The sequence below is a fragment of the Rhizobium sp. ZPR4 genome, from assembly GCF_040215725.1.
Taxonomy (GTDB): Bacteria; Pseudomonadota; Alphaproteobacteria; order Rhizobiales; family Rhizobiaceae; genus Rhizobium; species Rhizobium rhizogenes_D.
This window is the reverse complement of the sequence record NZ_CP157967.1, coordinates 226,101-340,681: the sequence shown is the minus strand read 5'-3', so window position 1 is coordinate 340,681 and position 114,581 is coordinate 226,101. Positions and strand designations below refer to the sequence as shown.

The window sequence follows — 114,581 nt, the reverse complement described above, 5'->3', positions numbered from 1 at the left end:
TCTGATGCTGCTGCAGGCGGAGAGGCGCGTGCGGCGACGCGCGGAATTGGTCAGATGGCTGGACGGATCCTCGAAGAAGGTCGAGGTGGTCAGCGCGGAGCTCACATCCTGCCGGGTGAGGCCGATGTCGCGCAGCTGGCTGTCGTCAAGCTCATTGAGATAGTTGATCTCCTGGCGATTTCGGAGTGCGCGCCAGACGGAAGCGAGATTGGCGAGAGCAAGCATCATGCGTGCCGTCAACGACAGCGATGGCGTTGCAAGGCCGAGGTCAAGGGTCCGATCTGTCGTGCGCATTTCCGTATTCCTTTCATTGGGCACACGCGAGCCGAGCCCCTTTCCGATGATCCGGAAAAGGGGCGTAGGCCGGGAGGAGTTCGACAGGTGTCTCTGTTCGATTGGTATGCTGAATTGCATTCAGAAGATGCCAAAGCCCTATTGATCAGTCCAACGAATGTTTCTAATGATAACTATCAAACTCCTTTATAGGTGAACCCATGTCCGCGCCGCTTGATATCGATCAGTTGCAGACCTTCATCGCAATCGTGGATTCCGGCAGCTTCACCAAGGCAGCCGACCGGGTGTTCAAGACGCAATCGGCCGTCTCCATGCAGATGCGACGGCTGGAAGAGCGCGTCGGCAAGCAGCTCTTCATCAAGGATGGCCGCGGCAATCGTCTGACGGCCGAAGGCGACAAGCTGCTGAACTATGCCCGCCGGATCATTCGCCTGAATAACGAGGCCATCGCCGCTTTCGACGACAACCGTCTCGAAGGCACGCTGCGCATCGGCACGCCGGATGATTATGCCGACCGCTATATGCCCGAGATCATCGGCCGTTTCGCCAAGACGCATCCGAATGTCGAGCTCTATATCGTTTGCGAACCCTCGGTCGATCTGGCCGAACGCATGCATCGCGGCGAACTCGATATCGCGCTCGTCACCCACAATCCGCGCGAACGCATGTCGGATGTGGTGCGGACGGAGCCGCTTTGCTGGGTCGGCTCGGCTAACCATCCGCTGCGCGACGATGCGCCCATTCCGCTTGCCGTCGGTCGTCGCGACTGTCAGTGGCGCCAGCTCGCCTGCTCGGCGCTCGATGCCGGTGGCCGCGACTATCAGATCCTGTTCACCAGCTGGTCCTGCACCGTCGTCGCCGCTGCCGTGCTTGCCGGCATGGCAGTCTCGGTCATGCCGGAATCGGCATTACGCACCGGCATGAAAGTGCTGACCCAGGCAGACGGCTTCCCGCCGCTGCCGCCCGTGCAGATCGGCATCATGAAGCGGGCTGGCCTTTCGGTGTCGCTGATGAACGCCATCACCGCGCATATCTCGGCCTGCCTCGACAACATCACGCCGGCCGCGGTGGATGACGATCTCGATGGCGAGGTGAAAACCTATACGCGCTTCTATCCACGGCTACGCGCCGGGCACATTCTGCCGGGCTGGTGAGCCAAGAAACCCACCAGCCGGTTACCTCTGGCCGCTGCTAGGCAGGCTCCGCCAGCAGTGTGGTGCGGATCACCTGCTTCCATTCGTGCAGCATGCGCTTTGCCATCTCGTCGTCGCTCATGATGGCAAAGCGGACGGATGCGCCGATCAGATGGCTGAACAGCTGGGTGCGCGCCTCAAGGTCGATGCGGCTTTCCGCCGGCAGGAAAGGCCGAATGCTCTCCAGGAAAATTTCGGCGACTCGATTGCTGTGCTGTATGTTGAGCTGAAGGATATCCCTATCGATATCCGTGCCGAGCCAGACGCCGAGATAGGCGGGATCGCTGCGAAACTCGCGATAGTACCAATCGATCATGCCGCAGGCCAACTCGATGGCGTGATCGAGCGACGTCACGGTGGCAAAGGCCTCGCCGACCTTTTGCTGGATACGGCTGGAGTGCCGGTCGAGCAGGGCCCTGACGATCGCCGCCTTGTCCGGGAAATACTGGTAAACGGAACCGATCGGGATAGTCGCAACCGCAGCCAGTTCCGTCATCTTCATGGCGCTGACGCCCTTCTGGGCAATCAGCGCGGCCGCAACCGACAGGATGGCGTCGACGCGCTGGATACTTCGTTCCTGCTGGGGTCTTTTGCGGAACGTGACGCGGTCAGGCTTATTCGGCTTCATTCTTTACCCGTTTCATTATCATACTGAACGGCGCTCAAGCGCGCAGACGCTATGACATCAGACGCGTTCAATGCGCGTAAACGGGGAAAGTTCAATTTTAATCATCACTTAGGAGCTGTGGATGCGCTCCGGGAAACGAGGCCGAAACATGGTTTCGGCCTCGTAGTCAACCTATGGCCGACACGCCCGCGTCGGCAATTTGTATCGTTCTAGGACACGTATTTCTTCAGAAATTCAACCGTTCTGCCCCAGGCGAGATCAGCCGCCTTCTTGTCGTATCGGGCAGCCGATGTGTCGTTGTTGAAGGCATGGTTGACGCCGTCATAGACGAAGATCTCGAAGGTCTTGCCGCCCGCCTGCAGCTCCTTGCGATAGGCATCGATGCCGGCATTGATGCGGTCGTCCAGACCGGCATAGTGCAGCAGCAGGGCCGCCTTGATGCCAGGCACGTCGCTTGCCGGCGGTTGCGCGCCGTAATAGGCGACACCCGCCTTCAGTTCCGGCGAGATGGTCGCGAAACGATTGACGAGGCCGCCACCCCAGCAAAAGCCGACCGCTCCAACCTTGCCGTTGGCGCCGTCGGCCTTCGCAAGATAGGTCAGGCTCGCCTCGGCATTGGCGGCCGTCAGCGCCGGATCGAGATTGCTGAACATGTCGCGCGCCTTGTCCTCGTCCGCTGGCGTGCCGCCAAGCGGCGACAGGAAATCCGGCGCCAGCGCCACGAAGCCTTCCAGCGCCACGCGGCGGGCGATATCTCGGATATGCGGGTTGAGGCCGCGGTTTTCGTGAATGATGATAACGCCGCCGAGCTTGCCGGTCGCGTCTTTCGGCCGGACGAAATAGCCCTTCATCTCACCCTTGCTGCCGGCAAACGTCACATCCTTCGCCTCCAGCCTGCCGTCATCGGCGGCAATGACCTCGGCGCTGGCCTTGTTCGCAGCAAGCAGCGGCGCGATTGCGGCGGCGGCCCCCGCCGAGCCCGCGAGCTTCGTCAGCTTTTCCATGAAACCGCGACGATCGAGCGTCAGATGCGTGTATTCGTCATAGGCGTTGATCATCGCCTGCGTGACAACGGGCTTTTCCGTGCTCATGGTCCTGTTCTCCCTGTTTCCCCGGCAGCAGGCAACAAACGACCAGCCACCCGCTGACAAGATAGGTCAGCAGGCTTCGGCGTAACGGTAAAGGAAAAACACAAACGCGTTACCGCAGGTTGCCACCGGCAATAGCGCACGCGTCCTCAGGAAAAGGCGAGCCAGATGCCGAGCCAGCCCCACATGCAGACCAGAGCTACAAAGCCGAGAGCAAAGAGCGGGCTGCGGTAGCGCAGATTATTGCTGGTGACATGTACGAAGGCGTGTGCATAGCGCGTGGCAACGAAGATCCAGGCGAGGATCACCGCCGGCAGATTATCCGCCTGAGTGGTGTAGAGCAGGATGCAGCAGACATGAAAGAGCAAGGGGATTTCGAACTGATTGGCGATGCTGTTTCGCACCACCAGGCTTTCGGCAGGCTCGTTGGCCGCATGGTTCTCGCGAAACTGCGCCGGCTGAATGCGGCCGGCCTTCACCAGCACGCGGCGACGCCATCCGAGGAGCGCATAGAGGATGAAGACCAGCACCGCATGCGCCACCATGGGCCAGAACATTTCATAGCCTGTCACGTCGCCAACTCCTTTGGAATTCCGAAAGCTATACAGTAGATCAAAAATGCTACAGCGACCTTTGCGCGTTACGTATGACGCGCGGCGCTGTTGACGATCAGGACGGTTTGGAGCCGTCCGGCGAGAGGTAGCGAAAAATCGCGAAGCGGGCCAGCAGAATAACCGTTACTACCAGCGTCAGGAATTTCAGCCGCACGATGATGGGCAGCAGGCTCGCAAGCAGCGACACAGTGGCATCTGAGGGCGTTGCCGGCGGGTAGAGCATCAGCCCGGCGATATTCTCGGCATAGTCGACAAGCGTATAGAAGATCGGCAGACAGAAAATGACTGCGGTCGCGCCGGGCGGGATCGGCCGCCCGAAGAAAAAGCCGCCGGGACCGACCAGCCGCATCAGGCAAAACAGCAACCCACCCAACACCAGCGGGAAGATCAGTTCCGGCCCGAGATACATGGAATGCAGGATCCTGGCCGGATCGGGATGATCCTTGAGATAGCGCAGCATGGCGATGACGTCTTCGCTCTCATAGCCGCCGATGTGCACATCGAGCATCGACTGGCCAGCCGCGGCATCGCTGAATGCCCGGACGAAACCAGCCTCAATCCAGGCAAACAATGCGAGCGAAAGAGCCGCGAGGATCGCCGTCAGGCCCTCTACAGCGCCGCGCGTCATATGTGACGCGCCAAGGTCGCTGTAGCACTTTTAATTTGCTGCATAATTTTATCCTTCAATCGATGCCGATTTAAGGAATTATGCAGCAAGGACCTGACGTTGCCCGACGCGCGATCAGTCATCGATCAGCCGCCTGCGCCCGGATAGTTCGGGCTTTCGCGGGTGATGGTGACGTCATGGGCGTGGCTTTCGCGCAGGCCCGCGCCGGAGATGCGCACGAAAGTCGCGCGCTCCTGGAAATCCTTGAGATCGGCGCCGCCGACATAGCCCATCGCAGCCTTGAGGCCGCCTGCTAGCTGATGCAGGACACCCGCAACCGGACCCTTGTAAGGGACCTGACCCTCGATGCCTTCCGGAACGAGCTTCAGCGTATCACGGACTTCGGCCTGGAAGTAGCGATCGGCCGAGCCGCGTGCCATGGCGCCGACCGAGCCCATGCCGCGATAGGCCTTGAAGGAGCGGCCCTGATACAGATAGACTTCGCCCGGGCTTTCGTCCGTGCCGGCAAGCAGCGAGCCGATCATCGCGGCGGATGCGCCGGCGGCGATCGCCTTTGCCAGGTCGCCGGAGAACTTGATGCCGCCATCGGCAATGATCGGGATGTTCTGATCCTGCGCTGCCTGCACCGCCGACATGATGGCGGCAAGCTGCGGCACGCCGACACCGGCGACGATACGGGTCGTGCAGATGGAACCAGGGCCGATACCGACCTTGACGGCGTCAGCGCCAGCATCGATCAGCGCTCTCGTGCCGTCATAGGTCGCGACATTGCCGGCCATGATGCGGACCGAGTTGGACAGTTTCTTGACGCGGGTGACGGCGTCGAGAACGCGCTGCGAGTGACCGTGGGCGGTATCGACGACCAGAAGATCAACGCCGGCATCGATCAGACGCTCGGCGCGCTCGAAGCCGTCATCGCCGACGCTGATAGCGGCGGCGGCGCGCAGGCGGCCCTGCGCATCCTTGGAAGCGTTCGGGTTGAGCTGCGACTTCTCGATATCCTTGACGGTGATCAAACCGACCAGACGGCTGTCGCCATCAACAACCAGGAGCTTTTCGATGCGATGCTTGTGGAGCAGGCGCTTGGCTTCCTGCTGCTGGACGCTTTCCGTGACCGTGACCAGATTTTCGCGGGTCATCAGCTCATAGATTTTCTGGGAGGGGTCGGACGCGAAGCGGACGTCGCGATTGGTAAGGATGCCGACGAGGCGATGCGACTTTTCGACGACCGGGATGCCGGAAATGCCATGCGCCTTCATCAGCGAGAGCGCTTCGGCAAGCGTGGCGTCCGGGCCGATGGTGACCGGATTGACAACCATGCCGCTTTCGAACTTCTTGACCTGGCGGACTTCTTCGGCCTGCTGCACCGGCGTCAGATTGCGGTGGATAACGCCCATGCCGCCGGCCTGCGCCATGGCGATCGCAAGGCGGCTTTCCGTAACCGTATCCATGGCGGCGGAGAGGATCGGGAGATTGAGCTCGATGTCCTGGGCGATGCGGGTGGCGATATTCGTCTGGCCCGGCATGACCTCGGAGTGTCCCGGCTGCAGGAGCACGTCGTCGAATGTCAGAGCATCCAACCCGGTTGACGTTTCAATGATGCGTGCCATGGCCAATTCCTTCGTCTGTGAAAAACAGGAAAGCCCGGAACGAATCGTCTACCGGGCGATCTTGCAAGTGTTGCTTGGAAGTTGGCGAGGGCTGGTAACACGTTCATGACAGGAAGGGAATAGCAAAAAGCGACGGGCAGATATGCCGACCGTGGGCTTCAATGCGGGATTCGGCTGCAATGTTCAGAGACTTTTATGCGGGATGTTGTCAAACACATGTGAAAGTCCGGCCTTCCGATGTCCTTCGCCCCACCCGCACGAAGCCGGCGATATTGAGATCTAGGCCATCGACAAATGCCTTGATGAAGCGGACTGGATTGTCTGGTCCCCCGTATTCGTCGGCCGCTTCCGGCAGGGGCAGCAATTGCGAGCGGTCTATTCCAGAAAGGTGCGCCATGGCATAAGGTGTCACGGTCGATTGGACGCAGGAATTCTAGTGCCTGCTTGTGACCTACAGAAATGACCTTTCAATGCTCAAAAGCCCGGTTACGTGCGAAGTTCGCTACCGCATCGATCGCCACAGAATTTCGGAATTCGAAGCTTACAGTCGGATTTGGATTCAGCTCATCGAACGTCATGGCGGAACACATCACGGCTATTTCATACCCAGAGACAAGCCGGCAGAGGCCGGAGTGAGCTTTCCGGGCATGGGTGAGGAGGGACCCGGCGACGTGGCGGTCGCACTATTCACATTTCCAGATGAGACAAGCTACTTGCAATACCGCAAGCGTGTTGCAGCCGATCCGGACGGAATTGCCGCAAACGAGCGCTTCGGCAAAAATCCGCCATTCATCAGCTACGAGCGCACTTTCCTGCGGCCGGTGCTACGAGCAAACTGACATCAGCATAGGACCGCCTCTACTCGCGATCGATGGTGGGCAAAGACTTAGACAGAGGCGACACTCATGGGTTTCTGGATAGCAAGTGTCGCTGGATTGGCGATTGCCTATCTCTTCGGCTCCATACCCACGGGCTACCTGGCGGGGAGACTGCTGAAGGGCGTTGATATTCGGGAGCTTGGCTCCAAATCCACCGGCGCTACGAACGTATTGCGGACCCTTGGGAAATGGCCAGCATTGATGGTGCTCCTGATCGATGTGCTGAAAGGTGCCGCGGCAATTGTTTTCGCCCGTTGGTTCTATGCCTGGCTACAAACACTGCCGACCGCGCTTGATCTGCAGAATCCGCAAAATTTGGTTCCCTGGGCTGCTTGTTTGGCCGGACTTGCCGCGTTGCTGGGGCATAGCCGCCCGATTTGGTTGAATTTTAGAGGCGGCAAGTCCGTTGCGACCGGACTTGGCCTGTTGCTGGCGATATCTTGGCCGGTGGGACTAGGCGCCGTAACGGTTTTTGGCGTTGCCCTGGCTATTTTTCGAATTGTTTCTCTGGGATCAATCCTGGCAGCCGTGACTGCGATTGTCCTCATCTGCGGCCTGGAGCAGCCGTTGCCCTATCGATTGCTGGTGATTGCCGGCAGCCTTTACGTGATCATACGCCATCGTGCGAATATTCAGCGGCTGCTGGCGGGGACAGAACCTCGCCTCGGGCAAAGTGCCATCGTCCAGAGCTGAAACGGGATCGCACTTCCAGCATGTGCGATCCGCATTGCCATGGTTAGCTTATCTCAAACGTCGAGCTGATAGGTTTTCGGGATATAGCGGAAGCCTTCCGGCTGCTTTTCGACGAAGCCGACGGCGGGGAAAGGCATGTGGAACCCAAGGAAAGGGATGCGGTCGGCAGCGATCATGTCGAAGATGCGACGACGGGTCTTGGCGGCCTGCGCCTTGTCCGCATCAAAGCGGACTTCCCAATCGGGACGACCGAGCGACAGGACATAATGGTTGGCGGTGTCGCCGGTCATGACGAGCTGCCTGCCGTCGGATTCCAGGTGAAAAACGAGATGACCGGGGCTGTGACCTGGCGCCAGCATTGCGGTCATGCCGCCGACGATCTGGTCGCCATCCTTGAGGAAGGTCATCTTCTCGGCGAAGGGCACGACATTGGCGAGCACGGCCTTGTGGCCGCCTTCCGTCGGCGTGCCCTCACGCGCCTTGTCGGTCCAGAAAGCATACTCGATCTCGCCGGCGACATAACGGGCGTTTGGAAAGGCGGGAGCGCCCTCCTCCATCATTCCGCCGATGTGATCGCCATGCAGATGCGTCAGAGCGACGATGGTGACTTGCTCCGGCGTATAGCCGGCAGCCTTCAGCCCCTCGCGAAAACGGCCGAGACCCCGCGCACGGCCGGCCGCACCAAAGCCCGTATCGACGACGATCACGTCGGAGCCGGTATCGATGATGGCCGGCGCATAGCTGTTGACGAACTTTTCCGTCGGCAGGAAATTTTGCTCCAGCAATTTGCGAACGGTGTCCGGCGTCTGGTTCGAGCCGAAGGTCTCCCACGGATTGTCCATGATGTTGGCGCCGTCCTTGACGACGGTGATGGTGCAGGATCCCAATTTGAACTGGTGCGTATCCGGGGGCAGGACGGCAGTCATGAACTCACTCCTTGTGTTGATGCGCAGCGTAAGCTGCGCCTATCGGCATCGCCGGCGGCAACGGCCCGGAAGATCATCGCCTACGACCGGAATTTTGGTCATGACAAGACAATCCAAATCCGCTAATAGACCGGACGATGTTTTATGCGTTTAGCATTTCCATGCTCTTAGCATATGTCAAATCCTGCATTCCACCCCTTGTGGCAGTGGATATCACGAAGACGTGATCCCCAAGCCTTGATGGAGCAAAATCCGGGATTGGCAGCTGCCTCGCATAGGACTACAGAGCGGCTGATCGCCCTACAGCGCTGCGCGTCACATGTGACGCATAAAGGTTGCTGTAGCACTTTCAGTCTGCCGCATAATTCCTTAAATCGATTCCGATTTAAGGAATTATGCAGTAGGCGGCAGCCTTCCCGAAGACAGACCTATCAAGGCAGATGCCTATGAATCGCATCGTTCCATTGATCCTCGCCGTTGCTCTCTTCATGGAACAGATGGATTCCACCGTCATCGCGACAGCGCTGCCGGCCATCGCCAATGATCTCCATGTCGGCCCGATCACGCTCAAGCTGGCGCTGACTTCCTACATGGTATCTCTGGCGGTGTTCATCCCGATCAGCGGCTGGATGGCCGATCGCTTCGGAGCGAAGAACATCTTCCGCGTCGCCATCTGCGTCTTCGTCATCGGCTCCATCATGTGCGCGGCCTCCGGCGGCCTCCTGGAATTCGTCTTTGCCCGCTTCCTGCAGGGCGTCGGCGGTTCGATGATGACGCCGGTTGGACGTCTCGTGCTGGTGCGCACCACGCAGAAGAGCGATCTGGTTTCGGCCATGGCCCTGCTTTCCATCCCCGCGCTCGTCGGCCCGCTTGCCGGCCCGCCGCTCGGCGGCTTCATCACCACCTATGCCTCCTGGCACTGGATCTTCCTGATCAATGTTCCCGTCGGCATTCTCGGCGTCATCCTGTCGTCGATCTTCCTGCCCGACGTTGAAGCAACCATGCCGCCCAAGCTCGATTTCATCGGCTTCCTGCTGACGTCATTCGCGGCATCGGGCGTCGTCTTCGGCATGTCCGTCATCAGCCTGCCGGCGCTGCCGCCCTACATCGGCATCTCGGCCGTCGTCATCGGTTTTGTCTGCGGCTTCCTGTATGTCGGCCATGCGCGCCGTCACCCGGCCCCGATCCTCGATCTGTCGCTGTTGAGAAATGCCACCTTCCGCGCCTCGGTGACCGGCGGCACGCTGTTCCGCATCTGCATCGGCGCCATGCCCTTCCTGACGCCGTTGATGCTGCAGCTCGGCTTCGGCCTCAATCCGTTCCAATCCGGCCTCATTACCTTTGCCGGCGCGATCGGCGCGATCTCGACGAAGTTCATCGCCCGGCGCGTCTTTACCGCTGTCGGCTTCAAGACGGCACTGCTTTCGGCCGCTGCTGTTACGACCATGACCACGATCTCCACCGGCTTTTTCCAGCCCTGGACGCCGCATATCGTCATCGTCGCCATATTGCTGATCGGTGGCTTCTCGCGCTCGTTCTTCTTCACCGGCATCAATGCGCTCGCCTTCGCCGACATCAGCGACAAGCAGGCGAGCCAGGCGACGTCGATGAGCTCGGTCATGCAGCAGATCAGCCTGGCGCTCGGCGTTGCCGTCGCCGCCATGATCCTGGAAGCCTCGACCTTCTTCAGCGGTACGGAGTTGCAGGTGCGCGATTTCCACATCGCCTTCTTCTGCATCTCGATCCTGACCGTCGTTGCGACCATCCCCTTCATCCGGATGGATCGCAGCGCCGGCGCTATGGTCTCCGGCCACAAGGCCGGCCTGAAGCGCGTCGCTGCACTGCAGCCGCAGGTGCAGCAGCCAGCCGCAAAGTGATGACACGACCCTCGTTACGCTTCGACCAAGCCGAGGCATAACGAAGGTTTCATCGATTTATTGATTAAGGCCCGCCGGGTTCAGCGCTCGGCGGCGACTTGCTCTTCTTCCGTCTCGCCTTCCGGCTTCCGGCCCTTGAAGCCTTTTGCCAGCAGGAACATTTCCACCGACTCGGCTCTGGATGCGCCGGGCTTCACATGGATGACCTGGCGGAAATTCTGCTTCAGGAAGGTCAGCAGATCGCGTTCCGTGCCGCCCTGGAAGGTCTTGGCAAGGAAGTGCCCGCCTTCGGCCAGAACCTCCACGGCGAAATGCGCGGCGACTTCGCAGAGGTGCATCGTGCGCAGGTGGTCTGTGCGGTGATGGCCCGTCGTCGGTGCCGCCATATCGGATACAACGAGATCCGGCGTGCCGCCGACGGCATCGATCAGCCGCTGCGGCGCTTCCGGATCAAGGAAATCGAGCTGTAGGATGCTGACGCCGGGAATCGGGGCCATTTCGAGAAAATCGATGGCTGCGACGCGGATATCGTCTTCGGTCGAGTCGGTCACCTTGGCGGCGATCTGCGACCAGCTGCCAGGTGCCGCACCCAGGTCGATGATGCGGCGCGCACCCTTCAGGATGTGATGCTTCTCGTCGATCTCCAGCAGCTTGAAGGCGGCGCGTGCGCGATAGCCCTCGAGCTGGGCGCGCTGCACATAGGGATCGTTGATGTGCCGCTGCAGCCATTGCCGCGACGAGGCCTTCAGCTTCTTTTTCTTGACGCGCTGGCCGAGCTTGCGGCCCGTGCGGTTGCCGGCGATGGTTGGCTTGGTCACGTCTGCGGCCCCTTCATATCCCTCGGTCGATGACCTCTGCGCGAGCGGCCCCGCCGCCACACGCCATCGTCTGCCATCATGTCAGTCAGCAATCCCTCACGCAGGCCGCGATCGGCAACGCGCATGCGCGGGCTCGGCCAGCGGCGGCGGATCGCCTCGAGAATGGCACAGCCCGCCAGCACGAGATCGGCGCGATCCGGCCCGATGCAGGGATTGGCGGCACGGCCGGCAAAATCCCAGGACAACAGTTTGGCCTGCATCGCGCTCACTTCGTCATCCGACAGCCAGACGCCGTCGACCCTGCGTCGATCATAGCGCGGCAGGTCGAGATGGACGCCGGCAAGTGTCGTCACCGTGCCGGAAGTGCCGATCAGATGGAAATCGCCGCTTTCGCGCGCCGCACCATGGACCGGCGGGCAATCGAAACGCTCGAGCATGCGCTGGACTTCGCAGACCATCGTCTCGAACAGCTCCGGCGTCACATCGCGACCACCATGCCGTTCCGAGAGCGTCACAACGCCGACGGGCAGCGATGTCCAGTGGGTGATATGATTGGCAAGCCGGCTCGATCGATTGTCGCCGATGCGGATAACGGCAATTTCTGAGGAGCCGCCGCCAATATCGAAGAGCACGACCGAGCGCGCCTCCGGTCCCACGAGCGACGAGCAGCCGGAAACGGCAAGCCGCGCCTCGGTTTCGCGATCGATGATCTCAAGCTGCAGCCCCGTCTCTTCGGTCACCCGCGAAAGAAACGCTTCGCCGTTGTCAGCGGCGCGGCAGGCCTCGGTCGCGATCAGCCGCATGCGGCGGATTTCGCGCGTCTTCAGCTTGGCCGCGCAGATGCGCAGCGCCTCCACGGCACGGTCCATCGCGTCGCTCGACAGGCGACCACTGGCTCCAAGTCCTTCGCCGAGGCGCACGATGCGCGAAAAGGCATCGACGACCCGGAATTGACCCGGACGCGTCGGCTGCGCGATCAGCAGGCGGCAATTGTTGGTGCCGAGGTCGAGGGCGGCATAAAGGTCGAGCGGACGGGAATCGGCCTCGGCATGATGATGATGCTGCCCCTGGCCCTCGCGTCGCGGTTGCGATTGCCGGTTCTGACGGTGATCGTCATGGGTCGGTGCATGCGCGTTCGCAGGCGCATTAGCGGGCGCGACGATCTGCGCCGTTTTCTCATGCGCCAGCGGCCGGCCCTGCAGGCCGCGCTTGCTGCGGTGCTTGCGCCGGCTCTTGCCGCTCTTGTGCGAAGACGGATGACCGTGATCCGGCGAAGCGCGGTGCTCAGCCGGTGACGAAAGCTGCTGTGTTGGGGAAGCAGGCTGCGCGCCACCCTGGGCTGCGCCACGCGCACGACGCCGGCGCTTACGCTTCTTAGCCGGTGAGCCGGTTTCATCCTCTACTGGGCGTTGCGCCGCCTGGCTGGACTTGCCCGCCTGGCTGGCCTCCGCAGAATGAGCGTTCGGGCGGCCGTGACCGCGCTTACGCTTCGCGCGCCGGGAGGATTTACCCTTCCTGCGCTCTGCTGACGACGCCCCGTCTGCCTGCGGCGCTGAGCCGCTGTCGGGGTCACTCACGTATCTTTTCCACCGCACCGCGCAAGGCCTTGGGGGCATGCTGCTGGCGCTCGTTCGATTTTCGTTGGGCAAAGAATACCAGCAGGATGGGTTTTCGCCAAATTCTTTTTGAATCACGCCATTTTAGCCGCGCCCGAAACAGCCCTCAAGCGATCACATGCGCCCTGACATCAGCCGCAAGTTGCTGCATCCGGTCGATCGGCGCATGGCCGATCAGCATGAAGGCATGGGTGGCGCTCGACCAATAAACGACATTCATACCCCGGCGATTTTCCATGTCCGGCGCGGCGGCACCCTTGGTGGATTGGACGATGCAAAGCGCCATGGGGCCGCTTTCCGGGTCGAGATAGGTGATCTGAGCAAGCGGCCTGCTATCATAGTTCAGGATCAAGGCGCGCTTGAACTCGACGCCAGGCATGGCGACCTCTTCCGGCTTCAGCGGCAGCCCCAGCCTGGCGCCGACGCCGTTCAACTGCGCCACCTGCTGCGCATGGTCGCCGGCCGGCGCGCTCAACGTATCCGCCGTATAGAGCGAGAGGTATTCGGCAACCGCGGCACGCCATTCGCTATCCTCATCCGGCTTCGAAAGCCGATGGCCGATGCCGATCACAGCGCGGTCAATGGCGATGGCGGCAACGAAGCTTGCGGCCATCGCGGCGAGGAAACCACGGCGACCGATGCCAGCAGCGCGGACCTTGCTCTCCCTGGACGAGGGAATGGCGGCAAGCATGGCGTCCAGCTTCGCGGCCGGCGCCTCGGCCAGCATCGGCTGGAATGCCTCCGCAAAGGGCAGCGTGCTGCGAGACAGGACATCAAAACGCTCCGCCACGCGCTCATCGCTGGCGATCAGCCCCTCGATCCTGTCGCGGTCGACGGCATTCAGCTCGCCATCGATGAAGGCGGTGAGCTGCTCGTCCGTAACCATCTGTCCTTTGTTCAATTCAGTCATTTCCATTCCCCAGTCGCCCACCTCCGGGTGATTTTCCCTCAGCCGCCACCCCCAGGCCATCAGCGAGTTTCGCCCGTGCCGCCGCCAGCCGGCTCATGACAGTTCCGATCGGCACATCCAGAACTTCGGCCACCTCGCGATAGGAAAGCCCTTCGACATAGGCCAGAAATACCGCGGTGCGCTGCGCCTCCGGCAAGGCCTGCACGCGCTGCAATACCTGTCCGGCGAGAACATGCGTTTCGGTTTCCTGCGCGCCATCAAAAACCAAGGTCTCGTCGGCATCGACAAAGCCCTGCCCCATGCGTACCCGGCGCGAACGGACTTCGTTCAGCCATATCGAATGGAGGATGGCAAACAGCCAGCGGTCGAGCCTCGTGCCGGCAGTAAACTGCGTCGCCCGCTCCAAAGCTCTGACGCAGGTCGCCTGCACAAGATCGTCCGCCACGTCACGCTGGCGCGACAGCACCACGCCATAGCGCCACAGCCGCGTCAGGTGCTGGGACAGGCCTGCCCTGATATCCTCTTCGCTCGCTATGGCATCCTCCGCGGCATTCGCACGTCCGGGAGCCGCCGACCTTTTCGGCGACTCCGTTGCTGTCAGACTATAAGCAGAAATAGCACCACGAGCGACCGGCATCACTCCCATATCCCTCGCAAAGCTCCCTGCTTATCGCCTTCATCACTGCCCCCGACCTGCGGTTACAGGCTGGACGGGTTGATGATCGCGGCGTGAAGATCGCGGTATTCCTCGCAGCTCGTATTGCCGCAGAGCGTCTTGATCGTGTTCAGCTGATCCTTGGCGAGATCCATCTGGCCCTTGATGACATAGGCTTCGCCGAGATATTCGCGGACCAGCGTGTACTTCGGGTCCATGGCGACGGACTTCTGGTAATAGGAGATGCCTTCATCCGTACGGCCGAGCTTGCGGGTGACATAGCCGCGATAATTCAGCGCTTCCGCCGTATTCGGGTTCTTCATCGTGTCGAGAACGGCCAGAGCCTCCTCATAACGATGATCCTTCTTGGCGAGCGAATAGGCATAGTCGGCGCGGTTTTCGTCTGTGACGTTGGCGCTCTGCTGCTTCACGCACTTCTTCGCCTTCTGATCGTAGATCTCACCCTTCTTGCAGGTCGGCGTCGTGCTCGAATCGTCGCCGGCAGCGAAGACGGGAACGGCGAAAGCGCCGAGGGTCAGGCTTGCGCCGAGAGCGATGGAAGCCAGGCGAAATGCTTTGGTCGTCATGGGATATCTCCTTGGCAAAATGAACGTTGCGAGGGGAGAACACACCGCCGGCACCTTTTATTCGGACGGTGCGCAGAATTTTTTCGGTGCGTCCCATGCCGGGGTGCCGTCACTCTTTCGTGACTGCTCCGGTATCGAATAGACCGCCTCTATCGCGTGTTTCAGCCGACATGCCCCTCAAGGGCGCAGGAGAAACTCGTGACCGATACCGTCAAACTTCTAAGCCTTGCCGTTGCGACGCCCGATAACATCATCCTCCAGACCGACGCCGCCGAGACGGCGGGCCGCCTGTTCTCGGACCGCTTTCAGGACTTCAAATATCTGGCGCGCGTGTTTGAAAGCACCGGCATTCGCGAGCGCCATGTGGCGCGGCCGCTTTCCTGGTTCGAAGAGCCGCATGGCTGGCAGGATCGCATGGCTGCCTATACCGAGGTGGCCTCCGAGCTTTTTCGCCGTTCCGCAACGGCGGCGCTGCAACGCGCCGGTCTCGAAGCCGGCCAGATCGATTGCATCGTCACGGCCTCATCCACCGGGCTTGCGACGCCGAGCCTCGAGGCACGGCTCGCCGGCGAGATGGGCTTCCGCTCTGATATCGAGCGCGTGCCGATTTTCGGGCTTGGCTGCGCTGCCGGCGTGTCCGGTCTCGCCGTTGCGACGAAGATGGCAAGAAGCCGGCCGGGTGCCATCGTGCTCTTCGTCGCGATCGAACTCTGCTCGCTCGCCTTCCGCCTGGACGAATTGACCCGACCCAATATCATCGCGACGGCCCTGTTCGGCGATGGTGCGGCGGCCTGCGTGCTCAAAACCGGCGAGAGTGGTATTGCGGAGATCGAATCGACGGGCGAGCATCTTTTCCCCGACAGCCTTGGCATCATGGGCTGGAAGATCGACGATACCGGTTTTGGTATCATCCTCGAACAATCGCTGCCGGTCTTTGCCGAGACCCATCTGAGGAGCGCCGTCGCGGGCATTCTCGAGCGATCCCGGCTGTTGATCTCGGATATCGACCGCTTCATCTGTCATCCCGGTGGCGCCAAGGTTCTAACCGCACTTGAGACCGCACTTGACCTTGAGGAAGGCACGCTCGATATCGAGCGCGAGGTGATCGGCGACTATGGCAACATGTCCTCTCCCACCGTGCTGTTCGTGCTGGAGCGCGCCATTGCGGCCGGCTTGCCCGAACGCTCCGCCCTGCTCGCCATGGGGCCGGGATTTTCGGCAAGCTGCATCACTCTGAGGAGGGTCGCCTGATGCTGTGGCCTTCGATCGCGCTTCTCACCTTCGTGACGCTGCAGCGGCTGGCGGAGCTCATTTATTCCAGGCACAATACCGCTTCGCTGCTTGCCCGCGGCGCCCGGGAATATGCGAGGGAACACTATCCCCTGATGGTGGCGATGCACGCGGCATGGCTGATCGGATTGTGGCTCTTCGCTATCGGCCGGCCGGTCGATCCCGTCTGGTTCCTGCTGTTCATGGTGCTGCAGGCATTGCGCCTCTGGGTGCTGGCAACGCTTGGGGAACGCTGGACGACGCGCATCATCATCCTGCCGGGTGCCGCTCTTGTGACCAAAGGCCCCTATCGCTTCCTCAGTCATCCCAACTATGCCGTTGTCGTCGGCGAGATCGCTGTCTTGCCGCTCGCCTTCGGCCTGCCGCTTTACGCCGCGATCTTTTCTCTTCTCAACGGCATCATTCTTGCGATCCGCATCCGTGCCGAAAGCGCCTACCTGAGGCAGAGTGCGTCCTAAGCACATTTTTCAATTGCACGCTCGAAATTTGGCAGGCATTTTCGATGCTTAGAGCGCGGTCCGGGCTATGCGGAAGAACCGGGCGATAAGGCAATGAGCATGCGGATAGCAGGATAAGATGACAAAGGACGCAATCGTTCTCGGCGCAGGCATCGTCGGTGTTTCGACGGCAATCCATCTGCAGCGGCGGGGACGGCAAGTCGTCCTCGTCGACCGGCAGCCACCCGGCCAGGGAACATCCTTCGGCAATGCCGGCCTCATCCAGCGCGAGGGCGTGGTGCCTTATGGTTTCCCGCAGCAATTCGGCCTGCTGCTGCGCTATGCCTTCAACAACCGCATCGACGCCCATTACCATCTGCGCGCCCTGCCGGCGCAGCTCGCCTTCCTCGCCCGCTATTGGTGGAATTCCAATACCAAGCGCCACGAGATGATCTCGCGCGCCTATGCGCCGCTGATCGAACATTCCGTCAGCGAACATAACGATCTCATCGAGGCCTCCCATGCCGAGGAACTCATTCGCAAGAACGGCTGGGTCGAGCTGTTCCGTTCGAACGAGAAGCGCGACGCGGAGTTTGCCGAAGCAGAGCGGCTCAACCGCGAATTCGGGATCGGTTACGATGCGCTGAGCAGTATGGAGATCGCGGCCATGGAGCCGCATCTCAGGGGCAGCTTTTCCGGTGCCTTGCGCTGGCGCGACCCCTGGTCGGTGCTGGACCCGCACGGGCTGACGGCGGCCTATCGGCGATATTTCGAAAGCATCGGCGGCCGCGTGACGACGGGGGATGCGGTCTCTCTCGGCATGGCCGGCTCCGCCTGGAGAATGGTGACGGCTGAAGGCTCGATCGAGGCGGAGGATGTCGTCGTGGCACTCGGCCCCTGGGCCGACCTCGTCACGAAGCGTTTCGGCTATGCTTTTCCGCTCGGCGTCAAGCGCGGCTATCACATGCATTATGCGGCCGAAGGCAATGCCGTCCTCAACAACTGGACGCTGGATGCCGAGCGCGGCTACCTGCTGGCACCGATGAGCCGTGGCATTCGCCTGACGACCGGCGCCGAATTCGCCCTACGCGATGCGCCGAAAACACCGGTGCAGCTCGACCGTGCCGAGGCTGTCGCGCGTGCCGCCTTCCCGCTCGGCGAACGGCTCGACCCGGAGCCCTGGATGGGTGCGCGCCCCTGCACGCCCGATATGATGCCGATCATCGGCAAGGCTCCGCGCCATAACGGGTTGTGGTTCGCCTTCGGACACGCTCATCACGGCCTCACGCTCGGGCCGGTGACCGGCCGGGTACTCGCCGAGCTCATCACCGGCGAGACGCCGTTCATCGATATTTCGGCTTATGCGCCGGGCCGGTTTGCGCCCTGAATATTTGATTTAGAGGATTGCCTTGAGGCTTTTGACGGAGGCGTCGACGATCTCCTCGATCGTGGCGTCGATGTCGACGGTAACGACACCCGGCTCGCCCGTCGGCACTTCCAGCGTCTGCAACTGACTTTCGAGCAGCGAGGCCGGCATGAAATGCCCCTTGCGCTCGCCCATGCGCTTGGTCAGCAGCTCTTTCGAGCCGTGGAGATAGACGAAATAGAGATGGCCGCCGGCGGATGCCCGCAGGCGTTCGCGATAGACGCGCTTCAGGGCCGAGCAGGAAACGGCAACCCCTTCGCCCTTGGCAAGGCTCGTGGTGATCACCTCGCCGATCTTTTCCAGCCAGGGCCAGCGATCCTCATCCGTCAGCGGAATGCCCTTGCTCATCTTCTCGACATTGGCGGCCGGATGCAGCGCATCGCCTTCGATGAAATGAACGCCCAGTTTAGCCGCCACGCCCTCACCGATCGAGGATTTGCCGCTGCCGCTCACACCCATGACGATGATGGCAAGGGGAGTGTCTTGGTTATCGCGCATGGGGCCTGTCCGGAATGATTGATTTCAAATCGGGCATGACCGCTCTTCAGCCATGCCCGATTCGCAACTTGGATCAATCCAGCGGAAAGAAACAGGAAAATTTATGCGTTTCCTCGCCCGCCAGTTCCGGTTCGACCTGGCGACACTTGTCCTGGGCACGCCAGCAGCGCGGATTGAAGTGACATCCCTTCGGCGGGTTGAGCGGCGAAGGCAGCTCACCCTGCAGGCGGATACGGTTCTTCTCGCGCTCAGGGTCGGCGATCGGGGTCGCCGACAGAAGGGCTGCCGTATAGGGGTGACGCGGCCGGCTGAAGACCTCTTCGGCCGTGCCTGTTTCGACCGGACGACCGAGATACATCACCATCACGTCGTCGGCGATATGACGGACGACGGAGAGGCCGTGCGAGATGAAGAGATAGGCAAGCCCCATCTCCTTCTGCAGGTCCATCAAGAGGTTCAGCACCTGGGCCTGGATCGACAGGTCGAGCGCGGACACCGGCTCGTCAAGCACCAGCACCTTCGGCCTGAGCATCAGGGCACGCGCGATAGCGATACGCTGGCGCTGACCGCCGGAGAACATGTGCGGATAGCGATCGTAATGCTCGGGGCGCAGGCCGACACGCGCCATCATCTCCTCCGCCTTGCGGCGGCGGGTGGCGGCATCGTCATCCGTGTTGATCTTCAGCGGCTCTTCCAGGATGGAGCCGACCTTCTGGCGCGGGTTGAGCGAGCCATAGGGGTTCTGGAACACGATCTGTACGGCGCTGCGCAGGCTGCGGTCGCCGAGCTTGGCGGGCTTGCCGTCGATCAACAGTTCGCCAGCCGTCGGGTTTTCGATCATCGTCACCAGGCGGGCGAGCGTCGACTTGCCGCAGCCGGATTCGCCGACGACCGCTAGCGTGCGGCCGGACTGCAGGCTGAAGCTGACGCCGTTCAGCGCTTTGACGGTCGCTTCCGGTTTGAAGCTGCCGCGCTTGACGGTGTAGAAGCGGGCGAGATCGCGCCCTTCGAGAACAGCGCCGGTCATGCGGCACCTCCTGCTTGTTGCGCGGCGGCAATGCCGGGGTGACCGAGCGGCTTGCCATGTTCCAGCGGATAGTTGCAAAGGGTCAGGCCGAGTTCGCTACCCTGACGCTTGACGCCCTTGTCGCATTCCGGCGTTGCGAAGGAACAGCGCGGCGCAAAGAGACAGCCCGTCGGCCGATCGTGCTGACCGGGAACGACGCCGGCAATCGACGGCAGACGCTCGCCAACAATGGCACGCTCCGGCAGGGCCGAGAGAAGTGCCGCCGTATAGGGGTGATGCGGATCACGGAACAGTTCCCTGACCGGCTGCTCCTCGACCTTCTGGCCGGCATATTGCACCTGCACGCGCTCCGCCGTTTCGGCGACGACGCCCATGTCGTGGGTGATGAGCACGAGCGCCATCCCCTGCTCCTGCTGCAGGCGCACGAGCAGATCGAGGATCTGCGCCTGGATCGTCACGTCGAGCGCGGTCGTGGGCTCGTCGGCGATCAAAAGCTTCGGATTGCAGGCGAGCGCCATGGCGATCATGACGCGCTGGCTCATGCCACCGGACATCTGGTGCGGGAAGTTCGACAGGCGATCTTCCGGTGCGGGAATGCCGACGAGCTTTAGAAGCTCGATCGAGCGTTCACGGCGCGCCTTGCGGTCAAGCCCCATGTGGATGCGCAGCGTTTCGCCGAGCTGGAAGCCGACCGTGAAGCACGGGTTGAGGCTCGACATCGGCTCCTGGAAGATCATCGCCATGTCCTTGCCGATGATCTTGCGGCGCTGACGCGAAGAGAGGCCGCGCAGGTCCTTGCCATCGAACAACATACGATCGGCGGTGATCTTCGCCGTCCAGGGCAGAAGGCCCATCATGGCGAGCATCGAGACCGATTTGCCGGAGCCGGACTCGCCGACGATCGACAGGATTTCGCCCTTGTCGCATGTCAGCGAGACACCATCGACGGCTCGGAACAGGCCGGACGAGGTCTGGAATTCGACGGATAGATTAGAGATATCGAGGAGTGCCATTACGACCTCTTCAGCTTCGGGTCGAAGGCATCGCGCAGGCCATCGCCCATCAGATTGATGGCGAGAACCGTAATCAGGATACAGAGACCGGGGAAAGTGACGAGCCAAGGGTTGCTCAGGAAGAATTCACGCGAGTCCGCGAGCATCGTTCCCCATTCAGCCGTCGGCGGCTGGGCGCCCTGGCCGAGGAAGCCGAGAGCGGCGGCATCGAGAATTGCGGATGAGAAGGCCAGCGTCGCCTGCACGATCAGCGGCCCAAGACAGTTGGGCAGGATCGTCTTGAACATCAGCCGCAGCGAACCGGCGCCGGCGACGCGCGAGGCGATGACATATTCCTTGTCGCGCTCGGCCATGACGGAGGCGCGGGTCAGGCGAACGAAATGCGGCTGATAGGTGATGGCGATGGCGATCATCGCATTCGTCAAACCGGCCCCGAGGATCGCCACCAGCACCAGGGCGAGCAGCAGCGAGGGAACGGCGAGGATAATGTCCATGACGCGCATGATGATCGTGTCCGCGTAACCACGAACATAGCCGGCGACAAGGCCGATCAGAACGCCGACGGCCGCCGAGACCGAAGCGACCACGAGACCGATGAACAGCGAATACCGTGTGCCGTAGATGAGGCGCGACAGCAAATCGCGGCCAATGGCATCCGTGCCGAGCAGGAAGCTGCTGTTGCCGCCCTCCGCCCAGAACGGCGGCAAGCGCTGCATGTCACTGCCGTAAGCAGCGTCAGGATTATGAGGCGCGACGACGCTGGCGAAGATCGCCAGCAGCAGAACGAAGACGAAGATCGCAAGTCCGATGACGGCGCCCTTGTTGCGGGAAAAATAATACCAGAACTCCGCCAGAGCGGAAGGACGGTCGGTTTTGACGCTTACCGTGCTCATGGACCGCTCCTAGTGACGAATGCGTGGATTGATAAAGCCGTAGAGCAGGTCGACGGCGAGATTGACCGACATGACGATGCCGGCGATCAGCAGCAGACCGCCCTGCACCACCGGATAATCGCGCTTGGTAACCGCATCGATCATCCATTTGCCGATACCCGGCCAGGAGAAAATGCTTTCCGTCAGGATGGCGCCGCCAAGCAGCACACCGGTCTGCAGGCCGATCGTGGTGATGACGGGGATCATGGCGTTGCGCAGCGCATGCACGGAAACGACGCGCACCGGCGACAGACCCTTGGAGCGGGCAGTTCGGACATAATCCTCGCCGAGCACTTCGAGCATGGCGGAGCGTGTCTGACGGGCGATGACGGCAAGCGGGATGGTGCCGAGCACAATGGTCGGCAGGATCAGCGAATTGAGCGCGGACCAGAAGGCACCCTTCTGACCGGAGAGCAGGCTGTCGATCAGCATGAAGCCGGTAATGGGCTTGAAGAAATAGACGAGGCCGATGCGGCCGGAAACCGGCGTCCAGTGCAGATAGCCGCTGAAGAAGATGATCAACAGCAGGCCCCACCAGAAGATCGGCATTGAAAAGCCGACGAGGGCCACGCCCATGACACTCTGGTCGAACCATGTACCTCGCTTGACGGCGGCGAAAACGCCGGCCGGGATGCCAAGACAGGCAGCCAAGATCATAGCGCAGAGCGACAGCTCGAGCGTTGCCGGAAAGAAGGTGAAGAAGTCGGTCAATACGTCACGTTTTGTCGTGATCGAGGCGCCGAAATCGCCGTGCACGACGTTCCAGAGATATTTGCCGTACTGGACCACCATCGGCTGGTCGTATCCGAGATCGTGCGAGATCTGCGCGTGGCGTTCCGGCGACATGACGCGCTCGCCCGACATCAACATGACGGGATCGCCGGGAAGCAGGCGAATGAGCGAGAAGGCGACGATCGATACGCCGAGGAATGTCGGGATCAGCACCGCAAGGCGGCTGAAAAAAAATCGCAACATGACAGTTGTCCAAATTTTTCCGGCGGTCAGACAGGGTGTCTGACCGCCGGGTCGCCCGATCCTAGCCGGGCATTCTTACAGATTTTTCGTTATTCGGCGATATCGACGCCGTCGAAGCGGTGAACGCCAACCGGGTCCTGATGGTAACCGGTAACATTCTTCGTCATCGGGACGAACTCTTCCGAATGGTCGATGGTCATCCACGGTGCTTCGCGCTTGAAAATGACCTGGGCCTGTTCGTAGAGCTTGGTGCGCTCCTTGACGTCAGCCGTCTGCTTGGCCTTTTTCACCAGATCGTCGAATTCCTTGTTGCACCACTGTGCACGGTTGTTGCCGCCGACAGCATCGCAGCCGAGCAGCGTGTCAAGGAAGTTGTCCGGGTCGCCGTTGTCGCCGGTCCAGCCGAGGATGGCCGCACCATCACGGTCCTTGGCGGAGGAGAGCTTCAGGTACTGAGCCCAGTCATAGGTGACGATCTCGACCTTGACGCCGATCTTCGCAAGGTCCGCCTGCATCAGCTCGGCAGCGCGACGTGCGTTCAGCATGTATGGACGCGACACCGGCATAGCCCAGATCTTCATGCTGAGATCCTTGACGCCAGCCTTTTCAAGCAGCTTCTTGGCTTCTTCCGGGTTGTAGGCGTCGTCCTTGATGTCCTTGTTGTAGGACCACATGGTCGGCGGGATCGGGTTCGTCGCAACCTTGGCAGAGCCCTGGAAGACGGCGTCGACGATGGCCTGCTTGTTGACGGCCATGTTGATCGCCTTGCGCACTTCGACCTTGTCGAACGGAGCAACCAACGTGTTGTAGGCAAGGTAGGAAACGTTCAGGCCGGCCTGCTCGAGAACCTTGAGGTTCTTGTCGGCCTTGAGGTCCTTGATATCAGCCGCATTCGGGTACGGCATGATGTTGCATTCGCCGGACTTCAGCTTCTGCGCACGAACGGAAGCGTCCGGAGTGATGGCGAAGACGAGATCGTCGATCTTTTCCTTGCCCTTGAAGTAGCTCTCGTTTGCCTTGTAGCGGATGACGGCATCCGGCTGATAGGCGACGAAGGTGAATGCGCCAGTGCCGAGCGGCTGCTGGTTCATCTGCTCCATCTTCTTGTCGGCCTGCAGCTTGTCTGCATATTCCTTCGAGAGAATCGAAGCGAAGTCCATGGCCAGATCGGCGAGGAAGGGAGCTTCCGGGCGGTTGAGGACGAACTTGACGGTGAGATCGTCAACCTTGTCGATCGACTTGATCAGCTTGGGGAAGCCCATGCCATCGGCATATTCATAGGAACCACCGGCGACGTATTTTGCCCACGGATTGTCCGTACCGAGCTGGCGGCCGATCGAGAAGATCACATCGTCGGCGTTGAGATCACGCGTCGGTGTAAAGAAATCGGTGGTCTGGAACTTCACGCCCTTGCGGAGCTTGAAGGTGTATTCCTTGCCGTCGGGGGAAACGGTCCAGCTTTCGGCGAGGCCCGGTTCAATCTCGGTGCTGCCGTGTTTGAATTCGACCAGGCGGCTATAGACCGTACGCGATGACGCGTCGAAGGTGTTACCACCGGTGTAGATTCCCGGATCAAAACCTTCCGGCGAGCTCTCCGAGCAATAGACAAGCGTTTTTGACCAGGCGGACGTCGCCATGACCGAAGCCAGGGCTGTCACTGCCAGCAGGACAGAAATCTTTTTCATGATATCGTTTCCCAGATTTGTTATTCTTTTGAAGCCGTGGACACCAACAGAGGTTCCTATCCGGATCGCGCCGATGGAACTTTATTTTAAGTTTGAAAGCAACAAGCGCCGCCTAAAATTTTTCCAATTTATGGAGTTTGGAAATTTTTGGACGAAAAAACCTCTGAATTGATAATATTCTGGCAAAAAATTGCATGCTTTTAGCAGATTCAGAACGATTTGACGTTTTCCTTCCCCAATTCGCGAACCGCTTATTGCCCGGATAGGAGGCAATACAAACGAAAATCCGCAGCTACCGGAGGTAACCGCGGACCAAAACATGATCGAATTCTGGACGGCTGATCAGGCAGCCGGCGCTGCGACCGTCGGCTTCTTCGCAATCGCCTTGCGATCCTGGTCGGTGAGGCCGAGCAGGAAGTTGATCTGCGGCCGCGCCTTGACCAGATCGTCGATGGAATATTCGGTCAGCACGTCGAAGAAGGCGTTCAGTGCCTTGCGCAGCGCCGAATTGAGGCCGCAGCTGTCGACCAACGGGCATTCCACCACGCCATCCTCGAAGCATTCCGCCATGGCGAAGCTGTCCTCGGTGACGCGGACGACGTCGAAAAGGCTGATATCGGTTGCCGGCTTTGCAAGGCGCACGCCGCCATTGCGGCCACGCACGGTTTCGACAAGACCTGCCTTGGTCAACGGCTGTAGGATCTTAAAGAGGAACAGCTCGGACACACTGTATGCTCTTGCGATTTCCGGGATGCGGCTCAGATGGCCATCATTGGCGGCGCAATACATCAGCATGCGCACTGCGTAATTGGTCTGCTTGGTCAAGCGCATGCCGATCTCCTGGAATCAAGGCTGCTGAGGGGGCTGGACCCGTATATAGTGGCTTTCTCAGTTTTGAACAATTCCAAAATATGAAATTCATATTCACGTTATTTCGAAGACCCGAGGCTTCTCACCCGTTCGGCATCGTCTTCTTCTCTTGCAGCTCCCTTGCGTAATCGAGGATCGCCTGCTTGCGCTCAGGCGTCCCCGGATGGGTTGAGAGCATGCTGGTGCTGCCATGATCGCCAAGTTTCGTTTCGAGGATATCGAAGAACCGCGATAGCGCCGTCGGATCCATGCCCGCCGCCTGCATCAGCTCCACGGAGCGGCGATCGGCCTGGGCCTCAGCCTCGCGAGAATAGGAAAGCGCAAGCAGGCCGCCGCCTTGCGTCAATAGGTCCTGAATGCCGGAACCTACGTCGCCGGCGATCAGCAGAACAAGACCAGCGACGCCTGCGGCGCGATAGAGCTGGCGCAGGCTGTGCTTATATTCGACGTGACCGATCTCATGGCCGAGCACGGCGGTAATCATTTCCTTGTCACCGCCGGCAAGTTCGACCAGTTGATCAGTCAGAACGAGATTTCCGTCCGGCAGCGCGAAGGCATTCGGACCGATGAGGCCGCCATCACGGAAGTTCAGGTGGTAACGGCTCGTACCACCTTCCGCATTTGCGGCTATCGCGGCGAAATCATCGCGAATTTCCGTCTGTCGTGCAGCCGGCAGCTTGCTGGGGCCGAAGGTCACCTGGTCCAATGTCTTCAGCGTCCCTGCCGACATCATCTCCGGCACCACCGGCGGCGTCACCAAGACGGCAACCTCCACCAGGACCGGCAGGGCATAGCGATAAATGACCGAAGCAAGGACGATCGTCACGAGAGCAAAGGCGATCAGCCGGGGACGAACGATCTCAAGCCCATGAATGAAACCACTGCGCCCCTCGCCGCGGCTTCGCAGGTAGGTATCGACGGCATCATTATCATGGGTTTCAAAAACCGATTCATTCCCGAACACAATGCGACGCGGGATGGAGCCGACGCGCTGACTGACCTCGATATCCGAGCGAATACCCCAGGCAAGCCGCTTGTCTTCCGCACCCTCTTCGGACGAGATCACGATGAGCGACCCGCCGATATCCAGCAGCCGGGACGGAACCTCCCGGCTGGAATGCGGCGGATGCCAGATGCCGGTCGCGATCGTCTGCGGATCAGAAGCCAAAGTCGAATCCGTCGACATCGAGATATTCTGCGCTGATCGCACTGCCGGTCGAGCGGATCTGGTCAAAGACGACACCGATTTCGCCATCGACGTGAACAGCGGTATGCTCGGTCAGGAAGCGCTGCATGCGCACCGCCGCCCAGGGGCGCATCAATCCGAGAGTTATCAGGGCGACAACGACATTGGAAATCGCGATCCAGGCATAGCGCCGGCGACCGAGATCGCTTCTAAATTGATGGCGATGATCGACCATTGCTGCCGACCAGATGATGTTGCGCACCGTCGCGCGATAGTAGAGGCCAGCGAATATGTAAATCGGGAAAATAAGCACAATCATCCAATGCCACAGGCTGAGGCTCCCCATTCCCCGCCCCATCGAGTTGCCGCTGAAACCGATCGCGGCAGCGCCGACAACTCCCAAGATCACGATGCTTGCGATCATAATCGCGATTACTGTTACGAACGCCTCGTAGAGCGCGCCCAATCTCGGCTCGGTCGAGAACGGACGATCACCATAGCGCAGATTGTCGAAGATATATTTATAGAACCAACGGCTTGCGATTGGAGAGAGCAGCCCGACCGATATCACCGTCACCAAAGCCCCGAGAAAGATCGCCTTGAACGCACCGCCATAGGTCCCGACGAAATCGAAGCGCACATTGCGATAGCTTGTTACCCGCGCGTTGAAGCGAAGGCCGCGCATGAGGAACCATGGAAATACCACCAGCATGACAGGCCAGATCGCCAGGGCTGCCAACGGCGCCACATGTGAAAGTATGTTCAGGACGATCAGAAGGCCGAACACGATCAACCTGCCGATGAGGATCTGCTTGCCCTTGGCGTGATATTCGAAACTATGCCCCAGTAGGACCGTATTCCCATAGAAATACCGGTTCCGGCGTACCTTTGCCCAGGCCGAATAAATGCCCAGCGTAACGATCGTCAGCAGAATATTGACGATCCAGATGCCGAAATATTCAGAGGCATTGCCCGTGAACGACGCCCTTTGGAAAAAGGGCTTTCCGTCCAATGGGTAACTTTGCTCGACAGTTGCCATGTTGTAACCCCCTACCCCACAAGAGGGCGAGCGTTTCGCCGACGTATCTCCATGGATACGATCCGCCACGAGACGTGCTGCGCGACACACCACTCGCCTTACCGTTGCACTTGAGAGCAGGAAATCGAGTATCGATCAACGGAAAAAGCACTTTTGAGGTGCATTCGCCGCAGGGGCGCGCAAATAGCCTATCCGACTGCAACTTTAATGCCACACCGAAGCCTGTGGCTTCACGATACGGCGACCCAGACAGCCATTTCACAGCCACCCGGCTCACGGAAATGGAAGCGGCGGCCACCGGGGAAATCGAAAGCGGGCCGGGTGATGACACCACCGGCGAATTCGACAGCGCGCTGTGCGGCTTCCAGATCGGTGGTGCGCACGACGGGCAACGGTGTGCCGGCTGCCTCTCCCGCATCGCCGTCTATGCCGGCATCTATTCCGGCCGCCTCGATGACATGATAGGTCGGTCCGTAGCTGACAAAGCTCCAGTCGAAGGCCTCTTCGAAGAAGCGGCGGGTCTTCAGGCCGTCTTTAGACGGAAATTCGAGATAGTCGATCTGATAGGTCATGGCCATCGCTCGGCCCTCCCGTTGTTCTTGTTTTGTTCTAAATGAAAACGGCAGCCCTGACAAGATGACTCCATCGAAAACAAACGCAATAAAAAAGCCGCCGCCCGAAACGTGCCGGACGGCGGCCAATAGGAGCCAGGTGGCGATGCTTACTTCATCGTCGGCATGACGAATTCGGCGCCGTCCTTGATGCCGGACGGCCAGCGGGCCGTGATCGTCTTGGTGCGCGTCCAGAACTTGATCGAGTCCGTGCCATGCTGGTTGAGATCGCCGAAGCTGGAAGCCTTCCAGCCGCCGAAGGAGTGGTAGGCGAGCGGAACCGGGATCGGAACGTTGACGCCGATCATGCCGATGTTGATACGCGAGGCGAAATCGCGGGCCGCATCGCCGTCACGGGTGTAGATGGCGACGCCGTTGCCGTATTCGTGCTTCATGGGCAGTTCGAGGGCTTCTTCATAGTTCTTGGCGCGGACGACCGAGAGAACTGGTCCGAAGATTTCGGTCTTGTAGATGTCCATGTCCGGCTTGACGTGGTCGAACAGCGTGCCGCCGACAAAGTAGCCATCCTCATAGCCCTGAAGCTTGAAGCCGCGGCCATCGACGACCAGCTTGGCGCCTTCTTCGACGCCGCGGTCGATCAGGCCGTTCACGCGGTTATAAGCGTCCTTGGTGACAAGCGGGCCCATGTCGGCCTTCTCGTCGGTGTAGGGGCCGATGCGCAGGGATTCGATCTTCGGCACCAGCTTCTCGACGAGACGGTTGGCGGTCTCTTCGCCGACCGGAACCGCGACCGACACCGCCATGCAGCGCTCGCCAGCGGAGCCATAGCCGGCGCCCATCAGGGCGTTGACGGCCTGGTCCATGTCGGCGTCGGGCATGATAATCATGTGGTTCTTGGCGCCACCGAAGCACTGGGCGCGCTTGCCGTTCATGGCGGCCGTACCATAGACGTAGCGGGCGATCGGCGTCGAGCCAACGAATGAAACGGCAGCGATATCCGGATCGGTCAGGATAGCGTCGACGGCGGTCTTGTCACCGTTGACAACGTTGAGGATGCCTGCCGGCAGGCCGGCTTCGATCATCAATTCAGCGAGACGGATCGGCAAGGATGGATCGCGCTCGGAGGGCTTGAGGATGAAGGCGTTGCCGCAGGCGATTGCCGGGGCAAACATCCACATCGGGATCATGGCCGGGAAGTTGAACGGCGTGATGCCGGCGCCGACGCCAACCGGCTGGCGGATGGAGTACATGTCGATCGCCGGGCCGGCGCCTTCGGTGAACTCGCCCTTCTGCAGGTGCGGAATGCCGCAGACGAATTCGCAGACTTCGAGGCCGCGGATGACATCACCCTTGGAATCTTCGACGGTCTTGCCATGCTCAGTGGAGAGCAGCGTTGCCAGCTCATCCATGTTCTTGTTCAGAAGCTCGACGAACTTGAAGAAGACGCGAGCGCGGCGCTGCGGATTGGTTGCGGCCCATTTCGGCTGTGCAGCCTTGGCATTTGCGACGGCCGCGCGCAGTTCATCGACACTGGCGAGCGCGACGGCCGCCTGTACTTCGCCGGTTGCCGGATTATAGACGTTGCTCGTGCGTCCGCTCGTGCCGGCGACGTGCTTGCCGCCGATGAAATGACCAATCTCACGCATGGGTGTGCCTCCTCGTTTTCTTCGATGATGACAGGATGGCACTTCAATTTGCACAAATCAATGAGCTGTTATAAGCAACCGTTGTGCAAAAATTAAAGCCCGTCATGTGCAAAAAGGGCCCGTGCGAAAGGGGATGTGCAAATGGATTGGGACGACGTCCGGATGTTTCTCGCCGTGGCGCGCACCGGGCAGATCCTTGCCGCCTCCAAACGGCTCGGCGTCAACCACGCCACCCTCTCCCGTCGCGTGACGACGCTGGAGGAGCGGTTGAAGACGCGGTTGCTCGTGCGCCGCACCAATGGCTGCGACCTGACGGCGGAAGGCGAGATCTTCCTTCATGCGGCGGAGCGCATGGAAACCGAGATGCTGCGCGCGCAGGCCAGCGTCGGCCATCTCGACAGCGCCATCACCGGCACGGTGCGGATCGGCGCACCCGACGGATTCGGCGTCTCCTTCCTCGCGCCGCGGCTCGGGCGGTTGATCGCCCGCTATCCGGAGCTGCGCATCCAGCTCGTGCCCGTTCCCCGCTCCTTCTCGCTGTCGCAGCGAGAGGCCGATATCGCGATTACGCTCGAACGCCCGGAACAGGGGCGCCTGATCTCATCGAAACTGACGGACTACACGCTCGGGCTCTATGCCTCAAAAGCCTATCTCGAGCAGGCCGGGCTGCCCGACAGCGTCGAGGCGTTGAAGCTGCATCCGCGCGTCGGCTATGTCGAAGACCTGATCTTTACCGCCTCGCTCAATTTCTCCGGCGAGATCATGCGCAGCTGGGATGCCTCCTTTGAGATCTCCACCTCCATCGGCCAGACGGAAGCCGTGCGCTCCGGCGCCGGCATCGGCATTCTGCATGATTACATCGCCAGGCAGTTTCCGGAGCTCACCCGCATCCTGCCCGACGTCTCCATCAAGCGTGCCTATTGGACCACCTATCATGAAAGCGCCCGCGACCTCGTGCGCGTGCGCACCGTCGCGGATTTCCTGCAGGAACTGGTCAGCGAAGAGCGGCGGACTTTCCTGTGAGGTGACGCTGACCTGTGAGGTAACGCCGGCAGACGCGCCGACCGCTTACAGGCAAAGATCACGGCATCAAGCTGCACCACCATGATGGTGCATGCGGCAGCGGCTCGGCCTCCGCATGCTTCGGCGGCTCCTCGTTCTCGTCGGGATTGGGAACTGGAATTTCATCCGGCAGCCTGTCAGGCTCCGGCTCCTCGACTGGCGACTTCGGCGTCCAGCCCGGTTCCGGCATCGGAGGCGTCTCGGGGATCGGCTCGTTCGGTACAGACATGCCCGCTCCTTTCGTCTGGTTGCCGATATGGAGACAACGACGAACGATACGGACGGTTCCAAGATAATTTCGGCGGGCGGCCCGCATTTGCGAGATGGGTGCGATTTGCCATTCCCTGCCCGTTCGTCCCTCGCTGCTGGACAAAGGCCAGACGAAGCCTAGTATTTCAAACAGAGATCAGGGAGCCAGGATGATGAGCGACAAGAAGCAGCAGAAACTGGACGAGAAAGAGCACAAGGAACAGGACGATTATCTGGAAGAAGCGCTGGAAGAGACGTTTCCGGCAAGCGATCCGATATCGCCCGGCCATGTCTCAAAGAAGCCTGAAGACAAGAGATAGGCCCGTGAGGCCAAAGGCGTCGGCATCTTCTACGAACGGATCGGGGAGAAAATGGTACGGTTGGGGGGTCTCGAACCTCCGACCTCAGGTGCCACAAACCTGCGCTCTAACCAACTGAGCTACAACCGCACATGCTCGCGTCGCCGCGAACGGGGGTGACATACGAGGACTTTGAAATTATTTCAAGTCCTATCTCCCCGCAATATAAAAAAGCTTTGCAGATATCCAACGATGATGTGCGACCGGGTCCGCTCGTGCCGCAAATGAAAAGTCCCGCCCCAGGCTTTCACCTGGGAACGGGACATTCGTGCCTTGGGAGGCTTATTCGAAGTAATTAGGCCTTGAAGGAGGACATTGCCTTTTCAGCGGCGTCCTTGGCGGGCTTTGCCAGCTTTTCGGCAACCTTCTTGGTGGTGTCCTGAATGGACTTGGCCTGCTCGACGGTGACTTCGGCCTGCTTGCGGATGAAAGCGGTCTGAAGTTCGAAGAGTTCTGCAACGGACTTGACGCGAAGCAGAGCTTCCATGTGAGCCAGCGAGCTCTCGGCATTGGTGCGCAGAACGTCGATGGCCTTGAGGCCGATTTCTACGGAACCAGCCTGTGCGGTCTGCACGGTTGCTTCAACCGTCTTGCCGGCTTCTTCAGTGGCGGCCTTCAGCTTTGCGAAGGCTTCCTTGGACTGGGCAGCGCCCTTTTCAGCGAAGTCGCGGAAGGATTCGGAGAACTTGGACGGATCGAATGCAGCCGTTGAAAAAACGTCGTCTTTCTTTACAGTAGCCATGATTACGCTCCTAAAAGGGCCCTCCCTGAGGCGCCCGTCGTGAACCTGTGTGAGGGGTATATAATATAAAGATTTGTGCAGTGCAACATATTTTTGCATCGCACAACGCGTTAACCTTTCCGGCCGAAAAATGGACCCTTCGCTGGACCGAAAAGCAGGGCGCCGTTATTAATAAACCGTTAAATCACGAGAGGCGATCACGCCCGCAAAACAGGTTGGAAAATGCCCGCAATTCAATATCCGTTCATTGACATTGCCGTGCATCCGCGCGTTCGGGAGCGTTTCGCGCGCGGTGAAGCCATGGTCATGTTCTCGACCGGCATGGATCGCGTGCTCTGGGCCAATGGCGCAGGCGCCAACCTCTTCGGCTATGACGTCATTTACGATTTCGTCGAACAGGGACCGAAGTCCGGCGACGTCTCGTTCCGCCAGATCGAGGCGACGGCGCGGGGTCTCGGCACGGTCGGTGACCAACGCACCTTCCTGATCCGCATGGCCTCGGGCTTCCAGCGGGCTGTTGTCAATGCGGCCGTCGAACTCATTCGCATCCAGGCCGGCGAAGAGGCAGTCTTGTTTTCCTCTCCGGTCTCTTCGAAGCCACTCGCATCAGCCGAATGCGCCAAGCGCATGATTGACGGGTTCGACGATCCAGATACCCACATTGCCGTCATCGGTCGCGACGGCGAAATCGTTACCGCCTCTCCCGGCTTCAGGACGCTCGGCGTGACGCCGCAGACCGCACGGATGCTGACGACCATGGCCGGCGCACAGCCTGACCGGCTGATCAAGCGGCCGATCTCGACCGGACATGGTTATCTGCCAGCCGCCATCGGCAAGCTATCGGAAATTCCGGCCCTGCATTTGCTCTTCGTCGTCGAAACGGCAGTTGGCCATCTCGACCCGACGGCAAGCCTTGCCGAGGCGGTTCGCCCTGTCACAGCCGTGGAGCCGCAGGCGGAAGAAGCCCGCAAAGAACTCGAAGCAGCGGCAGCGGACGAGGAGCCGAAAGCCGTTCCAACCGCGCCCTTCGGCGATGTCATCGATGCGGTAGCCGGTATTGAAGAGCTGGACGAGACGCCGGAATATCAGGCGGATGAGCAGGAAGAGGTAGCCCCGCTCGCCGGAAACTCAAACCAAGCCGCAACAGAAGCGGTTGATGTGGATGGTGTGCCCGAGGCAATTGCCGAGACTGTGGCTCACACCAGCGCGCATCAGCCGGATGCTGTAACGGACAGCGAAGACAACACCGCCGCAGAAACGACGGGGGCAGAGCCGCCTCCGCCAGAAACCCACACCGATATTGAAAACACCCCTGCGGAAGGTTTCAACTTCAAACGCAACGGACGCGCCACCCGCTTCGTCTGGAAGATCGATGCGGCCGGCCATTTCAGCGAGGTTTCCCGCGAATTTGCCGAGGCCGTGGGACCGCATGCTGCCCAGATTGCGGGTATTGCCTTTGCGGATGTCGCCCGCCGTTACAATCTCGATCCGGATGGCAAGATTGCCGAATTGCTGGCGCGGCGCGACACGTGGTCCGGCCGCACGATCTATTGGCCGGTGGAAGGCACGAGCCTGACCGTGCCGGTCGATCTTGCCGCATTGCCGACCTACACGCGCAGCCGCGAATTCGATGGCTTCCGGGGCTTCGGCGTCGTTCGCCTGGCGGATGCCATCGAAGATCCGATGAAACGCGGCATGGCGCTCGGCACACAGGCAGCCGACGATACCGCAACCGTTGCCGAACCAGCCCCGGAAGTGAAGGCGACATCGAACGAGCAGCCAGCTCCCCAAGCAGAATCCCCGCCGGCGACGGAAGAGGAAGAGATTGAAAGCCCCGCCCGGGACAGCGCAGAAACTGCCCCGGTCTCGCATTACGAACCGCCGGCGCTGCGGATTTCCGAAACGCCGAACCGTCGCGAGTCGGACAAGGTCGTTCGCCTGCACGAGCGCCGGACCTTGACGCAGACTGCCCTTTCGCTGAGCGAACAGGCCGCCTTCCGCGAGATCGCCCGCCAGCTCGAACCCTTCGGCAAGCGCACGGAACCGCCGGCGGAGCAACCTCACGACGGGCAGCATGAGGAAGGCGCCGATACCCCTCCGCAACCGAATGCGGCCGACGAAATCCTCTCCGAAGCGCCCGAAACCGCGGACGGACACGACCACCCCGATAACCAGCTACCGGCAGCAGCAATTACCGAAGAGAACGTAGCCACGCCCGCCGTGAAGTTCGTCGAGACCAAGGATGATAACGGCCCCAAAAGGGACGACGAGACTGTTGCCGAAGCTCCGCCGGCATCGGCCGAGCCGGAAGAGGATTTCGACCCTCTCGATGTTCTGAGCAACGCCATTCCACCACGCGTGAAGATGCGCACGGGCCTGTCGTCCGACATCGTCGATCAGCTGCCGCTCGCGATCCTCGTCCACGCCGGCGATCGCCTGATCCACGGCAATCCGGAATTCCTGCGGCTGACCGGCTATGAGAGCCTCGACGAGCTCGAACAGATCGGCGGCTTGGATGCGCTGTTGCAGCGCAACGATCTCGAAGGCAAGACCGAGCAGCCCGGCACGATGATGGTCGTACGCGCCGACGATGCGCTGGTGCCGGTGACGGCCCGCCTGCAGTCGATCCGCTGGGAAGACGACGGTACGGCCTTGATGCTGGCGCTGATGCCTGTGGAAAGAAGCGAGCAGCCGGCACCGCCGCCGCAGCCGATCCCAGAAGAAGCGCGCCCCGAGCGCATCCTCGAAAAGGTCGCGAAGCTGCAGGTCGAAATCGAAGAGCTACGCTCGACGCTGGAAACGGCGACGGACGGCGTGATCATCATCGGCCAGGACGGCGAGATCCGCTCGATGAACCGTTCGGCAAGCGCCCTCTTCAATTATGACGATCAGGAAACGCGCGGCAAACCCTTCGTCATGCTCTTTGCTCATGAGAGCCAGAAGGCGGTGCTCGATTATCTCGGCGGCCTGTCCGGCCATGGCGTCGCCAGCGTGCTCAACGATGGCCGCGAAGTGATTGGCCGCGAGGCCTCCGGCGGTTTCGTGCCGCTGTTCATGACCATGGGCCGGCTGAATTCCTCGAACGGTTATTGCGCCGTCATTCGCGACATCACGCAATGGAAGCGAACCGAGGAAGAGCTGCGCAACGCCAAGCGCGCCGCCGAAACCGCTAATGCCCACAAGACGGACTTCCTGGCTCGCGTCAGCCATGAAATCCGCACGCCGCTCAACGCCATCATCGGCTTTTCCGACATGATGGCCGGCGAGCGCTTCGGGCCTATCGGCCATTCGCGCTATGTCGAATATGCGACCGATATCGGCCGTTCCGGGCGCCACGTTCTCGACATCGTCAACGATCTCCTCGACATCTCGAAGATCGAAGCCGGCGAGATGGATCTGGATTTCGCCTCCGTCGGCCTCAACGAAGCGATCACCGAAGCCGTGTCGCTGGTGCAGCCGCAAGCCAACAGCCAGCGCGTCATCATCCGCACGGCCCTGTCGCAAGCCGTACCGAATGTCGTCGCCGACCTGCGCTCGATCAAGCAGATCGCGCTGAACATCCTCTCCAACGCCATCCGCTTCACCCCGTCGGGCGGCCAGATCGTCGTGTCGACAGCCTATGAAGGCAATGGCAGCGTCGTGATGCGCATCCGGGATACGGGCGTCGGCATGACGCGCTCGGAGCTGGAACAGGCGATGAAACCTTTCCGGCAGGTCTCCACCAATTCCCGCAAGCGCGGCGACGGCACGGGCCTCGGCCTGCCGCTGACCAAGGCAATGGTCGACGCCAACCGCGCGACCTTCTCGATCAACTCGGCCCCGAACGAGGGCACGCTGGTCGAGATCACCTTTCCGTCTCAGAGGGTGCTGGCGAACTGAGAGAAGCCCGGTTCGCCGTCAAAACCAGAGATCGCGCACACATCGCCCGTCGGAAGGCAGATCTTCGAATGTGTCCAGGCCATCGAAATGATCGATCGGCAGGTCGGCGACGAGATCCGGCTGCGCCAGCCGCAGATTGACGGCCATGCGCCGGCGGCCATCCTTCTGAAGCCGCAGGCCACGCCAGCTCAAGACGTTGGCGCAGGATGGGCAAAACAATATTTCGAGGGACGGTTGCTTTTCCGCGCGGGCATAGGAGGCCGTCGGTCCGGTCACGGAAATCCGCTCCCCTTCGTAATCATAGGCCCACAGCGCACCATAGCGCCGGCAGAGGGTGCAATTGCAGGCCGTAATCGAGCCCGGATCGCCTTCGAGCGTCCAGCCCGATTTGCCGCAATGACATGAACCGATCAGCATAGGTAAGCCGCTCCATCCCGCAATCTGGTCGCAGACGATATTCTGCCTCAGTCGCGCAAGGCCTGCAAACCTCCGCAGCGGCTTTCGCTACCGAACAGCAGTGGGCATTCGAAGGATGCCGCCTGGATGGAGGCTTCGATTGTCCGATCGACAATGGCCTCGCCGGCTCAACTCGCCAGAGCCAGGCCTCCGTAACGGCTGATTTCGCTTTCGATCTCGGCCACAAGCGTATCGAGCGCTGGATTTCTCACCTTGCGGCCGCGGCGCACCACATAGGCCAAGGCAGGCGGTGTCGGCAGGCCCTGGGTGAGAATTTCCATATCAGACTGCAGATGACGGCCGTTCAAAAGCGCGACACCCAAGCCCGAGGTCACGGCCGCGATGATCCCTGCCGCACTCGCACATTCGAAGACGGTTTCCAGAACCACACCACCATCCTGCCCGATATCAAGCGCCCACCGACGATAGAAACATTCGTCGTCGAAGGACAGAAAGGGAACCGGGCCGTCTGGTGTCAAAGACAAATCAGGATGCTTGACCCAATGCAGCTGCTCGCGAAAGAGAACGACATCGGTCGGGCGGACCTCATGAGCGAAAACCTGGATAATGGCGGCGTCGAGCTCCCCTCGCTCCAGCATTCCCCGAAGGATCAGGCTCATGCGGACCTTGGTGCGCACGGAGACATTCGGGTGCAGGCGGCGAAAACGCCCCAGGATACGCGCAAGGTCGGTGCAGGTCGTATCCTCGGTGAGGCCGAGGGCGACGCGGCCGGCGAGCGATGTTTTCGAGAGGCTCAGCAGGGCCTCGTCATGCAGACCGAGAATGCGCCCGGCATAATCGAGCAGATCCTCGCCGGCTGCCGTGAACATCGACGCTCGAGGCTTGCGGCTCAAGAGATCGCAATCGAGGCTCGTCTCGAGCCGCTTGATCTTGTGGCTGACGGCGGATTGCGACAGGCCCAGGGCTTCCGCCGCGCGGGTAATGCCGCCGTGATAGCGGATCGCCCACAGCGCGCGCAGGGCATCGATTTCCAAACGTCGGCTTGTCAATTCGGTCATGGCAGACTCGGCTTAAGTCACGGTCGTGCGGAGAGAATGCATATTCTAGCCGCGTTAGGCAAACATTCATGAGTCTTTAGACTGAAATGTCATGCCATGATCGATATTTGTCATGTGTCATCAGGCCGGCGCTCGCCTATGGCTCAGCTGAGACGGACATTCGATCGAGAACCCGATGACAGACCACAGCCTATCGCAGCCCGCGCCAAAAGAACGCCGTTTCCTCTGGCCCTTGATGGCGGCTCTCCTGATCGTCAGCTGGAGTTCCGGCTTCATCGGCATTCGTTATGCCAGCCAGGAGGCCAGTGTCATGCTGGTCCTGTTCTGGCGCACGCTTCTATCCGGTTTGATCCTGCTGCCTTTCGCGCTTTCGATCGGACCGCGGATGCGGATGCGCGCGGTAGGGCAGCAGATGCTGTTCGGCGTAATGTCGGTCTTCCTCTATCTCGGTGGCTTTGCGCTGGCGATCGAACAACGCGTGCCGACCGGACTGGTGGCACTGATTTCGGATCTGCTGCCTCTGGCGATCGCGGCTCTGTCGCAACCCGTGCTGGGAGAGCGGCTAAGCCGGCGTCAGTGGCTGGGGACGGCGATCGCGGTTACAGGCGTACTGATCGTATCGCTGGACAGCCTCAGCTTCGGCATGGCTCCGATCTGGGCCTACGGCGTAACGGTCGGCTCCATGCTCGTCTTTGCTTTCGCCTCTGTCCTGCACAAGCGACAGCGGACCGGGCGTATGCCGGTTCACCAAAGCTTGTGTATCCACACACTGACGGCTTCGGTGTTGTTCGGCATCTGCGCCAGGATGCAGGGCGATCTTGCCCCGCCGATGACCCTGGGCTTCGCGATCGGCATCATATGGCTGGTGCTGATCGCAACCTTTGTCGCCTATTCGGTCTATTATGTCAGCCTGCGTCTTTTCCCGGTGGCACAGGTCAGCGCGGCCATCTATCTCAGCCCGCCGGTGACCATGCTGTGGGCCTGGGCTCTGTTTTCCGAACCGCTGACAACGGCAATGTTCGCGGGGCTGGCGGTGACGCTGGTGGGGGTGTGGCTGACGTCTAGCAGATGAGGCGGCAAATTCCTCTTCCGTCAGGAAACGAAGACCGTCCAGCCAACGCCCAAAGCGGCAGATGCCAATAAGGTCGAGATCACCGACATTTTCAGGCGAAAGATGGCGATGGCGGCCAACAGGGTCAATACCAGCGAAGGCAATGAAAGCGAGGTCGGGACGGGGAGGTCCATCGTCAAGGAGCCATAGGTGAAGCTTGTGGTCTCGCGGAACAGCACATGGAGCCCGAACCAAATCGCGAGATTGAGGATGACGCCCACCACCGCCGCCGTTATCGCCGACATGGCTCCGGTCAGAGCAACATTCCCGCGCATCTTCTCGATGAATGGCGCGCCCGCGAAAATCCAAAGGAAGCTCGGCAGGAACGTGACCCATGTTGTCAGCACGGCAGCGAACGTTGCCGCCGCGAGAGGGCTGAGGCTGCCGGGATTGCGATAGCCCGCCAGGAACCCGACGAACTGCGTTACCATGATCAGCGGTCCAGGGGTCGTTTCTGCCATTCCCAGACCGTCCAGCATCTCGCCCGGCCGCAGCCAGCCCAATTGCTGCACGGCCTCCTGCGCGACATATGCCAGCACCGCATAGGCGCCGCCAAAGGTCACGACTGCCATCTCGCTGAAGAATATGCCGATTTTGGAAAAGACATTGTCGGGGCCGAACGTAATCAAGAGGGCCGCAACCGGAATGAGCCACGCGGTCGCTAACGCACCCGACGTCTTCAAAGACCAAGCGAGATTTGGTCGAGCGTGCAAAGGGATCTCCTCGCCAAGAACGGAGTCCTTGTCTTCCAGAATTGTCCCGGAGCCCGACTTATGGCCGCCGCCGACCTTGCAGGCCGCAATCCCACCGCGAGAAGCAAGATAGCCGATAAGCCCCGCCCCAACGACGATGAGCGGAAACGGAACATGCAGGAAGAAGATCGCGACGAAAGCAGTGGCGGCCAATGCAACCATAGCCCTGTTCTTGAGGGCTCGGCTTCCGATGCGGAAGACGGCCTGGATGACGACCGCCAGTACGGCGCATTTGAGCCCGAAGAACATCCCTTCGATAAAGGTCAGGTTCCCGAACAGGACATAGATGTAACTGAGCGCGAGGATTGCCAGGAAGCCTGGCAGGACGAACAGAATGCCCGCGATCATGCCGCCCAAGGTCCTGTTCAGCAGCCAGCCGATATAGATCGCAAGCTGATGCGCTTCTGGACCCGGGAGCAACATGCAGTAGTTCAGAGCATGAAGGAACCTGTGTTCCCCCACCCATTTCTTTTCATCGACGACGATGCGGTGCATGACGGCGATCTGCCCAGCCGGTCCGCCGAAGCTCAGGGCGGCAACGCGGGTCCAGACCTTGATCGCCTCACGGAGGGGGACGATATCCCGATCAGCCGCGCCTGATCGCGCGGCCGCGTTTTTGACGAGGTCGGTCATGGTCTCTCATACCTTCCTCGGGTTCGGCCAGTTGTGCGTCTCGTCCGTCGCGTCACGACACCAGCGATAGAAGGCGTCATAGAGCGTCATGCCGGCTTCCAGCTGCTCCAGGTCGTCGTTGAACATCCGCGAAAGCCCAAGCGACGCCGCGAGCAGCCCGGAAACTTCGGGCGCCAGGTCGGGCCTGGCGGTATCGGCGCCCCGAACGATGGTTGCAAGACGAAGGAGAGGCTCGATGCCGAGGCCGAACTCCTCGATCATGACATCGAAGGTACACAACTCGCCGCGATGGCTCCAGAAGACATCCTCAATATCGAATGGCGTCGCCTTGAAGCGATCGGCGACAGCCGAGACTTCGGTTGCCGGAACGAACAAGAAGATCGCCGACGGATCGATGAAGCGCCGGATCAGCCATGGGCAAGCGATGCGATCGATCTTCGGCCGCGCCCTTGTTACCCATACGGTCCGCCCCCTGGCATCTCTGAAAGGCAGCTTTTCCTCGGCGACCAGCATGTACTTCGCGCTTCGCCATGCTTCGAACCCGCCTTCAAGGACCTCCGCCTCCTTCCCGAAGACGCGCAGATGTGCCGCAACTCCGTGACCGAGTTTCTGTCCCTTCTGACAGAGAACGATGGCTGGCCCCGCCAGTTCGTTCGCCCAGTCGGTTACCGTTCGATAGTCACGACGGATCGAGCCGGGAATAAGACGAGGATCGGCAGCGAAATCCTCGTCGTTGCGGACGTCGATAATCGCAGGCAAATTGGGCGTACCGATAATGCGATTGAGCTTGTCGGGTGTGATTTCCAGAAATGACGGCATGGCGCGTCCTCCGTTGGCTCGGGTTCAAGGACGCGATTCTTCAGCCGTAGCCTCGTGGGGTGATCGCAACCCCATGAGTAATTTTCTGCTCGACATTATCCAAATGTCAAGCCGAATAACTGCTTGCCGCCCGAGGCAGATATTTTCTCAATTTCCGCGGCCCACTCGCGAATTGCCCGCAACGAAAACGCCGCGCTGACCCGAGCGCGGCGATAGCGTTACTCGCCGCGCACCTTCGCAGCCTTGCGCGCAGCCCTGGAATTCGGCTTTACGCCTTTCGGGGGACCCCCGTCATTCTTGGCGAAGCTTGGCTTGCCGTCCTTTTTCGCCCAGGGCTTCTTATCCGAACGTTCGGAAACGCTGCCCTCGCCTGCGTGCGCCCGTTCCGGTTTGCGATCGGACTTCCATTTCGGCTTCGGGCCATCGTTCGCGCGAGCGCCCTTATCAGCGAAGGGCTTCTTCTTTGCGAAGCCGCCTTCCCGCTTGGCCTGAAAATCCGGCATGCCGGCCAGCGGCTTGACCCGGATGCCACGCTCCAAGGTCTTGTCCGGGCCGATGGCCGAAAGGAAGCGCTCAAAGCTCTCCTGCGAGAGTTCGACGAAGGTTTCCTCGGGCTGCATCTTGATCGCGCCGATGTCGCGCTTGGTCAGATTGCCGTTGCGGCAGAGCATGGGGATCAGCCAGCGCGGTTCGGCATTCTGCTTGCGTCCCACGGACAGCGATACCCAGAGACCGTCAGTAAAGTCATTCCGTCCGCCAGATGGGCCGTCATCGCGAGGCGTGACCGGGAAATCATCCCGGCGGGGCTTTTTGCGCTCGCCCTCGGCCGGCACATCCTGCAACTCTTCCGGCGCGGAATGGCCGGCTCGGTATTGCCGCAGGAAGGCGGCGGCGACCTGCTCGGCGCCATGGCGCTCCAGAAGCTGCTGTACGATCGACTGTTCGTCTTCGCCGAGCGCTCCGGCGAAGACCGGATCGGCAAGAAGACGCTCGTCGTCGCGCTGGCTGACTTCATCGGCCGATGGCGGCTTTGCCCAGGTGGCGCGGATGCGGGCGGCTTCCAACAGGCGCTCGGTGCGGCGACGGGCGCTGAGCGGCACGATGAGCGCGCTGACGCCCTTGTTGCCGGCACGGCCGGTACGACCACTGCGATGCAGCAGCGTGTCCGGATTGGTCGGCAGATCGGCATGGATAACCAGTTCCAGACCCGGCAGGTCGATGCCGCGAGCGGCGACGTCGGTGGCGATGCAGACGCGGGCGCGGCCGTCACGCATGGCCTGCAGCGCGTGCGTACGTTCATTCTGACTAAGTTCGCCCGAGAGAGCGACGACCGAAAAGCCGCGATTGTTGAACCGAGCGGTCAGATGATTGACGGCAGCGCGCGTCGAGCAGAAGACGATGGCGTTGCGCGCCTCATAGTAGCGCAGCACGTTGATGATGGCGTTTTCCCGGTCGCTCGGCACCACGGTCAGGGCGCGATAGTCGATATCGACATGCTGCTTTGCTTCGGAAGCCGTGGCGATACGGACGGCGTCGCGCTGGTAATTCTCCGCAAGCTTGGCGATCGAGCGCGGCACGGTCGCCGAGAACATCAGGGTGCGGCGTTCGGACGGCGCGGATTCCAGAATGAATTCGAGATCCTCACGGAAGCCGAGATCGAGCATTTCGTCGGCCTCGTCGAGCACGACGGCGCGCAGCTCGGAAATATCGAGCGAGTTGCGGCGAATGTGATCGCAGAGACGGCCGGGCGTGCCGACGACGATATGGGCGCCGCGTTCCAGCGTGCGTCGCTCGGTGCGCATGTCCATGCCGCCGACGCAGGAGGCAATCGTCGCGCCCGTCAGCGCATAAAGCCACTCCAGCTCGCGCTGAACCTGCAGCGCCAGTTCACGGGTCGGGGCGATCGCTAGAGCCAGCGGCGCACCGGCAGGGCCGAAACGCTCGGAGCCGTCAAGCAGGCCGGGCGCTAGCGCCAGGCCGAAGGCAACCGTCTTGCCCGAACCGGTCTGGGCCGAGACAAGCGCATCCTTGCCGGCGAGGCCCGGATCGAGCATGGCCTTCTGCACCGGCGTCAGCGTTTCGTAACCGCGCTTCGCCAAAGCCTGGGCAATCGCAGGAGCGATGCCTTCGAATTCAGTCATCATCTGTCTTTCGGAATTCTTCGCGCGCCAGCAGGCGGCGATCATCGTGGCTCGCACGTCGCGAACCTCTTCTTCAAGCGTGCACATACTTGCTCAATGCGCCAATGTACAGAGGAGACGCATCTTCGTGCGAAACGAAACGAAAAAAAGGCAGCGAACCGCGCTGCCTTTGAAGTTTATGCTGTCGAAAGCAAGCTCAAGTCGGTGAACTTCATGTCTCGGGAGCCAAGAGCTGCTCCAATCCGCTCCCAGCTCATGCGAACGGTCTCAAGTTAGCCTTTACCTTTGACCAAGCTTTCTTAACGCCGAGTTACCATACGAGGGTCATCGTTTGCCCCTCAGTTTTAAGGCTCACCTTAACTTTTGAGTTCTTCCAGCCCGGCGAAGAGATCGAGCGCCTCCGGATTGGCGAGCGCTTCCTTGTTCTTGACCGGGCGGCCATGCACCACCTCGCGCACCGCAAGCTCGACGATCTTGCCGGATTTCGTGCGTGGGATATCGGCAACGGCGATGATCTTGGCCGGCACATGGCGCGGCGAGGCGCCGGTGCGGATGCGGGTCTTCATTGCCTTAACCAGATCTTCGGTCAGGGCAACGCCAGCGGCGAGGCGAACGAAGAGCACGACGCGCACGTCATCATCCCAATCCTGACCGATGCAGAGCGCCTCCAGAACTTCCGGGATCTGTTCGACCTGATTGTAGATCTCGGCCGTGCCGATACGCACGCCGCCGGGATTGAGCGTGGCGTCGGAGCGGCCATGAATGACGAGGCCGCCATGCTCTGTCCATTCGGCGAAATCGCCGTGGCACCAGATATTGTCGAAGCGCTCGAAATAGGCGGCGCGATATTTGGCTTGCTCCGGGTCGTTCCAGAACATGACCGGCATGGAGGGGAAAGCCTTAGTGCAGACGAGCTCACCCTTTTCGCCCCACACCGACTTGCCTTCGTCATTCCAGACATCGACGGCAAGGCCGAGGCCCGGTCCCTGGATCTCGCCGCGCCAGACCGCCTGCAGCGGATTGCCGAGCACGAAGCAGGAAACGATATCCGTGCCGCCGGAAATGGAGGCCAGCTGGATATCGTCCTTAATGCCCTCATAGACGAAGGAGAAGCCTTCCGGCGACAGCGGCGAACCGGTGGAGGTCATCAACCGCAGGCTTGAAAGGTCGTGCGAGGTCTTCGGCGTGAGGCCGCTCTTGTGAACGGCGTCGATATATTTCGCCGAGGTACCGAACAGGGCGAATTTCTCTTCCTGGGCATAGTCGAACAGGATGTTGCCGTCGGGGGCAAAGGGCGATCCGTCATAGAGGCAGAGCGTCGCACCGGCAGCAAGGCCCGTCACCAGCCAGTTCCACATCATCCAGCCGCAGGTGGTGAAATAGAAGACCTTTTCGCCCGGCACGACGCCGCAATGCAGGCGGTGTTCCTTGATGAGCTGCAACAGCGCGCCGCCAGTGGAGTGCACGATGCATTTCGGGACGCCTGTGGTGCCCGAGGAAAACAGGATGAACAGCGGATGGGAGAAGGAGACAGGCTCGAACTCGACCACCTTCGGCGCGAAGGGCGCAACAAAATCATCGAGCGTTTGCGCGCCAGGCGTCGCGGCCACGACGGCTTCGGCACTGCCGGCATAAGGCACGATGACCACAGGCGCCTTCAGGCGCTGCGCGATGGCGCTGACCTTCGCGGTGACATCCTGCAGCTTGCCGCCATACCAATAGCCGCTGCAGGTGATGAAGAGCTTCGGCTCGATCTGGCCGAAACGGTCCATGACACCCTGTTCGCCGAAATCCGGAGAACAGGAGGACCAGATAGCGCCGATCGATGCGGCCGCCAGCATGCAGGCAATGGTTTCGGGCATATTCGGCATCATAGCCGCCACACGGTCGCCCTTGCCGATACCCTCGGCACGATAGGCCTGCTGAAGCCGAGATACCAACGTGGCCAGCCGATCCCAGGACCAGCGATCGCGCACCTTGTCCTCGCCCCAGAACACCAAAGCATCGCCCTCGCCTCTCCGCGAGAGCAGGTTTTCGGCGAAGTTCAGCTCGGCATCGGGAAAGAAGCGGGCATCCAGCATGACATCGCCATGGATCAGCGCCCGCTCCCCGCGCTTGCCCTTCACATCGCAGAAATCCCAGACCGTCGACCAGAAATTCTCACGATCGGCGATGGACCAGGCATGAAGGCCGGCAAAGTCGGATAACGGGAGGCCGAAACGGCGGTTGCATTCCTGCATGAAAGCGAACATCGGACTCTGACGGCGAAATGCTTCCGATGGTGTCCAGAGCGGCTGCTGATCTTGCATATTTCTCTCCCCGCTTTTCGCACTATATAGCAATGCTGCAGCGCATTAATAAAATCACGGTGTTGTGGGTATTGCCAGTGCGTGATGTTTGCATCCGACAAACATTTCCTATATCCGGCAAACTCAGGCAGATTATCCCTATCAGTTCAAGAGTCTCCACGGGATCATGAGAGCTTCGAAAAACAATAAGTGGCGGTTGACGATGCGTTCGGCCTCGCGCTGGCTGCCTGCCTTTGCTCGCACGACCGGCATCATTCTTCTCACGATCCTCATCGTGTTCGCTGTCTTCAGAGCGACCGCGCCTTTCCTGATTTCAAGCGGTCTGGTGCGCTCCGGCATCGAGAAGGCATTATCGGACTGGACTGGGTATCGAGCCCAGATCGAAGGCGACCCGACGCTCGAATTCTGGCCGACACCCCGCGTCACGCTCAATCAGGTCACCATCCGTGAACCGTCGAGAAACGGCAAGGTCCTTGGCCATGTCGACAGCCTCTCCGCTGATTTCTCCCTGTGGTCGGCCATCCGCGGGCACGCCCATTTTCACGAATTCCATTTCCTGCGCCCGATCCTCTATATCCGCCGCGATGAGAACGGCCTGATCGACTGGACGAACGAAGGCCGTCTTTCCAAAGCGATCGAGCAGGCGGAGGCCTCTTCCGGCCAGGGTTTGGCGATGCGGAAGGATCAGGACGCCGCCATCGGCATGCTGACCATCGAGGATGGCAGCATCGAGATGACCGACGAGCGCACCGGCAACATCTATAAGCTCAACGCCGTCAACGCCGACATTGCCTGGCCGCGACTTTCCCAATCGCTGAGCGCCGTCATCCTTGCCCGCTTCAACGACCAGGACATCAAGCTGAATTTCGACTCGGCGCAGCCGCTGCTCTTCTTCGCCGGCAAGAATGTGAACACCACGACCAGCTTCGTTTCGCCGCTGATCAGCTGGACCTATGCGGGCATCACCAGCATATCGGATTTTTCGGCGCTTTCGGGCAATCTGGATCTGAGCGTACCGAACGTGCCCTCCTTCATCGCCTGGAGCGGGCAGCGCCTGCCGGCGGCCGGCGCCCTCAAGAACATCTCGCTGAGCGCCAATATCGCAGCAATCGACAACGGCCTGCGCTTCAACAATCTCAACTTCAAGATCAATGATTCCGCAGCCTCCGGCATCATGGATCTGAACTATACGAAAGCGGGCAAACCGAAGATTTCCGGTACGCTTGCCTTCGACCAGATGAACCTCAATCCATTCCTGGCCGCTTTCTCCATGCGCCTGGCCGCCGAAACCGCCATCGATGCACTGCTGAACGGCAATCCGCTGCAGCGGCTCGACCTCGATATGCGCCTCTCGTCGAACAAGGCGGCTCTCGGTCCCTTCCAGTTCGAGAATATCGGCGCCAGCCTGCTGGTGGCAGGCGGCAAGGCGAAGTTCGATATAGGCGACAGCAACTTCGAGAACGGTTCGCTGACCGCGCATCTGGAGGTCGCACCGGGCGACTTCGACGGCGGCGGCAAATTGCAGATATCGATCCGCAACGCCGATTTCGGCGGCCTCTTCACCCGCCTGAAGCTGATTGGCCCACTGCCGATGCCATCATCGGCGTCGCTGGATCTTTCGCTCAGCACCTCGAAGCCGATCTGGGTTGCCACGCTCAGCGACGTTGCCGGCACGCTGCACTTCACCTCGTCGGCAGGATCGTTTCGCCAATTCGATATCTCGACCTTCCGGACACTCGCCGCCGAGAAGGCTTTCTTCCGGATGAGCGATATCGCCGATTCTTCCTTCGACTTCGACAGCATCAACGTAGATGCAAGTTTTGCCAAAGGCTCAGCCGAGGTACAGAACGCGGCCATTGCAGGCCGCAACGAAACGATCAGCTTCAACGGGGTTGTTCCGTTCCGCACCAATGGCTTGGCACTCTCCGGCGCGATCGAGGCGACCTCGCCCTCCGACGCCGATGAATTACCGATGCTGCCCTTCTTCATCGGTGGCAGCTGGCCCAATCCGGTGATTTCGCCGGTCGCAACGCTTCTGCAAAAGCCGATACAGCAGCCATAGTTCTTCCGGGAACCGCCTGTTCAACCGCAGCACCTCAAGCTGCGGCTGCGGCCTGCTCGTCCCTCTGCCGCTGCACTTCGCGACGCTTCGTCACGATGGACGCGCAGATGACGCCGACGGCGACCACGCCGATGAGGATGGTGCAGATGGCGTTGATCTCCGGCGTAACGCCGAGCTTCACCTGGCTGTAGATCAGCATCGGCAGCGTCTTGGCGCCGGCACCCGAGGCGAAAGTCGCTATCACCAGATCATCGAGCGACAAGGTGAGTGCCAGCACCCAGCCGGAGAAGACGGCCGGCGCGATGATCGGCAGCGTCACCTCGAAGAAGGTGCGCACCGGCGGGGCGCCGAGATCCAGTGCCGCCTCCTCGATCGAGCGATCGAAGGTCAGCAGGCGGGACTGCACGACGACCGCGACGAAGCACATGGTAAGGGTCGTATGCGCCATGACGATCGTCCAGAAGCCGCGATCGACGCCCGAGGTAACGAAGAGCAGCAGCAGCGACAGGCCGGTGATGACGTCTGGCATGACCAGCGGCGCATAGATCATGCCCGAAAACAGAATGCGGCCGCGGAAGCGCGTATAGCGAACGAGCGTGATGGCCGCGAAGGTGCCGAGCACCGTGGCGATCGTCGCCGAGAGCAGCGCGATGCGCACCGTCAGCCATGCGGCACTCAGCATCGTATCGTTGCTGAAGAGGTGCACATACCATTGCGTCGAGAAGCCGCCCCAGACGGTGACGAGGCGCGAGCTGTTGAAGGAGTAGATCACCAGCAGCAGGATCGGCAGATAAAGGAAAGCCAGGCCGAGCGTGACGGAGACGATGTTGAAGCGGGACCAGCGGATCATTTGTTATCTCCCCTTCTCGTCGGCCTTGGCCTGGAAATGCTGGAAGAAGACGATGGGCACCACCAGCACCAGAAGCAGGATGGTCGCGACCGCCGAGGCCAGCGGCCAGTCGGTATTGCTGTAGAATTCCGTCCAGAGCACCTTGCCGATCATCAGCGTCTGCGAGCCGCCGAGCAGGTCGGGGATGACGAACTCGCCGACGGCCGGGATGAAGACCAGCATGCAGCCGGCGACGATGCCGGGAATGGAGAGCGGAAAGGTGACACGCCAGAAGGCGCCGATCGGCGTGCAGCCGAGATCCTGCGCCGCCTCGATCAGCGTGCCATCCATCTTTTCCAGCGCGGAATAGAGCGGCAGCACCATGAAGGGCAGGTAGGAATAGACCATGCCGATATAGACGGCGGTATTGGTGTTCAGGATGACGAGCGGCTGATGGATGATGCCGAGGGCCATCAGAAGCTGGTTCAAGAGGCCCGTGGTGCTCAGGATCGACATCCAGGAATAGACGCGGATCAGGAAGCTCGTCCAGAAGGGCAGGATCACCAGCATCAGCAAGGTGGGCCGGATCGTGCGTGGAGCCTGCGCCATGCCGTAAGCAATGGGATAGGCGATGATGAGGGTCAGAAGCGTCGAGATGCCGGCGATCTGCAGGCTCTCAATATAGGCGTTCATATAGAGCGGGTCGCCGGCCAGCCATGTGTAATTGTCGAACGACATGGTCTGCAGCTTGTCCCACCAGTCGCCGAAGCTGTCGCTCCAGGCAAAGGACGGATCATAGGGCGGCACCGACAGTGCTTTCGTCGACAGCGAAATGCGGAAGACGATGAGGAAAGGCGCGAGAAAGAAGATCACCAACCAGGCATAGGGGACGATGATCACGAGGCGCTGATAGATTAGGGAACCGAGCGCTCTCATGGTCAATCCTTCAGCAAGACGCCGGCGTTTTCGTCGAAGGAGACCCAGACGTTCTGGTCATAGGTGAAGGGTTCTTCCACGGCGCGGACAGCGTTCAGCGACGAAGCCTTGACCACCTGCCCGCTCTTCAGCTTGACGTGGAAAACGGTCATGTCGCCGAGATAGGCGATGTCCCAGATCTCGCCTTCGGCGGCGTTGAGAGAGGCGTTGGCCGGCGGGCGCGGTGATACCCGAAGCTTTTCCGGGCGGATGGCAAGGCTGGCGCGGCTTCCTGCCGATGGCGTATCGCCGGCAGCCGTGCGCACGGTGAAGCCCGAATCGACAGATATTTCGACGATGCCCGATTGTGCCGACGTGACGTTGCCGTCGAGGATATTCACATCGCCGATGAAGTCAGCGACGAAGCGGCAATTGGGCGCCTCGTAAATTTCGGCCGGCGTTGCCACCTGCACCACCTTGCCGTGGCTCATGACCGCGATACGGTCGGCCATGGTCATCGCCTCTTCCTGGTCATGGGTCACGACGACGAAGGTGAGGCCCAGGCTCTGCTGCAGATCCATGAGCTCGAACTGCGTCTCTTCGCGCAGCTTCTTGTCGAGGGCGCCAAGGGGTTCGTCGAGCAGCAGCACCTTCGGGCGCTTTGCAAGCGAGCGCGCCAGGGCCACGCGCTGGCGCTGGCCGCCCGAAAGCTGGTTGGGCTTGCGCTTGGCGAACTGTTCGAGCTTGACGAGCTTCAGCATCTGCCCGACGCGATCGTCGATCTCGGCTTTCGGCATACCGTCCTGGCGCAGGCCGAAGGCGATGTTCTTCTCGACCGACATATGCGGAAAGAGCGCGTAGGACTGGAACATCATGTTGACGGGACGGCGATAGGGCGGCGTGCCGGCAAGATCTTGCCCATCCAGCACGATCTCGCCCGTCGTCGGCTGCTCGAAGCCCGCGAGCATACGCAGCAGCGTGGACTTGCCGCAGCCCGATGCGCCCAAAAGGGCGAAGAATTCACGATTGTAGATATTCAGGGAGAGGTCATCGACAGCGGTAAAATCACCGAACTTCTTCGTCACGTTCCTGAAGGAGATGTAAGGCTTGGCCGAAGGATCGGTCCAAGGAGCAAACGAACGCCGGATATTACCGAGTGACTTCATTATCTATCCCCAAATGGATGCCCCGTTGGGCTTTCCTAAAGCATTCCCGCATTTCCCACGAAAAAACCGCTGCGCACTTTTCCCGGGAATGCGTTGGCGCCCGGCTCTTCCCCATCCGGCGCGCTCGTGATTCCTAACCTTATCCTCATAAGGAAAGGCCCGGACGTTGCCGTCCGGGCCGCTTCGAATTATTGGCCTGTCGTGACCTTTGTCCACAGGCGCGTTGCCACGCGCTGCGTTTTCGAGTCCCATGGGGTCAACGTGTACAGCTTCTCGCGGACCGCATCGGTCGGGTAGACGGCCGGATCCTCCAGCACGTCTTTGCTCACGAACTGCTGCGATGCCTTGTTGCCATTGGCATAGGCGGTGAAGTTGCTCGCCTTGGCGATGACTTCCGGCCTCATGATGTAGTTGAGGAAGATATGCGCCTCCTCGACATGCGGCGCATCGGCCGGGATCGCCATGACGTCGAACCACATCTGCGCGCCCTTCGTCGGAATCGAATAGCTGATGTTGACGCCGTTCTTGGCTTCGGTCGCACGATTGCGGGCCTGCAGCACATCGCCGGAATAGCCGAAGGCGATGCAGATATCGCCGTTTGCGAGCGCATTGATATATTCCGAGGAGTGGAACTTGCGAACGAAGGGGCGGATCGCGGTCAGGAGATCCTCGGCCTTCTTGAAGTCTTCCTGCTTGGTCGAATTCGGGTCGAGACCCAGATAACGCAGGGCAGCCGGAATGACGTCGGTCGGCGAATCCAGCACGTAGATACCGCAATCCTTGAATTTGGCCGCCAGCGCGGGATCGAAGATCACGTTGATATCAGGTGCCGCATCGGTGCCGAGGATCTGCTTCACCTTGTCGACGTTATAGCCGACACCGCTGGTGCCCCACATATAGTCGATGGCGTACTGGTTGCCGGGATCGTAGGTGGCGATGCGCTGCTGCACCGTATCCCACATGTTGGAGATGTTCGGCAGCTTGGACTTGTCCAGCTTCTGGAAGACGCCGGCCTTGATCTGGCGTTGCAGAAAATAGGCCGTCGGGACGACGATGTCATAGCCGGTCTTGCCAGCCAGCAGCTTGGTTTCCAGCGTTTCGTTCTGGTCGAAGGTGTCGTAGACGACCTTGATGCCGGTTTCCTTGGTGAAATCCGCCAGGATCGAATTATCGATATAATCCGACCAGTTATAGATGTTGACGACCTTGTCTTCCGCCTGAGCGACCGTCGCCAGCGAAACGACCGCGAAAGCCGTTGCTGCAAGCCGTGCGAACATGGACTTCATAGTCTCTCCTGTTTTGTTCAAGGGCATCCAGGCGATACCCAACCCTCTGTTTTTCCCGTTAGACTAGAAAGGAAATCGGAAGGCGACAAGGGAAAAAGCAAGTCTGCACGAGCTTTAGCGGTTTTACCCGAAAACGATCGATCGCCCCGCAAGATGGCGCCCGACAAGAGACAATACCGTCCGCACGCAATTGTGAACTAAAGGCCCGCTTCGCGCGTGAATGCGGAAACCGGCTTTGCTAACATCGAGCAGTTCTCTTCCGCGAACATTTTCAAACCTGTTTCGCCATCCTGCCCAGCGGGCAAACTCAAACCCATCATCGGGGGTTCATCATGCAGTATCAGAAATTCGGCAATACCGGTCTCAGCGTCTCGCGCCTGTGCCTGGGCACGATGACGTTCGGCCTGCAGATCGAGCAGGAAGACATCGCCCATGCCATCCTCGACAAGGCGGCCGATGCCGGCGTCAACTTCATCGACACGGCCGACGTCTATCCGCTCGGCGGCGGCGAGCAGCTTGCCGGCCGCACCGAGGAGATCGTCGGTGGCTGGCTGAAGGGCAAGCGCGACCGCTTTATCGTCGCAACCAAGGCCGTCGGAAAAGTCGGCCCGTCTCCCTGGGATCAAGGGGCATCGCGCAAGCACCTTCTCGATGCGATCGACGCTTCACTGCGGCGTCTCGGCACGGATTATGTCGACCTTTACCAGCTGCATTCGGACGATCGCGAAACGCCGATCGACGAGACGCTGGAGGCACTCGATGTCATCGTGCGCTCAGGCAAGACCCGCTATGTCGGCGTGTCAAACTTCCTCGCCTACCGCCTGGCATTAGCGCTCGGCCGGGCCGATTTTCTGCGGACCGCCCGCTTCGTCTCGGTGCAGCCGCGCTACAATCTGCTGTTCCGCCAGATCGAGCGCGAACTGCTTCCCTTGGCCGAAGAGCAACGCATCGCCGTCATCCCCTACAACCCGATCGCCGGCGGCCTTCTCACCGGCAAGCACAAACATGACCAGGCCCCGACCGAAGGCCGCTTCAGCACGCAGCTGCGCAGCGCCGGCACCAACTATCTGCAGCGTTATTGGCACGAACGCGAATTCGCGACGATCGAAAAGCTGCGCGGCATTGCCGAAGAGGCCGGGCAGTCGCTCACCAAGCTTGCCGTCGCCTGGGTGGCCGCCAATCCGGTCATCACCTCAGCCATCATAGGCGCCAGCCGCCCCGATCAGCTGACGGATACGCTGGCCGCCATCGACCTGAAGCTCGATCCAGAGCTGAAGGCGAAGCTTGACGAAGCCACAGTCGAATATCGCTGGGGCGACGCGGCTCGGTGAAGAAGCACGAACCGGCGGTCGATTGCCGCCGGTTCTTTCACAGATAAGTCGGACGCTTGCCGGCAAAGAGCTCGGCATGGCTCTTCAACAGTTTGCTCATGCGGTCGACCACGGTGCGGATTTCCCGGCGATGGCGGTCGGCATTGTTCATGACGATCCATTGCCGGTGGCGCAGCTCCGGAATTTCCTCGCCGACCCGCTCCAGCCGCGGCTCCTGATCTCCGACGAAGCAGGGCAGAACGGCAATGCCGGATCCGGCGAGCACCAGATCGTGCAGCGAGCGCGGGCGACTGACCGTGAAGGCGATTTCCTCGCGCTTGTTCTGGTGCGGCCAGCGCAGATAGGCCGAGATCGCTTCTTCCTCCGCGACTGCGATCCAGCGCTGCGGGCCTGAAAAGCGCATGTTGCGGGCCTGATAGGCAGCATAGGCGACATCGCCGGTCTTGATGGCGGCGAGATTGGTTTCCTCCGGCTCGAAGGCGCGGATGCCGATATCGCTTTCACGATGGGCAAGGCTGGCACGGCGCTCGCCGAGCTGCAGGTCGATGCGGAACCCGTCACGCTCAGAACAGATTGTCGGCATGTTCTGACTGAGCAGCCAGCCGACCCACGTGCCGGCGGCGATGCGAACGACGGACATGCCCCGGGTATCCCGCTGCCAGCTATCAACCTTGCGGGCAGCAGCTTCCATCTCCAGCAACTGGTCGAACAAGGCCTGGCCGTCATCCGTCAGCGCATAGCCCGCCTGGCTGCGCTCGAACAGCGGGCGTCCGATCTGCCCTTCCAGCTCCAGCATGCGACGGCCGATCGTCGCCGGACTGAGGCCGCTGGAAGCGACGGCGCCGGTCAAGCCGCCGCCACGGGCGACATCGAGAAAAAGCTGATAGGAATCCCAGGTCGTGTTTTTCATAATTGAAAAACATAAGCCGATAATGGCTATTTATAAAGCAAATTCCGATGTGTAGTTGAAGGGATGCCTCACAGGAAGGAGACATCTCATGATGGACAGCATGGCCCTGGCGAAAGCCATGGAAATACAGAGCCTGGCGCGCGAAGAACAATGGCGCCGTAGCGAGGATCTGTTTTATCTCGACAATGCGCGGGCCCCCTCACCCTTCTTTCAATGGCTCGGGCGAATGTTTGCCGCGACACGCAGCCGCTACCGGGCAATGAAAAAGGCGGATCGGCCGAAAATCGGCCGATCCGCCTGCGGTAGCAACAACAGCTGCGGTCAGGCCGCCTGCTCGCGCATGTAATTCGCGCTGTAGCCGGCCTCAATCTTGAACTGCAGGATAAGATGCAGCAGGGCATCCGCCTCGGTTGAGAGTTCGCGGCTGGCTGCCGTGGTTTCCTCTACCATGCCGGCATTCTGCTGTGTCATCTGGTCCATGTGATTGACCGAGGAGTTGACCTCCTGCAGCGCGCTGGCCTGATCGTGGCTGGCGCGGGCGATCATTTCCACATGGTGGCTGATCGTCACGATCTGGCTGCTGATCCGTGCGAGCACCGAACCGGCCTCCTGCACGAACTGAGAACCGGAATTGACTTCCTCGGTCGACTTGTTGATGAGCCCCTTGATTTCCTTGGCCGCAGCGGCCGAACGCTGTGCGAGTTCGCGCACTTCCATGGCGACGACCGCAAAGCCCTTGCCGGCGTCGCCGGCGCGAGCGGCTTCGATACCGGCATTGAGCGCGAGAAGGTTGGTCTGGAAAGCGATCTCGTCGATGACGCCAATGATCTGCTCGATCTGGCGGGAGGCGTCTTCGATGCGTCCCATCGCGTCAATGGCATTGCCGACGACGACGGAACTGTCATCGGCGCTGCGCTTGGCTTCGCGCACGATCGCATCCGCGTCCTTGGCGCGCTCGGCGGACGAGCGAACGGTGACGGTGATCTCGTCGACGGCGGCGGCGGTCTGCTCCAGCGATGCGGCCTGCTGCTCCGTGCGCTTCGACAGATCCTCGGCTGACGCCGCCATCTGCGCGCCGTTGCTCTGGATCATCTCGACATTGCTGCGGACCTGGCTCAGCGTCTCCTGCAGGCGCGACAGCGAACTGTTGAAGTCCTGCCGCAGCTGTTCGAGGCGGCCGATGAAAGGCGTGTCGATCGTCGCGGAGATATCACCCTGGGCCAAGCGCTCGAGACCGGCGGCAAGCTCGCTGACGGCATAGTCGATCTGACGGTCGAGTTCGCGCTTTTCGTCGTCGTTGCGCTGGCGCTCATGCTCTGCGGCAGCACGCTCCTCGTCGCTCTGCTCCTCGATACGGATCTTCGAAATGGCGTTTTCCTTGAAGATGCCGAGGGCACGGGCCATGTCGCCGATTTCGTCCCGGCGCTGCTCGCCGGAGATCGAGGTCTCCAGCATGCCATCGGCGATGCGTCGCATGGCGGCGGTGATCTGGCCGATCGGGCGCTGGAGGGTCAGCACGAGGGCGATGCCGCCGGCGACCGAGAGGATGATGCCGAGGGCGGTTGCCAGGATGGATATGGAATTTGCCTGGTTGCGCTCGCTGCCGGCGCTCTGCTTCTGCGTTTCGGCGAAGGCGGTCAGCTGACTCCAGACCTGATCGAGCTGCTGGCGAGCGCTGGCATATTCGCCGATTCGCTGGTTGATGGTATCGACTAGCTTGCCGCCGGCGTCATCCATGGATTTGATGGCCGGACGAATGGCCGTGTCGATGTCGCCGGCAAAATCCATGCTCTTGGCGCTCTGGTTCAGCGTGTCGATATCGCCGCCGAGCTTGGAGACTTCCTGGCGCAGGCGGACGAGATTGTCCTTGTTCGTATTGGCGTTGAAATCGGCCAGCACGAGCTGCAGCGAATAGATCGAGTCTTCAAGGCGGCGCGTGTCCTGCAGGACCGAATTGGTCTGTGCGACGCGGGCATCGAGCGACACGAAGGTCGTGGTCGCCTGGCGCATCATCTGCGTCGCCGCCAGCTGCGTATAGGTCGAGGTCTGACGGAAGCGCGACAGCAGCCGGCTTATATTGGTAATCGTGTCGTCGGTCGGGACATCTGTACTTTCGGTGAAGGCAGCAAGATCCTTGATCGTGCCTACCAGCGATTGGACGACGCTCTTCTGGTTCTGCGGCAGGGCAAGGTCGATGGAGCGTTGCGCCTTGTTCAGATCCGTCAAACGATCCTTCAGAAGCTTGACCTTGTCAGCCGGCGTCGCGGCCTTGTTGAAGTCTTCGGCAACAGAGGCCAGCATATCGCCGCCCTTCAGCAGGCGGTCGGCGGAGCGGAGCGTGGAGGTTGCATCCGCCTGATCCTGGCGCATCCGGTCTTCCAGCTGCTGGCTATTGAAATTGACGTTGAAACGGGCACTGATCAATACCCGCTGCGCGTCGTCTATCGTCTTGCGGAGCGAGAGTTCCTGTTCATGCAGTGACCAAAGCCTGCCGACGAGATTGGACATGTCAGCGGTCTTTGCTATCGCGTCAGTCAGATTGTCGCGACCGTCCGCATCTGCGCCGAGCTGGCCGAGAGTCGCATTCAGCACCCCCTGCTGCGACTTGATGTCCTCATAGAGCTTGTCGCGCTGCTGTGTGTTGGTGATGCGCAGGAAGTCATCCATGGAACCGTAGAGGTTCTTGAACCCGGTCAGGGACTGCAGGACGCTGTTCGAAATCTCCATGCGGCCCTGAAGCAGACCCGACGCATAAAGCCCGGTGAGACCTACGGCGGAAATGCTGATGACGAACGGCAGGACGAATATCAGAACCTTCGTCTTGATGTTGAAACGCGACAATATCTTGTCAATGAACATTTTGGCCCAGACCTCTCACACACCGCTCCCCCGTCGACGCAGCCTCAGCGCTGACCGGATGTATAACCATCGTTCTTGAAATATCTGCAGGCGGGGTTCCCGAGTATAAGTCAGGAAGCAATCATTGCTTCGGCTCTAGCTTGCAGTAGAGCACCCCAAGAAATCGATTGGGATTGTCGGTGTGATTAATTAATTTTCAGATAAGGGTGTTGTGCCACCCACAACATACAATCAAACGCTGAAAAACGTATGAGGATACCTATTCCATTGCGCGAGCCAAGGCGGCCGCTTAGCCACGGCGAAGAACGATGAAAGCGGCCGAAATCAGAAGCCGCGTACAGTAAGGTAGGCGATACAAGCGGCTGTAACGCCGGTCGCCAACATCAACAGTCTTGCCGCCAAAAGCTTGGCATTGTCACGGGTCTGAGCAATTGCAATGGCGCGAGCGCGACGCTGTGTTCTGTTCATGAGTATATTCCCATTTTCGCACTGACACGATAACCGGCAAATGGTGCTTTCGGCAACTGCCAATGTATTCACTAATAATGTAGGAAAGGAAAACGCGAGAAACAGAGGCGGGTTCCATTTTCCCGGGGCGCCGGCAAGCCGCTGAAATGGCAGCTCAAGCAGCTTCGCCCGCCACATGGCCCGAGGCCCATGCCCATTGAAAATTGTAACCGCCGAGCCAACCAGTCACGTCGACGCATTCGCCGATAAAGAAAAGACCGGGAACGGTTTTCACCTGCATCGTCTTCGAATCGAGACAGGACGTGTCGATGCCACCCAGCGTCACCTCGGCGGTGCGATAACCTTCCGAGCCAGAGGGCTTGACCGGCCAGGACTGGATGGCTGCCGCGAGCTGCTGCAGGCGCTTGTCGGATAGATCGGCCATATTGCCGGAGATGCCCTCACTCTCGACAATATGCTGCGCCAGCCGCTTCGGCAGGCTTTCCGCAAGCGCCGTCTGCGCCGATTGCCGGCCATTCACTTGCTTGGCTTTCTTCAGAAGTGCGAAAATGTCGATATCGGGCTCGATCACGACGGTAATGTCCTCCCCTTCCCGCCAATAGGAGGAAATCTGCAGAATGGCGGGGCCGCTGAGGCCGCGATGGGTAAAGAGCAGGGCTTCGCGGAAAGCCGTCTTGCCGTGCCGGATCTCGGCAGGTGCGGCAATGCCCGACAAGGGCGCCAACCGCTGGAGCGATTGCGGATCGAGCGTCAGCGGCACGAGACCCGGCCGGGTTTCGACCAAGGGCAAGCCGAATTGCTCGGCGATGCGGTAGGCAAAGCCGGTGGCCCCCATCTTGGGGATCGACTTGCCGCCCGTAGCGACGACCAGCGAGGATGCTTCGACGGCGCCTTCGGATGTGCTGACGCGATAGCCGTCCGCCCTCGGCTCAACGCCGCTGATCTCCGTTCGCAGTCGCAGTTGCGCACCGGCTGCGCGCATCTCGTCCGTCAGCATGCGGATGATATCCTTGGCGCTATCATCGCAGAAGAGCTGGCCGAGCGTCTTCTCATGCCACGCAATGCCATGGCGCTCGACCATGGCGATAAAATCCTGGGGCGTGAAGCGCGCGAGCGCCGATTTGGCGAAATGCGGATTGGCGGAAAGGAAGTTCTTCGGGCCGGCGTTGATGTTGGTGAAATTGCAGCGGCCGCCGCCGGAAATGCGGATCTTCTCGCCTGGTGCAGCGGCATGATCGAGCACAAGGACGGACCGTCCACGCCGGCCAGCGCGGATGGCGCACATCATGCCTGCCGCACCCGCACCGAGGACGATCACATCATATCTGCCGGTCACGCTTCAGCCCTTTATTCTTCGCCGCGCTCTGTCGTCATTTTTCCATCATACGGCGAAAGTCCGAGCGGTTTTCCCCCTCGCCAATTGGCAAACTGCAGTTATGATGCACTCACCGATCAACCCAAATACGGTGTTTTATGCCCGCGAGAAAGACCCCGCTGAAAGCTTCCATACCCGTCTCGAAAGCCCCTACGGTACCTCCTGGTCTGAGATCGGCACGCGGCGTGGCAAACTGGAAGGAAGCGGCTCAATGGCTGCGGGCACGCGGGATCGAAGACATCGAATGCATCACGCCGGACCTTGCCGGCGTGCCGCGCGGCAAGATGATGCCGACCTCGAAATTCACGTCCAACACGTCGCTGGCGCTGCCCTCGGCGATTTATCGCCATACGATCTCCGGCGAGTACCCGGAGGAGACGGAGAGCTTCCGCTACGAGCCGCGCGACAGCGACCTCAAGCTCGTGCCGGATCTTTCGACACTCTCGGTTGTACCCTGGGAGAGCGACCCGACTGCGCAGGTGATCTGCGATATCGTCAATTCCGAAGGCGAGGAAGTGTCCTATACGCCGCGCAACGTGCTGAAGCGCATCATGGGACTCTATCGAGAGCGCGGCTGGAAGCCCGTTGTGGCACCTGAAATCGAATTCTATCTCGTCGCCAAGAATGACGACCCCGACTATCCGCTGCATCCGCCGAAAGGCCGCTCCGGCCGCTCCATCCTTGGCGGACAAGGCTATTCGATCGCCGGCATCAATGAATTCGACGAACTGATCGATGATATCTATCATTTCTCGGAGAAGCAGGGCCTGGAGATCGATACACTGATCCATGAAGAGGGACCGGCGCAGCTGGAAATCAACCTGCGCCACGGCGACCCGATCGAGCTTGCGGATCAGGTGTTCATGTTCAAGCGCACCATCCGCGAGGCAGCGCTGAAGCACGGCATCTACGCCACCTTCATGGCCAAACCAATGCAAAGCCAGGCCGGATCGGCGATGCACATCCATCAATCGGTCGTCCACATCGAGACCGGCAAGAACGTCTTCACCAATCCAGACGGAAGTCCGTCGCAGGAATTCTTCCATTTCATCGGCGGCATGCAGCGCTACGTGCCGAACGCACTCGCCATGATGGCGCCCTATGTGAATTCTTACCGCCGGCTGGCACCCAACATGTCCTGCCCGGTCAACAATGCCTGGGGCTACGACAACCGCACCACCGCCTTCCGCGTTCCGGTTTCGGATCCGCAGGCGCGCCGTGTCGAGAACCGGCTGCCGAGCTCCGATGCCAACCCCTATCTTGCGCTTGCCGCTTCACTCGCCTCTGGTCTGCTCGGCATCATGAAGAAAGTCGAGCCGACAGCTCCGACCGAGGATTCGGCCAATGAAGGCTCGATCGACCTGCCGCGCGGCCTCCTCGAGGCTATTGCGCTGATGGAGGACGAGCCCGCTTTCGAAGAGGTTCTCGGCAAGGACTTCATCGACATCTATGCCGGCGTCAAGCGCGGCGAATTCGAGACCTTCATGCAGGTGATCAGCCCGTGGGAGCGGGAATTCCTTCTGCTCAACGTGTGAGGGAGATCGCCCATGACATTGCAGGAAACATGGCAAAGCCCGATCGCGCCGGGTCTTTCCTTCTATCAGGCGACCGTCGGCGATCGCGCCAGCTATCCAAAACTCGATGGCTCGCGCCGGGCTGACGTCGCGATCGTCGGCGGCGGCTATACCGGCCTTCAAGCCGCCTATAACCTCGCCAAGGGCGGTGTCGAGGTCGTTCTGATCGACGCCAACCGCTTCGGCGACGGCGCCTCCGGCCGCAATGGCGGACAGCTCGGCACCGGCCAGCGCTGGTGGCCCGAAGAACTCGAAGAGAAAATCGGCTATGAGCGCTCGAAGGCCCTCTTCGATCTGGCCGAGGACGCCAAGCGCCACCTTCTCGACTTCGCATCGGAGCATGGCATCGACATCGATTTCCTGCCCGGCCAGATGAATGTCACGCACAAGCGCAGCTACAAGCGCGACTATATGGACAGTGCGGAAATCGCGGCGACCCGCTACGGCTATCCGCACATGACGTTCATGGATGAGGCCGAAACCCAGGAGCGGCTGGGTTCGCAATTCTATCTCTATGGCGTTCGGGATACGGGCACGGGCCATATCCATCCGCTGAAGCTGCTCATCGGCCTTGCCCGTGTCGCAGCCGAAACCGGTGCGTCGCTTTTTGAAATGACCAAGGCGAAGGGCTTTCGCCAAGCAAGTGGCAAGACCATAATCGAAACGGATGGCGGAGAGATCACCGCCGACCGCGTGCTGATCGCCTGCAACGGCTACATCGGCAATCTGGAGCCTGTCACGGCAAGCCATGTCATGCCGATCCGCTCCTTCATCGGTGCCACCGAGCCGCTCGACCGCTTCCCGCAGGTTCTTCCCGGCAACGAGGCGGTGGCCGATTCGCGATTCGTCGTGCGCTATTTCCGCAAATCGAAGGATGGGCGCCTGCTGTTCGGTGGGCGTGAGGCCTATACGGCAGACAATCCGCGCGACATAACGCAGCATATCCGCCGACAGATCACCGAAATCTACCCGGCTCTCAGCGATATCAACATCGATTATGCCTGGGGCGGCTCGGTCGGCATCACCATGCCGCGGCAGCCTTTCGTGCGCGAGGTCATGCCGGGCGTCACCTCAATCGGCGGCTATTCCGGCCATGGGGTGATGCTGTCAAACTATTGCGGTAAACTCTATGCGAAAACGGTTCTCGGGAATGCGGACGAACTTCATCTCTTCAGGGAGCTGAATATCCCGCCTTTCCCCGGCGGTGCGCGCATGCGGGCGCCTCTGCTGTTCCTGGCGCTCTCGTGGTTTGCGTTGCGCGACAGGTTTTGAAAACCGGAAGATGATTTCTTCCGCCGGCGATCCGCTCTAAAAAGCCGACCTGAATTTTGCGATGCACACTGGCCTTTTTAAATCGATTAGATTAAAAGGGGCCTCAACCAAGACCGATTGAGAGATAGCTCATGAGCAGCCAAATCATTCCCGTTGAACCATTTGATTATGTCGTTTTCGGCGGCAGCGGCGACCTTGCGGAGCGCAAGCTCCTGCCCGCCCTTTATCATCGCCAGGTCGAAGGCCAGTTTTCCGAGCCGACCCGCATTATCGGCGCTTCGCGCAGTGCGCTTTCCAACGAAGAATACCGCAAGTTCGCCGACGCCGCTCTTAAGGAGCACCTGAAGAAGGGCGAATATGACGACGCCGAAGTCAAGAAATTCCTGGCTCGTCTCTTCTACGTTCCGGTCGATGCCCGCAGCGATGCCGGCTGGGATCAGCTGAAGAAGCTTCTGGACGAAGGCAAGGAGCGCGTGCGCGCCTTTTATCTGGCCGTCGCTCCGGGCATCTTCGGCGACATCTCGCAGAAGATCCACGATCACAAGCTGATCACCAAGCAGACCCGCATCGTCGTCGAAAAGCCGATCGGCCGCGACCTCGCCTCGGCGCTGCAGCTCAACGACACCATCGGCAAGGTCTTCAAGGAAGAGCAGATCTTCCGCATCGACCATTATCTCGGCAAGGAAACCGTGCAGAACCTGATGGCGCTGCGCTTTGCCAACGCGCTCTATGAGCCGCTCTGGAATGCCAACCATATCGACCACGTGCAGATCACGGTGGCGGAATCGGTCGGTCTCGAAGGCCGTGCCGGTTACTACGACACCGCCGGCGCCCTGCGCGACATGGTGCAGAACCATATCCTGCAGCTGCTTTGCTTGACCGCGATGGAAATTCCCTCCTCCATGGATTCGGAAGCCGTTCGCGACGAGAAGCTGAAGGTTCTGCGCGCGCTGAAGCCGATCGACGCCTCCAATGTCGAGCAGGCGACCGTTCGTGGCCAGTACCGCGCCGGCGCTTCGGCAGGCGGCCCGGTCAAGGGTTACCTCGACGAACTGGAAGGCGGCGTTTCGAACACGGAGACCTTCGTCGCAATCAAGGCCGAGATCGGCAACTGGCGCTGGGCCGGCGTTCCCTTCTACATCCGCACCGGCAAGCGTCTTGCCGGCCGCGTGTCGGAGATCGTCATCACCTTCAAGCCGATCCCGCACAACATCTTCGACCAGGCCGCCGGCCGCATCGTCGCCAACCAGCTCATCATCCGCCTGCAGCCGGACGAAGGCGTCAAGCAGTCGCTGATGATCAAGGACCCGGGTCCGGGCGGCATGCGCCTGCGCAACGTCTCGCTCGACATGAGCTTCGCGTCCGCCTTCAACGTCCGCAATCCGGATGCCTACGAGCGCCTGCTGATGGACGTCATCCGCTCCAACCAGACGCTGTTCATGCGCCGCGACGAAGTGGAAGCCGCATGGGAATGGGTCGACCCGATCCTCAAGGGTTGGGAAGCAACCGGGCAGCAGGTACAGGGCTACACCGCCGGCACCTGGGGTCCGAGCCAGGCTATCGCGCTCATCGAGCGTGACGGCCGCACCTGGCACGACGATATCTAATCTGGGACGATAACGATGACAGCGAACATGCATGCTTTCGCCAATGGTGCCGAACTCGCCGGCAAGCTCGCGGACAAGGTAGCCGAGACCCTCTCGGCCGCCGTCGCAACGCGCGGTTCCGCAAGCATCGCGGTCTCCGGCGGCTCGACGCCGAAGGCCTTCTTTCAAGCGCTGTCATCGCGCTCGATCGACTGGGGCAAGGTAACGATCACCCTCGTCGACGAACGGTTCGTGCCGGCTGACAATCCGCGCTCAAACCATCTGCTCGTTCAGGAAAACCTGCTGAAGGACAAGGCGGCGGCCGCCAAGTTCCTCCCACTTTATCAGGCTGCTGCCTCCGTCGAGGAGGCCGCAGTCATCGCCACGGAAGAAACCAAGGCTGTTGGCCATCCCTTCGATGTCGCCATCCTCGGCATGGGCAATGACGGCCATACGGCGTCGTTCTTTCCGGGCGGCAGCAACCTCAAAACCGCACTTGATCCGAATACCCCGCGCGGCATCATCACGATGGAAGCGGAAGGTGCCGGTGAGCCGCGGCTGACATTCACCTTCTCCAGTCTTCAGGATGCCCGATTGCTGGTGCTCCATATCGAGGGAGAAGGAAAGAAGGACGTTTTGGCCAAGGCTGAAGCGTCGGGCGAAGAAACCGAGATGCCGATCCGCGCCATGCTGCGCCGGGCGGCTTCCCCGGTTGAAATTTATTGGGCTCCGTGACACGGCCGTCAGGCCTCGTCATCGAACCCTGAATGACACAGCAACATGTGCTGCGCCATGTGCCCTTGCGGGCGCAACGGCAGAGCATTGACTTTTGGACCCCGCGCCACGCCCTCTACCGAGACAGATTTTCGGGCATTGCGCAGAACAGACGGAGGCAGATCGACCATGGCCGCTGACGCCCGCATTTCCAAGATTACCGCACGCATCGTCGAGCGCTCGAAGCCGACACGCGAACGCTATCTGGACCGCCTGCGCAATGCAGCAACCAGAGGGGCGCAACGCTCCGTGCTTGGCTGCGCCAATCTTGCGCACGGCTTCGCCATCTGTTCCCCCTCCGAGAAAGACGCACTGGCGGGAGACCAGGTGCCCAATCTCGGAATCATCACCTCCTATAACGACATGCTTTCGGCACATCAGCCCTTCGAGACCTATCCGGCCATCATCCGTGAGGCAGCGGCCCAGGCGGGCGGCATCGCCCAGGTGGCGGGCGGCGTGCCGGCCATGTGCGATGGTGTTACGCAAGGGCAGCCGGGCATGGAACTCTCGCTCTTTTCGCGCGACCTGATCGCCATGTCGGCAGCCGTCGGCCTGTCGCACAACATGTTCGATGCCGCTGTCTTCCTCGGCGTCTGCGACAAGATCGTGCCCGGTCTCGTCATCGCCGCCCTCTCCTTCGGCCATCTGCCTGCGGTCTTCATTCCGGCCGGACCGATGACCTCGGGCCTGCCGAACGACGAGAAGTCTCGCGTGCGGCAGCTCTATGCCGAAGGCAAGGTCGGCCGCGCCGAACTGCTCGAGGCGGAATCGAAATCGTATCACGGCCCCGGCACCTGCACCTTCTACGGCACGGCGAATTCGAACCAGATGCTGATGGAGATCATGGGCTTCCATATGCCGGGCGCCTCCTTCGTCAATCCCGGCACGCCGCTGCGCGAGGCTCTCACGCGCGAAGCAACCAAGCGTGCGCTTGCGATTACCGCCATGGGCAATGAATTCACGCCCGCCGGCGAGATGATCGACGAACGCTCGATCGTCAACGGCGTCGTCGGCCTGCACGCGACAGGCGGCTCGACGAACCACACGATGCACATCGTCGCGATGGCACGCGCGGCCGGCATCGTGCTCACCTGGCAGGATATTTCCGAGCTTTCCGACATCATCCCGCTGCTCGCGCGCGTCTATCCGAACGGACTTGCCGACGTGAACCATTTCCATGCCGCCGGCGGCATGGGCTTCCTCATCAAGGAACTCCTGAAGAAGGGCCTGCTGCACGACGACGTGCGCACCGTCTACGGCCAGGGCCTCAGCGGCTACTCCATCGATGTCAAGCTCGGCGCTGATGGCAATGTCGTGCGCGAGCCGGCACCGGATAAGAGCCACGACCCGAAGGTGCTGGCAAGCATCGACTCGCCGTTCCAGAGCAGCGGCGGCCTGAAGATGCTGCGCGGCAATATCGGCAAGGCGGTCATCAAGATCTCCGCCGTCAAGCCGGAGCGCCACATCGTCGAAGCGCCGGCCGTGATCTTCCACGACCAGCTGGAAATGCAGCAAGCCTTCAAGGACGGCAAGCTCAACCGCGATTTCGTCGCCGTCGTCCGCTTCCAGGGACCGAAGGCCAACGGCATGCCGGAGCTGCACAAGCTGACGCCGGCGCTCGGCGTGCTGCAGGACCGCGGCTTCCGCGTGGCGCTCTTGACCGACGGCCGCATGTCCGGCGCATCGGGCAAGGTTCCCGCCGCCATCCATGTGACACCGGAAGCCGTCGATGGCGGCCCGATCGCCCGCATCAGGGAAGGCGACATCATCCGCATCGACGCGATCGCCGGCACGCTTGAGGTGCTGGTCGACGCCGCCGACATGGCCGAGCGCGAGCCCGTGGTCGCCGATCTCTCGGAAAACGAGTTCGGCATGGGCCGCGAGCTCTTCGCTCCCTTCCGCCATACCGCAGGGCCGGCGGATCAGGGTGCGAGCGTCCTGTTCCGCCACTGAGGCTGTACCGCCGGATATCGGCAGGCGGCATCAAAGGCTGATTATGGGGCCTTCGATGCCGCCTTTTCGACATTCGCCGGAGCCTTGTCCGTCCAAGCCGGCGGAAGGCCGAGGCGTTCTCCCACGAAGCCCGTCACGCCCGGCGACTTCCCGAATACCTTGCAGGCCTCATACTTGGGTGCGCGGCCTACGAGCGCCGCCAATTTCGCCCGGGAGGGGAAAGAAGGCGTCGCGCCGAACGGCGTCTTGCCCTTGACCAGCATCTTGCTGAAATCACCGCCGAATTTGGCGGCGAGGCTATAGGCATCCCCTTCCTTGGCAACGGTGCCCGAATCAAGAAATGCGTTTGCACCGCGCCCCCAAATCATGACAGCCCTCTGCACACCCTGGGAATTAAGAGCTTCCGCCTCAAGCGAGAGGCTGCCCATGCCGATCGGAATGCGGGGGATGGGCACAGGCACATTCGGCAGCAATATGCTCGTACCCACGGATGCGACTTTCGAGACGCCGACAACAGTCGCATTCGTCGTCTTGACCTGTGTCACGACGGCGCGAACCGTCAAATCCGCGGGCTCGGACAGACCGACAACGACGAAGCGTTCACTCAATCCGGAACAAAGTGCCCTGTCGACGGCATTGGTGACAAGGCTACGCTGCGCGGGCGTAAAAGCAGCACTTTCAGCCCGCATCGAAAAGGCGGTCGGAATGATCCTGACGGTCTTGGCCGCAAGAACATCATCCCTGCTCACCCGAAGAAGCGAATGCGCGACCAGCCCGTCCGATCGGGTCAGGCCGTCATAGGACCGCAGGGATCCTGCGCGATCCAGCGGCGCGGCGGCGCAGCCCGCCAGCAGGCTCAAGAGAAGGGCCATCGACCAGATATCAGGCCTCAAGGCACGTGGACCATAAGTTCCAGTTTCATCATGATTTGAGATTGCATTGGCTGGCATTGATGTTTGCGCTCCTGCACCGGGTTATGAACATTCGGCATTAACATTAAATATCGCACTTGGTGTAAAAATTAATGTTGGCTACTTTGCGGCAACCGACAGGCGAAGCGAACGAATTATTTCACCGGAAACCGAGGTCTCCGAGGAAGGCGCGACAAGATGTGCTGATGATTTGAGTGGCGTTGCGACTCATGCCAAAATGGACGGATGCACGATGCACCCCCAAAGCCGGAAGGCCTGCGCGAACAGAAGCGCCGCCTGACCTTTCAACGCATAGCGGAAGTCGGAATGAAATCCTTTCTGGCGAAAGGCTATCAGGAAACGACGATCGACGAGATTGCGGCCGCGGCCGGCATTTCCCGCCGGACTTTCTTTTATTACTTCAAAAGCAAGGATGATATTCTTCTGGCGCATCAAAGCGGATACATGGACGCGCTTCGAGCGAGCATCATGGAGAATGCATCAGCCGGGCGACCGATCGAGGTCGTTCATCAAGCGACCCTAAGACTTGTGATCCGCCTCCAGGCTGAGGCACCTCAGCTTTTTGAAACGGCCACGCTGCTGCGTCAAAGCGAATCCCTACGTGCCCGTACGCGAGGCAACTACCTGCAACTCGAGCAAGTCGCCTATCAGGCCTTGTGCGAACTGTTTCCGACGAAGGATCGCGACGGGCTGCGGCTGGCTTCAATGATCGCGGTCAGCCCCCTGCGCCTCTCGGTCGACAAATGGCTGCAGGAAAATGGCAGACTGCCGCTGATCGAGTATCTGAAGGATGCGCTCGGAAAATGGCGGACGGAAATCTGATCCGTCAGCCGCATGGACCGCGCTAACCTGTTTCCTGTGGCCGCTGATCAGGCCCTGATGTCAAGCACGCGGTTCTTATGAGCCGGATGCGTGCTGTAGACGAAGATCTTGTTCATTTCCTTCTCCGTGAGGAGACGCAGGAAACGGACTTCGACGGTGTTGTTGGAAAAGACCTTCATCAGCACGCAGCCGACCTTGGTGATACGCGCGTCAGGGATATCCAGATAGAATTGCTTGGGCAGATTATACTGGGTGAGGATCGCGAGAACGGCGCTGCTTTGCGAAATGCGGATAATATCGCAGCGGCGGGACGCAAGGTTCATCACGCCCTTTTCGGTGTATTCGAGGCGCGCCGCGTTCATCGTATCTTCCATGCGGAACCGCACCTCACGGTCATACATGAAAGATTCTTCTTTATTGAGGAAATGCTGACCTGAATTAGCTCTGCCGAACGCGGCCATCTTAGTAAACCCCTGGGGTATATTATGATGGGAGACTAGCAGCGGGTCTTTAACAGAAGGTTTGAATGCGCCGGCCCAAGATGAATTTTATTGTTCATTTTTACTTGGGCCGGCGCATCCCGTAAGCGGCTACTTGCGGTAGGAATGGCCACTGGCGTCGAAAAGATGCAGCTTCTGGCGGTCGGCGGCAAAACGCATCTTCTGGCCGCGATGAATATCGGCAATGCCGGGGATCTTGACGATGATCGGCTCGCCATCGACCAGACCTTCGATATAAAGCTGCGTGACTTCGCCGAGCGCCTCGACGATGGAAACCTCGCCTTCGAAGAGATAATCGTCACCGGTAGCAAGACGCAAATCTTCGGGACGCACGCCGAAGCTCGCCGTCTTGCCCTTTTCGGAGGCGTCTGTCGGGACATCCAGCGTTACCGACTTGCCACCAGTCAGCGTGACGGTCGTCGTCGCGCCGGTCTCGGTGACCGTCGCCGAGATGATGTTCATGGCCGGGGAGCCGATGAACTTCGCGACGAAGAGATTGGCCGGGCGCTCGTAGAGTTCGAGAGGCGCACCGACCTGCTCGACACGACCGGCCGACAGCACAACGATGCGGTCCGCCAGCGTCATGGCTTCCACCTGATCGTGGGTGACGTAGATCATCGTCGTCTCGGGCATGGAGTCGCTGAGCTTGGCGATCTCGATGCGGGTCGCGACGCGCAGGGCTGCATCCAGGTTCGAGAGCGGCTCGTCGAACAGGAAGACCTTCGGATTGCGGCAAATGGCGCGGCCGATGGCGACGCGCTGGCGCTGACCGCCCGAAAGCGCCTTCGGCAGACGCTCAAGATACTGGCCGAGCTGCAGACTTGCCGCCGCCGCGCGGACGCGACGGTCGATCTCCTGCTTGCTTTCGCCGGCAATGCGCATGCCGAAGGCCATGTTGTCGTAGACGGTCATATGCGGATAGAGCGCGTAGGACTGGAAGACCATGGCGATGCCGCGCCGCGACGGCGGCACCTCATTCACCTTCTGGCCGGCAATCATCATATCGCCCGCAGTAATGCTCTCCAGCCCTGCGATCATCCTGAGCAAGGTGGACTTGCCGCAGCCGGAGGGGCCGACAAAGACGATGAATTCGCCCTCGTTGATCTCCAGATCGATGCCGTGCAGCACATGCACGCTGCCGTAGGATTTCTTGATATCCTTCAGAACAAGTCCCGTCATTATGCTCCCTCCTCCCAAAGGTCAGGCAAGACGCGCGAAATAAGCGCCCCAGGCCGGAATATCGATCTTGTTGCCGTAGTTGTTGCTGGTAAAGCCGTGTCCCGTCAATGCCTGCCAATTACCATCAGGCAGTGCCGCCAGCGTTTCGACCGGGCTCATGTTGAAGGCGCAGAGAATGGTTTCGCCTGCATATGCGCGGGCATAGATCAACACGTCGCCCTGCGGTTCCGAAAACGCGATCTCGCCCTTGGCGAAGGCCGGATGCTGCTTGCGGAAGGCGAGGAAGCGGCGGTACTGCTCCAACACCGAATTTTCATCGCCCTGCTGGACGCTGACGGCGCGCAGAATGTGTTCGACCGGCACCGGCAGCCACGGCTTGACGGTGGAAAAGCCACCCTGCGCAACCTGGCTGTCCCAGACCATCGGCGTGCGGCAACCGTCGCGGCCCTTGAACTCCGGCCAGAACTGAATGCCATAGGGGTCCTGCAGATCCTGATAGGCAAGATCGGCTTCCGTCAGTGCCAGTTCTTCGCCTTGATAGATGCATACGGAGCCGCGCAGGGTGAGCAGCAGTGCCGCATAGAGCTTGGCGAAGGCATCGCGATCGGCGACCAGATTGCCCCAGCGGCTGACATGGCGCACGACGTCGTGGTTGGAGAAGGCCCAGCAGGCCCAGCCTTCCCGCGCTGCCGCATCGAAATCATTCATCACCTCTTCTACCCGATCCGGCGAAAGCGCGTCCGGCGCCAGGAATTCGAAGGCGTAGCACATGTGCATCTTGTCGCCGCCGGACGTGTATTCGCCGACGATTTCGAGGCCGCGCTGGCTGTCGCCAACTTCGCCGACGGCGGCAATAGCCGGATATTCGTCGAGCACGGCGCGGAAGCGCTTCAGGAACGCCAGGTTCTCGGGACGGTTCTTGTCGTAGAGGTGTTCCTGGAAGTTATAGGGATTGACTGCCGGCGCCGTGGACGCATTGCGGCGCGACGGGTCCAGGGCGGGATTATCGCGCAGTTCCTTGTCGTGGAAATAGAAGTTGATGGTATCGAGACGGAAGCCGTCGACGCCGCGGTCGAGCCAGAAACGGACGACATCCAGCAGCCGGTCCTGCACCTCCGGATTATGAAGGTTCATATCCGGCTGCGAGGTCAGGAAGTTATGCAGGTAATATTGCATGCGGGTCGGATCCCACGCCCAGGCAGAGCCGCCGAAGATCGACAGCCAGTTGTTGGGCGGCGTGCCATCCGGCTTAGCATCGGTCCAGACGTACCAGTCAGCCTTGGGATTGTCCTTGCTCGAGCGGCTTTCGACGAACCAGGGATGGCGATCGGAACTGTGCGACAGCACGAGATCGATCATCACCTTGATGCCGAGGCGATGGGCTTCCGTCATCATAGCATCGAAATCGGCGAGCGAACCGAAGATCGGATCGACATCCTCGTAGTTCGAAACGTCATAGCCGAAATCGCGCATCGGCGAGGTGAAGAACGGCGAAATCCAGATCGCATCGACACCGAGTGCGGCCACATGCGGCAGGCGGGCGGCGATCCCCTTGAGATCGCCGATGCCGTCGCCGTTGGAGTCCTGATAGGAGCGCGGATAGATCTGATAGATCACGGCGCCGCGCCACCAGTCCTTGTCAACTTCTAAAGCCGATTGAGGGGCAATGCTCATGCTGAATGGGTCCTGTATAAGTGCGTGTTCTTGAATCAGCCCCCCTTCACCGACCCGGCGAGCAGACCGCGCACGAGATAGCGCTGCAGACCGAAGAAGACGAGGAGCGGAATAATGATGGTGACGAAAGCCGATGCCGTCAGGATTTCCCAATTGCCGCCGCGCGAACCGAGCAGTGCATTCAAGGCAGCCGTCAGGACCAGGTGATCCTTGTCGGTGCCGAGGAACACCATCGCAATCAACAGATCGTTCCACACCCAGAGGAACTGGAAGATCGCGAAGGAGGCCAGCGCCGGGAAGGACAGCGGCAGGATGATCTTGACGAAGATGTCGAAATCGCTGGCGCCATCGACGCGGGCGGATTCGATGATCTCCTTGGGCAGGCCGGCAATATAATTGCGCAGGAGATATATGGCGAGCGGCAGACCAAAGGCCGTGTGCGCCATCCAGATGCCCGGATAGGTTTTCGATGGCACACCGAAGATCTGGCCGATTTCATTGTAGATGCGCAAAAGCGGGATCAGCGACATCTGCAGCGGCACGACGATCAGGCCGACGACGAGCGCGATCAGAATCGCGCGGCCGGGGAACTCCATCCAGGCGAGCGCGTAAGCGGCAAAGGCGGCAATCAGGATCGGGATGACGGTCGCGGGGATCGTCACCGTCAGCGAGTTGATGAAGGACTGGCCGATGCCCTCGCCGCCGAGCACGCTGCGATAGTTGTCGAACGTGAATTGCGGCGGCGTCGCGACGGTGAGGTAGACGCGCTTGGCGCGTGCATCGGCTTCGAATGCACCGTTCTTCTGATAGCGATAGCTGCCATCGGAATTGATCGTCAGCGTTTCGCCGTTCTCCAACTCAGCGGGAGAACCAGCCTTGTAGGCGGCCGGTTCCTGCACGCGCAGGCCGAAAGACTGGATCTTGCCGCCGCCTTCGACGGCAAGCGTGCCCGAAATCACGAAATTCGCGCCATCGGGCTTGGCCTTGTCCGGGCCATCGAGGCGGGCGGCCGTCGTGCGCGAGGAGCCGGCAAACGCCGTCCACCAGCCGGAAACGACAATCTGATCCTTGTCACGAAGCGCGGTGACGAAAATGCCGAGCGTCGGCAGCAGCCAGATGAGGACGATGAGCAGCACCGCGGCGTGAACGAAGATGCGAGCGGGACCGATGCGACCGAGATTTCCAATCATGTCAGCGTCCCTTCGTCTCAGCGTTTGCACGACGGATGTTCCAGATCATGATCGGCGTCACCGCGACCATGATGACGAGCGCGATAACAGCGCTTCGGCCGCTGTCGCCGCCGCCACGGAACATCCAGTTGAACATCAGGTTGGCAAGCACCATCGTGTTCCACTGGCCGTTGGTCATGGTGAGCACGATGTCGAAGACCTTGAGCACGAGGATGGTGATGGTGGTCCAGACGGTGGCGATCGTGCCCCAGACCTGCGGGACCATGATCTTCCAGAAAATCTGCCAGCCATTGGCGCCGTCGATGACGGCCGCTTCGATGGTTTCTTCCGGAATACCGCGCAAGGCGGCCGAGAGAATGACCATGGCAAAGCCGGTCTGGATCCAGATCAGCATGACCATCAGGAAGAAATTGTTCCAGAAGGGAATGGTGATCCAGACTTCCGGCGTGCCGCCGAACAGCTGGACGACGGCGTTCAGAAGGCCGATCTGCGCATCCGTGCCGCCGCGATATTCGTAGATGAACTTCCAGATGACCGAAGCGCCGACAAAGGAGATCGCCATCGGCATGAAGATGACGGCCTTGGCGATATTGCCCCACCAGATGCGGTCGGTCATGACGGCGATCACCAAGCCGAAGAAGGTGCAGGCGGCCGGAACCACAGCCAGCCAGAGAATGTTGTTGAAGATCGACTGGCGGAATTCGGTGTCGTTGAAGGCCCAGACGTAGTTGGCACCACCGACGAACTGGCTGCCATCAGGTCCATAGAAAGACAGGATGAGCGTCGCGACTACCGGATAGACGAGATAGACGACGAGCAGGAAAAGAGCAGGCCCGAGGAACAGCCAGGGGCGGATCAAGCCGCGGCGACGAAGATTGACGGCCGCCTGATGGACGTCGTCGCCCTCCCGCGCCGGGAAAATCAAGTCCAAGAGCTTGTTGGAGAACCAGAAATAAGCGGCGCAAATGGCAACGCCAAATATCATGGCGCCAATCGCCGACACGATCTGCGAAATCATTCATTCCCTCCCCGAATTTACCTGCTTTGGTCCACCAGTCCGACATCGGCCACGCATGAGGGCGGGCCGTCATATGCTGTATGGCGCCGCCGGCGAGCTGCCGGCGGCGCTCAGGCTATGATGTCTTACTTGATGGCGTCCCAGGACTTCTGGATCCCGTCGGCAACATCCTGTGCGGACTTGCCGCCGACGAAGTCCACCATGCCGGTCCAGAACGAGCCTGCGCCGATCTTGCCGGGCATCAGGTCCGAACCGTCGAAGCGGAAGGTGGTGGCCGTGGTCAGGATCTCGCCTTCCTTGCGCAGCGTGTCATTGGCGTAGGCTGCGGTATTGACACCCTTGTACGGCGTCAGGAAGCCGGACTGCGCCATCCAGATTTCCTGGGCGATCGGCGTCTGCAGGAACTGGACGAAAGCGCGAGCGGCCTTGGAGTCCTTGGTAATGGCGGCCAGCGTACCTGCGCCCTCTACCGGCTTGCCGAGTTCAGGATGCGCGGCATAGGGCGGGAAGTAGAAGAAGTCCGCATCCTGACCGAGCTTGGTGCCTTCCGGGAAGAAGGACGGGATGAACGAGGCCTGCTTGTGCATGTAGCACTTCGGCGGAACCGAGAAGAGGCCCTTCGGGCTGTCGCGGAAGTCCGTCGAAGCAACGGCCGCAACACCACCGGCGACATATTTCGGGTTCTTCGCGAATTTGCCGAATTCCTCGATGGCGGCGACGACCTTCGGGTCGTTGAACTTCAGCGAGTTATCGACCCAATGATCGTAATCCTGCGGCGTGTTCAGGCGCAGCATCAGATCTTCGACCCAGTCAGTCGCCGGCCAGCCGGTGGCGCCGCCCGAACCGAGGCCGATGCACCAGGGGGTACCACCGTCCTTGACGATCTGATCCGAAAGCTTGATCAGGTCCTCCATGGTCGTCGGAACCTTGTAGCCGGCTTCCTCGAAATTCTCAGGCACGTACCAGACGAGAGACTTCAGATCGGCCTTGTAGGGGAAGGCATAGAAGGCGTCCTTGCCGTCCTTGCCCTTGTAGGTGCCGTAGCCGACCCAGCTGTCGCCGGCGCCGTAATTGCTCTTGACCCAGCTTGCGAGATCATCGCCGAGCGGCGTCAGGTAGCCCTTGCTGGCGAGGTTGGCGAACAGACCCGGCTGCGGCAGGATGGCGACGTTCGGCGGCGAGCCGGCCTGCGTGTCGATGACGATCTGCTGCTCGTAGTTTTCCGAGGACGAATATTTGGCGTTCACGCCGGTCGCTTCGGTGAAGTAGTTGAGGACGCTGGTGAAGAGAGCCTCGTCCTCACCGCGCCAGGGGCCGAAGATGGTCAGCGTCTCACCCTTCAGGTCGGCATGTGCCGCCTTGAAGTCGTCATAGCTCTTCCAGTTGAACTTGGAGTCCTGACCGGGCTGGAACTTCAGATCGGCAGCCATCGCCGTACCGGCCATCAAAGCAGCGGCAGCGACGGTCATCAAAAACATTTTTTTCATGCGGTTGTCCTCCCAAATAACGAAACCCATGAGCCCAGGCACTGTTTTGTGCTGCGCGCCCCATTCCTCAAAGCGCTTTGGCTACCTCTCTCATCCATTGAGCGCGGGATAAAGTCAAGTGATTTTCAGATTTGGGCCGGTATGCACAGCAATTCTCGCACTGCAGCATAGAATGCATGTCGATTTTTTGCTAATTATCTTGTCTCCCGCACTTCTCCTGCTACATAATTGAAAGCGCTTTGAAAGCCTGAGACTTTTCGGGAGGTTGTCTCGGCATCGTAGCGGCAGGCAGTTGGAGGAGCCGAAATACCGTGAATCTGAAACAGCTATCGCAAATGCTCGGGCTGTCGCAGACGACAGTCAGCCGGGCTTTGAACGGATATCCGGAGGTCAATCGCGAGACCCGCGAGCGCGTTCTCAAAGCGGTTCGGGAAACCGGCTATCGACCGAACAAGGCAGCCCAAAGACTTGCGACCGGCAAGGCCGGCTCGATCGGGCTCGTCATGCCGACATCCCCCGGAAATTCATCGGACGTGCATTTCTCGGAGTTCCTGACGGGGCTGGGAGAAGAAGCCCTGCGGCACGATTTCCATTTCGTCCTGACGCCCGCCGATCCGAACGATGAGGTCGGTGCCTTGCGACGGCTCGCAGCCAGCGGCAATGTCGATGCGCTGTTCGTCAACTATATGCGCGGCCACGACCCACGGCTGGAGATGCTGAAAACGCTATCCATGCCTTTTCTCGTCCACGGGCGTTCGATCGGCTCGGAGCCGGACTATCCCTTCCTCGACCTCGACAATGAAGCCGCTTTCTACGACGCCACGAAGCTGCTGCTGCAACTCGGACATCGGCGTTTCGCTCTTCTGAACGGGCCGATCTACCTCGATTTCGCCATTCGCCGGAAGAACGGCGTGGATGCAGCCCTTGCCGAACGTGGTCTGGCGCTCGACGAAGCTTGCACCAGCCATACGCCGATGACGGACGAACAGGGCCTGCTCGTCATGGAACGCATCCTGCAGATGGAGAAGGACAAGCGGCCGACAGCAGTGCTCTGCTCCAGTACCGTGCTGGCGCTCGGCGCCGTTCGCGCCATCAACCAGGCAAAGCTCAGGCTTGGCGAGGACATCTCGATGATCGCCCATGACGACGTGCTGACCTTGCTCAAGCCGGAAAACTTCACCGTGCCGCTGACGACAACCCGCTCGTCGCTGCGGGCGGCGGGCGTGCGCATCGCCGAACGGCTGATCGGCGAAATCAAGCATACGGAGACATTTCCGGCTCAGGAATTATGGAAGGCCGAGTTGATCGTGCGCGCCTCGACCGGCGTCGCACCGGCTTAAAACCTCGGCGGCTTTTTGCCGGCTGAGCGATGGGCAGCGATGACGGTATTGGCCATCAGCATGGCGATCGTCATCGGACCGACACCGCCCGGAACCGGCGTGATGGCGGCGGCGACTTCGGAGACTTCGCCATAGGCAACATCGCCGACAAGACGGCTCTTGCCCTCGCCCCGCTCCGGTGCGTCGATGCGGTTGATGCCGACATCGATGACGGTCGCACCCGGCTTCACCCAATTAGCCTTCACCATCTCCGGACGGCCCACAGCCGCCACCAGAATATCGGCACCCTTTGCGACAGAGGCGAGATCCTTCGTGCGCGAATGCGCCGTCGTGACCGTCGCATTGGCAGAAAGCAGCAATTGCGCCATCGGCTTGCCGAACAGATTGGAGCGGCCGATGACCACGGCGTTCAGACCCGACAGGTCCTCGCCATGGATGGAGCGCACCAAAAGCATGGCGCCGGCCGGCGTACACGAGATCAGCCCGGTTTCGAGATCGCCGGTTGCCAGCTTGCCGGCATTGACCACATGCAACCCGTCGACATCCTTCTCCGGCTTGATCGACTGGATGATCGCATCGGAATTAAGATGCTTCGGCAGCGGCAGCTGCACGAGAATGCCGTGGATGGACGGATCGTCATTCAGCGAGGCCACGAGCTTTGCCAATTCTTCCTGCGTCGTCTCGGCCGGCAGCGTGTGCTGGATGGAGTTGAAGCCGCATTCCCTGGCCATGCGGCCCTTGGCGCCGACATAGGTGTGGCTGGCCGGATCATCGCCGACGATGACGACCGCAAGTCCGGTCTTCACGCCGGCCCCGTCTTCAAGCCCAACCGCTGCAGCCTTCACGGCCTCGATCACCGATGCCGCCGCTTGTTTCCCGTCGATCACTGTCGTCACGCTCGTCTCCCGATCATGAATTCGGTGGCAATCTACAGGCCCTCCGCCCGACGGAATTGCCTGCAAACGCCCTATGGTGTCTGAAAGCGGTAATTGCAAGGGAAAACGATGAGGCGCTCAGTCGCGATCCTGATGCCGGCGCACCGCGTAGGTTTCGACCTTGGCGCGCAGGGATGCAAGCTCCTGCTGGATGCGGACCCATTCGTCCGCGATGTCGAGCTGATCTGTACCATCAGAAACAAGAACAGCCGATGGTTCAGGTCCGATGTCGGGCAACGGCGGCAGCTCATTATCACCGTCATGATGCAAAGCGCGGGCTGCCGGCATGATGCTTTCGTCGGTCGCATGCTCTTCCGTCGGCTCCGCATCAGCCAGCCACTTGCGCAGGAATACAGCGCAAAATGCCAGGCAGAGACCTACGAGGAAGCCGGTGGCCTGATTGCTCGCGAGATGATCATCCAGCGGCGCAGCGGACGCGACGGCCTGAGACAGCACGGTCAGCGGCGGCCTGACTTCAGACACCGTCATGGCGGCATTCTGCTGGTCGGCCTCGTAGCGGCTCTGTGCCGTCGCGACGGCATCCTGCAACTGTGCAAGATGGCCGAGGTCGACATCGCCCACCGCCTGACTGGCCGCCGTCATTTGCGCCGAAAGAGACGCCTGTTTCTCAAGAGCCGCTTTCACGTCCGCTTCGCTGCTGACAGCCAGCCGCTGTAGCTGGCTGCGCATATTCGCCGCGAGATCGTCGACCGTTGCCTGCTGCGCAAGCAGTCGAGGATGGCGCGGGCCGAGCTGCACGGAAAGCTGAGTCAGCTGCGACTTGGCAGCGTTGTAGCGGCTGCGCAGATCATCAAGCCCGGGCGATGAAAGATCGCCTGACAATGCACCGGTCAGCACCGATGCCGGCGTCGCCGATTTGACGGCTGCAAGACGGGCCTTGGCGGTGCGTACCGCCAGATCGGCTGCCTTTATCTGCACATCCAGCTGCTGACGCTGCTGCTGGAGCGCCGCCGCCGCCGCAATCTTGTCTTCGCCGTAGCGCGCCTTGAATTCGGCAAGGGTGGCGGAGGCGTGATCGAGTTCCTTGCGGCTTCGATCAGACGCCGTTTCGGTCCCACGCGACGTACCGGCCGCCTTTGCAACAGCGGGATCATAGAGAGTGGCGATAACAAGCCGGTTGGCAATATCGGCCGACCTGGCGGGATCGCTCGACGTAACGATCAGGCGCAGCAGGCCCGCCTGACCATCGATATCGACGGCAATATCTTTGCGCAGCGTTGCTTGAGCACGTGACGGCGCATCGGATGCATTACCGCTGCCGGAGAGCAGCTCGACGGCAACCCCGAGGGCACCTGCGCGACTGCCGGTAAACTCCGGATCGCGATCAAGCTTCATCCTGGCAACAATGTCGGACAATACGGACGGGGCAACGACGCGCTTCGCCGCGACATCCAACAGGGCCTGGCGCCCCCTACCTTCGCCGTCCGCATGCAGAACGGCCTGCGACACATAGAGCGGCGGCGGGGCAAGCAAGGTGGGAATGGCCGCTCCCGTCAGCGCGGTTGCAGCGATGAAACAGAGAGCGCCGAAGCTGAGGGACCAGCGTCCGGCCCGAGATACGTGTTCAACGACAATTGGAGCAGGGGCGGCCTGTCGCGGAAGCTCCCGCATGCCTTCCAGCAGATCGGGCACGAATTCCAGCAAATCGGGCATGGGCTCCGATGATGGCTCCGGCATCTCGCGGCGTTCTGAGCGGTAGGCATGTGGGACATCTTCCGCCTGCTCGGCCGCCGCCCCGATCACCAGCGATCTTTTTCGACCAGACACCGGATAGGGATCGCCATTCAACCGTCTGCGCAGGATGGCGCGCAGTTCCGCATCGCGCGGATCGTCGGAGTTGGCTGCACGCAGATCCGAGACGCCACGCAAGTCGTCGTCTTCGCCGTAAGGGGAGATATGTCGGCCAGATCGCCGCGAAACCTCTTGGGTTTCCGCATCGTCGGGGTGGAATCCGGTCCTGGCTTTGCTTTCAAACATGGCGGGTTATCTCGCGCACATGGTCCGAGACCAATGCAAATGGTTAACCCACTCTAAAATTTCATGCCAAAGAAAGAGTTAACGCCAAGCCCGCAAATACTAAAGCATTTCCGCTTTTCTTCGAATCGCGAAAACGCTTTAGGCTCTTGTTTCTTTGCGCATTCCGGACGGAAAAACGCTACGCACTTTTCCTGGAAATGCTCTAACTTGCTAATTTGCCCGGCGGAGCGATGCGCCGCTGCGGCAACGGATGGGGCTCGGCGCGAAGGACACGCTCCTTGCGGCCGAACTGATGCCTGACAACCTGATAGAAGAATAGCGGTATACCCAGCATGTAACGCCGCCAGAGCCTATTCGGCTCCAATACCAGACGGAACAACCACTCGCTGCGCATCGCACGCACAAGCCTTGGTGCCCGCGGCACCGTCTCGGAAACGAAATCGAACAAGGCGCCTACGGTCAGGACGAGGCGCGCATGCTGCGGGCCGACATGTTCTGCGACCCATTTTTCCTGCAGCGGCGTGCCCATGCCGACGATCAGAATATCGATCTTCTGGCGGCCGATTTCCGCGGTCACTGCATTGCTCCGCGCCGGATCGAAAAAACCGTCCGATACGACGACAAACTGGTGCCACGGGGCATGCTGGCGAAATCTCTCCGCTGCCTTTTCGACGACGGAGCGCTTGCCGCCCAGAAGGCCGATCCGTCTCGGCCGCTCCATGAATGTCAGCAGCGCGGGCACGAAATCCGTACCGTTCAAATTGGCAGGGAAAGGTTCGCCATGAGCAACGCGTGAAGCGATGTCGAGGCCAACGCCATCAGGAAGGACCAGATTGCGCTCAAGGACATTGCGGTAGCTGTCATCGCGCAGCATGACAAGCATGTTGTGAGCATTGACGAAGGAGATCGAGGTCTGTCCGACCGGCAGGGAAGCAAGCTCGTTGACGAAAGTCAGCGCGTCATCCCAGCCGAGATCGCACACCGGCAGATCGAAGATCATGCGGCGTGACGCGACGACGGCAAAATCGGCTACCTGGTTCAATCCAACACCCTCCTGCCCGACATCGCCAATGCGCATGATGCCGGTACGCATAAAGCTCATGCCCCTCACCGTTCATCGGTGCGGCGACTGGGAGGCATGGCTTGGAGGTGTTTATAGCAAGACAAATCCAACTTTCCGTTAGGAAGGAAGGTTGGATTTGCTGAAAGCCATCAGGGATCTGTTAAGCATATCGGCAAAACGTAAGACATCGCTTACATTATTATACCAACCGGCATCTTGCAACCGGAGCGATATTACTCGACCGGCACTTTGTCCTTGGCCGCATCCTGCACGATCTTGACAGGCTTGACCGTTCTCTTGCCGACGCTTTCCCCACCATGGGTTTCTTCCTTGGAAAGGTAGTCGAGCTGTTCGATCAGCACGTCGGCGACATAGTCCCCACCGAGTCGCTCATTCATCCGCTTCTTCAGATCGCTGCGGAAGGCGGCAACATCGAAATTCTGCGTATGGGCGATATCGATCATCTTGTTGCCGACCAACAGCGAAAAAAGTTCGTCTGTCGTCAGCTCCGGCAGAGGTACCTGAAATGTATTCGCCTTGCCCTTTTCCATCATGAAGGAAATGCGCGTCAGGAAATAGCCGGTCACCTGGCCGTTGGCGATGACGGGAACGTTGATCGACTCGCCCTTGACGAGCTCCTGCTGCGCCTTCTTGGCATCGTCAGGACTGATCGCGGGCGCCGTCGCCACTTGCACCGAAAAATAGACCGAGGCCAATGTTACGGCGCAGACCCACAGGCCGGTGATAACGAGCTTGATCATCCGGCCTCACGGACGCGGAATTGCTCCTGCGAATAGGTGCCGTCCGCATCGGCATTCTGCACGGCATTCTTCAGAATTTCGGCGACGGCGCGCACGGCCTCAAGATGAGCCTCGACGCGGCGGGCATTCAGAACCAGCTTTTTCTTCAGATCATGCAGCTGCTCGATATGGGTAGCGGCGAGATCGGCCGGATCGGTATCGCGAAACAGCATCGACAATTCGTAAAGGCAGCGGCTCTTGTGCGCATTCGATACCTTGAGGTCGAATTCCGGGTCGGTACCGATCCGGTTGTTCTCATTGTCGATAATCATCTCCAGGCGGCCAAGGACAGACTTGATCCGATAGTCCTGCGACATCATTTCCATGTTTGTTACCTCGCTCATGCTTTCTGGGACGTCAACGAATTCTGGTTGGTGATGCCGGTGTTGCCGTCGTTGTCGGCATCGGCAGCGGCCAGCGTCTTGCGCTGAAAATCGGTGATCGCGCTGAGCGCCATCTTCTTGTCGTTCTCATCGGTCGCGGTGTGGATAGCGCCGGTATTGCGCATCTTGTCGACCTGTTCCTTGTACATTTTTTCAGCGATGCCCACGCCGCCATTCTTGGAGATCGTGTCGCCCAGCTGCTCGGCCATCATACCCTTCCAGATCTCGCCGGCAGAGCCCTTGCCGTACAGCGTCTCGCTGCTCGGCAACATGTTCTTCACGAAGTTCTGCAGCACCATGGACTCGAACTTGCGATAGGCCTGCGGGACCTTGGTCCCGGCCACATGTGTATTGGCATTGGCGAGGCCCGCCTGGGTGGCGGCGCTGTTCATCGCATCCACAGTCGCGCCGAAGCCATTGCCGTTTTCGGCCAGGCTGGTGGCGGCGAAAGCGGCTCGATTGGCGGCAAGCTTGGCCTGCGCGACCTCGACATCAGCGGGATTGGCCGCCTTGACGACATCGAGGACCAAATCACTCGGAGGCGAAATAGCCACGTCACGTCTCCTTCTGCTCTCGCATACCCTGAAAATGCGCGGCTCAGCGCTCATCCCGGGGCATGTCGAATCAAACTGTCAGAGCAGATCGGCAACCCAACGCTGCGAATCCTGCTCCATGATCGCGATGATTATTATTTTTGAACCTTGCTGGAGGCTGGCGTTGCGCCGGCGAAGTGCTGATCGATGATATCGTAGACGGCATTGTCGTCCGATTCTCGCAATTCGAGCTCGCGGGCATCCTTCATGTGCTCTTCCAGCCTGTCGGCCTTGGTGCGCTCCTGCTGGACCTTCATCTGAATGAGCGTCTGGATGCTTTCCAGCTGCTGGTCACGGATCATCAGGCGGCCGTAGCGTTCGGCGTAGTGGATCGAGAATGCCATATGCACGGGGTCGACCGAGCCGATGGCAACCATGACGCGCTCCATCGCCTCCGTCACTTCCGAGCGCTGCCGGGTCGTGTCGGCAAGCTCGTTTTCCGCCATCCATTCCAGATGGCGCTGTACCGCGATCAGGCGCTTCAGTTTTTCGGACCGGGTTTTCTCCGCCATCGTCTACCTACCCGCCGGCTGTTTTCGCCAGCTCTGCTCGAATCGGGCTTCGTCATCTGTCCACCTGCGGGCTAATGCCCGTTAAAGACGGTGAGGAACGCACTGGAAAACTGACTGACCAGGGCCGCGATGCTGAGATAGAGCATGAACAGCCCTCCCATCAGCAGATACGGCGTGGAAATAAAATAGATCGGGATCTGCGGCGCCAGCTTGTTGATGAAGCCGATCGAAATCTGGAACATCAAGCCGTAGAGCACGAAGGGACTTGCCAGCCGCAGCATGATGAAGAACGTCGTCTCCAGCGTATCCGTAATCGAGATCAGCGCGGCGCGCGGTTCGATATGCCCGCCGAAGGGAATGAGCGAATAGGAATCGACCAGCGCCTGCAGGACATAATGGTGAAAGTCCATTATGAAGAGAATCATCAGCCCGCAAAAGCTGATGAGGCTGGTGAGCGACGTTTCGTTCGATTCCTCGATGATATCGGCGCCGCCGGGCGCATTGAAGCCGATCATCATCGATATGACCGTGCCGGTGAATTGCAGGCCCAGCGTATAGATCCTGGCCATCATCCCATACATCAATCCGATGACGGTTTCAGTGAAGATAAGGCCGATATAGGTCGCATCGCCCTTCGACACCTGCGGGTAGATCGTGTTCCAGAGCAACGGCAGGATCGCCATCGTCAGGGCGGCGGAAAGCAGCAGCCTGAATTGCGTGGGAACACGGCCGGAGGAAAATCCCGGGAGGACCATCATGCAGCCGCCGATGCGGCAGAAGGCGACGAACAGCGCCAGAATGGTCCCCTGGGGGTCGGTTATCATGAAATCGAACCTAGAATCTTGATCTCGATCCCCTTGGCCAATTCCACATGCGACAGGACCGGAAGGGTCGCGAACAGGCGTTCGATGATCATGCGCACATAGGAGCGTGTTTCCGGCGACGTGACAAGAACGAAGGGCATGCCCCTGTCCATGTATTCACGGATAACTTTGCCCGCCTGCTCGCTGAACTCTTCCAGGCTGCGCGGATCGATATCGAATTCGACGATTTCGCCCTTCTGGTCGCGCTTCAGTGCCTGATGGAAGATGAGGTCCCATTTGCTGCCGAGTCTGAGGACACGCAGCACGCCGTTGTCGGCCAGATCGCCACAGAGTTGCTGTGCCATGCGCACGCGCACGTGCTCGACGATCTGCTCGGTCTTGCGGACGTGCGGTGCGAGTTCGGCAACCGCTTCGAGAATGAGATGCAGGTTGCGGATGGAAACGCGCTCGGCAAGCAGCAGCTTCAGCACCGCCTGCAAGCCGGAATATGACATGTGCGACGAGCAGATTTCATCGGCCAGCTTCTTGTATTCCGGATCGAGGCGCTCAATCAGGATCTTCACGTCCTTATAGGACAGCAGTGCCGGCAAGTTGTTGCGGATGACTTCGCTCATGTGGGTGAGCACAACCGAGACGTTATCGATCGGCTGGAACCCTTCACGCTTCAGATCCTCGGTGAAGGCTTCGAGTACGGAAACGGCCGGCATGCCAAAAGCGGGTTCGCGAATCTCGTCGCCCGGTACGGTCGGCTTGCGGCCGGAACCGGTGACGACAAGCACTTCGCCGACGCGCAGCACGTTGGAAGCGATCGTCGTGCCATGGATGCGGATCTGATACGACTTGTCGGCAATCGCCATGTCGTCGATTACCTTGATTTCCGGCACGACGAAGCCGTATTGCGTCGCAAATTTCTTGCGCATCTTGCCGACGCGGAAGGCGAGCTCCTGGTGCGCGCCGAGCAAGCGGGTGGAGACGATCTTGCCGAGAGCCAGTTCGATCTCGGCGGTCTTCAGAACCGACTTGACCGAATCCTTTTCCATTTCCTTCGTCTGCATCACCTTCTGCTCTTCGGCATCGCGGCGAAGCTTGTTCTCGGCTTCGATCTGGCGCGGAATGAACCAGGCGCCGGCGGCCATGAGGCTGCCAAGGACGAGGAAGGGAAAGAGCGGCATGCCCGGCATGATGGCCAGGATGCCCATGAGGACCGCCGAGACGGCGAGCGCGCGGGGATAGCCGCTCAACTGATTGACGACGGCCTGGTCGGTGGAGCCGGATGTGCCGCCGCGCGAAACGAGAAGGCCAGCAGCGAGAGAGACGATGAGCGCCGGCATCTGCGACACCAGACCGTCGCCGACGGAGAGCTTCACAAAGACGTCCGCGGCCTGGCCGATCGGCATGCCGTGACGGAAATAGCCGATGATGATGCCGCCGAAGACATTGATACAGGTGATCAGAAGGCCGGCAACCGCGTCACCGCGCACGAACTTCGAGGCACCGTCCATCGCGCCGAAGAAGGAGCTTTCCTCTTCCAGCTCGCGGCGGCGGCGCTGCGCTTCCTTCTCGTCGATCAGGCCGGCTGAAAGGTCGGCGTCGATCGCCATCTGCTTGCCGGGGATGGCGTCCAGGGTGAAGCGGGCGCCGACTTCGGCGATACGCGTCGCACCCTTGGTGATGACGATGAAGTTAATGGTAATGAGGATCAGGAAGACGATCAGACCGATGACGAAGTCACCCGACATCACCAGGCTGGAGAAACCGGCGATGACGCCGCCGGCCGCATCGTGCCCTTCATAACCGTGCGAAAGGATGACGCGGGTCGTGGCGATATTCAGCGCCAGACGCGTCATTGTGGCGATCAGCAAAATCGTCGGGAAGGACGAGAATTCCAGCGGCTTCTTGATCCAGAGCGCAACCATGAGGATCAGCACGGAGAAAGCGATCGAGAAAGCCAGCCCAAGGTCAATCAGAAATGGCGGGATCGGCAGGAACAGCACGCACAGGATGACCATGATACCGAGGGCGAACCCGATATCGCGAATGCTGGGATTGGCTTTGGGAAGTGCTATTGCGGGTGGTTGTGCCATCGACCGGTTCCGTCTCTTCATGAGAGGTGGCAAACGGCTGAGCCGCCTGCCCTATTGGAACCGACCTCTAAAGGTCGAAGCTTGCGCGAGCATGGCCGTTGCCATCGATGAGCGCGATCCGGAGGCCGAAATGGCCTTCAGATTTATCTTAGAAACCCGATTGGATGCGGGAGAAGACGAGATTGGTGAAGATCGAAATCTGTGCGCCGACGAACGGCGCCGAGATGCCGATCGTGACCATGACGGCGACGATCTTCGGCACGAAGGTCAATGTCGCCTCCTGCACCTGGGTCAGCGCCTGGATCAGGGCGATCACCAAACCGACGACCATGGCGGCGATAACAGCCGGTCCGGAAGCCACAAGCACCGTCCAGATTGCCGCCTGGAAGATATCCAATGCATCGGCTTCATTCATGGCATGTCCACTCCCGGTTCAGCGGCACATCATGTGCCGCTGGTCGAATCCGTGCTCGACGAATCGCTGCTGGTGCTACTATCGCTCGACGTGGTCGGCTGATCAATGGTCGTGCCCGCCGGAGCGATCGTTACGCCCGCCTGGATCAGAATCTTGTCGCCGGCATCGGTCTGGGCGATGATACCGTCCGTGTAGACGGTCACTTCCTTGATCGTGCCTGTCGTCTTACCATCGGCGCTCATGATCTGCTTGCCGATATAGTCGGATGCCTGCGAGATCCATTGGTTCTGCAACACCGTTTCCAGATGCGAGTTCGTCTGGATCTGCTGCTCGACCTGGGAGAAGCTCGCCAGCTGCGAAATCTGCTGGCTGGCGTCCATCGGTGACGTCGGGTCCTGGTTCTGCATCTGCGCGATGAGAAGCTGCAGGAAGTCGTTATAATTCAGGCTGGCGCTCGCCGATGCGGCAGCCGCGCTCGAAGAGCTTGAAGTACTGCTGGTGCTGGTGCTGCTGGTGACGGTGTCTACCGCTGCCATGGAGCAATCTCCCGACGGATGTGCTCGATCGTCGCCGCCGGCATTTCCTGGTTGTTCAGAATATTGTCTTCGACCGGGTAGAGGCCACGGATCGCCTTCAGCGCATCGAAGGCACGGCCGGTGGCGACAAGGCCGTCAATGCGCTTCAGCTCGGCCAGCACTTCCTCATTGTGGAAGCACGACAGCAGCATGACGATCGACTTGCGGAACATAGCCGTCGACTGTTCCTTGCCTTCCGGATTGATGAGAATCATCTGCGCGATGAAATAGAGCTGACGCAAGGGCGTCGTCGCGTCCTCGGGCTGGAGCACGTGGTTCTCGAGCAGGAATGTCACATCATTCAGGAATTCCAGAGCAACCTTGCGATCGACGCGCAGGACGGCTCCGTTGATAAAGATCTTTTCCCCGGCTTTAAGCGATATGCGAAGCGTACTTTTCATTTAAGTCCATCCCTGATGATGGTGGTGACATCGATGATGCCTTGATAGTTTTCCGACTGGCGCCGCCTGATCCGTTCGCATTCCTTCAATATCCAGATGGCGATCGAAATCAGATTGGCGCGCAGTTCGACGTTGAGCTGGTTCTCCGGGCTTTTGAGGTCCTCGACAAAGCTTACCCATAGGCGTCGCGTATAGAAGAGAGCCTCGATCGCTTCACGGCCGTATTTCCCCGCATCACGGGCCGCAGAGAGAAGAGCTACCGACCGGTCCAGAACTTGTCGTTCTCGTTCCTTGGCGTCGGCCACTGCATCCTGCATGACTTCCGCATATGAGAACTGATACATTCATGCATCCTTCCTGGTCATTACTTCCCTTTGATCATCAAAGGTAATTTACAAGGCTTAACTGCTGGATCTTGGAAACAATCGTGTAAGCCGTTTCGAGCTGTGTTTGGAGACTATTGACCTTGGTCGACGCCTCATAAGGGTCGACTCCGGTCAAGTCGCCGATACTGGTGTTGAGAATGGTCTTCTGAGAGTTCAGCGTCGTATTCGCATCCGACAGCCGTGATTGCGAGAGACCAAGCTGGCTTGCCTGGCTGTTCAACCCGTCGATCGACTGGCGCGTATAGCTGATAGCCTGCTGCGTGACAGTATTCACCGCGCTTTGATTGAGACCGGGTGGCGTGCCCATCAGTGCGTTGGTCACACTGGTCGCCAGTGCCAGATACCGCATACCGGATGAATTCGAGTTCGTCGAGGTTTCGATGACCTCCGAATTATTGATGCGGCTCGTCATGTTCTGATCAGACGCACTCGACCAGCTCGACCAGCTGCTATCGGAGGTGAACATCGGCTCGACAGTATTGGTGATGAAATCCGTTATCTGATCCGCGGATATGGTATCTGCGGTTACAGGCGGCGACTGATTTGCCATGTAGGTCGTCAATTGCGACTGAATATCCGCGTTCGTTGCCGAGGAATTGTCCGTCATCGGCTGGACATCGGTATTGGTTCCGGCAAAGAGATACTCGCCATTCACCATCGTATTGGCCGATGCGATGACACTCGACAGGGTCGATGTCGCGGTCTGCTGCGCCAGGGCGACGCTGCTGCCATCGGTGTTGCCACTTAGCGCCACGAGCTGGTCCATCAGGTTCTGCGCCTGCGTGCCCATGCCGGTCAAGGCGGTCTGCGAAGTCGTCATGCGCTGGTTCGCAACGGAGTTGCTGCTGAGAATGGAATCGATGCGAGACACGTCCCGCGTCAGATTTACATTCAGCGACGTGCTGCTGCCGAGCGCGACCCCGATGTCGGCATAGACGCCCGTGGTCGCCTCCGTCGAAGCGCTCGTCATCTCATTCTGCGCCTGACGAATCGTCTGGCGCATGGCGTTCTGAATGGCCGTGCTCGAAATGAAAGAAAGTTTCATGGCTTAGCTCGCAATATCCAATACCGCTTGAAGCATTTCATTGACTGCGTTCAATATCTTCGTTCCAGCCTTGTAAGACTGTTCGATATCCATCATCAGCGTCAACTCTTCGTCGAGATTGACGCCCGTCGCGTTCGAATAGGCGCTCGAGGAGCGCGAAAGAGCAGCAGAGGTATTTTCCCCTGCGGTCGTTGCCGTGCTGCGCTGACCTTCGAGCCAACCGACGGAGCTCGCCGAATAATCCATGAGCGTGGCACTGGTGTCGGAGCCGGCCGTAGGATCGAACGCCATTTTCGTATTCATGCCGGTGATGTAGGCATCAAGCTGGGTGGAATATCCACTGTCGCCGCTGGTATTCTTGGTATAACCGGTTTCGCCGGTAGTACTATCGTTGTTAATACCACCATCACGCAGCAGTGTTGGATCACCACCTTGGGACGTGATTAATTTCGAATTAACGGTTATCGAACCGGCCAAACCCGTAACCGCGGTGGCATCGGTCGGAACACTGCCGCCGGTCCAGGTAAACAGACCGGGCAGGGTCGGCTTTGAGGAATCGCTATTCGTTTCCGCGAAAACCGTAACCAGCCCTCGAGCCATTTCATCGAGCTGCTTCTGATAGGTCGGCGCAACATCATCACGAATCTGAAGTGCTGCCTGAAGCGTGCCCTGTGCCGTCGTATTCGCACCCTGACCCGAGGTCAGCGCAACGCCATCAATGTAAACGCCGTTGCCTGTCGTGTCTGCCGTATAGGTCGTCGTCGGCTGAAACGTCACCGTGCGCGGAATGGTCTCGAACAGGGTCGTCCCGCTCGTGGTGTAGAGCGCCATGTCGTTGTTGCCGCGCGTCACGGTTGTCACGCCGACAATCTTCGAAATCTGATTCAGGATCGAATCGCGCTGATCCATCGCGTCGGCAAGGGCGCTCGACGTCGGGCCAGCGGTGGTCGTTGCCGATTTCACCGCGTCGTTGGCGGTCTGGAACTGCTTCAGCAGACTGTTTAGCGTGTCGACGTCGGAGCTGATCTGCTTGTCGGCGTCGGTACGGGCGCTCTGCACTGCCGTCGTGGCGTTGTTGAGCGATGTGGCCAGGCTCTGAGCAGCATTGATCGCAGATTGCGCCGCCGTAGCATTGGACGGCGATCCCGAATAATTCTGCATCGCATCTTGGAATGCCGACAGATAGGTCGCCGGCGCGATCTCGTTGTCGTTGCCGCCAAGCGTGGCCGACTGAAGATTGGTATAGGCGTTCAACAGCAGCTGCTGTGCCGCATCCGACGACGCCGAGCTGAGATAGGTTTTCTGCAGCGCCGGTTCGCTGCTGCGGGCAATCTGCACCACCTGAGCGCCAGCCATGTTGGTCGTTACGACCGCCTGACGACGCGAATAATTCGTGTTGTTGGCGTTGGCGATATTGTTCGACACGACGCTGCTCTGCGTGCCGGTATTGTTGAATATTGCCTGCGCGTTATTGAGAGCTGTTGTGAGCGACATGACTGACTCGATACCCTATTCGTTTTAGCGCGGCAGATTGGCCGAAGGCGCGCCGGAAGTGTCGGAATAGCCTGTCAGAACAAGGCCGGCGAAATAGACCAGATTGTCATTGGCAGCGGATGGACGATCGCCGGAGCGAACCGGCAACACCCTTCCGCAAGCATGCTGCAAGACGCGAGCACCGTCGCCAAAAGCGACGCCGAGGCGAGCCGCCGGTGCATCCGCTTCCGCAAGTACGGTCTTCATGCTGCCGAAATTCCTCATCTGGAATCCTCGTTATCCTTCATACGACTGAGAGTAGGTGGTGGGCCTTGCGTGAAGCTGTCTGAGAGGACGAAAAACCGATCATCGCGAAAAGCGTCGTCAAGAGCACTATCAAGCGGCCCTACCGCCAGCTGCTGCGTGTCGAAATGGTAAGGGGCAACGTACCTTTCGGCGCCATATCGATCCGGCAGCCAAAAAGGAACAGGCCCGAGAATCAAATGATTCTCGGGCCTGTTCATGAGTTTATTACCGGGGATGCACGACCGGGAGCATCAGCTCCAATCGATGCAGTAACCGAGGAAGCGCTTGGAATCGACCGGGTCGAAGCCGAGCTTCTTGCGCAGCTTCTTGCGCAACTTGGAAATATGGCTTTCAACCACGTTCTCTTCGACTTCCTCGTCGAAGATGCCGTAGATGGCGTTGAAGATCTGCGTCTTCGTCACACGGCGACCGCGATTGGAGATCAAATATTCGAGGATGCGGCGCTCGCGGCGCGGCAAGGCAAATACGGAACCGTTGATTTCCGGATCACGGCCATCCGCGAAGACGCGAATGGGGCCGATATCGGTATAGTTGCTGATCGCCTTCAACCGGCGGCGGATCGCCGCGGCCCTGGCAAGGATTTCGCGAGGATGCACCGGCTTGCGCACGACATCGTCGACGCCACAATCGAAAAGTGCAAGCGTGGCTTCCAGCGAGGGCTGGTCGCTCACCGCGATGACAGGTGCTGCCGTCCGGTCGCGAATAGCCCTTGGGAGCTCATGCACCTGCTGGCCCTGTCCGATCAGAAAGGCTTCCACAGCGGCAATATCGCCCTCTGCCGCCGTCGTGACCCATTCGCCGAATTCACGCGGATCAAATCCCGTCGAAGGGATGCCCTCGCGTCCAAACAGTGATGTATATCCGTCCTTAACGAGCTCTCGCTCATCAACCACTACGATCATTCGTCCGCCTCCGAATCAGTGTGGTGTTTCGATGACCTATGGGTACGAATCGGGCGAATCACGAACAACTGTCGGAAATGAGTGGCAGAAATTAATAATTGATTAACTATACGGGTGCGATTTGCACTAGATGTAGTAGGTAGTCAGCGTTTTACACCGATAAAAAAGTTGTTAGCGGGCGTATTATTAACATGCGCATTTTAGGCAAATCCACGGCAGTCAACTGCTTCGATTGGGTTAGCGGCGGCTAACCGGAAGCGATGCACAACTTATGGGTGTCTAATCCCGACAGAACGTCGCCGCATTGGGCGTCCATTTTCCGTAGCCGGTGGCGACCAGATTGGCGATCACGCGGCAGACATAGACCTTCTGGGCGGGGTCGTTGTTCGGTCCGGCGTGGTATCTAGCTACCGCCATCGTCCAGGTCTCATGCCTGTCATGCAGATTGCGGAGAAATTTTGCGGCATACTCGACATTACTGCGCGGGTCGAACATGGCGGTGACGGATGTAAAGTTTTCGCCATGGAAATACTGATTGATCTGCATACAGCCGACATCGATAAGCTTTGCCCCATTCTGCCGCGCCGCGGCGAATATCTGCAGGGCGGCGTCCTCCGATGGCGGAAAGATCGGACGCCCCTCGACATTGAGAGCGTAGGGATAGAGCGATCCCTTGCGCCCCGTCTCTGTCAGACCGACCGAATAAAGGATCCCTTCCGGTATGCCGTATTTTGCGGCGGCAGACTGGATTTCGCGTTCGCAAAGGCCCGCGGCACCATTGTCAGGCGGCGCCGCATTGCCCGATGCATGCGCCTCAGAGGTAAACCGCCCCAGAGCGAGAACGCTGCATGCCACCAGCAGCGCCGTCCTCAACACCGCGCTCACCCGAACTGCGATTGCCATCGTTTCCATTTGCCTGCTGCCCTGAATAGTTCTGGCCTCTGGAGCGTGCGTCGCCCCCCTGTCCCTGGTTCAACAGGGACTGCTGCTGTGGCTGGTTCGATCCGGAATTGCGACCGCTATCCGACTGCTGGTCGGCATTGGACGCCAGGGAGACGGTGATATTGTCGACCTGATAGCCTTGCGCGCGCAACGCATCGACCATGTGGCTTTGATCGGCGTGAAGCTGCCTGTAGGCTTCGCTCGTCTGAACCTTCAGGTCGACGCTCAACTGGTCGCCGGAGAGCCGCATGGTTGCCGTCACGTCGCCGAGATTGTCGGGGCTCAGCTGGATCTTCAGCGTGTTGACGACCTTGCCGGTGCTCGTCAGGTTCGCGGCATTGGAAAGCGCCGAACCCGGCTGCATCGCCGCCGACCATTCGCGATCACCGGCCATGGTTCCGGCAACGAGCGCCGAGTTGGAAGCAAGCCCCAGGTAACGGCGCGAATCGAGCACGGTGACCGCGACCGCATCGCCGCCGGCTGCAGCACCGACCTTGACATCGGCAACGTCATCGCTGCCCTTGCTGATCGACAGGTCGAGCGCGCTGCCTCGGCCGTCCGCCCGCGTCAGACGGAATGTTTGCGCGGCATCCGTTCCCTTGGCATCATCCGGCAACGTCAAGGCAGTGTCCGAAGCATCATCAGCGAGTGCTGCTTGGCCTGATGGCAATGACTGGACCTTCGAATCGTCTGCCGTCTTGCCGGTCTGCGTCGTGCTGACTTGGGTCGTGCTAACCTGCGCCGCAACAACGGGCTGCGCAACGTTCAGCAGCGACAAGGCATCGGAAATCGTATTGGTCGGCTGGCTGTCTTGTGTCGATGCAGACTTACCATCGTCCGTGGACTGGACATTCTTTCCATCCTTCACGGCGGGCGTTTTACCGTCGCCCTTGACCGGCGCCGTCTGACCATCGGTCGTCGCGACATCGGCCAATTGCTGCGCGATCTCGGCCAGCTGATCGAGTGCCGTCGGCTGCGCCGGCACCTTGCCGGCATCGGTCGTCGGCGTGGTCGGATCGGCGGCTGCGGCCGGCTGATCAGCATCAACGGGGGTCGCATCGCCTTCGGCAGCGGCCGAAGCTGCTTTCTGCAGCTCTATCAGCGATTTCGAGAGCGATGCGGCGCCGGCGGTCTGAGAGGCTTTCGCGCCCTTGGCAAGGCCGGCGGGGTTGGCCAGATTGGCTCCGGACGTATCGATCATTCCAGCTCCGGCATTGGCGCTTTCATCAATGGTGAGGGTTATCGACGCAAGATTATTCGCTGCCGTCTTCACCGTGCCCGTGTCCTCATCCGCATCGTCACTGGATGTCGTGTTCGCATTCGTCGTCACGTCGGTTCCGGTATTCGAACCGGCGGATTTGCGTCCATTGCCGAGCGAACTGGTCAGCGCATCGATAAAACCCTTGCCATCATCCTGCTTTGTGGAGCGAGCGCCCTTGGCAACAGCAAGAATATCCGCCCCTGATGAGGCGCCAGACACACCGATGTCGTTCATATCTAATGACTTTCCTGCTTCAACAGGCCGTCGATGGCATCCAGCTTCGAGCGGCTCGTCGTGACGAATGCGTTGAACGAAGAGTCGGCCTCCTGCCGCCCTCCTTCCGGGGCGGGAGCCGCGTTTGCCGGGGCTCCCTGCTCAACACCCGCCGTGCCGGGAGATTGGCCTCCCGCTTGATTCGTCACAGCAGCATCGTGTTCAGTCTTCTGTTGGTTGGGCAGGTTAGGAACATTGCCTTGCCCGAGGCTTGCAGCGTCGGGCGTGCGCAATATCTCCTGCGCCACCGCCTTTGCGGCGTCGCGCAGAGCCCGGTCGCGCGCATTCAGTTCACCCGCCGGCATCTGGTTCACATCGTTGATCGCCGACTTCAATTCAGGCGTGGATATGCCTGCCACGCCGCCATAGAAGTTCGCCAGCGCGCCAAAGGCATCGCTGCCGTCATTGGAGATCGCCTGAGCGCGGTTGGCTGCCAGCGCGGCGAGATCGGCTTTGCCGGCGATTGCGGCGCGGCGTGCCATCCGCAGATAGATCTCCCGCTGTCTCGGCGGGTCCATGAAGGACAGGATGTCGATGATGTCCTGCTGCTTGACATCGGAATCGTGATCCACCACCAGCTGCACGAAAAGATCGGCAAACTGACTGGCGTAGGGCGAATGCAGGAAGCGCCTGGTATAGCGCCGCGCATAGTCGAGCCCTTGCTGCACCATGCCCGCATCGGCGCATAGAGCCAGGGAACGACGCAGCGCCGATTCCTCGACGATCGTACCGGGCGCCATCAGCCGCGCCCAGTCGTAAAGCGGCAAGGCCGCCTTGGCGTTCTTGCCCGACATCACATTGCCGGCAACCAGCGAGAGATAGGGACCGATCGGCTTGTCGCGATATTCCTTGGAGATATCGACAAGCGTGTTGACGACGAGCAGACCCTTGCCGTTCAGATATTTCCTGAGAACATCTGCAACGCGATTGTCGAAATTGCCATTGACGTCGCGCGACATCAGATATTCGAGCGTTTCGGGATTGCCGCCGCTCATGGCGTAGATCAAGGCCGCATCAACATTGCGGTTGTCCTCGAAGACTGATTTATCCGCATTGCGCAAGCGCTCGTCTATGGTGGCGAGCAGAAAGCGCTGCATCTCTCCGGCGGAACTGTCACCCGCGACAACGGAATCCTGGACGAATTCGAGCGAGCGCAGCATCTTGTAGAGCGGCAGACTGTCCTGCCCCTCGGCGCTTGCAACCCCCGGCATCAACATGCCGAGGGTAAGCGTGAGCGCAAGGTGATGACGATGCTGTTTGCGCGCCATGGACTATCCCTGCTTGCCTTGGGACTTGCCCTTGCTTGAAGCGGGCTTCGCGGGAGCTTGCGTTCCTGAAGCCGCGGGGTCCGTCGCCGCCTGGTTCGAGGGGTTAGCGATCAGGATCTCGATACGGCGGTTGGCATCGTTGAAAGGATCGTCGGGCAGCTTCAGACGCCGGTCCGCAAAACCGGAAACTTGAACTATCCGCTTTTCGTCCAGCCCGCCGCTCGTCAGCATGTAATAGGCACTCTGGGCGCGATCGAGCGACAGACGCCAATTGTCGTTGCGGCCGCCGACCATATAGGGGCGCCCGTCGGTATGACCGCGGATCAGGATCGATCCCTTCTGTTCCGCCAGGATCTTTCCGATCTTTTCCATCGCCAGCACCATTTCGCGCCGGGGAACCGCCGAACCGATATTGAACATGGGATCGTTGGTCTGATCAGAGATGGTGACAAGCACACCGCCTTCCGCGGCGCTAACCTGCAGCCCCTCGGCCAACTGACCGGCAACGCCCTTGATCTCGGCCTGGATCGCCTGCTGCAGATCCTTGGCTTCCTGCTGCTGTGCCTTGGTCGGTTGAACATCCTTGTTCTGGGGCAAAGCGGCATTGTCCTCAGGTGCGGAGGCATCGCTCTGCGCCATGGCCTTGGCAACCTGTTGAGCCTGCGTCTGCTTGTCCTGCTGTTTGCCGGTCGCCTGCTGCTCGCTCACCGTCGGCTGCTGTTCAGGCATCTGCGGCTGATCGGCCGGCTGGCCGGCATCGGCCGCCGTTGCCTTCGACAAGGCGATGACTTCGCCCTTGGGCGATTGATCCGACTTGGCGGACTGTTCCTCGTTCGCCTTCTTCGAGGCGCTCGAAACCTGCACCTGCTTGGTCCAGAAATCCGGATCGAATGGATCGCGATAGGCCTGACCACCATCCGCACCGGTCGCCGGACCCGATTGGGCCGCTCCACCGTCGCCCTTGGCGCTGACATTGGCCTGCTGACCGACTTCCTGTGCGATCTCGGCCAGGACCGAATAAGGATTCTCGAAGAAATCCGCTTCGGAATAGTTCGTCTGGTCGCCCGAGGTCGAGGTCAGGTCTTCGCCGGTCTTGGCCGACTTGCCGTCGTTCGGCTTATCCTGAGCCTTATCCGACTTCTGCTGGTTCTTTTCGCCTTGCGCCTGATCGACGGGCTTCTTGAGGCCCTTTTCCGTCGGCTTCTCGTCGGCGAGCTTGATAGGATTGAAATAGGAGGCGACCGAGGCCTTCGTCTCCTCGTTGGCGGCGTTCACCAGCCACATGACAAGGAAGAAGGCCATCATGGCCGTCATGAAGTCGGCATAGGCGATTTTCCACGCGCCGCCATGGCCGCCTTCGTGATCGCCGCCGCCGTGGCGCTTGACGATGATGATCTCGTGCTTGCCGTGATTTTGATCGCCGTCGCTCATTTCAGGATCTCTTTCAAGCTAGCGGCCCAGGCGGACATGCGGGTGACGAGAACGCTCTCGCCGATCGTGACGGTGAGATCGACATCCTGAGCCTCGACGTGGCGCAACAACGCGCCGTCATCGCCGAGATGGCTGTAGAGAACCTCGAAGAGATGGTGCGGACCACTGACCGAGATCGGCCCGACGCTGCCATCGAGGATCGCAGCCCTGACCAGCTCGGCAAGATCGGCGACGGCCTTAGCCGTCAGCGTCTCGGTCATGATCGGCGCAAGAATGGCGGCAGCTTCCGTGCTGATCGCCTGCCCGAGCATCGTGGCAATGCGCGTCATATCGGCAGCGATCTTTTCCGCCGCCTGCTCTTCGTAGCGTATCCGCAGCGCATCCATTTCTGCCCGAAACGACTGGGCCATGCCGTCGATCTCGGCCTGATGCTTTAGTGTCAGTTCCTGGGTCGCTGCCTCATGCCCTTCCGCATAGGCGACGCGGCGCTCGGCCTCGACATCAACGGGCGGCTCGAGCGGGCTTTCGGGAAACTCGACCGGTTCCGCAAAGGCCATATCCTCGACATGAGGCGGCGGAACCTGTTCGGCGCTGAAATCCTTGAGATATCGGGACAAAGTCAAGCTCACGCGCGCATCTCCCCATTCGCGTCGCAGAGACGCTGCAAGTCGATGCCGACAGCCGGCCGATCCATTCCCATTCTCAAAACGTCGATCATCACGCTTCCGGTTTCCGTCCTCAGGCAGCACCTTCCGGGACCAATGTCACCGGCACATTGCGCAGCCAAGCCACTGCGAAGGACCGTAGGCAGTCAAACTTGTGCGAGGATGAATGCAATGCGGTATTGCCGACCGGACGGTGCCGCCCGGCAATCATTTCGATTGGAGAATAATCAACACCTTGCTCGCCATGCTATTGGCGATCGACAAAGCCTGCACGCCCATCTGCTGCGCCGTCTGCAGGGCGCTCTGCCGCGCAGAGGCCTCTTCCATATTCGTGTCGACGAGATCGCCGACGCTGCTCTTGATGGCATCGCTGAGCTTGGAAATGTAATCCGATTGATCGTCGATATTCGACTTCATCAGACCCAATGTCGAATCCGCTGATGTTGCCGATTTCAGGAGCGAGTTGGTGACATTGATCATGTCGGTCAGTTCGTCATCGGTCGTGCTGCTCGATAACGCGATCTCGGTTCCACCCGTCGGCGTCGTGCCGCCGGTGGCGGAGAGGAGGTAATAGTTGCGAGGCGTGCTGCTGCCGCTGCTCGAAGTATCGAATGTGCTTGCATCGACATTCTTCGTCAACAAACCGCGCTCGGGTTTGACTGTATCGACCATCAAGGTCTGCGAGCTGTCATAGCCGATCGTCGTGAAGCTGATCTGGCCGCCCGTTCCACGCGTGAAGTTGCTGATCACCGACTGCTGCGTGGAGGGCTGCTGCTCCGTATTATAGAGCCAGTTCTCGCCGGAAAAGGATGCCGACTGGGTGACGGACTGCAGCTGATTCTTGAGCTGTTGAATGTCAGAATTGACGGCAGTCTTGTCGGTGCCTGGCTCCTTTGCCGAAACCAGCTTGGACTGGATCTGGGTCAGCAGACTGACGACCGTATCCATGGCGGTGGATGCGGTATCGACCTTGGAGGCGCCGAGGCCTAGCGCATCCGTAATCGTGGAAAGGCTGCTCTGGTCCGAGCGCATGGTGGTCGCCATCGACCAATAGGTGGGATCGTCGCTCGCCGTCTGGATGCTGTAACCGGACGAGACCTGCTGCTGCACGACATCGAGATCTTTGTTGATACCGCGCAACACGGTCAGCGCCGCCGACGTGGTAGGATTCGTCGTCACATTGCTCATCTGAAAATCCGTAGTTCCATTGGGACTGGCAAGCCGGACCGATCCGGCAGCAACGATTGGCCTCATGCCCACCAGCGGGAGATATCCCAGCGCGGCCCGTCGCTAGAGCGCAGTCCGGCAATCGCTTGGAAGGAGAACGAAGGCCGAATCTGCGCAGAGACTGCAAATCAATTAGCGACAACGTTAACAAAAGCTTATACGCGGCGACAAGAGGGAAATGCCGCCGCGCCATTTCAACGCAAGCTCCAGTCAAGGCTCACTTGAAGAGAGCAAGAACATTCTGCGCGCTGGTGTTGGCAATCTGCAGCGACTGGATGGCCAGCTGCTGCTGGGTCTGCAGCGCCGAGAGCCTGCTTGATTCTTCTTCCATATCCGCGTCGACGAGCTTGCCGACACCGGAATCGATGGTATCGCGCAGGGTGGAGACGAAGCTCGTCTGCAGATCGATGCGGGTGGAGAGAGAGCCGAGCTGCGAAGCCGTGCTGTTCATGGCGTTGAGGGCGCCCTGCACCAGGTTCATCGCCAAACCGATATCGCCGCTCGTCATGTTGGTGATATCGAGGCTGAAGACGGAATAGTCGTTGCCGCTGATGGTCTGCTTGCTGCCGAGAATGCCCGAGCTCGTGTCGATCGTTCCGCTGCTGTTCGCGCCGAACAGGACGTTGCCCTGCGAGCCGGTATCGAAGGCATAGCTGGTGCTGTTGACGGAAACCGTACCGTCATTGTTGCGCACGAAGGAGGAGACGACGGAGGCAGAGGCGCCACTGGCCGCATACATCCAGTTCTGCCCGGAGAAGGAAGCGGATTGCGCAATGCTCTCCAGCTGCTGTTGCAGCTGCGTGACTTCTTCCTGGACGTCAGCCTTCGACACGCTGTTTTCCGTTGCCGCGACGAGTTTGTCCTTGATCTGCTGAACGACGGTGATGGCATTGTCCATCGCCGTATAGGCCGTGTCGACTTTGGCCGCACCCAGGCCCAATGCGTCCGAGACGGCTGAAAGCGCACTATTATCGGAGCGCATGGTGGTCGCGATCGACCAATAGGCGGCATTGTCGGCTGCCTTGGCCACTTTGTAGCCCGAGGAAACGCGGCTCTGCGTATCCTGCAGGTTCGTGTTGATGGAGCGCAGGGTCTGGAGGGCGGACATCGCCGCGTCGTTAGTGAGGATGCTGGTCATCGAAAAGTGCCCCTTATGGCTGAATTTGGAAGGGACATTCCGGTCTGCGGCCGGGAACGGCAATCAGCCTCATGCTTGTTAACCGCCTCTTAGGAGAGGTTAACCAACCGTTGCGCTAGCTGCAACTGACAGGAATAGGGTTAATAAAAGATTAATGCCGACCACAAAAGTTAACGGAATCATCCTTTCCGTTAAAAGACCATCAGGCGCCGCGCCATCGTTCTACACCACCCTTAGCTGAATCCGAGAGGGATCAATCCGCACAGCGTGCGCCGACGTGCCACTTTCCGCCCGGATATCATCCGTTCGACGGGCAGCAAGAGACCGCAAGTCAGCCTCGCGCCACCTTCGGCGTCGTAGATAGCAGCTATCCGTCCAATGTCGGACGAAGACGGCCGTCATCCCCAGCGGCGTTCCGGCGATGGTGTCGGCAGCGGCGGCCATATGCGAGGTTGAGATGTTCAGTTTGCAGGACGCCGGACGGGCGGCGGTTGATCGCCAAGAGCGAACAAGCCTCGACCCCGACGACTGGCAGGCTCTGCGCAGGCAGGGTCACCAGATGCTCGACGACATGTTCGATCATCTCCAGACGCTCGGAACGAAACCCGTCTGGCAACATGCCCCCTCCTCCATCCGCGCCCTGTTCGATGTACCATTGCCGGTCGAATCCAGCGACCTGGCCGAAGTCCACGCCATCTTTCGGGAAAATATCCTCCCCTATGGCAGCGGCAACATTCATCCCGGTTTCATGGGCTGGGTCCAGGGCGGCGGCACCGTTACCGGCATGCTGGCCGAAATGCTCGCCGGCGGGCTGAATGCCAATCTCGGCGGGCGCGACCATATGCCGATCGAAGTCGAGCGCCAGATCATCCGCTGGACGCGCGAGATCTTCTCCTTTCCGGAAACGGCCGGCGGCATTTTCCTCACCGGCGCATCGCAAGCCAATTTCGTCGCGTTACAGATCGCCAGATGCCGGAAGCTCGGCCGCGATGTGCGTGCAACCGGTCTGTCCGACGAATCCCGGCTCGTCGCCTATGCCTCGAACGAGGTTCATGGCTGTGTTCCCCGCGCTTTCGAAATGTCCGGTATCGGCAGCGATCAGCTCCGGCGCATAGCCGTCAATAACCTTGGTCAGATCGATATCGGCGCGCTGGAACAGGCGATCCTTCGCGACAGGCGGGAAGGTCTTGTGCCGTTCCTCGTCATCGGCAGTGCGGGAACGGTCAATACCGGCGCCGTCGACGACCTCGCCGGTTTGCGGCATATCGCCGACACTTACGATCTTCATTTTCACGTCGACGGCGCGCTGGGTGCCCTCGGCGTATTGAGCTCTGACCTCGCGCATCTGTTTGCGGGGATCGACAGCTGCGATTCGCTCGCTTTCGATTTCCACAAATGGGGTCAAGTGCCCTATGATGCCGGTTTCCTGCTCGTGCGGGACAGCGAATGGCAGCGGCAGACCTTTGCTTCGGATGCCGCCTATCTCAGCCGTGCAGCCACCGGGCTTGCCGGCGGAGACTGGTGGCCCTGCGACTACGGCCCGGATCTGTCGCGCGGCTTCAGGGCGCTGAAGACCTGGTTCACGCTGAAAACCTACGGCGTCAAAGCTCTGGGAGACGCGATGAGCGCCAACTGCAGGCTGGCCCGCAGGCTGGCCGAGCGCATCGAACAGGAACCTCATCTGACATTGCTCGCACCGGTCGCGCTCAATATCGTCTGCTTCGCCTATGTCGGCGCGGACGGAACGATACCTGCGTCCATCAATTCCCAAATCGTCGAGCGGCTGCATGCCGAAGGCCGCGTCGCTCCATCCCTGACCCATCTGAACGGGCAGCCGGCAATCCGCGCCGCGATCGTGAACCACCGCACGCGTCAGGCGGATATCGACCAGCTCGTTCATAGCGTTTTGACGATCGGCTCCCGACAGGATCTCCCCCAATGCTGATGACCAAAGCCCCAACCATCGATCCAGCGCTCCCCAATACACTGGACGCTTCGCGAATTCTCGGCATGCAGAGAATCGTCTCGCTCGTCTATGCCGGCCGCGACGTGACGCCGCTATGGAACGAGCTCATGCAACGCGTGACGGCGGATTCGACCGATGCAGCCGCATTCATGGACCTGGCGATCATCCTGCAAACACTCGGCCGCACCGAAGAGGCACGCCAGATCCTGAAGAACGCCGTGCAGCTGCGGCGTGACTTCCGCGTGGTCCACGGCAACGGAACCGGACCGCGCCTTTTGGCCTTCGTCACCGAGGGTGATTTCATGGCCAATACGCCGCTAGATTTTCTGCTGGCGGGCAGCGATTGCGTGCTATGGCTGCGCTATGTCGACCTGCAAACCTCCGCACTCGTCGGTCTGCCGGATCATGACGTCGCCTTCATGGCGATCGGAGAGTCGACCGAAAACGCTCCGCTGCTCGCTCACATGCAGGGGCTGCTTGCCGGGTTCGACGGTCTGGTGATGAACCGCAATCCGGAACTGATCGCGAGGCTGACGCGCGACGGGGTGAGCGGAATGCTGGCGGGCGAACCGTCGATCCTCTCGCCCACCACCCATCGCGTATCGCGCGACGATCTCGCAGCCGTCGGCGCTGGCGCCAAGCAGCTGCAAGACTGCGCCCCGGGCCTTACCTTCCCGCTGGTCGTGCGCCCGCTCAGCACACATGCCGGTAATGGAATGGAGCGCATCTCCGATCCGGCCGAACTGGCAGCCTTTCTCGCGACACAGCCGGCACCAGAGCTATACGTGGCACCCTTCATCGATTTCCGTGGGGCGGACGGCTACTACAACAAGCAGCGCGTCGTATTCATCGACGGCAAGGCCTTTGCCAGCCATATGGCGCTCTCTGATCACTGGATCGTGCACTATCTGAGCGCCGGCATGGGCCAGAGTGCGGAAAAGCGGGCGGTCGAGCAAGCGTGGATGGAGGATTTCGATCGCGACTTCGCCGTTCGCCACAAAGAGAGTTTTGCAGCGCTCTGCCGTCATATCAAGCTCGACTATTTCGGCATCGACTGCGCGGAACTTCCTGACGGTCGCCTGCTGGTATTCGAGCTCGATGTGGCAATGGTGGTCCACAATATGGATGACCCCATTGTCTATCCCTACAAGCAGGTTGCCATGCGCAAGCTGTTCGATGGCTTCGTCGATGCTGTCAGGCGAAAGGCTGATGTTGCGCTTTAGGCCGTAACTGCGCGGTGCCGAAACGAAAACCGCGCCCTCCGGAGAAGGCGCGGCAAGATCGTTTTCCTGTATGACCAGCCAACGCGTGGCCGGGCGCTTCCTATTAACGGAAGAGCGTCAGGATCTGCTGGGTCGACGAGTTGGCGATCGACAGGGACTGGACGGCCAGCTGCTGCTGCGTCTGCAGAGCAGACAGCTTGCTCGATTCTTCTTCCATGTTGGCGTCAACCAGCTTGCCAACGCCCGACTGGATCGAGTCGGAGAGCGAGGAAGCGAAGGTCGTCTGCAGGTCGATACGGCTGGAGACCGAACCAAGCTTCGAACCCAGGCTGGTCATGGAGTTCAGGGCGGTCTGAACCATGTTGAGCGCGCTGGAGATCTGGCCACCCGTCATGCTGCTGATGTCGAGGCTGAATACCGAAGCGCCGACGGTGCTGTCCTGCGTGCCGAGGATGCCCGAAGACGTGTCGATCGTGCCGGCTGCATTGGCGCCGAACAGAACGTTGCCGGTTGCGCCGGTGTCGAAGGCGTAGGCGGTGGAGCTAACCGAAACAGTGCCGTTGGTGCCGCGGATGAAGGAGGATACAACCGAAGCGGAATCGCCGCTCTTGGCCATGACCCAGTTTTCGCCGTTGAACGAAGCCGACTGAGCAACGCTCTGCAGCTGCTGCTGGAGCTGGGAGATTTCTTCCTGAACGGACTTCTTGTCGACCGACGGTTCCATCGCGGTTGCAAGCTTGTCCTTGATCTGGCCGACGATGTCGATGGCGCTGGTGACGGCGGTGGTCGCGGTGTCAACCTTGGCAGCGCCGAGGCCGAGAGCGTCAGAAACGGCGCCGATGGCGCTGTTGTCGGACTTCATGCTGGTGGCGATCGACCAGTAAGCGGCGTTGTCGGAAGCCTTGGAGATGCGCAGGCCGGAAGAAACGGCGCTCTGCGTCTCCTGCAGGTTCGAGCCGATGTTGCGCAGCGTCTGGAGAGCAGCCATTGCGGCGTTGTTGGTAAGAATGCTCGTCATGATATTTGCCCCTTTGGCAGTGGTTGAATAAGGGACATTCCGGACCTAAAACCGGTAACGGCATTCAGCATCATGCCTATTAACCAAATTCGTTAAGGTTAACTCGCCGCTTCGATGGTCTTAAGAAACAGCAATATAGTTAAGAAAAGCTGAACCGCCTTCGGCCGGAAAATATAAAAAAAACCGCGCCTTAGATAGGCGCGGTTAACTTGTTGTTTAGGATTTTCGACCAACGCGAGGCGTTGGCGCTTCCTATTAACGGAAGAGCGACAGGATCGACTGGGTCGACGAGTTGGCGATCGACAGGGACTGGATGGCCAGCTGCTGCTGCGTCTGCAGAGCGGACAGCTTGCTCGATTCCTGTTCCATGTCGGCGTCAACCAGCTTGCCAACGCCCGACTGGATCGAGTCGGAGAGCGAGGAAGCGAAGCTCGTCTGCAGGTCGATACGGCTGGAGATGGAGCCGAGCTTCGAACCCAGGCTGGTCATGGAGTTCAGAGCGGTCTGAACCATGTTGAGCGCGCTGGAGATCTGGCCGGAGGTCATGCTGCTGATGTCGAGGCTGAATACCGAAGCGCCAACGGTGCTGTCCTTCGTGCCGAGGATGCCCGAGGTCGTGTCGATCGTGCCGGCCGAGTTTGCACCGAACAGAACGTTGCCGGTTGCGCCGGTGCTGAAGGCGTAAGAGCTCGTGCTGACCGAAACCGTGCCGTTGGTGCCGCGGATGAACGAGGAAACAACCGAAGCCGAACCGTTGTTTGCGGCCATGACCCAGTTTTCGCCGTTGAACGAAGCCGACTGGGCAACGCTCTGCAGCTGCTGCTGCAGCTGGCCGATTTCTTCCTGAACCGAACCCTTGTCAACCGAGCCTTCCATGGCGGTTGCAAGCTTGTCCTTGATCTGGCCGACGATGTCGATGGCGCTGGTGACGGCCGTCGATGCGGTGTCAACCTTGGCAGCGCCGAGGCCGAGAGCGTCAGAAACGGCGCCGATGGCGCTGTTGTCGGACTTCATGCTGGTGGCGATCGACCAGTAAGCAGCGTTGTCGGAAGCCTTGGAGATGCGCAGGCCGGAAGAAACAGCCTGCTGCGTGTCCTGCAGGTTGCTGCTGATGTTCTGCAGCGTCTGGAGGGCGGCCATTGCGGAATTGTTAGTGATAATGCTGGTCATAGGAGTGTCCCCTGGAAACTGGATACAAAAGGAGGACATACCGGACTGAGATACCGGCGATGACGGAGCAGCTTCATGCCCCTCGATCCATTTTCCTAGAGGACCAAACCCGTCATGTCGCGAGGAAGTTCGCACCCATTGCTTGCCAATTTCTTAAATCCGGGGCCGGTGAACATCGCCTCTCGAGAACGTGGCTAAGAATCCGTAAAGGCAATTTCGACCGGTGCTTCGGTTTCAGGCAAGCTCCGTGAGGGATCATGAGGCGAATCCATGATGCCGGCCCTCGACCTTCGGCGAGAGCCGGTCAACATATCGCTCGGAGTTCTCGCTCGTGAATACGAAAAATGCCTTTGTGACAGCGTCCAGCTTCTACCAAAAGGGGCAATATACGCGCGCACTCGAAACGCTGAACGAGCTGCTGAACATCGACAGGTCACCCAAGACCTATGCACTCCTGGCAAAGACGCTGCTGAAACTCGGCTTCCGATCGGATGCGGCGAGCGCCTACGAGCTGGCCGGCCGGCAAAAGCCGCAGCGCGACGAATATCTTCGGGAAGCTCTGCTGTTGCACGGCGATTGCGGCAACGACGATCAGGCTCTCGCGATCGGAAGCCTGATCCTGCCCCTCGCATTCAAGGACCCGGACCTTGCCTTCATCCTCAGCCGCATTTTCCTCGGCCGTCAGCAAAAGGACCTGCTGACCGGCTTCAAGACCGTGCTCGTCGAAGGACCGGAACTCAAGCATCGCCAGATGGCCGCAAGGCTGCTGACCGACGATCTCTATGACGAAAGCAACCGGCACATCGTCGCGACCCTGTTCAAGAAGCATCCCGACCATGTCATTTTCCGCGCGCTCTACCTGATCTTCGCGCGCGAGGTGTCCGATCTGGCAGCTGTCGAAAAACATATGGCCCCGGTTACGGCATCGCTTGCCCAGGGCAAGCTTGAGCACGTCATTCCCGACAATCCCTTCTTCCATCTCCACTGGTGCGGCGACGAGGCGATCAACAAGCTCGCGATCCATGACACCGAACCGCTGCCGGCAGGCCATGCAGAAGCCCGCCGCAAACTGCCGCATACATGGGGCAGCAAGATCCGCATCGGCTACCTCTCCTCCGACTTCTGGCCGGGGCATGCGACGATGAAGCTGATGCAGCGCGTCCTCGAGTTGCACGACAAGGATCGGTTCGAAATCACCCTTTTCGATCACTCGGAGGCGGCTCACCAGAAGGAGGAGGCCTTCGACTATTCGGCACTGGGGACGACAGTCGACATTCGCGGCCTTTCCAACCAGGCTGCAGCAGAAGCGATCCGCGCCCGCGGGATCGACATTCTCGTCGACCTCAAGGGACATACCAAGGGAAGCCGCGCTTTCATCCTCAACTACAAGCCCGCTCCGATCCAAGTCGCCTGGCTGGGCTTTCCCGGCACGACCGTCAATATCGACCTCGACTACATCATCGGCGACCATTACGTGCTGCCGGATCATTCGAAGGTGCATTTCCACGAAAAATTCTGCCGCCTGCCCGATTGCTACCAGCCGAACGACCCGATCAATCGTCCGAAGCCGCGGCAAACGACACGTGCGGAGCACGGGCTGCCCGAGGACGCCTTCGTCTATGCCTCCTTCAACGGCAACCGCAAGATCACGCCGGAGATGGTCGACATATGGTGTAATATCCTCAAGCGCAGCAAGAACAGCGTGCTCTGGCTACTCTGCAACGGCCCGCGGGCGGAAGCCAATATCTGGGCGCGCCTGGAAGCCCGCGGCGTCAACCGCAAGCGAGTCGTCTTTACTACCCGCATTCGCTACGAGGACCATATCGACCGCCAGCAGCTTGCCGATCTCGGCCTCGATACCTTCCCGGTCAACGGCCACACGACGACTTCGGAACAGCTGTGGGGCGGCCTGCCGGTCCTCACCATCAAGGGCACCAATTTCGCTTCGCGCGTCAGCGAAAGCCTGCTGAATGCCATCGGCCTGCCGGAACTGGTGGCCGAGGACGAGAGGGCTTATGAGGACATGGCGGTGCAGCTCGCCGGCCAGCCGGAGCGGATCGCCCAGTTCAAGGAAAGGCTGGCGGCCAATCGCTACATCAAGCCGCTCTTCGATGCAGAGCGCTTCACGCACCACCTGGAGGCGGCCTTCGAGATGATGGCGGTGCGAGCCAAGCAGGGTCTCGCTCCCGATCACATGGACGTGCCGGCGCTACCAGTGCGCACGGAACCGTTCATGGAAGACGACCGGAACTCCGCAGCAATCGCGGCCGAGTAAGCTCAGCGATCGCCGGAACGAAAATCTCCGGCGATCGTCTTATACTTGCTTTCTCAGTGGAAAGAGCGGACCAGGCTGCCGACCAAAAGGTTCCAGCCGTCGATCAGCACGAAAAAGAGAATCTTGAACGGCAGTGAGATCGAAGTCGGCGGCAGCATCATCATGCCCATCGCCATGACGATGGTCGACACGATCAGGTCGATGACGAGAAACGGCAGTACCACAAGGAAGCCGATTTCGAAGCCGCGGCGGATCTCCGAGATCATGAAAGCCGGGATCAGGACACGATAGTCGATCTTGTTGTCGACAACGGTCGTCTGGCCACGCTCCTGCGCCAGATCGACGAAAAGCTTCAGATCCTTGTCGCGCGTGTTGTTGGACATGAAGGTACGGAACGGCTCAGCGATGCGCTGCACCGCATCGGCTTCCGAAATCTGATTGGCAAGCAGCGGCTGCACGCCATCCTTCCAGGCCTGATCGAAGGTCGGCGACATGACATAGAAAGTCATGAACAAAGCAAGGCTGAGCAGGATCATGTTCGACGGCGTCGTCGAAAGGCCCATGCCGGTGCGCAGGATCGAAAAGGCGATGATGAAGCGCGGAAAGCTCGTCACCATGATCAGGATGCCTGGCGCGATCGACAGGATCGTCAACAGCCCGAATGTGCGGATGATCCAGGCGGCAACAGAGCCGTTGACCGGCGCGTTCAGAAGATCGGTCGGAAGCTGTTGCGACAATTGCTGCGCCATCGCCAGTTCAGGCGAGAATGCAACAATCACTAATATAGATAGGGCAAGTGCTAATCGACTCATTCGATCACGAAAGTTCTGAACATAACTTTCGATACTCGTCCTTCCGAGCGCAGGTCAACACGCTCCTGAATGTCATCCCGAAGATATTGCAGGCCGCGTGCACCTTCGATCTGCTGCAAGGAAACCGTGCGTATGTAGGCAAGGATATCCTGATGGATCGCCTGGGCGAGCTGAGGGTCCGGCTGCCCCTTGAAAACCAGCGCAAGCTCCAGCCTGATCCAGCTCTGCGATGGATAGGCGAGATTGGTGGTGATCGGATCGAGCGGTATGATTCCGTTCGCCTGGGCGGTCGCCGCAGCCTGCTTGCTGTCACCGCCGGCCTTTGCAGTCGCCTGGACCGCAGCGGTGGCCTGCTTGATCCGCGGCGCCACCATGGTTCCCAGCACCCAGCCGCCACCGCCGCCGAGCACGGTCAGCACCAGCAGGCCGACGATCATCATGATCAGCGGCGATCCCTTGCCCTTTGCCGGTTCGTCTGCGGCTACTGCCATATCCCTATCCGTCCACTATCAAATCAGAGCCAAATCAGAGCGGCGAGAGCAGGTCTACGGCCTGCTGTCCCCTCGGAGGCTGCTGTATTTCCGTCAGACGACCACGGCCGCCATAGGAGATGCGTGCCTCGGCGATCTTGTCGTAGGAGATGGTATTCTCCGAGGTCACGTCCTGTGGCCGGACGATGCCGGCGACGTTGAGAATACGGATTTCCTGGTTCATGCGCACTTCCTGCGAGCCGCTGATCATCAGGTTGCCGTTTTCGAGAATGCCGGTCACGACAGCTGCGACCAGAAGATTGATCTGCTCGGAGCGCTGCATCTTACCCTTGGCGTCGGTGCTGGTGTCGGAGCCCGAAGTCGCATCGGCATTGGTGCTGGGCTGCCAGCCGAAAATCTTGGCGGTAATGTTCCAGTTCATATCGCTCTTGTTCGTGCGATTGCGATTGGTCTCGTTGTCCCAATTCGCCTTATCGTCGATCTTGATCGTCACCGTCAGGATGTCGCCGACATTGAGCGCGCGCGCGTCCTTGAAAAGGGCGGCCTGCGAATCATTCCAGAGCGAATAGCCCTGCGCGACCTGATGCGGCCGCTTCGGATATTGCGACATCTGCGGCGTCTGCGCATATTGCAGGCCGCTGCCGATCGGACTCATGGCAGGCGCCCTGCCGATTTCCTTGAGGGCCTGCGACTGGCAACCGGCGAGGAAGACGACGATTGCGCAGGCGGCCGTAAGACGCTGGTTCATGAGGGATCCTTCGACTTCGATGTATTCGGGTCGGATGCGCTGGCGATGATATTGGTGATGACGGCCGCCTTCTTCGCATCCATTTCCGCGAGGATCAGGCTCGACTGGCGCGCAGAAAGCTTCATGATGATGGCCGCTGCGATGACCGTCCTCACGTCGTTGAGACTGGCGGCAGCGGCATCCGGCTTCATGTTCTTGTAGATATCGACCAGGCCGAGATCGGCCGTCTTGAGGAAGTCGTCGCGGCGTTTCAGCCAATCCTCATATTCGGCCTTGCGCTTCTCCATGGTAGCGATGCGCTGATCGACATCCGCCTGGAGTTTTTCCAGCTCCTGCTTCTGAAGCAGATAGCGTTGATCGCGGGCCGGATCGGCAATGTTGGTGCAAAACTGCCGGATCTCATCCTGGCTGGAGGCGGGATCGGTAACCGGCTTCGGCGCCTCCTGCGCCAAAGCCGTACCAAGTGACAAGAACAAGGCGCTTGTTGCAAGACTGCAGGCAATCAGCGCACTTCTGGCAATGGCGGTCAATATCATTGCAATACGAGCTCCGCTTGCAGGGCGCCGGCCGACTTGATGCCTTGCAGGATGGCGATGATGCCGTCCGGCTTGACGCCGATATTGTTGAGACCCGAGACCAACGTCTTCAGATCAGGTCCTTCCAGCACCGCCACGCGGCCGCCGCTCTTGGTGGCGGTGATATCGGTCTGGTCCTGGATCGCCGTCTGGCCATCCGAGAAGGGTTCGGGCTGGATCACCTGCGGATTCTCGCTGACCTGCACGGTCAGCGTTCCGTAGCTGACGGCGACCGGCGAGACGCGGACATCGGCGCCGATGACGATCGTTCCGGTGCGCTCGTTAATGACGACCTTGGCCGGCGTATCTGTCTGGACGTTGAGATTTTCGATGTCGGCCATCAGCCGCGTCAGATCCGCCATCTTCGGCTTGGCGATCGTCACCTCCTGCGAATCCTTTGCTTCTGCGATCGGCGCGCCGTAACGCGAGGTCGCCCAGGTATTGACCGTGTCGGCGATGCGGATGGAGGTGGAAAAGTCCGGATTGCGCAGTTGCAGGACCAGATTGACGGAATCCTTGAAACGCGACGGCAATTCGCGCTCGATGATGGCGCCACCGGGCACGCGGCCGGCCGTCGTCACACCTTCGGTCACCGTCGCGGCAGCCCCCTGCGCCTGGAAGCCGGATACGATGACGGAGCCTTGCGCCACGGCATAGATCTGGCCGTCGGCGCCGCTCAGCGAGGTCATGATCAGCGTGCCGCCGCGCAGCGACGTCGCATCGCCGAGCGAGCTGACCGTCACGTCGATGCGGCTGCCTGGACTTGCAAAAGGTGGCAGGTTCGCCGTCACCATGACTGCGGCCGTATTCTTGGCGGCGGATTGACCGCCCTGCGTCGAGATGCCGAGATTCTGCAGCATCGCGCGCATGGATTGCTCGGTGAATGGCGAAGAACGCAGACCGTCGCCGGTCCCCTGGAGACCGACGATCAGACCATAGCCGATCAGCTGGTTGTCGCGACCCGATTGCAGCGACGCGATGTCCTTGATGCGCGATTGCATTGCCGCAGCCGGATCCGCGATGATCAGGCTCGGCAATGCGAAGAGAACTGCTAGAAATTGACGAAGCCGTTTCATTTCGCAACCACGCGGATCGTACCGTTTTGCAGGACCGTGCCGTTGACGATGATGCCGGAGTCCATATTACGGGCACGGACGTTGTCGCCGACGGCGCCATCATCCAGCGGCGTGCCCGCCGCCGTGATCGTCATGCTGCCCATGCTCATCACCAGACGGACGTTGGAGCCGCGCGTCACCGCATAGGGCTGGCGCAATGCCGAGATCGAGATCGTGCGGCCGGGAAGAAGTGTGCGCTTCGACACAAGGCCGGTGACATCGCGAAGCCGCTTGGCATAGTCGCCGGTCAGGTTGGGGTTGGTGACCTCGACCTCCTCGAGTTGGCCGCTGCTGATGATATCGCCCGGATAGATCGTCTCGGTCGGCACCACGGCGGTTCCGAGACTTGCTCCATCGGTACTCTGCGCACCGGCGGGCGCAGCCGACGCGAATACGACGGAGAGGCTCGCTGCGGCGAACCATGCCATTGCCAAGCTTTTCATCCGGCGAAACCTCATGTTCGGCCCGTCCCTCTTGCTACTTCAGGTTCTTGCTGACGATCTGCGCCATTTCGTCGGCCGTCGTGATGACCTTCGAATTCATCTCGTAGGCGCGCTGCGCGGTGATCAGATCGGTGATTTCCTTGACCGGATCGACATTCGACGATTCCAGATAGTTCTGCTTCAGATAGGCGAAGCCGTTCTGGTTCGGATCGGAGACGACGGGATCGCCCGACGCCGGCGTCTGCGTGAAGAGGTTGCTGCCCATCGGCTGCAAGCCGGCTTCATTGACGAAATTGGCGATCTGCAGCTGGCCGAGTACCGTCGGCGTTGTCGCTGTGCCGATGATCGCCGTCACCTGGCCGGACTGGCTGATGGCGAGGCTGCTCGCATTGTTCGGGATCGTGATACCCGGCTCCAACACGTTGCCATCGGGCGTGACGATCTGGCCGGTGTCGCTCTTGTTGAAGGAGCCGGCGCGCGTGTATGCGGTCGTGCCGTCGGGCATCTGGATCTGGAACCAGCCGCGACCGACGAGGGCTACATCGAGCTCGTTCTGGGTTTGCGACAGTTCGCCCTGAACCTGAATGTTGCGCACGGCCACGGTCTGCACGCCGAGGCCGATATTGGCGCCTTCCGGCACGACTGCCTGGTTCGGCCTGTTGGCAATGCCCTTGGCGCGCTCGGTCTGGTAGAGAAGGTCGGAGAACTCGGCGCGCGAGCGCTTGTAACCCGTCGTATTGATGTTCGCGATGTTGTTCGCGATCACTTCGAGATTGGTCTGCTGGGCGTCCATGCCCGTCGCGGCAATTGCGAGCGCTCTCATGCTTTCGTCCTTCGAGCCAGGGCGGGACCTTCGAAACCGCGAAGCGGCTTGCGAACAACTCACGCCAAATCAAGTAATTAGAGCGGGAAACCCCGCGCTAGATCTGCATCTTCGTAATATCGAGGAACGCCGAGACCACCTTGTCGCGCAGTGCGATCGCGGTCTGCAGGGTCTGATCGGCCTGCATGACCTTGTCGACGACTTCGCGGGTGCTCATCGTGCCCTTGATGCCGGCAAAGGAGGCGTTTTCAGCGTCCTTCAGCGAGTTGATGGAATCCTTCGCGACATTCGACATGACCGACGCGAAGCTCATTCCGGCATCCGCTCCAGCAGCGACGGCCGGCGAGGCGTTCATTGCGCTGGAAGCGGCGGAGGTCAGATCCGTGGCGATGCTGCTAAGGCCGCGCGTCGCCGAGAGGGAGGCTACATTCTTAACCGAGTCGATCATTGGTTCTTCAGCAGATCAATAGTGGAGGAGATGAGATCACGGGCCTGTCTGACCGTCTGCAGATTGGCCTCGTAGGAACGATTGGCTTCGCGCATGTCGGCCATCTCGACTAGGACGTTGACGTTGGGCATCTTGACGTAGCCCTTCTGGTCCGCGGCCGGATTACTGGGATCGTATTCTTCGACGAACTTGCCCGTGTCTTCGCCGAGCTTCTTGACGCCGACAGTGGTTACGCCATTGGCACGGTCCATTTCGGCACCGAACGTTACCGTCTTGCGCCGATAAGGATCGGCACCGGGCGTATCACCCGTCGAGCGGGCGTTGGCGATATTTTCGGAGACAACACGCAGACGAGTCGACTGAGCCTCCAGGCCGGAGCCTGCAATTTTCAATGCGGCTGATAAGGGGTCCATGACATCTTCACTTCATCTATTGTTTTACGGTCATCAACATCATGCGATGAAAGGAGCCGACGAGAGCGGTGTTCAAGCTGTACTGGCGCTTGATTTCACCTGCCTTGGCGAGCTCGTCTTCCAGGCCGACGGTGTTACCCGACTCCTGGACACCAATTTCCTGGTTGAGCGGCGCTTCCTCAACGTTGACGTTGCCGCTCGTGCTGAATTCGCTGCCCGAAAGATGCGCGGGATTTGTCTGGGCCATGCCGACGTTCTGGTTGTCCAGAACGGCCTGGAATGGCGTGACATCCTTGGCGTGAAACTTCGGTGTATTGGCATTGGCGATATTGCCGGCAACAACCTGCTGACGTACCTGGAGCCACTCGGCTTGCCGCGAGGCCAGGTCAAAGAGCTGAATGGGTTGCATGGGCTTCTCTCCGTTCTTACACTGTGAATCTAGCGGGATAATCTTGCGTGGGACTTGCGAGAAATGCGTTCCTGTAAAGTCTTCGAAGCGCCTGAAATCCAGGCGGTTCCGGGTTTTCTTCAATTGTTGCCGTAGACATCGCCCGTCGAGGTGACGATGACCCATTTTCCCTCTCGCTGTTCGATCGAAGCCAACCGGCTGTTGTCGGGCAGAAGCGATCCGACACGCACGACATACATGCCGGTGTCGTCCTCGATCAGCGCGCGGCCATTGGCGACATGCAGCAGTTGAAACGCGGACTTGCCGGGAAACGGCTGCTGATCGGCCGGCGGCCCCTTGTCGTCCTCACGGCCGGCATTGCTGACCGTCGCCGTCGTCAGCGGATCGGGAATCAAGTCTTTCGGCTCGGCGGGATTCTTGTTGACCATGGCGAGCGGCGATACGCTGACGATCGTGCGGCCGGGCCAGTTCGGCAAATCGCGGGTGCGATCGCCTTCGGCCACCTGAATGCCGAACTTGTCCGGGTTCAGAAACACGTACCAGGGGAAGAAGGCAGAGGCACCGGCAAGCGCCAGTCCGGTAAAGGCCAAAGCCTTGTCCGTAACGGTTCGCCTTCTCGCCGATTTCGGCGGGGCGACCGGTTCGTCTGCGTCGGATTCTCTCACTTCTGGCCCCTTTTTCGGCATGACATTCGGCAATATCCGGCAGGCTGCGGACAAGGAAAAATCGAGGTGGTGCTGTGCACGGCCATCACTTGGCTCTGGCGGGGACACCGCTCGAAGCGTTTCTGAGGGCAGTCGCAAGATCGGTGAAGGCATCCGCCGACGGCTCTTCGCCCGGGGTCTGCTTCAGTATGTCGTAGATGATCGGCACCTGGCGCACGGCGATATCGAGATCGGCGTCGCTGCCCTGGCGATAGCCGCCGATCAGGCGCAGATCGCGCGTTTCCTCGTAGCGATGCACCAGCGCCTTCAGGCGTGAAACCAGCTTCTCCTGATCCGCGGTCCAGGCCTTTCGCGCCAGACGCGAGACGGATGCCAGCGGATCGATCGGCGGGTAGCGCCCCTCTTCGGCGAGGCTGCGCTGCAGCACGATGTGACCGTCGAGAATGCCACGGGTGGAATCGGCAATCGGGTCGTTATGGTTGTCGCCATCGACGAGGATGGAGATGATGGCGGTGATTGTGCCGGTCCCTTCCGGTCCGGGGCCTGCCCGCTCGAGAAGGCGCGGCAATTCGGTGAACACGGAAGCCGGATATCCGCGCGCGATCGGCGGCTCACCGGAGGCCGTCGCCACTTCGCGGATGGCATGAGCGAAACGGGTAACGCTGTCGACGATCAGGAGAACGTTGTCGCCCTTGTCGCGGAAATGCTCGGCGATCGTGATGGCCGAAAGCGGTGCCATCTTGCGCAGCATCGGGCTCTCGTCGCTCGTCGCGACGACCGCCACCGATTTCTGCATGTGGGAACCGAGCGTATCCTCGATGAATTCGCGCACTTCGCGGCCGCGTTCGCCGACAAGCGCGATCACCACCTTGTCGAAGGCTTCGGCTCTCGCCAGCATCGACAGCAGCGTCGATTTGCCGACGCCGGAGCCGGCGAAGATGCCGAGGCGCTGACCAAGGCAGAGCGGCGAGAAGATATCGATGGCACGGACGCCGGTCTTGAACCCGGTCTCGACGCGCTTTCGCGTCATCGACGGCGGGGCCGTGTTGGAGATCGAGCGCGCTTCAAGACCCGCGGTCAGCGGCCCCAGCCCATCGATCGGCTCGCCGAGCGAGTTGATCGTGCGGCCGCACCAGCTGTCATCGGGCGCGATGCGAAAGGCGCCCTTGCGGATGATGGTGTCCTGGATGCCGATCGGTTCGCCCGGCTCGATCGGACAGACATAGGTAAGTTCCGGTTCGACGCGGACGACTTCGCCGAGGTGGACGCCCGTCGGCGACCGATGCGCGACGAAATCGCCGAGGCGCACCTGTCTGGAAAGGCCGGCAACGGTATAGTGGCCGGCAGCGATGGTGCGCACATGGCCGCCATGGGCCACGGCATTCTCCGCCATCGCATACTGGCCTGCCAAAACGGCCATAT

General features: G+C 60.3%; 109 protein-coding genes and 1 tRNA gene (2 of these 110 cut by a window edge). 25 read left to right on the top strand and 85 right to left on the bottom strand.

Going from position 1 to position 114,581, the window contains the following annotated elements; genetic code table 11:
- On the bottom strand, window positions 1-294 hold the 5' portion of the coding sequence (locus tag ABOK31_RS01650; protein ID WP_174179296.1) for a DUF1127 domain-containing protein. Its footprint begins 6 nt before the window's first position; only the first 294 of its 300 coding nucleotides appear in the window; it begins with the start codon at window positions 292-294; its stop codon lies off the left edge, out of view.
- A gap of 200 nt (window positions 295-494) precedes the next feature.
- Here ABOK31_RS01650 and ABOK31_RS01645 point away from each other — a divergent pair, with 200 nt between their 5' ends.
- Window positions 495-1,448, top strand: coding sequence for a LysR substrate-binding domain-containing protein (locus ABOK31_RS01645; RefSeq protein ID WP_069612360.1), 954 nt, complete (start codon window positions 495-497; stop codon window positions 1,446-1,448).
- 37 nt (window positions 1,449-1,485) lie between these two features.
- Here ABOK31_RS01645 and ABOK31_RS01640 read toward each other — a convergent pair whose 3' ends face one another.
- The 5 genes from ABOK31_RS01640 to guaB all read right to left on the bottom strand — a co-directional run bounded on the left by ABOK31_RS01640 (window position 1,486) and on the right by guaB (window position 6,055).
- On the bottom strand, window positions 1,486-2,115 hold the full coding sequence (locus ABOK31_RS01640) for a TetR/AcrR family transcriptional regulator (protein ID WP_349957535.1): 630 nt from the start codon (window positions 2,113-2,115) through the stop codon (window positions 1,486-1,488).
- Between the two features lie 209 nt (window positions 2,116-2,324).
- Entirely contained in the window at window positions 2,325-3,206 is an 882-nt protein-coding gene (locus ABOK31_RS01635; protein WP_349957533.1) for a dienelactone hydrolase family protein, read from the bottom strand.
- Window positions 3,207-3,352: 146 nt separating this feature from the next.
- Window positions 3,353-3,775, bottom strand: coding sequence for an MAPEG family protein (locus ABOK31_RS01630; RefSeq protein WP_349957531.1), 423 nt, complete (start codon window positions 3,773-3,775; stop codon window positions 3,353-3,355).
- A 97-nt stretch (window positions 3,776-3,872) separates the two neighbouring features.
- On the bottom strand, window positions 3,873-4,445 hold the full coding sequence (locus ABOK31_RS01625) for a hypothetical protein (RefSeq protein WP_349957530.1): 573 nt from the start codon (window positions 4,443-4,445) through the stop codon (window positions 3,873-3,875).
- 125 nt (window positions 4,446-4,570) lie between these two features.
- The gene (guaB, locus tag ABOK31_RS01620; RefSeq protein ID WP_174179306.1) at window positions 4,571-6,055 is read right to left on the bottom strand and encodes an IMP dehydrogenase; all 1,485 of its coding nucleotides are present in this window, start codon (window positions 6,053-6,055) and stop codon (window positions 4,571-4,573) included.
- Window positions 6,056-6,501: 446 nt separating this feature from the next.
- On the opposite strand from guaB, the gene ABOK31_RS01615 reads away from it, so the two are divergent.
- Both ABOK31_RS01615 and plsY read left to right on the top strand, forming a co-directional pair.
- Window positions 6,502-6,894 (top strand): NIPSNAP family protein, encoded by a 393-nt coding sequence (locus ABOK31_RS01615; RefSeq protein ID WP_350019266.1) that lies wholly within the window; start codon window positions 6,502-6,504, stop codon window positions 6,892-6,894.
- A gap of 66 nt (window positions 6,895-6,960) precedes the next feature.
- Window positions 6,961-7,626 carry a glycerol-3-phosphate 1-O-acyltransferase PlsY gene (gene plsY, locus ABOK31_RS01610; RefSeq protein ID WP_349957526.1) on the top strand — a complete coding sequence of 222 codons (666 nt, stop codon included), beginning with the start codon at window positions 6,961-6,963 and terminating at the stop codon, window positions 7,624-7,626.
- Between the two features lie 53 nt (window positions 7,627-7,679).
- Here plsY and ABOK31_RS01605 read toward each other — a convergent pair whose 3' ends face one another.
- Complete coding sequence (locus ABOK31_RS01605) at window positions 7,680-8,552, bottom strand: MBL fold metallo-hydrolase (RefSeq protein ID WP_174179310.1); 873 nt, start codon at window positions 8,550-8,552, stop codon at window positions 7,680-7,682.
- A gap of 446 nt (window positions 8,553-8,998) precedes the next feature.
- Between ABOK31_RS01605 and ABOK31_RS01600 the strand changes: the two genes are divergently transcribed.
- On the top strand, window positions 8,999-10,429 hold the full coding sequence (locus ABOK31_RS01600; RefSeq protein ID WP_174179312.1) for an MFS transporter: 1,431 nt from the start codon (window positions 8,999-9,001) through the stop codon (window positions 10,427-10,429).
- Between the two features lie 80 nt (window positions 10,430-10,509).
- On the opposite strand, the gene ABOK31_RS01595 is transcribed toward ABOK31_RS01600, so the two are convergent.
- The 5 genes from ABOK31_RS01595 to ABOK31_RS01575 all read right to left on the bottom strand — a co-directional run bounded on the left by ABOK31_RS01595 (window position 10,510) and on the right by ABOK31_RS01575 (window position 15,015).
- On the bottom strand, window positions 10,510-11,247 hold the full coding sequence (locus tag ABOK31_RS01595) for an RlmE family RNA methyltransferase (RefSeq protein ID WP_349957524.1): 738 nt from the start codon (window positions 11,245-11,247) through the stop codon (window positions 10,510-10,512).
- Entirely contained in the window at window positions 11,244-12,824 is a 1,581-nt protein-coding gene (locus ABOK31_RS01590) for a Ppx/GppA phosphatase family protein (RefSeq protein WP_349957523.1), read from the bottom strand. Before ABOK31_RS01590 ends, ABOK31_RS01595 begins: the two co-directional genes overlap by 4 nt.
- Before the next feature lie 145 nt (window positions 12,825-12,969).
- The gene (locus ABOK31_RS01585; RefSeq protein ID WP_349957522.1) at window positions 12,970-13,773 is read right to left on the bottom strand and encodes an anti-sigma factor; all 804 of its coding nucleotides are present in this window, start codon (window positions 13,771-13,773) and stop codon (window positions 12,970-12,972) included.
- Complete coding sequence (locus ABOK31_RS01580; RefSeq protein WP_349957520.1) at window positions 13,766-14,410, bottom strand: RNA polymerase sigma factor; 645 nt, start codon at window positions 14,408-14,410, stop codon at window positions 13,766-13,768. The genes ABOK31_RS01585 and ABOK31_RS01580 overlap by 8 nt, the downstream gene beginning before the upstream one ends.
- Before the next feature lie 62 nt (window positions 14,411-14,472).
- Window positions 14,473-15,015 (bottom strand): hypothetical protein, encoded by a 543-nt coding sequence (locus tag ABOK31_RS01575; RefSeq protein ID WP_349957519.1) that lies wholly within the window; start codon window positions 15,013-15,015, stop codon window positions 14,473-14,475.
- Window positions 15,016-15,213: 198 nt separating this feature from the next.
- On the opposite strand from ABOK31_RS01575, the gene ABOK31_RS01570 reads away from it, so the two are divergent.
- From ABOK31_RS01570 to ABOK31_RS01560, 3 genes are all read left to right on the top strand, one after another.
- Window positions 15,214-16,266 (top strand): type III polyketide synthase, encoded by a 1,053-nt coding sequence (locus ABOK31_RS01570; RefSeq protein ID WP_349957518.1) that lies wholly within the window; start codon window positions 15,214-15,216, stop codon window positions 16,264-16,266.
- A complete protein-coding gene (locus tag ABOK31_RS01565) occupies window positions 16,266-16,763 on the top strand; it encodes an isoprenylcysteine carboxylmethyltransferase family protein (protein WP_174179326.1) in 498 nt (165 codons plus the stop codon). The genes ABOK31_RS01570 and ABOK31_RS01565 overlap by 1 nt, the downstream gene beginning before the upstream one ends.
- Window positions 16,764-16,881: 118 nt before the next feature.
- On the top strand, window positions 16,882-18,129 hold the full coding sequence (locus tag ABOK31_RS01560; RefSeq protein WP_174179328.1) for an FAD-binding oxidoreductase: 1,248 nt from the start codon (window positions 16,882-16,884) through the stop codon (window positions 18,127-18,129).
- A gap of 9 nt (window positions 18,130-18,138) precedes the next feature.
- On the opposite strand, the gene ABOK31_RS01555 is transcribed toward ABOK31_RS01560, so the two are convergent.
- From ABOK31_RS01555 to ABOK31_RS01505, 11 genes are all read right to left on the bottom strand, one after another.
- On the bottom strand, window positions 18,139-18,666 hold the full coding sequence (locus tag ABOK31_RS01555; protein ID WP_349957517.1) for a gluconokinase: 528 nt from the start codon (window positions 18,664-18,666) through the stop codon (window positions 18,139-18,141).
- 73 nt (window positions 18,667-18,739) lie between these two features.
- Window positions 18,740-19,693, bottom strand: a complete 954-nt coding sequence (locus ABOK31_RS01550; protein WP_349957516.1) for a peptide ABC transporter ATP-binding protein — start codon at window positions 19,691-19,693, stop codon at window positions 18,740-18,742.
- On the bottom strand, window positions 19,690-20,706 hold the full coding sequence (locus tag ABOK31_RS01545) for an ABC transporter ATP-binding protein (protein ID WP_174179333.1): 1,017 nt from the start codon (window positions 20,704-20,706) through the stop codon (window positions 19,690-19,692). Before ABOK31_RS01545 ends, ABOK31_RS01550 begins: the two co-directional genes overlap by 4 nt.
- Window positions 20,706-21,599, bottom strand: a complete 894-nt coding sequence (locus ABOK31_RS01540; RefSeq protein ID WP_349957514.1) for an ABC transporter permease subunit — start codon at window positions 21,597-21,599, stop codon at window positions 20,706-20,708. The genes ABOK31_RS01545 and ABOK31_RS01540 overlap by 1 nt, the downstream gene beginning before the upstream one ends.
- A 9-nt stretch (window positions 21,600-21,608) precedes the next feature.
- Window positions 21,609-22,613 (bottom strand): ABC transporter permease subunit, encoded by a 1,005-nt coding sequence (locus ABOK31_RS01535; protein ID WP_174179337.1) that lies wholly within the window; start codon window positions 22,611-22,613, stop codon window positions 21,609-21,611.
- 89 nt (window positions 22,614-22,702) lie between these two features.
- Window positions 22,703-24,298, bottom strand: a complete 1,596-nt coding sequence (locus ABOK31_RS01530; RefSeq protein WP_174179338.1) for an ABC transporter substrate-binding protein — start codon at window positions 24,296-24,298, stop codon at window positions 22,703-22,705.
- A gap of 342 nt (window positions 24,299-24,640) precedes the next feature.
- Window positions 24,641-25,129, bottom strand: a complete 489-nt coding sequence (gene rirA / locus ABOK31_RS01525) for an iron-responsive transcriptional regulator RirA (protein ID WP_349957512.1) — start codon at window positions 25,127-25,129, stop codon at window positions 24,641-24,643.
- A 121-nt stretch (window positions 25,130-25,250) separates the two neighbouring features.
- Window positions 25,251-26,354, bottom strand: coding sequence for a M48 family metallopeptidase (locus ABOK31_RS01520; protein WP_349957511.1), 1,104 nt, complete (start codon window positions 26,352-26,354; stop codon window positions 25,251-25,253).
- Entirely contained in the window at window positions 26,326-27,393 is a 1,068-nt protein-coding gene (locus tag ABOK31_RS01515; RefSeq protein ID WP_349957510.1) for a YjgN family protein, read from the bottom strand. Before ABOK31_RS01515 ends, ABOK31_RS01520 begins: the two co-directional genes overlap by 29 nt.
- Before the next feature lie 230 nt (window positions 27,394-27,623).
- A complete protein-coding gene (locus tag ABOK31_RS01510; RefSeq protein WP_174179346.1) occupies window positions 27,624-27,971 on the bottom strand; it encodes a VOC family protein in 348 nt (115 codons plus the stop codon).
- Between the two features lie 143 nt (window positions 27,972-28,114).
- Window positions 28,115-29,611 (bottom strand): CoA-acylating methylmalonate-semialdehyde dehydrogenase, encoded by a 1,497-nt coding sequence (locus ABOK31_RS01505; RefSeq protein ID WP_349957508.1) that lies wholly within the window; start codon window positions 29,609-29,611, stop codon window positions 28,115-28,117.
- 141 nt (window positions 29,612-29,752) lie between these two features.
- Between ABOK31_RS01505 and ABOK31_RS01500 the strand changes: the two genes are divergently transcribed.
- A complete protein-coding gene (locus ABOK31_RS01500) occupies window positions 29,753-30,634 on the top strand; it encodes a LysR family transcriptional regulator (RefSeq protein WP_174179350.1) in 882 nt (293 codons plus the stop codon).
- Between the two features lie 58 nt (window positions 30,635-30,692).
- On the opposite strand, the gene ABOK31_RS01495 is transcribed toward ABOK31_RS01500, so the two are convergent.
- On the bottom strand, window positions 30,693-30,902 hold the full coding sequence (locus ABOK31_RS01495; RefSeq protein ID WP_174179352.1) for a hypothetical protein: 210 nt from the start codon (window positions 30,900-30,902) through the stop codon (window positions 30,693-30,695).
- 193 nt (window positions 30,903-31,095) lie between these two features.
- Between ABOK31_RS01495 and ABOK31_RS01490 the strand changes: the two genes are divergently transcribed.
- Window positions 31,096-31,242: a hypothetical protein gene (locus ABOK31_RS01490; RefSeq protein ID WP_350019265.1), complete on the top strand. Its 147-nt coding sequence runs from the start codon at window positions 31,096-31,098 to the stop codon at window positions 31,240-31,242.
- A gap of 52 nt (window positions 31,243-31,294) precedes the next feature.
- On the opposite strand, the gene ABOK31_RS01485 is transcribed toward ABOK31_RS01490, so the two are convergent.
- Window positions 31,295-31,371, bottom strand: a tRNA-His gene (locus ABOK31_RS01485).
- Between the two features lie 205 nt (window positions 31,372-31,576).
- Window positions 31,577-32,023, bottom strand: a complete 447-nt coding sequence (locus ABOK31_RS01480) for a phasin (protein WP_047627987.1) — start codon at window positions 32,021-32,023, stop codon at window positions 31,577-31,579.
- A gap of 222 nt (window positions 32,024-32,245) precedes the next feature.
- Here ABOK31_RS01480 and ABOK31_RS01475 point away from each other — a divergent pair, with 222 nt between their 5' ends.
- The gene (locus ABOK31_RS01475) at window positions 32,246-35,902 is read left to right on the top strand and encodes an ATP-binding protein (protein ID WP_349957505.1); all 3,657 of its coding nucleotides are present in this window, start codon (window positions 32,246-32,248) and stop codon (window positions 35,900-35,902) included.
- A gap of 18 nt (window positions 35,903-35,920) precedes the next feature.
- Here the strand turns inward: ABOK31_RS01475 and ABOK31_RS01470 are convergent, their stop codons facing one another.
- Window positions 35,921-36,319: a GFA family protein gene (locus ABOK31_RS01470; protein ID WP_349957504.1), complete on the bottom strand. Its 399-nt coding sequence runs from the start codon at window positions 36,317-36,319 to the stop codon at window positions 35,921-35,923.
- A gap of 167 nt (window positions 36,320-36,486) precedes the next feature.
- Entirely contained in the window at window positions 36,487-37,377 is an 891-nt protein-coding gene (locus ABOK31_RS01465) for a LysR family transcriptional regulator (protein ID WP_349957503.1), read from the bottom strand.
- Window positions 37,378-37,552: 175 nt separating this feature from the next.
- Here ABOK31_RS01465 and ABOK31_RS01460 point away from each other — a divergent pair, with 175 nt between their 5' ends.
- Window positions 37,553-38,449 carry a DMT family transporter gene (locus tag ABOK31_RS01460; protein ID WP_349957502.1) on the top strand — a complete coding sequence of 299 codons (897 nt, stop codon included), beginning with the start codon at window positions 37,553-37,555 and terminating at the stop codon, window positions 38,447-38,449.
- 20 nt (window positions 38,450-38,469) lie between these two features.
- Here the strand turns inward: ABOK31_RS01460 and chrA are convergent, their stop codons facing one another.
- From chrA to ABOK31_RS01440, 4 genes are all read right to left on the bottom strand, one after another.
- On the bottom strand, window positions 38,470-39,873 hold the full coding sequence (gene chrA, locus ABOK31_RS01455) for a chromate efflux transporter (protein ID WP_174179362.1): 1,404 nt from the start codon (window positions 39,871-39,873) through the stop codon (window positions 38,470-38,472).
- 6 nt (window positions 39,874-39,879) lie between these two features.
- Complete coding sequence (locus ABOK31_RS01450; protein ID WP_349957500.1) at window positions 39,880-40,692, bottom strand: sulfurtransferase/chromate resistance protein; 813 nt, start codon at window positions 40,690-40,692, stop codon at window positions 39,880-39,882.
- A gap of 218 nt (window positions 40,693-40,910) precedes the next feature.
- The gene (locus tag ABOK31_RS01445; RefSeq protein WP_349959049.1) at window positions 40,911-42,833 is read right to left on the bottom strand and encodes a DEAD/DEAH box helicase; all 1,923 of its coding nucleotides are present in this window, start codon (window positions 42,831-42,833) and stop codon (window positions 40,911-40,913) included.
- A 356-nt stretch (window positions 42,834-43,189) separates the two neighbouring features.
- A complete protein-coding gene (locus ABOK31_RS01440) occupies window positions 43,190-45,142 on the bottom strand; it encodes an acetoacetate--CoA ligase (protein ID WP_349957499.1) in 1,953 nt (650 codons plus the stop codon).
- Window positions 45,143-45,308: 166 nt separating this feature from the next.
- Here ABOK31_RS01440 and ABOK31_RS01435 point away from each other — a divergent pair, with 166 nt between their 5' ends.
- The gene (locus ABOK31_RS01435) at window positions 45,309-47,204 is read left to right on the top strand and encodes an AsmA-like C-terminal region-containing protein (RefSeq protein ID WP_174179368.1); all 1,896 of its coding nucleotides are present in this window, start codon (window positions 45,309-45,311) and stop codon (window positions 47,202-47,204) included.
- 34 nt (window positions 47,205-47,238) lie between these two features.
- Here the strand turns inward: ABOK31_RS01435 and ABOK31_RS01430 are convergent, their stop codons facing one another.
- The 4 genes from ABOK31_RS01430 to ABOK31_RS01415 form a co-directional block, all read right to left on the bottom strand.
- On the bottom strand, window positions 47,239-48,054 hold the full coding sequence (locus tag ABOK31_RS01430; protein ID WP_092709228.1) for an ABC transporter permease subunit: 816 nt from the start codon (window positions 48,052-48,054) through the stop codon (window positions 47,239-47,241).
- 3 nt (window positions 48,055-48,057) lie between these two features.
- Entirely contained in the window at window positions 48,058-48,969 is a 912-nt protein-coding gene (locus tag ABOK31_RS01425) for an ABC transporter permease subunit (RefSeq protein WP_174179370.1), read from the bottom strand.
- A 2-nt stretch (window positions 48,970-48,971) separates the two neighbouring features.
- Window positions 48,972-50,114, bottom strand: coding sequence for an ABC transporter ATP-binding protein (locus ABOK31_RS01420; RefSeq protein WP_174179372.1), 1,143 nt, complete (start codon window positions 50,112-50,114; stop codon window positions 48,972-48,974).
- A gap of 188 nt (window positions 50,115-50,302) precedes the next feature.
- Window positions 50,303-51,391: an extracellular solute-binding protein gene (locus tag ABOK31_RS01415; RefSeq protein WP_234910331.1), complete on the bottom strand. Its 1,089-nt coding sequence runs from the start codon at window positions 51,389-51,391 to the stop codon at window positions 50,303-50,305.
- A gap of 341 nt (window positions 51,392-51,732) precedes the next feature.
- Here ABOK31_RS01415 and ABOK31_RS01410 point away from each other — a divergent pair, with 341 nt between their 5' ends.
- The gene (locus ABOK31_RS01410; RefSeq protein ID WP_349957497.1) at window positions 51,733-52,731 is read left to right on the top strand and encodes an aldo/keto reductase; all 999 of its coding nucleotides are present in this window, start codon (window positions 51,733-51,735) and stop codon (window positions 52,729-52,731) included.
- A gap of 37 nt (window positions 52,732-52,768) precedes the next feature.
- On the opposite strand, the gene ABOK31_RS01405 is transcribed toward ABOK31_RS01410, so the two are convergent.
- The gene (locus tag ABOK31_RS01405; RefSeq protein WP_349957495.1) at window positions 52,769-53,641 is read right to left on the bottom strand and encodes a LysR family transcriptional regulator; all 873 of its coding nucleotides are present in this window, start codon (window positions 53,639-53,641) and stop codon (window positions 52,769-52,771) included.
- Between the two features lie 88 nt (window positions 53,642-53,729).
- On the opposite strand from ABOK31_RS01405, the gene ABOK31_RS01400 reads away from it, so the two are divergent.
- Window positions 53,730-53,987 carry a hypothetical protein gene (locus ABOK31_RS01400; protein ID WP_349957494.1) on the top strand — a complete coding sequence of 86 codons (258 nt, stop codon included), beginning with the start codon at window positions 53,730-53,732 and terminating at the stop codon, window positions 53,985-53,987.
- Here the strand turns inward: ABOK31_RS01400 and ABOK31_RS01395 are convergent.
- The 3 genes from ABOK31_RS01395 to ABOK31_RS01385 form a co-directional block, all read right to left on the bottom strand.
- Window positions 53,963-56,500: a methyl-accepting chemotaxis protein gene (locus tag ABOK31_RS01395; RefSeq protein WP_349957493.1), complete on the bottom strand. Its 2,538-nt coding sequence runs from the start codon at window positions 56,498-56,500 to the stop codon at window positions 53,963-53,965. The two genes, ABOK31_RS01400 and ABOK31_RS01395, sit on opposite strands and share 25 nt — an antisense overlap.
- A 324-nt stretch (window positions 56,501-56,824) precedes the next feature.
- Window positions 56,825-56,968 carry a hypothetical protein gene (locus tag ABOK31_RS01390; protein ID WP_167376544.1) on the bottom strand — a complete coding sequence of 48 codons (144 nt, stop codon included), beginning with the start codon at window positions 56,966-56,968 and terminating at the stop codon, window positions 56,825-56,827.
- 154 nt (window positions 56,969-57,122) lie between these two features.
- Window positions 57,123-58,304, bottom strand: coding sequence for an NAD(P)/FAD-dependent oxidoreductase (locus ABOK31_RS01385; RefSeq protein WP_349957491.1), 1,182 nt, complete (start codon window positions 58,302-58,304; stop codon window positions 57,123-57,125).
- Window positions 58,305-58,441: 137 nt separating this feature from the next.
- Here ABOK31_RS01385 and ABOK31_RS01380 point away from each other — a divergent pair, with 137 nt between their 5' ends.
- From ABOK31_RS01380 to edd, 5 genes are all read left to right on the top strand, one after another.
- Entirely contained in the window at window positions 58,442-59,878 is a 1,437-nt protein-coding gene (locus tag ABOK31_RS01380; RefSeq protein WP_174179386.1) for a glutamine synthetase family protein, read from the top strand.
- A gap of 12 nt (window positions 59,879-59,890) precedes the next feature.
- Window positions 59,891-61,189: an FAD-binding oxidoreductase gene (locus tag ABOK31_RS01375; RefSeq protein ID WP_349957490.1), complete on the top strand. Its 1,299-nt coding sequence runs from the start codon at window positions 59,891-59,893 to the stop codon at window positions 61,187-61,189.
- Window positions 61,190-61,320: 131 nt separating this feature from the next.
- Window positions 61,321-62,796 carry a glucose-6-phosphate dehydrogenase gene (zwf, locus tag ABOK31_RS01370; RefSeq protein ID WP_092709201.1) on the top strand — a complete coding sequence of 492 codons (1,476 nt, stop codon included), beginning with the start codon at window positions 61,321-61,323 and terminating at the stop codon, window positions 62,794-62,796.
- 15 nt (window positions 62,797-62,811) lie between these two features.
- On the top strand, window positions 62,812-63,510 hold the full coding sequence (gene pgl, locus ABOK31_RS01365; RefSeq protein WP_349957489.1) for a 6-phosphogluconolactonase: 699 nt from the start codon (window positions 62,812-62,814) through the stop codon (window positions 63,508-63,510).
- A 168-nt stretch (window positions 63,511-63,678) separates the two neighbouring features.
- A complete protein-coding gene (gene edd / locus ABOK31_RS01360; protein WP_349957487.1) occupies window positions 63,679-65,502 on the top strand; it encodes a phosphogluconate dehydratase in 1,824 nt (607 codons plus the stop codon).
- Between the two features lie 41 nt (window positions 65,503-65,543).
- Here the strand turns inward: edd and ABOK31_RS01355 are convergent, their stop codons facing one another.
- Window positions 65,544-66,374, bottom strand: a complete 831-nt coding sequence (locus ABOK31_RS01355; protein WP_349957486.1) for a DUF3313 domain-containing protein — start codon at window positions 66,372-66,374, stop codon at window positions 65,544-65,546.
- Between the two features lie 67 nt (window positions 66,375-66,441).
- Between ABOK31_RS01355 and ABOK31_RS01350 the strand changes: the two genes are divergently transcribed.
- Both ABOK31_RS01350 and ABOK31_RS01345 read left to right on the top strand, forming a co-directional pair.
- The gene (locus ABOK31_RS01350; protein WP_349957484.1) at window positions 66,442-66,714 is read left to right on the top strand and encodes a hypothetical protein; all 273 of its coding nucleotides are present in this window, start codon (window positions 66,442-66,444) and stop codon (window positions 66,712-66,714) included.
- 26 nt (window positions 66,715-66,740) lie between these two features.
- A complete protein-coding gene (locus ABOK31_RS01345; RefSeq protein WP_349957483.1) occupies window positions 66,741-67,256 on the top strand; it encodes a helix-turn-helix domain-containing protein in 516 nt (171 codons plus the stop codon).
- A gap of 47 nt (window positions 67,257-67,303) precedes the next feature.
- Here ABOK31_RS01345 and ABOK31_RS01340 read toward each other — a convergent pair whose 3' ends face one another.
- The 6 genes from ABOK31_RS01340 to ABOK31_RS01315 form a co-directional block, all read right to left on the bottom strand.
- Window positions 67,304-67,657, bottom strand: coding sequence for a hypothetical protein (locus ABOK31_RS01340; protein ID WP_075855754.1), 354 nt, complete (start codon window positions 67,655-67,657; stop codon window positions 67,304-67,306).
- A gap of 189 nt (window positions 67,658-67,846) precedes the next feature.
- Window positions 67,847-68,935, bottom strand: coding sequence for a sn-glycerol-3-phosphate ABC transporter ATP-binding protein UgpC (gene ugpC / locus ABOK31_RS01335; protein WP_349957482.1), 1,089 nt, complete (start codon window positions 68,933-68,935; stop codon window positions 67,847-67,849).
- Between the two features lie 21 nt (window positions 68,936-68,956).
- Complete coding sequence (locus tag ABOK31_RS01330; protein WP_349957480.1) at window positions 68,957-70,609, bottom strand: alpha-glucosidase; 1,653 nt, start codon at window positions 70,607-70,609, stop codon at window positions 68,957-68,959.
- Between the two features lie 35 nt (window positions 70,610-70,644).
- Window positions 70,645-71,799 carry a carbohydrate ABC transporter permease gene (locus ABOK31_RS01325; RefSeq protein WP_349957478.1) on the bottom strand — a complete coding sequence of 385 codons (1,155 nt, stop codon included), beginning with the start codon at window positions 71,797-71,799 and terminating at the stop codon, window positions 70,645-70,647.
- A 1-nt stretch (window position 71,800) separates the two neighbouring features.
- Window positions 71,801-72,817, bottom strand: coding sequence for a sugar ABC transporter permease (locus ABOK31_RS01320; RefSeq protein WP_174179406.1), 1,017 nt, complete (start codon window positions 72,815-72,817; stop codon window positions 71,801-71,803).
- 125 nt (window positions 72,818-72,942) lie between these two features.
- Window positions 72,943-74,304, bottom strand: a complete 1,362-nt coding sequence (locus ABOK31_RS01315; protein ID WP_174179408.1) for an ABC transporter substrate-binding protein — start codon at window positions 74,302-74,304, stop codon at window positions 72,943-72,945.
- Window positions 74,305-74,615: 311 nt separating this feature from the next.
- Here ABOK31_RS01315 and ABOK31_RS01310 point away from each other — a divergent pair, with 311 nt between their 5' ends.
- Complete coding sequence (locus ABOK31_RS01310; protein WP_174179410.1) at window positions 74,616-75,644, top strand: substrate-binding domain-containing protein; 1,029 nt, start codon at window positions 74,616-74,618, stop codon at window positions 75,642-75,644.
- On the opposite strand, the gene folD is transcribed toward ABOK31_RS01310, so the two are convergent.
- The 24 genes from folD to ABOK31_RS01190 form a co-directional block, all read right to left on the bottom strand.
- Window positions 75,641-76,540 carry a bifunctional methylenetetrahydrofolate dehydrogenase/methenyltetrahydrofolate cyclohydrolase FolD gene (gene folD, locus ABOK31_RS01305; protein ID WP_349957476.1) on the bottom strand — a complete coding sequence of 300 codons (900 nt, stop codon included), beginning with the start codon at window positions 76,538-76,540 and terminating at the stop codon, window positions 75,641-75,643. The two genes, ABOK31_RS01310 and folD, sit on opposite strands and share 4 nt — an antisense overlap.
- A 117-nt stretch (window positions 76,541-76,657) precedes the next feature.
- Complete coding sequence (locus tag ABOK31_RS01300) at window positions 76,658-78,577, bottom strand: succinoglycan biosynthesis transport protein (protein ID WP_349957474.1); 1,920 nt, start codon at window positions 78,575-78,577, stop codon at window positions 76,658-76,660.
- Window positions 78,578-78,779: 202 nt separating this feature from the next.
- On the bottom strand, window positions 78,780-79,619 hold the full coding sequence (locus tag ABOK31_RS01295; protein ID WP_349959048.1) for a WecB/TagA/CpsF family glycosyltransferase: 840 nt from the start codon (window positions 79,617-79,619) through the stop codon (window positions 78,780-78,782).
- Between the two features lie 254 nt (window positions 79,620-79,873).
- A complete protein-coding gene (locus ABOK31_RS01290) occupies window positions 79,874-80,401 on the bottom strand; it encodes a hypothetical protein (RefSeq protein WP_174175269.1) in 528 nt (175 codons plus the stop codon).
- Window positions 80,398-80,766, bottom strand: a complete 369-nt coding sequence (locus ABOK31_RS01285) for a hypothetical protein (protein ID WP_075855144.1) — start codon at window positions 80,764-80,766, stop codon at window positions 80,398-80,400. Before ABOK31_RS01285 ends, ABOK31_RS01290 begins: the two co-directional genes overlap by 4 nt.
- A 14-nt stretch (window positions 80,767-80,780) precedes the next feature.
- Window positions 80,781-81,377 (bottom strand): rod-binding protein, encoded by a 597-nt coding sequence (locus tag ABOK31_RS01280; RefSeq protein WP_174175270.1) that lies wholly within the window; start codon window positions 81,375-81,377, stop codon window positions 80,781-80,783.
- Between the two features lie 134 nt (window positions 81,378-81,511).
- Window positions 81,512-81,928 (bottom strand): hypothetical protein, encoded by a 417-nt coding sequence (locus ABOK31_RS01275; protein WP_349957472.1) that lies wholly within the window; start codon window positions 81,926-81,928, stop codon window positions 81,512-81,514.
- A 71-nt stretch (window positions 81,929-81,999) separates the two neighbouring features.
- Window positions 82,000-82,752 (bottom strand): flagellar biosynthetic protein FliR, encoded by a 753-nt coding sequence (gene fliR, locus ABOK31_RS01270; RefSeq protein ID WP_174175275.1) that lies wholly within the window; start codon window positions 82,750-82,752, stop codon window positions 82,000-82,002.
- The gene (gene flhA, locus ABOK31_RS01265; protein ID WP_349957470.1) at window positions 82,749-84,836 is read right to left on the bottom strand and encodes a flagellar biosynthesis protein FlhA; all 2,088 of its coding nucleotides are present in this window, start codon (window positions 84,834-84,836) and stop codon (window positions 82,749-82,751) included. Before flhA ends, fliR begins: the two co-directional genes overlap by 4 nt.
- 148 nt (window positions 84,837-84,984) lie before the next feature.
- Entirely contained in the window at window positions 84,985-85,251 is a 267-nt protein-coding gene (fliQ, locus tag ABOK31_RS01260) for a flagellar biosynthesis protein FliQ (protein WP_015338826.1), read from the bottom strand.
- 29 nt (window positions 85,252-85,280) lie between these two features.
- On the bottom strand, window positions 85,281-85,787 hold the full coding sequence (gene flgD / locus ABOK31_RS01255) for a flagellar hook assembly protein FlgD (protein ID WP_349957469.1): 507 nt from the start codon (window positions 85,785-85,787) through the stop codon (window positions 85,281-85,283).
- Entirely contained in the window at window positions 85,775-86,227 is a 453-nt protein-coding gene (flbT, locus tag ABOK31_RS01250) for a flagellar biosynthesis repressor FlbT (protein WP_095433964.1), read from the bottom strand. The genes flgD and flbT overlap by 13 nt, the downstream gene beginning before the upstream one ends.
- Window positions 86,224-86,571: a flagellar biosynthesis regulator FlaF gene (gene flaF, locus ABOK31_RS01245; RefSeq protein WP_075855158.1), complete on the bottom strand. Its 348-nt coding sequence runs from the start codon at window positions 86,569-86,571 to the stop codon at window positions 86,224-86,226. Before flaF ends, flbT begins: the two co-directional genes overlap by 4 nt.
- 37 nt (window positions 86,572-86,608) lie before the next feature.
- Window positions 86,609-87,658, bottom strand: coding sequence for a flagellar hook-associated family protein (locus ABOK31_RS01240; RefSeq protein ID WP_349957468.1), 1,050 nt, complete (start codon window positions 87,656-87,658; stop codon window positions 86,609-86,611).
- Between the two features lie 3 nt (window positions 87,659-87,661).
- Window positions 87,662-89,152, bottom strand: a complete 1,491-nt coding sequence (flgK, locus tag ABOK31_RS01235) for a flagellar hook-associated protein FlgK (RefSeq protein WP_349957467.1) — start codon at window positions 89,150-89,152, stop codon at window positions 87,662-87,664.
- Between the two features lie 24 nt (window positions 89,153-89,176).
- The gene (locus ABOK31_RS01230) at window positions 89,177-89,398 is read right to left on the bottom strand and encodes a hypothetical protein (RefSeq protein WP_174175285.1); all 222 of its coding nucleotides are present in this window, start codon (window positions 89,396-89,398) and stop codon (window positions 89,177-89,179) included.
- 290 nt (window positions 89,399-89,688) lie between these two features.
- Window positions 89,689-90,360 carry a winged helix-turn-helix domain-containing protein gene (locus tag ABOK31_RS01225; RefSeq protein WP_174175287.1) on the bottom strand — a complete coding sequence of 224 codons (672 nt, stop codon included), beginning with the start codon at window positions 90,358-90,360 and terminating at the stop codon, window positions 89,689-89,691.
- Window positions 90,361-90,639: 279 nt separating this feature from the next.
- The gene (locus tag ABOK31_RS01220) at window positions 90,640-91,233 is read right to left on the bottom strand and encodes a lytic transglycosylase domain-containing protein (RefSeq protein ID WP_174176067.1); all 594 of its coding nucleotides are present in this window, start codon (window positions 91,231-91,233) and stop codon (window positions 90,640-90,642) included.
- Window positions 91,175-92,797, bottom strand: coding sequence for a flagellar hook-length control protein FliK (locus tag ABOK31_RS01215; protein ID WP_349957466.1), 1,623 nt, complete (start codon window positions 92,795-92,797; stop codon window positions 91,175-91,177). The genes ABOK31_RS01220 and ABOK31_RS01215 overlap by 59 nt, the downstream gene beginning before the upstream one ends.
- 2 nt (window positions 92,798-92,799) lie before the next feature.
- Window positions 92,800-94,104, bottom strand: a complete 1,305-nt coding sequence (motC, locus tag ABOK31_RS01210) for a chemotaxis protein MotC (protein ID WP_174175291.1) — start codon at window positions 94,102-94,104, stop codon at window positions 92,800-92,802.
- Window positions 94,105-94,107: 3 nt separating this feature from the next.
- Window positions 94,108-95,535, bottom strand: coding sequence for a MotB family protein (locus ABOK31_RS01205; RefSeq protein WP_349957465.1), 1,428 nt, complete (start codon window positions 95,533-95,535; stop codon window positions 94,108-94,110).
- On the bottom strand, window positions 95,532-96,164 hold the full coding sequence (locus ABOK31_RS01200; protein WP_174175295.1) for a hypothetical protein: 633 nt from the start codon (window positions 96,162-96,164) through the stop codon (window positions 95,532-95,534). Before ABOK31_RS01200 ends, ABOK31_RS01205 begins: the two co-directional genes overlap by 4 nt.
- Window positions 96,165-96,407: 243 nt before the next feature.
- The gene (locus ABOK31_RS01195) at window positions 96,408-97,388 is read right to left on the bottom strand and encodes a flagellin (protein ID WP_174175296.1); all 981 of its coding nucleotides are present in this window, start codon (window positions 97,386-97,388) and stop codon (window positions 96,408-96,410) included.
- A 256-nt stretch (window positions 97,389-97,644) separates the two neighbouring features.
- Window positions 97,645-98,565, bottom strand: coding sequence for a flagellin (locus ABOK31_RS01190; RefSeq protein ID WP_174175298.1), 921 nt, complete (start codon window positions 98,563-98,565; stop codon window positions 97,645-97,647).
- A gap of 457 nt (window positions 98,566-99,022) precedes the next feature.
- On the opposite strand from ABOK31_RS01190, the gene ABOK31_RS01185 reads away from it, so the two are divergent.
- Window positions 99,023-100,510 carry a pyridoxal-dependent decarboxylase gene (locus tag ABOK31_RS01185; RefSeq protein ID WP_174175300.1) on the top strand — a complete coding sequence of 496 codons (1,488 nt, stop codon included), beginning with the start codon at window positions 99,023-99,025 and terminating at the stop codon, window positions 100,508-100,510.
- Window positions 100,504-101,754, top strand: a complete 1,251-nt coding sequence (locus ABOK31_RS01180; RefSeq protein WP_174175302.1) for a tetratricopeptide repeat-containing protein — start codon at window positions 100,504-100,506, stop codon at window positions 101,752-101,754. The genes ABOK31_RS01185 and ABOK31_RS01180 overlap by 7 nt, the downstream gene beginning before the upstream one ends.
- Before the next feature lie 103 nt (window positions 101,755-101,857).
- On the opposite strand, the gene ABOK31_RS01175 is transcribed toward ABOK31_RS01180, so the two are convergent.
- On the bottom strand, window positions 101,858-102,772 hold the full coding sequence (locus tag ABOK31_RS01175) for a flagellin (protein ID WP_174175304.1): 915 nt from the start codon (window positions 102,770-102,772) through the stop codon (window positions 101,858-101,860).
- A gap of 255 nt (window positions 102,773-103,027) precedes the next feature.
- Window positions 103,028-103,942, bottom strand: coding sequence for a flagellin (locus ABOK31_RS01170; protein ID WP_174175306.1), 915 nt, complete (start codon window positions 103,940-103,942; stop codon window positions 103,028-103,030).
- Between the two features lie 331 nt (window positions 103,943-104,273).
- Between ABOK31_RS01170 and ABOK31_RS01165 the strand changes: the two genes are divergently transcribed.
- Window positions 104,274-106,217, top strand: coding sequence for a glycosyl transferase (locus ABOK31_RS01165; protein WP_174175308.1), 1,944 nt, complete (start codon window positions 104,274-104,276; stop codon window positions 106,215-106,217).
- Between the two features lie 53 nt (window positions 106,218-106,270).
- Here the strand turns inward: ABOK31_RS01165 and fliP are convergent, their stop codons facing one another.
- From fliP to fliI, 12 genes are all read right to left on the bottom strand, one after another.
- On the bottom strand, window positions 106,271-107,029 hold the full coding sequence (fliP, locus tag ABOK31_RS01160; RefSeq protein WP_174175310.1) for a flagellar type III secretion system pore protein FliP: 759 nt from the start codon (window positions 107,027-107,029) through the stop codon (window positions 106,271-106,273).
- Window positions 107,026-107,520, bottom strand: a complete 495-nt coding sequence (locus ABOK31_RS01155; RefSeq protein WP_349957463.1) for a flagellar basal body-associated FliL family protein — start codon at window positions 107,518-107,520, stop codon at window positions 107,026-107,028. The genes fliP and ABOK31_RS01155 overlap by 4 nt, the downstream gene beginning before the upstream one ends.
- Before the next feature lie 34 nt (window positions 107,521-107,554).
- Window positions 107,555-108,268, bottom strand: coding sequence for a flagellar basal body L-ring protein FlgH (flgH, locus tag ABOK31_RS01150; protein ID WP_174175313.1), 714 nt, complete (start codon window positions 108,266-108,268; stop codon window positions 107,555-107,557).
- A complete protein-coding gene (locus ABOK31_RS01145; RefSeq protein WP_349957462.1) occupies window positions 108,265-108,804 on the bottom strand; it encodes a MotE family protein in 540 nt (179 codons plus the stop codon). Before ABOK31_RS01145 ends, flgH begins: the two co-directional genes overlap by 4 nt.
- Window positions 108,801-109,919: a flagellar basal body P-ring protein FlgI gene (locus tag ABOK31_RS01140; protein ID WP_174175317.1), complete on the bottom strand. Its 1,119-nt coding sequence runs from the start codon at window positions 109,917-109,919 to the stop codon at window positions 108,801-108,803. Before ABOK31_RS01140 ends, ABOK31_RS01145 begins: the two co-directional genes overlap by 4 nt.
- Entirely contained in the window at window positions 109,916-110,416 is a 501-nt protein-coding gene (gene flgA / locus ABOK31_RS01135) for a flagellar basal body P-ring formation chaperone FlgA (protein ID WP_174175318.1), read from the bottom strand. Before flgA ends, ABOK31_RS01140 begins: the two co-directional genes overlap by 4 nt.
- A 19-nt stretch (window positions 110,417-110,435) precedes the next feature.
- Window positions 110,436-111,224: a flagellar basal-body rod protein FlgG gene (gene flgG, locus ABOK31_RS01130; protein ID WP_075855192.1), complete on the bottom strand. Its 789-nt coding sequence runs from the start codon at window positions 111,222-111,224 to the stop codon at window positions 110,436-110,438.
- A 97-nt stretch (window positions 111,225-111,321) separates the two neighbouring features.
- A complete protein-coding gene (locus ABOK31_RS01125) occupies window positions 111,322-111,672 on the bottom strand; it encodes a flagellar hook-basal body complex protein FliE (RefSeq protein WP_174175320.1) in 351 nt (116 codons plus the stop codon).
- Window positions 111,669-112,085, bottom strand: a complete 417-nt coding sequence (gene flgC, locus ABOK31_RS01120; protein ID WP_174175322.1) for a flagellar basal body rod protein FlgC — start codon at window positions 112,083-112,085, stop codon at window positions 111,669-111,671. Before flgC ends, ABOK31_RS01125 begins: the two co-directional genes overlap by 4 nt.
- A gap of 16 nt (window positions 112,086-112,101) precedes the next feature.
- Window positions 112,102-112,494, bottom strand: coding sequence for a flagellar basal body rod protein FlgB (gene flgB, locus ABOK31_RS01115; protein ID WP_174175324.1), 393 nt, complete (start codon window positions 112,492-112,494; stop codon window positions 112,102-112,104).
- Between the two features lie 119 nt (window positions 112,495-112,613).
- On the bottom strand, window positions 112,614-113,159 hold the full coding sequence (locus ABOK31_RS01110) for a flagellar protein (RefSeq protein WP_174175326.1): 546 nt from the start codon (window positions 113,157-113,159) through the stop codon (window positions 112,614-112,616).
- 85 nt (window positions 113,160-113,244) lie between these two features.
- Window positions 113,245-114,581: the 3' portion of a flagellar protein export ATPase FliI gene (fliI, locus tag ABOK31_RS01105; protein ID WP_174175328.1), read on the bottom strand. Its footprint extends 49 nt past the window's final position; the window shows 1,337 of its 1,386 coding nt (coding positions 50-1,386); the start codon falls outside the window, past its right edge; it ends in the stop codon at window positions 113,245-113,247.

Bases quoted from the DNA above. Each gene is read 5' to 3' on its own strand.
- ABOK31_RS01645 (WP_069612360.1), top strand. From the start codon at position 495: ATGTCCGCGCCGCTTGATATCGATCAGTTGCAGACCTTCATCGCAATC.
- ABOK31_RS01640 (WP_349957535.1), bottom strand. From the start codon at position 2,115: ATGAAGCCGAATAAGCCTGACCGCGTCACGTTCCGCAAAAGACCCCAG.
- ABOK31_RS01635 (WP_349957533.1), bottom strand. From the start codon at position 3,206: ATGAGCACGGAAAAGCCCGTTGTCACGCAGGCGATGATCAACGCCTAT.
- ABOK31_RS01625 (WP_349957530.1), bottom strand. From the start codon at position 4,445: ATGACGCGCGGCGCTGTAGAGGGCCTGACGGCGATCCTCGCGGCTCTT.
- guaB (WP_174179306.1), bottom strand. From the start codon at position 6,055: ATGGCACGCATCATTGAAACGTCAACCGGGTTGGATGCTCTGACATTC.
- plsY (WP_349957526.1), top strand. From the start codon at position 6,961: ATGGGTTTCTGGATAGCAAGTGTCGCTGGATTGGCGATTGCCTATCTC.
- ABOK31_RS01605 (WP_174179310.1), bottom strand. From the start codon at position 8,552: ATGACTGCCGTCCTGCCCCCGGATACGCACCAGTTCAAATTGGGATCC.
- ABOK31_RS01600 (WP_174179312.1), top strand. From the start codon at position 8,999: ATGAATCGCATCGTTCCATTGATCCTCGCCGTTGCTCTCTTCATGGAA.
- ABOK31_RS01585 (WP_349957522.1), bottom strand. From the start codon at position 13,773: ATGACTGAATTGAACAAAGGACAGATGGTTACGGACGAGCAGCTCACC.
- ABOK31_RS01580 (WP_349957520.1), bottom strand. From the start codon at position 14,410: ATGCCGGTCGCTCGTGGTGCTATTTCTGCTTATAGTCTGACAGCAACG.
- ABOK31_RS01575 (WP_349957519.1), bottom strand. From the start codon at position 15,015: ATGACGACCAAAGCATTTCGCCTGGCTTCCATCGCTCTCGGCGCAAGC.
- ABOK31_RS01565 (WP_174179326.1), top strand. From the start codon at position 16,266: ATGCTGTGGCCTTCGATCGCGCTTCTCACCTTCGTGACGCTGCAGCGG.
- ABOK31_RS01560 (WP_174179328.1), top strand. From the start codon at position 16,882: ATGACAAAGGACGCAATCGTTCTCGGCGCAGGCATCGTCGGTGTTTCG.
- ABOK31_RS01555 (WP_349957517.1), bottom strand. From the start codon at position 18,666: ATGCGCGATAACCAAGACACTCCCCTTGCCATCATCGTCATGGGTGTG.
- ABOK31_RS01550 (WP_349957516.1), bottom strand. From the start codon at position 19,693: ATGACCGGCGCTGTTCTCGAAGGGCGCGATCTCGCCCGCTTCTACACC.
- ABOK31_RS01545 (WP_174179333.1), bottom strand. From the start codon at position 20,706: ATGGCACTCCTCGATATCTCTAATCTATCCGTCGAATTCCAGACCTCG.
- ABOK31_RS01540 (WP_349957514.1), bottom strand. From the start codon at position 21,599: ATGAGCACGGTAAGCGTCAAAACCGACCGTCCTTCCGCTCTGGCGGAG.
- ABOK31_RS01535 (WP_174179337.1), bottom strand. From the start codon at position 22,613: ATGTTGCGATTTTTTTTCAGCCGCCTTGCGGTGCTGATCCCGACATTC.
- ABOK31_RS01530 (WP_174179338.1), bottom strand. From the start codon at position 24,298: ATGAAAAAGATTTCTGTCCTGCTGGCAGTGACAGCCCTGGCTTCGGTC.
- rirA (WP_349957512.1), bottom strand. From the start codon at position 25,129: ATGCGCTTGACCAAGCAGACCAATTACGCAGTGCGCATGCTGATGTAT.
- ABOK31_RS01520 (WP_349957511.1), bottom strand. From the start codon at position 26,354: ATGTCGACGGATTCGACTTTGGCTTCTGATCCGCAGACGATCGCGACC.
- ABOK31_RS01515 (WP_349957510.1), bottom strand. From the start codon at position 27,393: ATGGCAACTGTCGAGCAAAGTTACCCATTGGACGGAAAGCCCTTTTTC.
- ABOK31_RS01510 (WP_174179346.1), bottom strand. From the start codon at position 27,971: ATGGCCATGACCTATCAGATCGACTATCTCGAATTTCCGTCTAAAGAC.
- ABOK31_RS01505 (WP_349957508.1), bottom strand. From the start codon at position 29,611: ATGCGTGAGATTGGTCATTTCATCGGCGGCAAGCACGTCGCCGGCACG.
- ABOK31_RS01500 (WP_174179350.1), top strand. From the start codon at position 29,753: ATGGATTGGGACGACGTCCGGATGTTTCTCGCCGTGGCGCGCACCGGG.
- ABOK31_RS01495 (WP_174179352.1), bottom strand. From the start codon at position 30,902: ATGTCTGTACCGAACGAGCCGATCCCCGAGACGCCTCCGATGCCGGAA.
- ABOK31_RS01490 (WP_350019265.1), top strand. From the start codon at position 31,096: ATGAGCGACAAGAAGCAGCAGAAACTGGACGAGAAAGAGCACAAGGAA.
- ABOK31_RS01480 (WP_047627987.1), bottom strand. From the start codon at position 32,023: ATGGCTACTGTAAAGAAAGACGACGTTTTTTCAACGGCTGCATTCGAT.
- ABOK31_RS01475 (WP_349957505.1), top strand. From the start codon at position 32,246: ATGCCCGCAATTCAATATCCGTTCATTGACATTGCCGTGCATCCGCGC.
- ABOK31_RS01470 (WP_349957504.1), bottom strand. From the start codon at position 36,319: ATGCTGATCGGTTCATGTCATTGCGGCAAATCGGGCTGGACGCTCGAA.
- ABOK31_RS01465 (WP_349957503.1), bottom strand. From the start codon at position 37,377: ATGACCGAATTGACAAGCCGACGTTTGGAAATCGATGCCCTGCGCGCG.
- ABOK31_RS01460 (WP_349957502.1), top strand. From the start codon at position 37,553: ATGACAGACCACAGCCTATCGCAGCCCGCGCCAAAAGAACGCCGTTTC.
- chrA (WP_174179362.1), bottom strand. From the start codon at position 39,873: ATGACCGACCTCGTCAAAAACGCGGCCGCGCGATCAGGCGCGGCTGAT.
- ABOK31_RS01450 (WP_349957500.1), bottom strand. From the start codon at position 40,692: ATGCCGTCATTTCTGGAAATCACACCCGACAAGCTCAATCGCATTATC.
- ABOK31_RS01445 (WP_349959049.1), bottom strand. From the start codon at position 42,833: ATGACTGAATTCGAAGGCATCGCTCCTGCGATTGCCCAGGCTTTGGCG.
- ABOK31_RS01440 (WP_349957499.1), bottom strand. From the start codon at position 45,142: ATGCAAGATCAGCAGCCGCTCTGGACACCATCGGAAGCATTTCGCCGT.
- ABOK31_RS01435 (WP_174179368.1), top strand. From the start codon at position 45,309: ATGAGAGCTTCGAAAAACAATAAGTGGCGGTTGACGATGCGTTCGGCC.
- ABOK31_RS01430 (WP_092709228.1), bottom strand. From the start codon at position 48,054: ATGATCCGCTGGTCCCGCTTCAACATCGTCTCCGTCACGCTCGGCCTG.
- ABOK31_RS01425 (WP_174179370.1), bottom strand. From the start codon at position 48,969: ATGAGAGCGCTCGGTTCCCTAATCTATCAGCGCCTCGTGATCATCGTC.
- ABOK31_RS01420 (WP_174179372.1), bottom strand. From the start codon at position 50,114: ATGAAGTCACTCGGTAATATCCGGCGTTCGTTTGCTCCTTGGACCGAT.
- ABOK31_RS01415 (WP_234910331.1), bottom strand. From the start codon at position 51,391: ATGTTCGCACGGCTTGCAGCAACGGCTTTCGCGGTCGTTTCGCTGGCG.
- ABOK31_RS01410 (WP_349957497.1), top strand. From the start codon at position 51,733: ATGCAGTATCAGAAATTCGGCAATACCGGTCTCAGCGTCTCGCGCCTG.
- ABOK31_RS01405 (WP_349957495.1), bottom strand. From the start codon at position 53,641: ATGAAAAACACGACCTGGGATTCCTATCAGCTTTTTCTCGATGTCGCC.
- ABOK31_RS01400 (WP_349957494.1), top strand. From the start codon at position 53,730: ATGATGGACAGCATGGCCCTGGCGAAAGCCATGGAAATACAGAGCCTG.
- ABOK31_RS01395 (WP_349957493.1), bottom strand. From the start codon at position 56,500: ATGTTCATTGACAAGATATTGTCGCGTTTCAACATCAAGACGAAGGTT.
- ABOK31_RS01390 (WP_167376544.1), bottom strand. From the start codon at position 56,968: ATGAACAGAACACAGCGTCGCGCTCGCGCCATTGCAATTGCTCAGACC.
- ABOK31_RS01380 (WP_174179386.1), top strand. From the start codon at position 58,442: ATGCCCGCGAGAAAGACCCCGCTGAAAGCTTCCATACCCGTCTCGAAA.
- ABOK31_RS01375 (WP_349957490.1), top strand. From the start codon at position 59,891: ATGACATTGCAGGAAACATGGCAAAGCCCGATCGCGCCGGGTCTTTCC.
- zwf (WP_092709201.1), top strand. From the start codon at position 61,321: ATGAGCAGCCAAATCATTCCCGTTGAACCATTTGATTATGTCGTTTTC.
- pgl (WP_349957489.1), top strand. From the start codon at position 62,812: ATGACAGCGAACATGCATGCTTTCGCCAATGGTGCCGAACTCGCCGGC.
- edd (WP_349957487.1), top strand. From the start codon at position 63,679: ATGGCCGCTGACGCCCGCATTTCCAAGATTACCGCACGCATCGTCGAG.
- ABOK31_RS01355 (WP_349957486.1), bottom strand. From the start codon at position 66,374: ATGGCCCTTCTCTTGAGCCTGCTGGCGGGCTGCGCCGCCGCGCCGCTG.
- ABOK31_RS01345 (WP_349957483.1), top strand. From the start codon at position 66,741: ATGAAATCCTTTCTGGCGAAAGGCTATCAGGAAACGACGATCGACGAG.
- ABOK31_RS01340 (WP_075855754.1), bottom strand. From the start codon at position 67,657: ATGTATGACCGTGAGGTGCGGTTCCGCATGGAAGATACGATGAACGCG.
- ugpC (WP_349957482.1), bottom strand. From the start codon at position 68,935: ATGACGGGACTTGTTCTGAAGGATATCAAGAAATCCTACGGCAGCGTG.
- ABOK31_RS01330 (WP_349957480.1), bottom strand. From the start codon at position 70,609: ATGAGCATTGCCCCTCAATCGGCTTTAGAAGTTGACAAGGACTGGTGG.
- ABOK31_RS01325 (WP_349957478.1), bottom strand. From the start codon at position 71,799: ATGATTGGAAATCTCGGTCGCATCGGTCCCGCTCGCATCTTCGTTCAC.
- ABOK31_RS01320 (WP_174179406.1), bottom strand. From the start codon at position 72,817: ATGATTTCGCAGATCGTGTCGGCGATTGGCGCCATGATATTTGGCGTT.
- ABOK31_RS01315 (WP_174179408.1), bottom strand. From the start codon at position 74,304: ATGAAAAAAATGTTTTTGATGACCGTCGCTGCCGCTGCTTTGATGGCC.
- ABOK31_RS01300 (WP_349957474.1), bottom strand. From the start codon at position 78,577: ATGTTTGAAAGCAAAGCCAGGACCGGATTCCACCCCGACGATGCGGAA.
- ABOK31_RS01290 (WP_174175269.1), bottom strand. From the start codon at position 80,401: ATGATCAAGCTCGTTATCACCGGCCTGTGGGTCTGCGCCGTAACATTG.
- ABOK31_RS01285 (WP_075855144.1), bottom strand. From the start codon at position 80,766: ATGGAAATGATGTCGCAGGACTATCGGATCAAGTCTGTCCTTGGCCGC.
- ABOK31_RS01275 (WP_349957472.1), bottom strand. From the start codon at position 81,928: ATGGCGGAGAAAACCCGGTCCGAAAAACTGAAGCGCCTGATCGCGGTA.
- fliR (WP_174175275.1), bottom strand. From the start codon at position 82,752: ATGATAACCGACCCCCAGGGGACCATTCTGGCGCTGTTCGTCGCCTTC.
- flhA (WP_349957470.1), bottom strand. From the start codon at position 84,836: ATGGCACAACCACCCGCAATAGCACTTCCCAAAGCCAATCCCAGCATT.
- fliQ (WP_015338826.1), bottom strand. From the start codon at position 85,251: ATGAATGAAGCCGATGCATTGGATATCTTCCAGGCGGCAATCTGGACG.
- flgD (WP_349957469.1), bottom strand. From the start codon at position 85,787: ATGGCAGCGGTAGACACCGTCACCAGCAGCACCAGCACCAGCAGTACT.
- flbT (WP_095433964.1), bottom strand. From the start codon at position 86,227: ATGAAAAGTACGCTTCGCATATCGCTTAAAGCCGGGGAAAAGATCTTT.
- flaF (WP_075855158.1), bottom strand. From the start codon at position 86,571: ATGTATCAGTTCTCATATGCGGAAGTCATGCAGGATGCAGTGGCCGAC.
- ABOK31_RS01240 (WP_349957468.1), bottom strand. From the start codon at position 87,658: ATGAAACTTTCTTTCATTTCGAGCACGGCCATTCAGAACGCCATGCGC.
- flgK (WP_349957467.1), bottom strand. From the start codon at position 89,152: ATGTCGCTCACAACAGCTCTCAATAACGCGCAGGCAATATTCAACAAT.
- ABOK31_RS01230 (WP_174175285.1), bottom strand. From the start codon at position 89,398: ATGAAGACCGTACTTGCGGAAGCGGATGCACCGGCGGCTCGCCTCGGC.
- ABOK31_RS01225 (WP_174175287.1), bottom strand. From the start codon at position 90,360: ATGATCGTAGTGGTTGATGAGCGAGAGCTCGTTAAGGACGGATATACA.
- ABOK31_RS01215 (WP_349957466.1), bottom strand. From the start codon at position 92,797: ATGAACGACATCGGTGTGTCTGGCGCCTCATCAGGGGCGGATATTCTT.
- motC (WP_174175291.1), bottom strand. From the start codon at position 94,104: ATGGCGCGCAAACAGCATCGTCATCACCTTGCGCTCACGCTTACCCTC.
- ABOK31_RS01205 (WP_349957465.1), bottom strand. From the start codon at position 95,535: ATGAGCGACGGCGATCAAAATCACGGCAAGCACGAGATCATCATCGTC.
- ABOK31_RS01195 (WP_174175296.1), bottom strand. From the start codon at position 97,388: ATGAGCAATGTGACGACGAATCCTACCACGTCGGCGGCGCTGACCGTG.
- ABOK31_RS01190 (WP_174175298.1), bottom strand. From the start codon at position 98,565: ATGACCAGCATCCTCACTAACGACGCGGCGATGTCCGCCCTCCAGACC.
- ABOK31_RS01185 (WP_174175300.1), top strand. From the start codon at position 99,023: ATGTTCAGTTTGCAGGACGCCGGACGGGCGGCGGTTGATCGCCAAGAG.
- ABOK31_RS01180 (WP_174175302.1), top strand. From the start codon at position 100,504: ATGCTGATGACCAAAGCCCCAACCATCGATCCAGCGCTCCCCAATACA.
- ABOK31_RS01175 (WP_174175304.1), bottom strand. From the start codon at position 102,772: ATGACGAGCATTCTTACCAACAACGCCGCAATGGCTGCTCTCCAGACG.
- ABOK31_RS01170 (WP_174175306.1), bottom strand. From the start codon at position 103,942: ATGACCAGCATTATCACTAACAATTCCGCAATGGCCGCCCTCCAGACG.
- fliP (WP_174175310.1), bottom strand. From the start codon at position 107,029: ATGAGTCGATTAGCACTTGCCCTATCTATATTAGTGATTGTTGCATTC.
- ABOK31_RS01155 (WP_349957463.1), bottom strand. From the start codon at position 107,520: ATGGCAGTAGCCGCAGACGAACCGGCAAAGGGCAAGGGATCGCCGCTG.
- flgH (WP_174175313.1), bottom strand. From the start codon at position 108,268: ATGAACCAGCGTCTTACGGCCGCCTGCGCAATCGTCGTCTTCCTCGCC.
- ABOK31_RS01145 (WP_349957462.1), bottom strand. From the start codon at position 108,804: ATGATATTGACCGCCATTGCCAGAAGTGCGCTGATTGCCTGCAGTCTT.
- ABOK31_RS01140 (WP_174175317.1), bottom strand. From the start codon at position 109,919: ATGAAACGGCTTCGTCAATTTCTAGCAGTTCTCTTCGCATTGCCGAGC.
- flgA (WP_174175318.1), bottom strand. From the start codon at position 110,416: ATGAGGTTTCGCCGGATGAAAAGCTTGGCAATGGCATGGTTCGCCGCA.
- flgG (WP_075855192.1), bottom strand. From the start codon at position 111,224: ATGAGAGCGCTCGCAATTGCCGCGACGGGCATGGACGCCCAGCAGACC.
- ABOK31_RS01125 (WP_174175320.1), bottom strand. From the start codon at position 111,672: ATGATCGACTCGGTTAAGAATGTAGCCTCCCTCTCGGCGACGCGCGGC.
- flgC (WP_174175322.1), bottom strand. From the start codon at position 112,085: ATGGACCCCTTATCAGCCGCATTGAAAATTGCAGGCTCCGGCCTGGAG.
- flgB (WP_174175324.1), bottom strand. From the start codon at position 112,494: ATGCAACCCATTCAGCTCTTTGACCTGGCCTCGCGGCAAGCCGAGTGG.